This is a genomic window from Parasphingomonas halimpatiens (genome assembly GCF_036663795.1).
GTDB lineage: Bacteria > Pseudomonadota > Alphaproteobacteria > Sphingomonadales > Sphingomonadaceae > Sphingomonas.
Genome location: NZ_JAXOJP010000005.1, coordinates 55,050 through 162,811, shown reverse-complemented (window position 1 = coordinate 162,811; position 107,762 = coordinate 55,050). Strand labels below are relative to the sequence as shown.

At 67.0% G+C, this 107,762-nt stretch carries 124 protein-coding genes, 1 tRNA gene and 2 pseudogenes (2 of these 127 cut by a window edge); 68 read left to right on the top strand and 59 right to left on the bottom strand.

What is annotated here, in order from left to right; genetic code table 11:
• The 11 genes from U1839_RS07580 to U1839_RS07530 form a co-directional block, all read left to right on the top strand.
• Window positions 1-332 carry the 3' end of a pyruvate, water dikinase regulatory protein gene (locus U1839_RS07580; RefSeq protein WP_443030583.1) on the top strand. The gene continues 481 nt to the left of window position 1, outside the view, so only the last 332 of its 813 coding nucleotides appear in the window; its start codon lies beyond the left edge, outside the window; the stop codon is at window positions 330-332.
• The gene (locus tag U1839_RS07575; RefSeq protein ID WP_332803051.1) at window positions 329-925 is read left to right on the top strand and encodes a Maf family protein; all 597 of its coding nucleotides are present in this window, start codon (window positions 329-331) and stop codon (window positions 923-925) included. Before U1839_RS07580 ends, U1839_RS07575 begins: the two co-directional genes overlap by 4 nt.
• Complete coding sequence (locus tag U1839_RS07570; protein WP_332803050.1) at window positions 922-1,734, top strand: shikimate dehydrogenase family protein; 813 nt, start codon at window positions 922-924, stop codon at window positions 1,732-1,734. Before U1839_RS07575 ends, U1839_RS07570 begins: the two co-directional genes overlap by 4 nt.
• Window positions 1,731-2,336: a dephospho-CoA kinase gene (gene coaE / locus U1839_RS07565; RefSeq protein ID WP_332803049.1), complete on the top strand. Its 606-nt coding sequence runs from the start codon at window positions 1,731-1,733 to the stop codon at window positions 2,334-2,336. Before U1839_RS07570 ends, coaE begins: the two co-directional genes overlap by 4 nt.
• Window positions 2,337-2,343: 7 nt before the next feature.
• A complete protein-coding gene (gene dnaQ / locus U1839_RS07560; RefSeq protein WP_332803048.1) occupies window positions 2,344-3,033 on the top strand; it encodes a DNA polymerase III subunit epsilon in 690 nt (229 codons plus the stop codon).
• A gap of 58 nt (window positions 3,034-3,091) precedes the next feature.
• Window positions 3,092-3,685 carry a ribosome hibernation-promoting factor, HPF/YfiA family gene (gene hpf / locus U1839_RS07555; RefSeq protein WP_332803047.1) on the top strand — a complete coding sequence of 198 codons (594 nt, stop codon included), beginning with the start codon at window positions 3,092-3,094 and terminating at the stop codon, window positions 3,683-3,685.
• An 82-nt stretch (window positions 3,686-3,767) separates the two neighbouring features.
• The gene (locus U1839_RS07550; protein WP_332803046.1) at window positions 3,768-4,235 is read left to right on the top strand and encodes a PTS sugar transporter subunit IIA; all 468 of its coding nucleotides are present in this window, start codon (window positions 3,768-3,770) and stop codon (window positions 4,233-4,235) included.
• A complete protein-coding gene (locus tag U1839_RS07545; protein WP_443030582.1) occupies window positions 4,186-4,692 on the top strand; it encodes a PaaI family thioesterase in 507 nt (168 codons plus the stop codon). The genes U1839_RS07550 and U1839_RS07545 overlap by 50 nt, the downstream gene beginning before the upstream one ends.
• Window positions 4,689-5,030: a DUF1491 family protein gene (locus U1839_RS07540; RefSeq protein WP_332803044.1), complete on the top strand. Its 342-nt coding sequence runs from the start codon at window positions 4,689-4,691 to the stop codon at window positions 5,028-5,030. The genes U1839_RS07545 and U1839_RS07540 overlap by 4 nt, the downstream gene beginning before the upstream one ends.
• A gap of 153 nt (window positions 5,031-5,183) precedes the next feature.
• A complete protein-coding gene (locus tag U1839_RS07535; RefSeq protein ID WP_332803043.1) occupies window positions 5,184-5,741 on the top strand; it encodes a cell wall hydrolase in 558 nt (185 codons plus the stop codon).
• Between the two features lie 49 nt (window positions 5,742-5,790).
• The gene (locus U1839_RS07530) at window positions 5,791-6,279 is read left to right on the top strand and encodes an MmcB family DNA repair protein (protein WP_332803042.1); all 489 of its coding nucleotides are present in this window, start codon (window positions 5,791-5,793) and stop codon (window positions 6,277-6,279) included.
• Here U1839_RS07530 and U1839_RS07525 read toward each other — a convergent pair.
• The gene (locus U1839_RS07525) at window positions 6,276-6,836 is read right to left on the bottom strand and encodes an ankyrin repeat domain-containing protein (protein WP_332803041.1); all 561 of its coding nucleotides are present in this window, start codon (window positions 6,834-6,836) and stop codon (window positions 6,276-6,278) included. The genes U1839_RS07530 and U1839_RS07525 overlap by 4 nt on opposite strands.
• A gap of 130 nt (window positions 6,837-6,966) precedes the next feature.
• Between U1839_RS07525 and U1839_RS07520 the strand changes: the two genes are divergently transcribed.
• The 3 genes from U1839_RS07520 to U1839_RS07510 are packed head-to-tail and all read left to right on the top strand — an operon-like array spanning window position 6,967 to window position 8,674.
• Entirely contained in the window at window positions 6,967-7,560 is a 594-nt protein-coding gene (locus tag U1839_RS07520) for an SCO family protein (protein WP_332803040.1), read from the top strand.
• A complete protein-coding gene (locus U1839_RS07515; RefSeq protein ID WP_281127871.1) occupies window positions 7,557-7,991 on the top strand; it encodes a YcgN family cysteine cluster protein in 435 nt (144 codons plus the stop codon). The genes U1839_RS07520 and U1839_RS07515 overlap by 4 nt, the downstream gene beginning before the upstream one ends.
• A complete protein-coding gene (locus U1839_RS07510) occupies window positions 7,988-8,674 on the top strand; it encodes a M48 family metallopeptidase (RefSeq protein WP_332803039.1) in 687 nt (228 codons plus the stop codon). Before U1839_RS07515 ends, U1839_RS07510 begins: the two co-directional genes overlap by 4 nt.
• On the opposite strand, the gene U1839_RS07505 is transcribed toward U1839_RS07510, so the two are convergent.
• The 7 genes from U1839_RS07505 to U1839_RS07475 form a co-directional block, all read right to left on the bottom strand.
• Entirely contained in the window at window positions 8,650-10,803 is a 2,154-nt protein-coding gene (locus U1839_RS07505) for a transglycosylase domain-containing protein (protein ID WP_332803038.1), read from the bottom strand. The two genes, U1839_RS07510 and U1839_RS07505, sit on opposite strands and share 25 nt — an antisense overlap.
• 63 nt (window positions 10,804-10,866) lie before the next feature.
• Complete coding sequence (msrB, locus tag U1839_RS07500; protein ID WP_281127874.1) at window positions 10,867-11,271, bottom strand: peptide-methionine (R)-S-oxide reductase MsrB; 405 nt, start codon at window positions 11,269-11,271, stop codon at window positions 10,867-10,869.
• A gap of 5 nt (window positions 11,272-11,276) precedes the next feature.
• A complete protein-coding gene (locus U1839_RS07495; RefSeq protein WP_332803037.1) occupies window positions 11,277-12,407 on the bottom strand; it encodes an NAD(P)/FAD-dependent oxidoreductase in 1,131 nt (376 codons plus the stop codon).
• Window positions 12,386-13,075, bottom strand: coding sequence for a methyltransferase domain-containing protein (locus tag U1839_RS07490; protein ID WP_332803036.1), 690 nt, complete (start codon window positions 13,073-13,075; stop codon window positions 12,386-12,388). Before U1839_RS07490 ends, U1839_RS07495 begins: the two co-directional genes overlap by 22 nt.
• A complete protein-coding gene (locus U1839_RS07485) occupies window positions 13,072-14,124 on the bottom strand; it encodes a type III polyketide synthase (RefSeq protein ID WP_332803035.1) in 1,053 nt (350 codons plus the stop codon). The genes U1839_RS07490 and U1839_RS07485 overlap by 4 nt, the downstream gene beginning before the upstream one ends.
• Before the next feature lie 145 nt (window positions 14,125-14,269).
• Window positions 14,270-14,356 (bottom strand) — tRNA-Leu (locus U1839_RS07480).
• Between the two features lie 102 nt (window positions 14,357-14,458).
• The gene (locus U1839_RS07475) at window positions 14,459-15,157 is read right to left on the bottom strand and encodes an MJ0042-type zinc finger domain-containing protein (RefSeq protein WP_332803034.1); all 699 of its coding nucleotides are present in this window, start codon (window positions 15,155-15,157) and stop codon (window positions 14,459-14,461) included.
• A 221-nt stretch (window positions 15,158-15,378) separates the two neighbouring features.
• Between U1839_RS07475 and ftsE the strand changes: the two genes are divergently transcribed.
• From ftsE to U1839_RS07455, 4 genes are read left to right on the top strand one after another with little or no spacing between them, the layout of a single operon-like run.
• The gene (gene ftsE / locus U1839_RS07470; RefSeq protein ID WP_281127879.1) at window positions 15,379-16,092 is read left to right on the top strand and encodes a cell division ATP-binding protein FtsE; all 714 of its coding nucleotides are present in this window, start codon (window positions 15,379-15,381) and stop codon (window positions 16,090-16,092) included.
• Window positions 16,089-16,982 (top strand): cell division protein FtsX, encoded by an 894-nt coding sequence (locus tag U1839_RS07465; protein ID WP_332803033.1) that lies wholly within the window; start codon window positions 16,089-16,091, stop codon window positions 16,980-16,982. Before ftsE ends, U1839_RS07465 begins: the two co-directional genes overlap by 4 nt.
• Complete coding sequence (locus U1839_RS07460) at window positions 16,979-17,515, top strand: YdcF family protein (RefSeq protein WP_332803032.1); 537 nt, start codon at window positions 16,979-16,981, stop codon at window positions 17,513-17,515. Before U1839_RS07465 ends, U1839_RS07460 begins: the two co-directional genes overlap by 4 nt.
• Window positions 17,512-18,204, top strand: coding sequence for a lysophospholipid acyltransferase family protein (locus U1839_RS07455; RefSeq protein ID WP_332803031.1), 693 nt, complete (start codon window positions 17,512-17,514; stop codon window positions 18,202-18,204). The genes U1839_RS07460 and U1839_RS07455 overlap by 4 nt, the downstream gene beginning before the upstream one ends.
• A 3-nt stretch (window positions 18,205-18,207) precedes the next feature.
• Here the strand turns inward: U1839_RS07455 and U1839_RS07450 are convergent, their stop codons facing one another.
• Window positions 18,208-19,116 (bottom strand): prephenate/arogenate dehydrogenase family protein, encoded by a 909-nt coding sequence (locus U1839_RS07450; protein WP_332803144.1) that lies wholly within the window; start codon window positions 19,114-19,116, stop codon window positions 18,208-18,210.
• A gap of 85 nt (window positions 19,117-19,201) precedes the next feature.
• Between U1839_RS07450 and U1839_RS07445 the strand changes: the two genes are divergently transcribed.
• From U1839_RS07445 to U1839_RS07425, 5 genes are read left to right on the top strand one after another with little or no spacing between them, the layout of a single operon-like run.
• Window positions 19,202-20,773, top strand: a complete 1,572-nt coding sequence (locus tag U1839_RS07445) for a flavin monoamine oxidase family protein (RefSeq protein WP_332803030.1) — start codon at window positions 19,202-19,204, stop codon at window positions 20,771-20,773.
• A 27-nt stretch (window positions 20,774-20,800) separates the two neighbouring features.
• On the top strand, window positions 20,801-21,919 hold the full coding sequence (gene metX, locus U1839_RS07440; RefSeq protein WP_332803029.1) for a homoserine O-acetyltransferase MetX: 1,119 nt from the start codon (window positions 20,801-20,803) through the stop codon (window positions 21,917-21,919).
• Window positions 21,916-22,347, top strand: coding sequence for a GNAT family N-acetyltransferase (locus tag U1839_RS07435; RefSeq protein ID WP_332803028.1), 432 nt, complete (start codon window positions 21,916-21,918; stop codon window positions 22,345-22,347). Before metX ends, U1839_RS07435 begins: the two co-directional genes overlap by 4 nt.
• Window positions 22,344-22,937 carry a methionine biosynthesis protein MetW gene (gene metW / locus U1839_RS07430; RefSeq protein WP_332803027.1) on the top strand — a complete coding sequence of 198 codons (594 nt, stop codon included), beginning with the start codon at window positions 22,344-22,346 and terminating at the stop codon, window positions 22,935-22,937. Before U1839_RS07435 ends, metW begins: the two co-directional genes overlap by 4 nt.
• 25 nt (window positions 22,938-22,962) lie before the next feature.
• Entirely contained in the window at window positions 22,963-23,364 is a 402-nt protein-coding gene (locus U1839_RS07425) for a response regulator (protein ID WP_281127887.1), read from the top strand.
• Here the strand turns inward: U1839_RS07425 and U1839_RS07420 are convergent.
• From U1839_RS07420 to U1839_RS07395, 6 genes are read right to left on the bottom strand one after another with little or no spacing between them, the layout of a single operon-like run.
• Window positions 23,361-24,899, bottom strand: a complete 1,539-nt coding sequence (locus U1839_RS07420; protein ID WP_332803026.1) for a sensor histidine kinase — start codon at window positions 24,897-24,899, stop codon at window positions 23,361-23,363. The two genes, U1839_RS07425 and U1839_RS07420, sit on opposite strands and share 4 nt — an antisense overlap.
• A 14-nt stretch (window positions 24,900-24,913) precedes the next feature.
• The gene (gene ssb, locus U1839_RS07415; RefSeq protein ID WP_332803143.1) at window positions 24,914-25,471 is read right to left on the bottom strand and encodes a single-stranded DNA-binding protein; all 558 of its coding nucleotides are present in this window, start codon (window positions 25,469-25,471) and stop codon (window positions 24,914-24,916) included.
• 20 nt (window positions 25,472-25,491) lie between these two features.
• Window positions 25,492-27,348: a ferrous iron transporter B gene (gene feoB, locus U1839_RS07410; protein ID WP_332803025.1), complete on the bottom strand. Its 1,857-nt coding sequence runs from the start codon at window positions 27,346-27,348 to the stop codon at window positions 25,492-25,494.
• A complete protein-coding gene (locus U1839_RS07405; RefSeq protein ID WP_332803024.1) occupies window positions 27,349-27,603 on the bottom strand; it encodes a FeoA family protein in 255 nt (84 codons plus the stop codon).
• Window positions 27,604-27,656: 53 nt separating this feature from the next.
• A complete protein-coding gene (locus tag U1839_RS07400; protein ID WP_332803023.1) occupies window positions 27,657-28,316 on the bottom strand; it encodes a COQ9 family protein in 660 nt (219 codons plus the stop codon).
• Window positions 28,317-28,321: 5 nt separating this feature from the next.
• Window positions 28,322-29,257, bottom strand: a complete 936-nt coding sequence (locus tag U1839_RS07395; protein WP_332803022.1) for a DMT family transporter — start codon at window positions 29,255-29,257, stop codon at window positions 28,322-28,324.
• Between the two features lie 57 nt (window positions 29,258-29,314).
• Between U1839_RS07395 and U1839_RS07390 the strand changes: the two genes are divergently transcribed.
• On the top strand, window positions 29,315-30,403 hold the full coding sequence (locus U1839_RS07390; protein WP_332803021.1) for an alkene reductase: 1,089 nt from the start codon (window positions 29,315-29,317) through the stop codon (window positions 30,401-30,403).
• A 52-nt stretch (window positions 30,404-30,455) separates the two neighbouring features.
• Here U1839_RS07390 and U1839_RS07385 read toward each other — a convergent pair whose 3' ends face one another.
• The 9 genes from U1839_RS07385 to U1839_RS07345 form a co-directional block, all read right to left on the bottom strand.
• Window positions 30,456-31,841: a cytochrome P450 gene (locus U1839_RS07385; protein WP_332803020.1), complete on the bottom strand. Its 1,386-nt coding sequence runs from the start codon at window positions 31,839-31,841 to the stop codon at window positions 30,456-30,458.
• A gap of 52 nt (window positions 31,842-31,893) precedes the next feature.
• Entirely contained in the window at window positions 31,894-32,391 is a 498-nt protein-coding gene (locus tag U1839_RS07380) for a hypothetical protein (RefSeq protein WP_332803019.1), read from the bottom strand.
• Between the two features lie 4 nt (window positions 32,392-32,395).
• Window positions 32,396-32,815 (bottom strand): 6,7-dimethyl-8-ribityllumazine synthase, encoded by a 420-nt coding sequence (ribH, locus tag U1839_RS07375; protein ID WP_332803018.1) that lies wholly within the window; start codon window positions 32,813-32,815, stop codon window positions 32,396-32,398.
• Entirely contained in the window at window positions 32,815-33,966 is a 1,152-nt protein-coding gene (gene ribB, locus U1839_RS07370; protein WP_332803017.1) for a 3,4-dihydroxy-2-butanone-4-phosphate synthase, read from the bottom strand. Before ribB ends, ribH begins: the two co-directional genes overlap by 1 nt.
• Window positions 33,950-34,576 (bottom strand): riboflavin synthase, encoded by a 627-nt coding sequence (locus U1839_RS07365; protein ID WP_332803016.1) that lies wholly within the window; start codon window positions 34,574-34,576, stop codon window positions 33,950-33,952. The genes ribB and U1839_RS07365 overlap by 17 nt, the downstream gene beginning before the upstream one ends.
• An 11-nt stretch (window positions 34,577-34,587) precedes the next feature.
• Window positions 34,588-35,544: a bifunctional diaminohydroxyphosphoribosylaminopyrimidine deaminase/5-amino-6-(5-phosphoribosylamino)uracil reductase RibD gene (ribD, locus tag U1839_RS07360; RefSeq protein WP_443030581.1), complete on the bottom strand. Its 957-nt coding sequence runs from the start codon at window positions 35,542-35,544 to the stop codon at window positions 34,588-34,590.
• Window positions 35,545-35,593: 49 nt separating this feature from the next.
• Complete coding sequence (locus tag U1839_RS07355) at window positions 35,594-35,944, bottom strand: hypothetical protein (RefSeq protein WP_332803015.1); 351 nt, start codon at window positions 35,942-35,944, stop codon at window positions 35,594-35,596.
• A 67-nt stretch (window positions 35,945-36,011) separates the two neighbouring features.
• Window positions 36,012-36,680, bottom strand: coding sequence for an energy transducer TonB (locus tag U1839_RS07350; protein WP_332803014.1), 669 nt, complete (start codon window positions 36,678-36,680; stop codon window positions 36,012-36,014).
• A 104-nt stretch (window positions 36,681-36,784) separates the two neighbouring features.
• A complete protein-coding gene (locus U1839_RS07345) occupies window positions 36,785-38,110 on the bottom strand; it encodes a glutamate--tRNA ligase (RefSeq protein WP_332803013.1) in 1,326 nt (441 codons plus the stop codon).
• A 102-nt stretch (window positions 38,111-38,212) separates the two neighbouring features.
• On the opposite strand from U1839_RS07345, the gene U1839_RS07340 reads away from it, so the two are divergent.
• The gene (locus tag U1839_RS07340) at window positions 38,213-39,148 is read left to right on the top strand and encodes a ribose-phosphate pyrophosphokinase (RefSeq protein ID WP_332803012.1); all 936 of its coding nucleotides are present in this window, start codon (window positions 38,213-38,215) and stop codon (window positions 39,146-39,148) included.
• 107 nt (window positions 39,149-39,255) lie between these two features.
• On the opposite strand, the gene U1839_RS07335 is transcribed toward U1839_RS07340, so the two are convergent.
• The 3 genes from U1839_RS07335 to U1839_RS07325 are packed head-to-tail and all read right to left on the bottom strand — an operon-like array spanning window position 39,256 to window position 41,272.
• Entirely contained in the window at window positions 39,256-39,996 is a 741-nt protein-coding gene (locus tag U1839_RS07335; protein ID WP_332803011.1) for an SDR family oxidoreductase, read from the bottom strand.
• A gap of 14 nt (window positions 39,997-40,010) precedes the next feature.
• Window positions 40,011-40,718, bottom strand: coding sequence for a sulfite exporter TauE/SafE family protein (locus U1839_RS07330; RefSeq protein ID WP_332803010.1), 708 nt, complete (start codon window positions 40,716-40,718; stop codon window positions 40,011-40,013).
• Between the two features lie 38 nt (window positions 40,719-40,756).
• On the bottom strand, window positions 40,757-41,272 hold the full coding sequence (locus U1839_RS07325; protein ID WP_332803009.1) for a sterol desaturase family protein: 516 nt from the start codon (window positions 41,270-41,272) through the stop codon (window positions 40,757-40,759).
• 94 nt (window positions 41,273-41,366) lie between these two features.
• Here U1839_RS07325 and U1839_RS07320 point away from each other — a divergent pair, with 94 nt between their 5' ends.
• The 6 genes from U1839_RS07320 (at window position 41,367) to U1839_RS07295 (ending at window position 46,340) form a co-directional block, all read left to right on the top strand.
• The gene (locus U1839_RS07320; protein ID WP_332803008.1) at window positions 41,367-41,669 is read left to right on the top strand and encodes a hypothetical protein; all 303 of its coding nucleotides are present in this window, start codon (window positions 41,367-41,369) and stop codon (window positions 41,667-41,669) included.
• Between the two features lie 108 nt (window positions 41,670-41,777).
• Window positions 41,778-42,977 carry an ADP-forming succinate--CoA ligase subunit beta gene (gene sucC / locus U1839_RS07315; RefSeq protein ID WP_332803007.1) on the top strand — a complete coding sequence of 400 codons (1,200 nt, stop codon included), beginning with the start codon at window positions 41,778-41,780 and terminating at the stop codon, window positions 42,975-42,977.
• A gap of 43 nt (window positions 42,978-43,020) precedes the next feature.
• Window positions 43,021-43,767 carry an electron transfer flavoprotein subunit beta/FixA family protein gene (locus U1839_RS07310; RefSeq protein ID WP_332803006.1) on the top strand — a complete coding sequence of 249 codons (747 nt, stop codon included), beginning with the start codon at window positions 43,021-43,023 and terminating at the stop codon, window positions 43,765-43,767.
• Entirely contained in the window at window positions 43,764-44,693 is a 930-nt protein-coding gene (locus U1839_RS07305; RefSeq protein WP_332803005.1) for an electron transfer flavoprotein subunit alpha/FixB family protein, read from the top strand. The genes U1839_RS07310 and U1839_RS07305 overlap by 4 nt, the downstream gene beginning before the upstream one ends.
• A gap of 64 nt (window positions 44,694-44,757) precedes the next feature.
• Window positions 44,758-45,432, top strand: a complete 675-nt coding sequence (locus tag U1839_RS07300) for a phytanoyl-CoA dioxygenase family protein (RefSeq protein ID WP_332803004.1) — start codon at window positions 44,758-44,760, stop codon at window positions 45,430-45,432.
• A gap of 122 nt (window positions 45,433-45,554) precedes the next feature.
• Entirely contained in the window at window positions 45,555-46,340 is a 786-nt protein-coding gene (locus tag U1839_RS07295; RefSeq protein ID WP_332803003.1) for a TIGR00266 family protein, read from the top strand.
• A 35-nt stretch (window positions 46,341-46,375) separates the two neighbouring features.
• Here U1839_RS07295 and U1839_RS07290 read toward each other — a convergent pair whose 3' ends face one another.
• Genes U1839_RS07290 through U1839_RS07280 form a run of 3 tightly spaced genes read right to left on the bottom strand, consistent with a single transcriptional unit; the run spans window position 46,376 to window position 47,779 of the window.
• The gene (locus tag U1839_RS07290) at window positions 46,376-46,843 is read right to left on the bottom strand and encodes a RidA family protein (RefSeq protein WP_332803002.1); all 468 of its coding nucleotides are present in this window, start codon (window positions 46,841-46,843) and stop codon (window positions 46,376-46,378) included.
• Window positions 46,844-46,874: 31 nt separating this feature from the next.
• Complete coding sequence (locus U1839_RS07285) at window positions 46,875-47,501, bottom strand: HAD family hydrolase (RefSeq protein WP_332803001.1); 627 nt, start codon at window positions 47,499-47,501, stop codon at window positions 46,875-46,877.
• Window positions 47,498-47,779, bottom strand: a complete 282-nt coding sequence (locus U1839_RS07280) for a DUF3572 family protein (RefSeq protein WP_332803000.1) — start codon at window positions 47,777-47,779, stop codon at window positions 47,498-47,500. Before U1839_RS07280 ends, U1839_RS07285 begins: the two co-directional genes overlap by 4 nt.
• 42 nt (window positions 47,780-47,821) lie before the next feature.
• On the opposite strand from U1839_RS07280, the gene U1839_RS07275 reads away from it, so the two are divergent.
• Entirely contained in the window at window positions 47,822-48,184 is a 363-nt protein-coding gene (locus U1839_RS07275) for a response regulator (RefSeq protein WP_332802999.1), read from the top strand.
• A 317-nt stretch (window positions 48,185-48,501) separates the two neighbouring features.
• Here U1839_RS07275 and rpmG read toward each other — a convergent pair whose 3' ends face one another.
• From rpmG to U1839_RS07255, 4 genes are all read right to left on the bottom strand, one after another.
• Window positions 48,502-48,669: a 50S ribosomal protein L33 gene (rpmG, locus tag U1839_RS07270; RefSeq protein WP_034157855.1), complete on the bottom strand. Its 168-nt coding sequence runs from the start codon at window positions 48,667-48,669 to the stop codon at window positions 48,502-48,504.
• 190 nt (window positions 48,670-48,859) lie between these two features.
• Window positions 48,860-50,623: a flotillin family protein gene (locus tag U1839_RS07265; RefSeq protein WP_332802998.1), complete on the bottom strand. Its 1,764-nt coding sequence runs from the start codon at window positions 50,621-50,623 to the stop codon at window positions 48,860-48,862.
• Between the two features lie 34 nt (window positions 50,624-50,657).
• Entirely contained in the window at window positions 50,658-51,272 is a 615-nt protein-coding gene (locus U1839_RS07260) for an OB-fold-containig protein (protein WP_332802997.1), read from the bottom strand.
• Window positions 51,273-51,404: 132 nt separating this feature from the next.
• The gene (locus U1839_RS07255) at window positions 51,405-52,439 is read right to left on the bottom strand and encodes an acyl-CoA desaturase (protein WP_332802996.1); all 1,035 of its coding nucleotides are present in this window, start codon (window positions 52,437-52,439) and stop codon (window positions 51,405-51,407) included.
• A 231-nt stretch (window positions 52,440-52,670) separates the two neighbouring features.
• Between U1839_RS07255 and U1839_RS07250 the strand changes: the two genes are divergently transcribed.
• The 4 genes from U1839_RS07250 to U1839_RS07235 all read left to right on the top strand — a co-directional run bounded on the left by U1839_RS07250 (window position 52,671) and on the right by U1839_RS07235 (window position 53,857).
• Window positions 52,671-52,859: a hypothetical protein gene (locus U1839_RS07250; RefSeq protein WP_332802995.1), complete on the top strand. Its 189-nt coding sequence runs from the start codon at window positions 52,671-52,673 to the stop codon at window positions 52,857-52,859.
• Window positions 52,860-52,861: 2 nt separating this feature from the next.
• Entirely contained in the window at window positions 52,862-53,368 is a 507-nt protein-coding gene (locus U1839_RS07245) for a hypothetical protein (RefSeq protein WP_332802994.1), read from the top strand.
• Window positions 53,369-53,371: 3 nt separating this feature from the next.
• Window positions 53,372-53,602 carry a helix-turn-helix domain-containing protein gene (locus U1839_RS07240; protein WP_332802993.1) on the top strand — a complete coding sequence of 77 codons (231 nt, stop codon included), beginning with the start codon at window positions 53,372-53,374 and terminating at the stop codon, window positions 53,600-53,602.
• A gap of 78 nt (window positions 53,603-53,680) precedes the next feature.
• A complete protein-coding gene (locus tag U1839_RS07235) occupies window positions 53,681-53,857 on the top strand; it encodes a hypothetical protein (RefSeq protein WP_332802992.1) in 177 nt (58 codons plus the stop codon).
• Between the two features lie 50 nt (window positions 53,858-53,907).
• Here the strand turns inward: U1839_RS07235 and U1839_RS07230 are convergent, their stop codons facing one another.
• Entirely contained in the window at window positions 53,908-56,238 is a 2,331-nt protein-coding gene (locus tag U1839_RS07230) for a putative Ig domain-containing protein (protein ID WP_332802991.1), read from the bottom strand.
• Window positions 56,239-56,400: 162 nt separating this feature from the next.
• A complete protein-coding gene (locus U1839_RS07225) occupies window positions 56,401-56,565 on the bottom strand; it encodes a hypothetical protein (RefSeq protein WP_332802990.1) in 165 nt (54 codons plus the stop codon).
• Window positions 56,566-56,636: 71 nt separating this feature from the next.
• Here U1839_RS07225 and U1839_RS07220 point away from each other — a divergent pair, with 71 nt between their 5' ends.
• The 3 genes from U1839_RS07220 to U1839_RS07210 all read left to right on the top strand — a co-directional run bounded on the left by U1839_RS07220 (window position 56,637) and on the right by U1839_RS07210 (window position 58,162).
• The gene (locus U1839_RS07220; protein WP_332802989.1) at window positions 56,637-56,957 is read left to right on the top strand and encodes a hypothetical protein; all 321 of its coding nucleotides are present in this window, start codon (window positions 56,637-56,639) and stop codon (window positions 56,955-56,957) included.
• Window positions 56,958-56,979: 22 nt separating this feature from the next.
• Entirely contained in the window at window positions 56,980-57,534 is a 555-nt protein-coding gene (locus U1839_RS07215; protein ID WP_332802988.1) for a TMEM165/GDT1 family protein, read from the top strand.
• Between the two features lie 130 nt (window positions 57,535-57,664).
• Window positions 57,665-58,162 carry a Dps family protein gene (locus U1839_RS07210; RefSeq protein WP_332802987.1) on the top strand — a complete coding sequence of 166 codons (498 nt, stop codon included), beginning with the start codon at window positions 57,665-57,667 and terminating at the stop codon, window positions 58,160-58,162.
• A 23-nt stretch (window positions 58,163-58,185) separates the two neighbouring features.
• Here the strand turns inward: U1839_RS07210 and U1839_RS07205 are convergent, their stop codons facing one another.
• Window positions 58,186-59,007: a metallophosphoesterase gene (locus U1839_RS07205; RefSeq protein ID WP_332802986.1), complete on the bottom strand. Its 822-nt coding sequence runs from the start codon at window positions 59,005-59,007 to the stop codon at window positions 58,186-58,188.
• Window positions 59,008-59,086: 79 nt separating this feature from the next.
• Here U1839_RS07205 and U1839_RS07200 point away from each other — a divergent pair, with 79 nt between their 5' ends.
• Window positions 59,087-60,682, top strand: coding sequence for a cisplatin damage response ATP-dependent DNA ligase (locus U1839_RS07200; protein ID WP_332802985.1), 1,596 nt, complete (start codon window positions 59,087-59,089; stop codon window positions 60,680-60,682).
• A gap of 99 nt (window positions 60,683-60,781) precedes the next feature.
• On the opposite strand, the pseudogene U1839_RS07195 reads toward U1839_RS07200, so the two are convergent.
• Window positions 60,782-61,816: pseudogene (locus U1839_RS07195) on the bottom strand (acyltransferase family protein); the annotation flags it as partial.
• Between the two features lie 137 nt (window positions 61,817-61,953).
• Between U1839_RS07195 and U1839_RS07190 the strand changes: the two are divergent.
• Window positions 61,954-62,835: an EamA family transporter gene (locus U1839_RS07190; protein WP_332802984.1), complete on the top strand. Its 882-nt coding sequence runs from the start codon at window positions 61,954-61,956 to the stop codon at window positions 62,833-62,835.
• On the opposite strand, the gene U1839_RS07185 is transcribed toward U1839_RS07190, so the two are convergent.
• From U1839_RS07185 to U1839_RS07175, 3 genes are all read right to left on the bottom strand, one after another.
• Entirely contained in the window at window positions 62,832-63,362 is a 531-nt protein-coding gene (locus tag U1839_RS07185; RefSeq protein WP_332802983.1) for a GNAT family N-acetyltransferase, read from the bottom strand. The two genes, U1839_RS07190 and U1839_RS07185, sit on opposite strands and share 4 nt — an antisense overlap.
• Complete coding sequence (locus tag U1839_RS07180) at window positions 63,350-63,859, bottom strand: thioredoxin family protein (RefSeq protein WP_332802982.1); 510 nt, start codon at window positions 63,857-63,859, stop codon at window positions 63,350-63,352. Before U1839_RS07180 ends, U1839_RS07185 begins: the two co-directional genes overlap by 13 nt.
• A gap of 125 nt (window positions 63,860-63,984) precedes the next feature.
• The gene (locus U1839_RS07175) at window positions 63,985-64,794 is read right to left on the bottom strand and encodes a cold-shock protein (RefSeq protein ID WP_281128003.1); all 810 of its coding nucleotides are present in this window, start codon (window positions 64,792-64,794) and stop codon (window positions 63,985-63,987) included.
• Between the two features lie 204 nt (window positions 64,795-64,998).
• Between U1839_RS07175 and U1839_RS07170 the strand changes: the two genes are divergently transcribed.
• From U1839_RS07170 to U1839_RS07135, 8 genes are all read left to right on the top strand, one after another.
• Window positions 64,999-65,760: a TerC family protein gene (locus tag U1839_RS07170; protein ID WP_332802981.1), complete on the top strand. Its 762-nt coding sequence runs from the start codon at window positions 64,999-65,001 to the stop codon at window positions 65,758-65,760.
• A 52-nt stretch (window positions 65,761-65,812) separates the two neighbouring features.
• Window positions 65,813-66,433, top strand: coding sequence for a ribonuclease D (locus tag U1839_RS07165; RefSeq protein ID WP_332802980.1), 621 nt, complete (start codon window positions 65,813-65,815; stop codon window positions 66,431-66,433).
• The gene (lptC, locus tag U1839_RS07160) at window positions 66,426-67,064 is read left to right on the top strand and encodes an LPS export ABC transporter periplasmic protein LptC (protein WP_332802979.1); all 639 of its coding nucleotides are present in this window, start codon (window positions 66,426-66,428) and stop codon (window positions 67,062-67,064) included. Before U1839_RS07165 ends, lptC begins: the two co-directional genes overlap by 8 nt.
• A gap of 9 nt (window positions 67,065-67,073) precedes the next feature.
• Window positions 67,074-67,601: an LptA/OstA family protein gene (locus U1839_RS07155; protein WP_332803141.1), complete on the top strand. Its 528-nt coding sequence runs from the start codon at window positions 67,074-67,076 to the stop codon at window positions 67,599-67,601.
• A gap of 414 nt (window positions 67,602-68,015) precedes the next feature.
• Window positions 68,016-68,792 (top strand): LPS export ABC transporter ATP-binding protein, encoded by a 777-nt coding sequence (gene lptB / locus U1839_RS07150; protein ID WP_332802978.1) that lies wholly within the window; start codon window positions 68,016-68,018, stop codon window positions 68,790-68,792.
• 181 nt (window positions 68,793-68,973) lie between these two features.
• Window positions 68,974-70,485 (top strand): RNA polymerase factor sigma-54, encoded by a 1,512-nt coding sequence (gene rpoN / locus U1839_RS07145; RefSeq protein ID WP_332802977.1) that lies wholly within the window; start codon window positions 68,974-68,976, stop codon window positions 70,483-70,485.
• A gap of 94 nt (window positions 70,486-70,579) precedes the next feature.
• A complete protein-coding gene (locus tag U1839_RS07140) occupies window positions 70,580-71,233 on the top strand; it encodes a hypothetical protein (RefSeq protein ID WP_332802976.1) in 654 nt (217 codons plus the stop codon).
• 70 nt (window positions 71,234-71,303) lie between these two features.
• Window positions 71,304-71,600 (top strand): putative quinol monooxygenase, encoded by a 297-nt coding sequence (locus tag U1839_RS07135; RefSeq protein ID WP_332802975.1) that lies wholly within the window; start codon window positions 71,304-71,306, stop codon window positions 71,598-71,600.
• Between the two features lie 10 nt (window positions 71,601-71,610).
• Here U1839_RS07135 and U1839_RS07130 read toward each other — a convergent pair whose 3' ends face one another.
• Window positions 71,611-72,609, bottom strand: coding sequence for a ligase-associated DNA damage response exonuclease (locus tag U1839_RS07130; RefSeq protein ID WP_332803140.1), 999 nt, complete (start codon window positions 72,607-72,609; stop codon window positions 71,611-71,613).
• A 155-nt stretch (window positions 72,610-72,764) separates the two neighbouring features.
• Between U1839_RS07130 and U1839_RS07125 the strand changes: the two genes are divergently transcribed.
• Window positions 72,765-75,176 (top strand): ligase-associated DNA damage response DEXH box helicase, encoded by a 2,412-nt coding sequence (locus U1839_RS07125; protein ID WP_332802974.1) that lies wholly within the window; start codon window positions 72,765-72,767, stop codon window positions 75,174-75,176.
• A gap of 216 nt (window positions 75,177-75,392) precedes the next feature.
• Here U1839_RS07125 and U1839_RS07120 read toward each other — a convergent pair whose 3' ends face one another.
• Window positions 75,393-76,697 carry a glycosyltransferase gene (locus tag U1839_RS07120; RefSeq protein ID WP_332802973.1) on the bottom strand — a complete coding sequence of 435 codons (1,305 nt, stop codon included), beginning with the start codon at window positions 76,695-76,697 and terminating at the stop codon, window positions 75,393-75,395.
• A 143-nt stretch (window positions 76,698-76,840) separates the two neighbouring features.
• On the opposite strand from U1839_RS07120, the gene U1839_RS07115 reads away from it, so the two are divergent.
• Window positions 76,841-77,788, top strand: a complete 948-nt coding sequence (locus U1839_RS07115) for a retropepsin-like aspartic protease (protein ID WP_332802972.1) — start codon at window positions 76,841-76,843, stop codon at window positions 77,786-77,788.
• A gap of 61 nt (window positions 77,789-77,849) precedes the next feature.
• Window positions 77,850-79,261, top strand: a pseudogene (locus U1839_RS07110) (M20/M25/M40 family metallo-hydrolase).
• Between the two features lie 24 nt (window positions 79,262-79,285).
• Here U1839_RS07110 and U1839_RS07105 read toward each other — a convergent pair.
• Window positions 79,286-81,220, bottom strand: coding sequence for a potassium transporter Kup (locus tag U1839_RS07105; protein ID WP_332802971.1), 1,935 nt, complete (start codon window positions 81,218-81,220; stop codon window positions 79,286-79,288).
• A gap of 124 nt (window positions 81,221-81,344) precedes the next feature.
• Between U1839_RS07105 and pdeM the strand changes: the two genes are divergently transcribed.
• Window positions 81,345-82,007, top strand: coding sequence for a ligase-associated DNA damage response endonuclease PdeM (gene pdeM, locus U1839_RS07100; RefSeq protein WP_332802970.1), 663 nt, complete (start codon window positions 81,345-81,347; stop codon window positions 82,005-82,007).
• Here the strand turns inward: pdeM and msrA are convergent.
• The 4 genes from msrA to pabB all read right to left on the bottom strand — a co-directional run bounded on the left by msrA (window position 82,004) and on the right by pabB (window position 85,976).
• Window positions 82,004-82,660 (bottom strand): peptide-methionine (S)-S-oxide reductase MsrA, encoded by a 657-nt coding sequence (msrA, locus tag U1839_RS07095; RefSeq protein WP_332802969.1) that lies wholly within the window; start codon window positions 82,658-82,660, stop codon window positions 82,004-82,006. The two genes, pdeM and msrA, sit on opposite strands and share 4 nt — an antisense overlap.
• Window positions 82,661-82,720: 60 nt before the next feature.
• Window positions 82,721-82,864 (bottom strand): hypothetical protein, encoded by a 144-nt coding sequence (locus tag U1839_RS07090; RefSeq protein ID WP_332802968.1) that lies wholly within the window; start codon window positions 82,862-82,864, stop codon window positions 82,721-82,723.
• Between the two features lie 110 nt (window positions 82,865-82,974).
• Window positions 82,975-84,174 (bottom strand): pyridoxal phosphate-dependent aminotransferase, encoded by a 1,200-nt coding sequence (locus U1839_RS07085; RefSeq protein WP_332802967.1) that lies wholly within the window; start codon window positions 84,172-84,174, stop codon window positions 82,975-82,977.
• 44 nt (window positions 84,175-84,218) lie between these two features.
• Window positions 84,219-85,976: an aminodeoxychorismate synthase component I gene (pabB, locus tag U1839_RS07080; RefSeq protein WP_332803139.1), complete on the bottom strand. Its 1,758-nt coding sequence runs from the start codon at window positions 85,974-85,976 to the stop codon at window positions 84,219-84,221.
• Window positions 85,977-86,057: 81 nt separating this feature from the next.
• On the opposite strand from pabB, the gene U1839_RS07075 reads away from it, so the two are divergent.
• Window positions 86,058-86,717 (top strand): MBL fold metallo-hydrolase, encoded by a 660-nt coding sequence (locus tag U1839_RS07075; RefSeq protein WP_332802966.1) that lies wholly within the window; start codon window positions 86,058-86,060, stop codon window positions 86,715-86,717.
• Window positions 86,718-86,814: 97 nt separating this feature from the next.
• On the opposite strand, the gene U1839_RS07070 is transcribed toward U1839_RS07075, so the two are convergent.
• Window positions 86,815-87,258, bottom strand: coding sequence for an MAPEG family protein (locus U1839_RS07070; RefSeq protein ID WP_332802965.1), 444 nt, complete (start codon window positions 87,256-87,258; stop codon window positions 86,815-86,817).
• Window positions 87,259-87,457: 199 nt separating this feature from the next.
• Here U1839_RS07070 and rpmF point away from each other — a divergent pair, with 199 nt between their 5' ends.
• The 5 genes from rpmF (at window position 87,458) to U1839_RS07045 (ending at window position 90,481) form a co-directional block, all read left to right on the top strand.
• Window positions 87,458-87,637 (top strand): 50S ribosomal protein L32, encoded by a 180-nt coding sequence (gene rpmF / locus U1839_RS07065; RefSeq protein ID WP_281127982.1) that lies wholly within the window; start codon window positions 87,458-87,460, stop codon window positions 87,635-87,637.
• Window positions 87,638-87,666: 29 nt separating this feature from the next.
• A complete protein-coding gene (plsX, locus tag U1839_RS07060) occupies window positions 87,667-88,731 on the top strand; it encodes a phosphate acyltransferase PlsX (RefSeq protein WP_332802964.1) in 1,065 nt (354 codons plus the stop codon).
• Window positions 88,728-89,687, top strand: coding sequence for a beta-ketoacyl-ACP synthase III (locus tag U1839_RS07055; RefSeq protein ID WP_332802963.1), 960 nt, complete (start codon window positions 88,728-88,730; stop codon window positions 89,685-89,687). Before plsX ends, U1839_RS07055 begins: the two co-directional genes overlap by 4 nt.
• A 147-nt stretch (window positions 89,688-89,834) precedes the next feature.
• On the top strand, window positions 89,835-90,134 hold the full coding sequence (locus tag U1839_RS07050) for an integration host factor subunit alpha (RefSeq protein WP_332802962.1): 300 nt from the start codon (window positions 89,835-89,837) through the stop codon (window positions 90,132-90,134).
• Between the two features lie 8 nt (window positions 90,135-90,142).
• A complete protein-coding gene (locus U1839_RS07045) occupies window positions 90,143-90,481 on the top strand; it encodes a MerR family transcriptional regulator (RefSeq protein ID WP_332802961.1) in 339 nt (112 codons plus the stop codon).
• A gap of 17 nt (window positions 90,482-90,498) precedes the next feature.
• On the opposite strand, the gene U1839_RS07040 is transcribed toward U1839_RS07045, so the two are convergent.
• Together U1839_RS07040 and U1839_RS07035 are read right to left on the bottom strand one after the other, a co-directional pair.
• On the bottom strand, window positions 90,499-91,002 hold the full coding sequence (locus U1839_RS07040; RefSeq protein ID WP_332802960.1) for an invasion associated locus B family protein: 504 nt from the start codon (window positions 91,000-91,002) through the stop codon (window positions 90,499-90,501).
• Window positions 90,999-91,655 (bottom strand): histidine phosphatase family protein, encoded by a 657-nt coding sequence (locus U1839_RS07035; RefSeq protein WP_332802959.1) that lies wholly within the window; start codon window positions 91,653-91,655, stop codon window positions 90,999-91,001. Before U1839_RS07035 ends, U1839_RS07040 begins: the two co-directional genes overlap by 4 nt.
• Window positions 91,656-91,795: 140 nt before the next feature.
• Between U1839_RS07035 and U1839_RS07030 the strand changes: the two genes are divergently transcribed.
• The 5 genes from U1839_RS07030 to U1839_RS07010 all read left to right on the top strand — a co-directional run bounded on the left by U1839_RS07030 (window position 91,796) and on the right by U1839_RS07010 (window position 95,925).
• On the top strand, window positions 91,796-92,461 hold the full coding sequence (locus tag U1839_RS07030; protein ID WP_332802958.1) for an outer membrane protein: 666 nt from the start codon (window positions 91,796-91,798) through the stop codon (window positions 92,459-92,461).
• 175 nt (window positions 92,462-92,636) lie between these two features.
• A complete protein-coding gene (gene dnaN, locus U1839_RS07025) occupies window positions 92,637-93,749 on the top strand; it encodes a DNA polymerase III subunit beta (protein ID WP_332802957.1) in 1,113 nt (370 codons plus the stop codon).
• The gene (locus tag U1839_RS07020; protein WP_332802956.1) at window positions 93,746-94,633 is read left to right on the top strand and encodes an alpha/beta hydrolase; all 888 of its coding nucleotides are present in this window, start codon (window positions 93,746-93,748) and stop codon (window positions 94,631-94,633) included. The genes dnaN and U1839_RS07020 overlap by 4 nt, the downstream gene beginning before the upstream one ends.
• A gap of 73 nt (window positions 94,634-94,706) precedes the next feature.
• Complete coding sequence (locus tag U1839_RS07015; RefSeq protein ID WP_332802955.1) at window positions 94,707-94,937, top strand: type II toxin-antitoxin system Phd/YefM family antitoxin; 231 nt, start codon at window positions 94,707-94,709, stop codon at window positions 94,935-94,937.
• Between the two features lie 190 nt (window positions 94,938-95,127).
• The gene (locus U1839_RS07010) at window positions 95,128-95,925 is read left to right on the top strand and encodes a Coq4 family protein (protein WP_332802954.1); all 798 of its coding nucleotides are present in this window, start codon (window positions 95,128-95,130) and stop codon (window positions 95,923-95,925) included.
• Here U1839_RS07010 and U1839_RS07005 read toward each other — a convergent pair.
• Complete coding sequence (locus tag U1839_RS07005; RefSeq protein ID WP_332802953.1) at window positions 95,922-96,236, bottom strand: hypothetical protein; 315 nt, start codon at window positions 96,234-96,236, stop codon at window positions 95,922-95,924. The two genes, U1839_RS07010 and U1839_RS07005, sit on opposite strands and share 4 nt — an antisense overlap.
• A gap of 239 nt (window positions 96,237-96,475) precedes the next feature.
• On the opposite strand from U1839_RS07005, the gene U1839_RS07000 reads away from it, so the two are divergent.
• The 3 genes from U1839_RS07000 to U1839_RS06990 all read left to right on the top strand — a co-directional run bounded on the left by U1839_RS07000 (window position 96,476) and on the right by U1839_RS06990 (window position 98,684).
• Window positions 96,476-96,646, top strand: a complete 171-nt coding sequence (locus U1839_RS07000) for a hypothetical protein (RefSeq protein ID WP_332802952.1) — start codon at window positions 96,476-96,478, stop codon at window positions 96,644-96,646.
• Window positions 96,647-96,762: 116 nt separating this feature from the next.
• On the top strand, window positions 96,763-97,833 hold the full coding sequence (recF, locus tag U1839_RS06995; RefSeq protein ID WP_332802951.1) for a DNA replication/repair protein RecF: 1,071 nt from the start codon (window positions 96,763-96,765) through the stop codon (window positions 97,831-97,833).
• A gap of 83 nt (window positions 97,834-97,916) precedes the next feature.
• Window positions 97,917-98,684, top strand: a complete 768-nt coding sequence (locus U1839_RS06990; RefSeq protein WP_332802950.1) for an OmpA family protein — start codon at window positions 97,917-97,919, stop codon at window positions 98,682-98,684.
• Between the two features lie 291 nt (window positions 98,685-98,975).
• Here U1839_RS06990 and U1839_RS06985 read toward each other — a convergent pair whose 3' ends face one another.
• Complete coding sequence (locus U1839_RS06985; protein WP_332802949.1) at window positions 98,976-99,725, bottom strand: TlpA family protein disulfide reductase; 750 nt, start codon at window positions 99,723-99,725, stop codon at window positions 98,976-98,978.
• A 52-nt stretch (window positions 99,726-99,777) separates the two neighbouring features.
• On the opposite strand from U1839_RS06985, the gene gyrB reads away from it, so the two are divergent.
• Window positions 99,778-102,294: a DNA topoisomerase (ATP-hydrolyzing) subunit B gene (gene gyrB / locus U1839_RS06980; protein ID WP_443030580.1), complete on the top strand. Its 2,517-nt coding sequence runs from the start codon at window positions 99,778-99,780 to the stop codon at window positions 102,292-102,294.
• A gap of 24 nt (window positions 102,295-102,318) precedes the next feature.
• Here the strand turns inward: gyrB and U1839_RS06975 are convergent, their stop codons facing one another.
• From U1839_RS06975 to fliI, 6 genes are all read right to left on the bottom strand, one after another.
• Window positions 102,319-103,524 carry an XRE family transcriptional regulator gene (locus U1839_RS06975; protein ID WP_332802947.1) on the bottom strand — a complete coding sequence of 402 codons (1,206 nt, stop codon included), beginning with the start codon at window positions 103,522-103,524 and terminating at the stop codon, window positions 102,319-102,321.
• A gap of 91 nt (window positions 103,525-103,615) precedes the next feature.
• On the bottom strand, window positions 103,616-104,113 hold the full coding sequence (locus tag U1839_RS06970; RefSeq protein WP_332802946.1) for a hypothetical protein: 498 nt from the start codon (window positions 104,111-104,113) through the stop codon (window positions 103,616-103,618).
• A gap of 154 nt (window positions 104,114-104,267) precedes the next feature.
• The gene (locus U1839_RS06965; RefSeq protein ID WP_332802945.1) at window positions 104,268-105,371 is read right to left on the bottom strand and encodes a sigma factor-like helix-turn-helix DNA-binding protein; all 1,104 of its coding nucleotides are present in this window, start codon (window positions 105,369-105,371) and stop codon (window positions 104,268-104,270) included.
• 175 nt (window positions 105,372-105,546) lie between these two features.
• Window positions 105,547-106,581: a peptidoglycan-binding protein gene (locus U1839_RS06960; RefSeq protein ID WP_332802944.1), complete on the bottom strand. Its 1,035-nt coding sequence runs from the start codon at window positions 106,579-106,581 to the stop codon at window positions 105,547-105,549.
• Entirely contained in the window at window positions 106,578-107,033 is a 456-nt protein-coding gene (locus tag U1839_RS06955) for a hypothetical protein (protein WP_332802943.1), read from the bottom strand. The genes U1839_RS06960 and U1839_RS06955 overlap by 4 nt, the downstream gene beginning before the upstream one ends.
• On the bottom strand, window positions 107,030-107,762 hold the 3' portion of the coding sequence (gene fliI, locus U1839_RS06950) for a flagellar protein export ATPase FliI (RefSeq protein WP_332802942.1). The gene runs 593 nt beyond the window's last position; the window shows 733 of its 1,326 coding nt (coding positions 594-1,326); the start codon falls outside the window, past its right edge — the gene reads right to left on this strand; the stop codon is at window positions 107,030-107,032. Before fliI ends, U1839_RS06955 begins: the two co-directional genes overlap by 4 nt.

Here is a 107,762-nt window from a genome sequence, read left to right as displayed (position 1 = left end):
TCGCCAATCGCGGTTACAAGACCGCCAATATCCCGATCGTCGTCGAAAGCCCGCCGCCGGAGACTTTGTTCAGCCTCAAGAACCCGCTCGTCGTCGGGCTGACGACGAGCGCCGTTCGTCTGATCCAGGTCCGGCGCAACCGTTTGTTGTCGCTCAATCAGGCACCTGAGACGGCCTATGTCGATCAGGAAGCCGTCACGCGCGAGGTGGCCATGGCGCGGCGCATGTTCGCCGACAATGACTGGCCGGTGATCGACGTCACGCGTCGCTCGATCGAGGAGACTGCAGCGGCGATCATCGCGCTCGCCGTCGAGCGCAAGGGTACGGCATGAAGCTGGTACTGGCATCGCAAAGTGAGTCGCGGCGCGCGATGCTCACCGCCGCGGGCGTCCCGTTCACCGCGACGCCCGCCGGTGTCGACGAGGATGCTGCCAAGGTCGGCCTGCGCGCGAGCGGCGTGGCGCCGCGCGATTTCGCCGACGCGCTCGCCGAATTGAAGGCGTTGCGTGTCTCGCAGCGCATGCCCGATGCGCTCGCGCTGGGAAGCGACTCCTTGATGGTGCTGGATGACGGGACGATCCTCGACAAGCCGGCGAGCCGTGAAGAGGCCGCAACGCATCTTCGCGCCATGTCGGGCGGACGCCATGCGATCATCAGCGCGGCGGTGATGGCGGAACAGGGCCGATCGGTGTGGCGTCATGTCGATCGCGCAGTGCTGCACGTACGGCCGCTCTCCGACGCATTCATCAAGCATTATCTCGATGCCGAGTGGCCGGCGATCGCCGGCTGTGCCGGCTGTTTCCGGATCGAAGCGCTGGGCGCACAGCTTTTTGGGCGGATCGAGGGCAGCCAGTTCACGGTGCTGGGCATGCCGTTGCTCCCGGTGCTCGATTATCTGCGGGTGCGCGGGGTGCTGACGTCATGACACAGAGCTATGCCGAGGTGATCGGCGACCCGATCGCACACAGCAAATCGCCGTTGATCCATCAATTCTGGCTCCGGGCTCTGGGAATCGATGGCGACTATCGCGCCACGCATGTGCGTGCCGAAGATCTCGGGGCCTATTTTGCCGCACGTCGCGCCGACCCGGCATGGCGTGGCTGCAACATCACGATTCCGCACAAACAGACCGTGCTCGATTTCGTCGAGGACCGCGGCGATGTGCGCGCGACGATCGGGGCGATCAATCTGGCGCTGGTCGCCGAGGATGGCGCGCTGATCGGGACCAACACCGATGCCGGCGGCTTCTATGCGCCGATTGCCGATCTCGACCTGGCCGGTGCCCCGGTCGCGGTGATCGGCGCCGGCGGTGCCGCACGCGCGGTGCTGTTCGCGCTGTCGCGGATCGGCGTCGGACCCGTGACAATATTCAACCGCAATGTGCTGAAGGCGGCGGCCCTGCTCGGTGTCTTCGGCCTCAAGGGTCGTGCGCTGCCGCTCGGCGCGCCGCTGCCCGCGGCGAAGCTGCTGGTCAACACCAGCGCGCTCGGCATGACCGGACAGCCGCCGCTCGCTCTCGACCTGTCGCCCTTGCCCGAAGACGCGCTGGTCTATGACATCGTCTATGCGCCGCTCGAGACGCCGCTGCTGGCGGCGGCGCGGGCGCGTGACCTCGATACGGTAGACGGGCTGGAGATGTTGATCGGCCAGGCGGCGCTGGCGTTCGAACTTCTGTTCGGCGCGCCGCCGCCGCGCGACCGGGACGACGAGCTTCGCGCGCTGCTCGGCGGATGACGGGAAAACCGCTGATTCTCGGCCTCACCGGATCGATCGGCATGGGCAAGTCGACCGTCGCCGCGATGTTCGCCGATCGCGGAGTCCTCGTTTTCGATGCCGACGCCGCGGTGCACCGGCTGCAGGGCGCGGGGGGCCGGCTGGTCGCCGCGATCGAGCGCCTGCATCCCGGCACCACCGGACCGGACGGCGTCGATCGCGCGAAGCTTTCCGCGGCCGTGCTCGGCAACCCGGCGGCGCTACGGGCGCTCGAAGCGCTGGTGCACCCCGCCGTGGGCGAGGATCGTGCGACCTTCCTGCGCGATCATGCCGACGCACCGCTCATCGTGTTCGACATCCCGCTGCTGTTCGAAACCGGCGGCGAGCGGCATGTCGACAAGACCGTCGTCGTATCGGCCGCGCCCGACGTGCAGCGCGCGCGCGTGCTTGCGCGGCCCGGGATGAGCGACACCAAACTGGCGGCGATCCTCGCGCGGCAGTTGCCCGACGCCGAAAAGCGCGCCCGTGCCGACTTCGTCATTGCCACCGACATTCCGCTCGATGAGACGCGCGCGCAGGTCGATGCGCTGATCACTTGCCTATCGCCGAGTGAATGCCGATAAACGACTCATGCGTGAGATCGTGTTCGACACCGAGACTACCGGCTTCAGCTTCGAAAGCGGCGACCGGATGGTCGAGATCGGCTGTCTGGAACTGGTCAACCGGGTAGAGACCGGACGCACCTTCCACGCCTATTTTCATCCCGAACGTGCCATGCCCGCCGAGGCGCAACGGGTGCACGGCCTGAGCGACGCCTTTCTCGCCGACAAGCCGCTGTTCGGTACGCAGGCCGATGCGCTGCTGGAATTTCTCGGCGACGCCCCGCTCGTCGCGCACAATGCCAGTTTCGACTTCGGCTTTCTCAACGGCGAATTGCAGCGCTGTGGGCGCGGCAAGATCGACATGACGCGGATGGTCGACACCATCGTGCTGGCGCGTACCCGGCACCCCGGCGCCAAGCACAGCCTCGACGCGCTGTGCAGCCGCTATGGGATCGATCGCAGCCACCGCGTGCTCCACGGCGCCTTGCTCGACGCGCAGCTGCTCGCCCAGGTCTATGTCGAGCTTACCGGCGGGCGGCAGATCGGCCTCGGCCTGGTCAGCGAAGCAATTGAGGAAGCGATCGATTTTACTCCCGTGGTGCCCGCGCAGATCCGCCCGCCGCGTCACTTCGCAGCGAGTGAGGCTGAACTCGCACGCCATGCGTTGTTCGTAAGTGGAATCACCAAGCCCTTATGGGGGGCCGAGGCGTCCGGGTGACGCCGTTGCGGGACGAGGGTCAACAGGCTCCGCACCGTTTTCAAGATGGAGACTGCTCATGGATATTCGGGTTTCGGGCCACCAGGTCGCAACGGGCGATGCGCTCAAGAACCATGTCAAGGAGCGGCTTCAGGGCATCGCCACCAAATATTTCGCGCGCGCCATCTCGGCCACGGTAACCTTCGGCAAGGGACCGCACGACGCCGGCTTTACCTGCGACATCATTTCCCATGTCATGCACGGCCTTGTGCTCAAGGCGAACAATAGCGGCATGGAAGCGCATGGCGCCTTCGATGGCGCCGCCGACAAGATCGAGAAGCAGTTGCGGCGCTATATGCGGCGCCTCAAGGATCGCCACTCGGCCGGTGCGGGCAATGGCGACGGCGCGGTGAACGGCGCCCAGATCGACGACAATGCCGGCTATACGGTGTTTCTCGAGAGCGAAGCGGAGGAGGCGGAGGATTTCCCCCCGATCATCGCCGAAACCCGGGTCGACGTGCCCGATGCAACGGTGTCCGACGCGGTGATGATGCTCGATCTGCGCAACACCAACGCACTGATGTTCCGCAACAGCGGCTCGGGTGCCTATAATATGGTCTACCGCCGCGGTGACGGGACGATCGGCTGGGTCGAGCCTCAGCGCGCCAGCTGAGCAAGGGCGCGGCAGCTTCCCCCGGTCCGCAATTGCCGCTATGGGCGCGCGCCGGGCGGGGGCGCGTCCGCCAAGGACCATCATGATCGATTTTAGTGATCTGTTGCTTTCGCAGGCCGTCATCGAGCGGCTCGCGGTGGCGACGAAGAAAGCGCTGTTTCAACAGCTCGGGACGATCGCCGGCGCGGCCTATGGTCTTTCGCCGGCGGCGGTGACGGAGTGCCTCGCCAGCCGCGAGAAGCTCGGCTCGACCGGCTTCGGCGGCGGCGTCGCGACCCCGCATGGCAAGCTGGCGGGGCTCGATCGCGTGGCGGGGGTCTTTGCGCGTCTGCCGCAGCCGATCGACTTTCAGGCGGTCGATGACGTCCCGGTCGACATCGTGTTCATGCTGCTGTCGCCGCCGGAGGCGGGCGCGGAACATCTCAAGGCGTTGGCGCGGGTATCGCGGCTGCTGCGCGATCGCTCGATGGTCGCCAAGCTGCGCGGCGCGGGTTCGCAGGATGCGCTCTTTGCCCTTCTCACCGCCGACGACGCGCGTGACGCCGCCTGAGATCGCCGATCGCGGTGAAAGCGCGCATTTCCGTGCGCTCGAGTCGCTCTACGCGGCGGCGCCGATCAACCAGCTGTTCGATTCCACGCTCGAAATTCCCGAGGCCGGCATCGCGCGAATCCGCTTCACGATCGACCCGCGCTTTTTTCACGCGGCGGGCGCGGCGCACGGGACGAGCTATTTCAAGATGCTCGACGATGCCGCCTTTTACGCCGCCAACAGCCTCGTCACCGACCGTTTCCTGCTGACCACCGCGTTCAACCTGCTGCTGACCAAGCCTTTGCGCGAAGGGCCAGTGGTCGCCGAGGGGCGATGGATCAGCGGCCAGCGCCGCGTCTATGTCGCCGAGGCGCGGCTGATCGACGCGTCGGGCGAGGAGGCGGCGCGCGGCACCGGCACCTTCATGCGCTCGCGCATTCCGCTTGCCGGGCTTCCCGGCTACCGGCCGCCGGCGTGAGTTCACGGCTGCCGAGCGGTGTCCTCGTCTCGGCGCTGTTGCGGCGTGTCAACGACGCCGGTGGCATCGCCACCATGCTGGCGCGCGGCGATGCCCAGGCCGGCGCAATTCTGGTGCTCACGCTCGACCATGGTGCGACGCCGCGTCTGTTCGAACGCGGTATCGGGTCCGACGGCAAGACCGCGCTGATGCCGGCGGGACCGGTCGCCGGCGCCGACGCGGGCGAGATCACGGCCTATTGGCGGCGCCGCCGCGAGCGCGACCCCGATTTGTGGGTGATCGAGCTGGACATCGCGGGCGCGGAACGATTCGCCGCAGAAACGATCCTCGCCGATTGACCAACGGCCGGCGCGCGCGAAAGACGGTGATCGTTGTTGAAGCGCGTTGCGCCGCACCGGGTGCGATCCGGATCGGTTACGCAGTCGGGGGGCTGTTCGGGGGGATCACATCGCTGATCGTCGTCGCGCGCCAACCGCCTTTTTGTGCCCTTGATGTTCTTTTCGTCGCGCCTCGCCACTGCCGCCCTCGTCCTCGGCCTGTTCACCGCGCCGGCCATGGCGCAGGTTGAAGTAACGACGACGCCCGAGGTGCAGGCCGAGGTTGCGCCCGTGCCCGATGATCAACCTGCCACCGCGAGCTATGCGAGCCTTGCCCATGCGGTTGCGGCGCACAGGCTCGAGGCGGATCTCGACGACGAAACGACCTGCATGGCCGGCGCGGTCTATTTCGAATCGCGCGGCGAGCCGCTCAGCGGCCAGCTCGCCGTTGCGAACGTCATTCTCAATCGCACCCGCTCGGGACGCTTCCCCAAGACGATCTGCTCGGTGGTGACGCAGCCCGGCCAGTTCTCGTTCGTTCGCGGTGGGCGCGTGCCTGACATCGCCGATTGCGCTTATTATCGTACCGCGATCGCCGTGGCGCGCGTGGCCATCGCCGGCGCCTGGGCAAGCCCCGCTGCCGACGCGCTGTTCTTTCATGCCCGCCGGGTTTCGCCGGGCTGGCACCGCATCCAGATCGCCGCGATCGGCAATCAGGTCTTTTATCGCTGAACATGCCGGGCGGGTTTGACCTGTTCGCTTAATGTTCTAAAGTCCGGCGATGCTGCAGCCGCCCGAATCCTGTCGCGATCCGGAATCAGCCTTGTGCGCCGCCGAAGTCGCGCGGGGCGTCACGCGCATGTTGCTGCGTCACGATCTGGTGGCGATGACCGAGGTGCCACTGGACGGCGGGCGCCGCGCCGATTTGATGGCGATCGATTCACGCGGCCGGATCGTCATCGTCGAGATCAAGGTCTCGCGTGCCGATCTGCTCGGCGATGCCAAATGGACTGATTATCTCGGCTGTTGCGATCATTTCTACTGGGCGGTCCCGGCCGGCTTCGACGCGCGTCCGCTCGACGGCGAATCCTTTCTACCCGGTCGCACCGGGGTTATCGTCGCCGATCGCTATGACGCGGCAATTATCCGCGATGCGCTTGGCGAGCCGCTTTCCGCCGCCACGCGGAAGCGCGCGACGCTCGCCTTTGCGCGCCGCGCCGGTCGCCGGCTGATTGGCGTGACCGACCCGGAGGCCGGCGCGATCCTTTAGAAATGCGGGCCGGAAACGGCGCGCTTGGGCTTTTTCGGGGTCTCGTCGATCACCTTGGCCAGTGCCGGGGTGCGCGTATCCTGATGGGCGTAATCGCGCGCCGACAGGCCGGCGATGCGGTCGGACTGGTCGGGGTCGGCGCCGGCCGCGAGCAGCACGCGCACCATCGCCAGATCGCGACGCTGCACCGCGCGGATCAAGGGGGTTTCGCCGCTGCCATTGCCGAGGTTGACGTTGGCGCCACCCTTGACGAGCATGTCGATCAACCCGGTGTTGCCGCTATTCGATGCCAGGACCAGTGGCGTGTTACCCTGGCCGTCCTTGGCGTTGGGATCGGCGCCGCGGGCCAGCAAATATCGCACATAGGTTTCGTCACCGCGCTTGACGACGATGTGCAGCGCAGTCTCACCATTCGCGCGATCATGCGCGTTGATGATCACCGTGCCGGGCTTGTTGAGCAGCTTCTCGACCTCGTCGCCCTTCGACTCGCGAATCGCCTGGAGGAACTGATAGCTGTCCGACTGGCCGAGCTGCGCCGCGACAGGTGCGGTAACCATGATCATGGTGGCGACCATAAGGCCGCCATAACGTCGAAAGGTTCGGGAATTCATCGCGCGACCGGATCCCTGTATTGCGTCATGCGTCAACTTGCGCCCGAAGCGATATCAGATCATGGCTGGCCGCGCCATGAACGAGATTGTTCGCGCGATAGCGCTGGTGCTGATCGCACTACTCCCCACCGCCTGCTCACCCGGAACGGCCCCCGTCCGTCCACCGCTCGAGGGCGCGAAGATCGGCGGCCCTTTCACGCTGATCGATCAGAACGGGCGGACCGTCACCGAGCGAAGCTTCGCCGGCAAATACCGCATCGTCTATTTCGGCTATACCTATTGTCCCGACGTCTGCCCGACCGATGCGCAGCATATCGGCGCCGGGTTGCGGCTGATCGAACAGGCAGATCCGGCGATCGCCGCGAAGATCGTGCCGATCTTCATCACCGTCGATCCGGCGCGCGACACGCCGGCGGTGCTCAAAGCCTTCACCGCGGCTTTCCATCCGCATATGGTTGGTCTGACGGGCAGTCCCGCAGCGATCGCGGCGACCGCCAAGGCCTTCGCCGTCTATTACCGCAAGGGCGAGGTCACCGCGAATGGCGGCTATATGGTCGATCACAGCAGCGTCGCCTATCTGATGGACCCCGATGGCAAGCCCCTGGCGTTGGTCCCGGTGGAGCAGTCGCCGCAAGCCGTGGCAGATGAAGTCAGGCGCTGGGTGAAATGACCGTTCGCTTCTGGGAAACGACGCCGATCGAGGCGCTCGACCGCGCACAATGGGAGGCGTTGTGCGACGGATGCGGCAAATGTTGCATCCACAAGCTCGAGGACGAGGAGACCGGCGAACTGTTGCCGACCAATGTGTCGTGCCGCCTGCTCGATCGTGCGACGGCGCAATGCTCGGATTATCGTCATCGCCACGCCTATGTCAGCGAGTGCGTCAGGCTCAGCCGTCACAATGTCCGCACGATCGACTGGTTGCCCTCGACCTGCGCCTATCGCCTGCGCGCTGCGGGTGAGGCGCTGCCGGCATGGCATTATCTCGTCTGCGGCGATCGCGAGGCGGTCCATGCTGCGGGACAATCGGTGCGCGGCTGGACCATCTCCGAAGACGACGCCGGTGAATTCGAACATCATCTGATCGACCGCGAATTGTGAGCGCGCCGGGCGCCCCGACGCTCGACATCGTCCGCCATGCCCGCGCGCGTCGGGCCAAATTGTCGGTCGATCCGGCGAGCGGGCGGATCCGCCTGACATTGCCGCCGCGCGCCTCGGTGCGCGATGCGCTGCGCTGGGCGGAGCAGCAACAGGGCTGGATCGACGCGCAACGCGCGCGATTGCCCCAGGCGGTGCCGTTCGTTCCCGGGGCGGCGCTGCCGTTCGACGACGTGCAACTGAAGATCGACTGGCACGACGCCGCGCCACGCCGCGTCGAGCGGATCGGCGACCGGCTGCGCGTCGGCGGCCCGGTCGAGCGCGTGCCGGCGCGCGTGCTGGCATGGCTCAAGCGCGAGGCGCTGCGTGTCCTAAGCGACGAAACCGCCGAATTCGCGGCGCGCGCCGGCGTCACGGTGAGCGGCGTCGGCATCGGCGATGCGCGCGCGCGATGGGGCAGTTGCGCGTCGCACGGCATGATTCGCTACAGCTGGCGTCTCATCCTGGCGCCGCGCTTCGTGCGTCGCGCGACCGTCGCGCATGAGGTGGCGCACCGTGTGCACATGAACCACGGCCCGGCCTTCCAGGCGCTGGTCGCCGCGCTCGACGAGCGGGATCCGGCCGAATCGCGGGCGTGGCTGCGTCGCCACGGCGCCGCGCTTCACTGGTTCGGGCGCGCGTCCTGAGGCCGCTCCGCCGGGCGCGGTGGTGGCGCGGCGGCGGGACGATCATCACGGGGCGGGTTACGGCCCGGCGCCGGGCGCGGTGAATCGCGACCGATCATGCGATCCATCCATTCCTGATCAAGGCGATCCTGCCGGGCGGGCGGCGCCTCACCCTCGCCAGCCGCCGGATTGCCGTCGGGATCAACCTGCTGACCATCACCCGGCTGGTTCGGGCTGGCGCCGGGCTCGACCGGGTTGCCATTCTCATCGACATAGACGCCGTTGTCGGGTTCGCCGAGATAGCTCTGCTCGCCATTGTCGAGCTGCAGCTCGGGCAGGGTGACCTGGGTCGAGAATTGTTCGATCGGGCGGTTCGCGGTCGCAGGCTTCATGAATGCGGCAAAGGCGCGCGCCGGCGCGGTGCCGCCGTGCAGACCCGGAATCGTCTTGGCGTCGTCGCGCCCCATCCACACGCCGGTGGTCAGGCCGCTCGAAAAGCCGAGGAACCAACCATCCTTGCTCGAGCTGGTCGTCCCGGTCTTGCCGGCAACCGGGCGCCCGATCTGCGCCGCCCTGCCGGTGCCGGTGTTGACCGCGGTCTGCAGCAGGTCGGTCATTTCGGCGGCGACCTGTGGCGCGACCAGGACATGGCTCTGGTCGATCGACTGGGCATAGATCGTCTCGCCCATCGTCGTCACCTTGGTGATGCCATAGGGCGTGACCGCGACGCCCTTGTTGCCGACGCTGGCAAAGGCCCGCGTCATCTCGATCAGGCGAACGTCGGAGGTGCCGAGCACCATCGAGGGGTGGGTGTTGACCGGGGTGGTGATCCCGAAGCGCCGCGCCATGTCGGCGACGGTCGAAAAGCCCACTTCCTGGCCGAGCTTCGCCGCGACGGTGTTGAGCGAATAGGCAAAGGCAGTGCGCAGCGTGACGTTGCCCGAATTGTGGCGCGAATCGTTGCGCGGACTCCAGCCGTCGATCGTCACCGGCTCATCGACGACCACGTCCTCGGGGCGATGCCCGGCCTCGAGCGCGGCGAGGTAGACGAACAATTTGAACGACGAGCCGGGCTGACGCACCGCCTGCGTCGCGCGGTTGTAGATCGAGGAAACATAGTCGGTCCCGCCGACCATGGCGCGCACCGCGCCGTCGCGGTCGATCGAGACCAGCGCGCCCTGCGCCCCCGGCGGCGCGTTGGCGCGTACTGCGGCGTCGGCGGCGCGCTGCATGTTGAGGTCGAGCGTCGTCCACACCTCGAGCGGGCGCTGCGTCTCGTCGATCAGCGTTTCGAGCTGGGGCAACGCCCAGTCGGTGAAATAGCGGACACTGTTCTGCTTTGGCTCGGGGGTGAACTCCACCGCCGCCAGATTGACCGACGACGCCTCCTCGGCGCTGATCTTGCCGGTCTCCTGCATCAGCTGGATGACCACCCCGGCGCGGCCCTTGGCGGCTTCGATGTCGGCGCTCGGCGAGTAATGCGACGGCGCCTTGACCAGACCGGCGATGACTGCCGCTTCGGACAGGGTCAGATGATCGGCGCCATGGCCGAAGAATTTGCGGCTCGCGGCGTCGACGCCATAGGCACCGCCGCCGAAATAGACCTTGTTGAGGTAGAGTTCGAGAATCTGGTCCTTGCTGAACTTGCGCTCCAGCGCGAGCGCCAGCACCGCCTCGCGCAGCTTGCGGCCAAAATCATATTTGTTCGACAGGAAGATAGTGCGCGCGACCTGCTGCGTGATCGTCGACGCGCCCTGCAGCCGCCGGTCCTTGCCGCGGTTCTGAAAGGCGAGCTTGACCGCACGGGCGAGGCCGACCGGATCGATGCCCGGATGCGAGCGGAAGCGCCGATCCTCGACCGCGACCATCGCATCGCGCATCACCGGGGGAATCTTGTCGTAGCTCAGCCAGTCGCCATAGCTCGGCCCGAGCGAGACGATCACCGTGCCGTCGGCGGCATGAACGCGGATCATCTGGCCATTGGGCGAGGATTTGAGCTCGTCGAAGCTCGGCAGCTGCGCCTTGGCGACATAGACCGCGATGATCAGCGCGATGATGCCGAGCACCGCGAGCGCACCCGAAATCTTCGCCGTCAGCGAAAGCCGACGGCGCCATATCGGGGAAAGGGAAGGCAGGGAAATATTGGCCATGGGGCTTCGCCTAGCCGGATACGGCTTAAGCTGACGTCAAACAAGCGCGGTCGCGCGTCTGCATCATTCTTCCACGGTATGTGGACGGAAATCCAGGCTCAGTGAATTCATGCAGTAGCGCAATCCGGTCGGCGGCGGTCCGTCGGGGAAGACATGGCCGAGATGGCCGTCGCAGCGCGCGCAACGCGCCTCGGTGCGCGTCATGCCGTGGCTGACATCGCTATGTTCGGTGACATGGGCGGGGTCGATCGGCTGGGTGAAGCTCGGCCAGCCCGAACCCGAATCATATTTGTCGGCGCTGTCGAACAGGTCGAGCGCACAGCCGCCGCAGCGATAGATGCCAGCGGCCTTGTTGTTGTTGTAGCGGCCGGAAAAGGCGGGCTCGGTGCCGGCCTCGCGCAGCACGTGATAGGCTTCGGCGGAGAGGCGCTTGCGCCATTCGCTTTCGGACAGCGTGAGATGTTCCATGGCGCTCAGCTTTCCCGCCCGGCGAGCGTCACGTCAAGCGGCGAGTGTTTGACACGGGTCAGACGCGCGGCGAGTCCGACGAGCGACGGCGCCAGCCGCGCGAGCACCGTCAGCGCCGCCGCCAGCGCCGGCTTCTCGGATCCATGCCAGATCATCCCGGCAACGCCGATCGGTCGCCGCGTGGCATCGGCAAAACCGGCTTGATACCCGATCGCGGCGTCGCGCCCGCCGCGACAATAAGCGGCGGCGGCCCGCGCGCCGCTCTCGAGCGCGATGCCGATCCCCTCCCCGGCCAGCGACGGGATGACAGCGGCCTGGTCACCCAGCCGGAACAGTCCGGGGGTGCCGGCAGTCTCGCGCCAGCCATAGGGAACATTGGCGACCGCATCGATCGTCGCGCCACCGGCGAGAAAGGCCAGGCGTTCGCCGAGCTGCGGCGATTCGTTGCCGAGCTGCGTGAGCAGCGCCGCCGGTGATCCTGCGTCTTCGAGTCGCGAGCGATGGACGGCCATGCACAGATTGACCGTGCCATCCTCTTGTGCGGCGATCCCGGCATAGCCGCGGTCGAACAGATGCAGTTCGATCGTCCCGCCGACCATGCGGTCGAGCGCCGGCGCCCGCCCCAGCCGGACGCGCAGGCCAAGCACCGGATCGTCGCCGCGCGCCTCGGCCGGCCGGGCCAGTCCGCGCAGATCATGCTTGCCGCTGGCAAGGAACAGCGTGTCGGCGGTCAGCGTCGCGCCGTCGGCGAGATGGATCGCGCCTTGTTCATGGCGTCGCGCCGTGACGCCGGTTTCGATGGCCGCGCCGGCGGTTCGAGCATGCTCCGCGAGGATGGTGTCGAGGCGCCAGCGTGACACCGCCAGTGCCGGACGCGGCAAGGGCGCTATCGCGTGGCGTGCGCCGCTATGCAGGCTGACGCGACGGATATGGTCGCGGTTGAGCGCGCCGGCGCGCACGCCGAGTCGCTCGAGCATCGCCAGCGTCCGCCAGCTGAGAAAGCCCCCGCACAGCGCGTCGCCCGTTTCGGCCTGGCGCTCGATCAGCAGATGCGGCGCGCCTGCCCGCGCCAGCAACAGCGCGGTGGCCAGCCCGGCGGGGCCGCCGCCGACGATCAGCGCAGGCGTTCGACGCATAACCGGTAGGGGAATGCACGGTAGACCCGGGCGCTGACCCCGGCCTCGGCGAGAAGCGGCGGCCATTCGACCGGTCGATAGGAGCGCGCGATCGACAGCGTGCCGTCGTGGCGGACGATCGGATGCCAGCCGAACAGGCGCGCGAGAATCGGGAAGCCCCAATGTGCGAAGCCGTGACGATGAAGGTCGTTGACCAGCCAGCCGCGTGTCGCCTCGCGGTCCATGAAGCGCAGAAAGCCGATCAATTGCTCATGCGTCATGTGATGTACGACGAGACTGGAAATGACGAAATCCCAGCCCTGCCCGCCAAGGCTGGCATAGTCGCCGGTGCGCCAGTCGATCGTCAGGCCCGGCGGCGTGTGCGCGATCGCCGCCATCGCGCTGCGCGGGTTGAGGTCGATGCCGACCAGTTCGGCCACGATCCCGCGTCGTGCCGCCCAGCGCGCGATCCGCCGCAGCATGTCGCCATCGCCGTATCCGACGTCAAGCAGCCTGAAGCGCTTCAGGCCGGCCGTGCCGCGTGCGAGAAAGCCGAGCGTCGGGCGGGCGGCCATTGTCACGACATTGACCTTGGCGAGGTCGCCGACCACCGCTTCATAGGTCGCCGGGTCGAGATCGTCCGCGTCCATCAACTCCTCGGCGATGGCGCGGGTGGCAAGCGCGCTCATGACGCGCTCGAAAAGCCGAAGCCCTCGGCGGCAAGGCCAGGGCCGAACGCCAGCGCCACGCCCTTCTCGATCTGTGGCCCCTGGAGCAGCCGCGCGAGCACGAACATCAAGGTCGCCGACGACATGTTCCCGAACGCCGCCAGTACGGCGCGCGACGCGGCCAGCGCCTCGGGCGCCAGCGCCAGCGCATTTCCGACCGCGTCGAGGATCGAGCGGCCGCCGGCATGGACCGCCCAGCCGTCGATCGCTGCCGGGGCATGGCCGCCGGTCGCGGCGCGCGCCACATCGGGATCGGCCAGCGCTGCGGCGATGCGCGCTGGGACCTCGCCCGAGAGATGCATCGCAAATCCGGTATCGGTGATGTCCCAGCGAATCAGCGCCGCCGAATCCGCGAGCGTGGTGGCGAACGGTTGGCCGAGCGCGAAGCCGACGGCGTCAGTCGTGACCAGCGCGGCCGCGGCGCCGTCGCCGAACTGGAGCATTGCGAGCAACGGCTCGATCTCGCCCGTTTCCTGCAGATGCAATGTCGATAACTCGACGCATACCACCAGCACGCGCGCGCCAGGCTCGGACCGCACGATATGGCGCGCCGTGCGCAACGCCGACACTGCGGCGTAGCAACCCATGAAACCGATCAGCAAGCGTTCGACCGATGGCGCCAGACCCAGTCGGCTGGCGATAATCTGGTCGATTCCCGGCGCGACGAAACCCGTGCAACTGGCAACGACGAGGTGGGTGATACGGTCAAGCGCCACTTGCTCGGCCAGCGCCGCGATCGCGGTCAGCGCCAGCGATGGCGCCGCTTCGGCATAGAGCCGCATGCGGGCAGCGGTGCCCGGCAAGGCGCCGGCATAAAAGCCACCGGCGTCGATCGGCGACCCGCCATCCGGCGCGCGATCGAGCACCGACCAGCGATGCTCGATCGCTGCCCGCGCCGCCATGCGTTCGAACAACTTCACCGCGCGCGGATCGGCGATCTGCGCGCGTGCCCAATCGACGAAGGCGTGATGGATATCGTGATCCGGTACTGCGGTACCGATGGCGTTCACGTACGAAGGAGCTGGGAGCAAGGGCGGCTTTCAAGGGCGCCCGGTGCGGGCGCTGCAACGACGGAAACGCTGCTATAGCGTATCCGGGTCCATCGCACAGCTACGGAACCAACCTGCGTCCGGACGCACAGTCCGGCTCATTATCTGGTGCGGCCGAGAAGACTCGAACTTCCACGGGCTTTCGCCCACAACGACCTCAACGTTGCGCGTCTACCAGTTCCGCCACGACCGCACGATATGTACCGCCGAAAGCTCCGGCGGCTGGTAGGGGAGCGCCCCTAGCAAGGTGCTACGGTCGTGGCAATCGTCCTTTTCCAATCGAGAAGCCTGGCGCTCAACCACCGCCGTCGGCCGCGAAGCTGAGCACGAGCTGTTTGGAATTGACCGGCACGTCGAGCTTGGCGCTGTTGAAGGCGACGCTGCCCTTGGGCGCCAGCTCGGTGGCTTCGGGCCGGATCGTCCAGCTGTAGACGAGTCGGCCCTGCGCATCGTGCAGCTCGGCGCGGATATCCGGGACATGCTGGCGGACGTTGGTCGGGTTGACGACCTGGCCACTGATCGCGAACATTTCGCTGCCATTGTCGAGGTCACGACGCTCGATCGGATTGTCGATCAGGCGCAACGGTGTCTCGTGTTGCGCCAGCGGCAGGTTGATCAGCGAGGCAAGGTCGCCGGAACCCAGGGTCGCGACCACGCCGACACCGGCGATCATCACCACACCGGCCACGATCGCACCGACGGTCCGCCGTTTTGCCGGATTGCGTCGCGGTCGAAAAGGTGGCCGATGTGCGAAGGCGTCGTAATCTTCGTCGTCGTCGCGACTGTCGCTAACGGGCGGAACGTAGCGTTCGGGTTGCGCAACCGGTGCGGGCGCTTCGGCCTGGGCTTCGGCGCGCGCCACAAGGTCGAGTACTGGCGCCGCCTGAAACCAGCTATGCTTGCAACTCGCGCAGCGCACGGTGCGTCCATCGGGGCCGATGGCGCTGTCGGGCACGAGATATCGCGTTCGGCATTCGGGGCATTCGAGGATCATCGCGGCGCTTCACGGGAGAGGCCGTGAAACTGGCGGCCCCCAATCTTTTTGTAAACACGCCCGCGCGCCCGGTGGCAAGTGTTTCGACCATTGCGGGTATCGCGGCCCGCATCGGGACCGCTTCCCCAAGGTACGTGCAACCCCGGCTTGAAGCGCCGGGGCGGAACGTGCGATGGCGCAAAGGGGCATCGACAGCAAGAAGAGAGCGGGCGCGCGCCGGCATGGCCAATATCGTGCAGTTCGAAAATGTGGGGCTGCGCTACGGCACCGGCCAGGAGACGCTGACCGATCTCAGCTTCACCCTGTCGTCGGGCTCCTTCTATTTTCTCACCGGGGCGAGCGGCGCGGGCAAGACTTCGTTGCTCAAGCTGTTGTATCTTGCGCAGCGCCCGAGCCGTGGCGCGATTCGGCTGTTCGGCGAGGACGCGGTGACCTTGCCGCGTTCGCGGCTGCCCGGCTTTCGTCGGCGGATCGGCGTGGTGTTCCAGGATTTCCGCCTCGTCCCGCATCTCTCGGCCTATGACAATATCGCGCTGCCGCTGCGCGTCGCCGGCGTGCCGGAAAGCGACATCGAGGCGCCGGTGCGCGAGATGCTCGCCTGGGTCGGTTTGTCCGACCGCGTCGAGGCACGCCCCGCAACGCTGTCGGGCGGCGAGCAGCAGCGCGTCGCGATCGCCCGCGCGGTGATCGGTCGGCCGGAGATTCTGGTCGCGGACGAGCCGACGGGCAATGTCGACCCGGATATGGCCGAGCGTCTGCTGCATCTGTTCGAATCGCTCAACCGCCTGGGCACGACCGTCGTCGTCGCGACGCATGATTTCCACCTGCTCGGTCGCATCCAGGGCGCGCATATGATGCGGCTCGACAAGGGCAGGTTGCTCGACCCGACCGGTTCGCTGCGCTTCCCCCCCGTCAAGCCGGGCGACGAGGCATGAGCATCCGGCTCATCGCCGCCGCCGCCGATCGCCGGCTGCTCGACGAGCGGCGGGGCACGCGTGCCATGACCTGGATCATGGCGATCATGCTGTTCCTGACCCTGCTTGCCGCGGCGCTTGGCCTCGGTACGCTGGGCGCCGCGCGACTGCTCGAACATCAACTGGCCGGGCGCTTGACGGTGCAGATCGTCGAGCCGGTCGAGCGCGCCAGAAACGATCAGACGATGCGCGCCCTGGCGGTACTGCGCGCCTTGCCCGAGGTTGCGCGCGCCAGCCAGGTCGACCGCGCCAAGCTGGCCGAGTTGATGCGACCGTGGCTGGGGGAGGATGGTGCCGATCCCGAGCTGCCGGTTCCCGCGATGATCGACGTCGATCTCGGCAGCGGTACCGATGCGGCGGTCGCGCGGGTGACGGCGGCGGTGCGCGCGGTCGCGCCCGCCGCGCGGATCGATCGCCACGAAACCTGGATGTCGCCGGTCAGCGATTTCATGAACCTCGTCACCTGGCTCGCTGCCGCACTGGTACTTTTGATGGCGAGTGCGACCGCGGCGGTCGTTATCCTTGCCGCGCGCGCCGGCCTCGATACACACCGCGACACGATCGAGGTGTTGCACATGCTCGGTTCGACCGACGTGCAGATTGCCCGACTGTTCCAGCGTCGTATCGCGCTCGATACCCTGCTCGGCGGAATCATCGGGGCGGTGCTGGCGACCGGGGTCGTCCTGCTGGTCGGCGTGCAGATCGGCGCGCTCGGGTCGGATCTGCTGTCGGGCCTGGCGCTCGGTCAACGCGACTGGACCGTGCTCGCGCTATTGCCGATCGCCTTCGCCCTGCTTGCCGCCTTTGCGGCGCGCATCGCCGTCCTCGGTGCCTTGCGGCGGACATTGTGATCCGTCGTCTCATCGGGCTGCTGGCGCTCGCCTGGGTGTTCGGCTTCGGGCTGTTCATGCTGACGCTGCCCAAGCCCGCTGACGATCGCACGACCGATGCGATCGTGGTGATGACCGGCGGTCCGGGCCGGATCGACCGTGGTCTCGCGCTGCTGGAGCGCCACGCCGCGCAGCGCTTGCTGGTCAGCGGCGTCGCCCCCGAAGTGCGCGCGCACGAACTGGCCGTGAAATATCACCGGCCGGCGTCGCTCTTCGCTTGCTGCGTCGATCTCGGCCATCAGGCGATCGACACGCGCTCCAATGCCGATGAGACCGCCGACTGGGTTCGCGCGCATCATTATCGCACGGTGCGGCTGGTGACGTCAGACTGGCATCTCGCGCGCGCGAAACTCGAACTGGTTGCCGAACTCGGCAACGACGCCGAGGTGATCGGCGATGGCGTGGCGAGCAACCCGCGGCCAATCCTGCTCCTCGCCGAATATAACAAGCTGCTGATTCGCTGGATCGCGCTCAAACTGGATGTCGGGGCATGAACTGGCTGCGGACCTGGCTGTTCAAGATCATATTCTACGGTGTGTCGACGCCAATCGTGCTGTGCGCGCCGATCGCGGCGCTGTTCGGCCGGCCGGCGCTGATCGGTTATTCGCTCGCCTGGGCGCGTTTCCATCGCTGGACGGCGGTCAACATCATGGGCGTGCGCAGCCGGATCGAGGGCGAGCGTCCGCGCCCGGCGCTCTACGCCGCCAAACACCAGGCGATGTACGAAACGATCGAACTCGCCTTGCTGCTCGATGCGCCGGCGATCGTGATGAAACAGGAGCTGGCGCGGATCCCGGTCTGGGGTTGGGTCGCGCGACGTTATGGCGTCATCGTCATCGATCGCGCCGGTTCCGCGACGGCGTTGCGCCAGATCATGCGCGAGGGAAAGGCAGCCCTGGCTGCCGGCCGCTCGATCCTGATCTTTCCCGAGGGGACGCGCGTCGCCCCCGGCCAGCAGCCGCCTTTGCTCTCGGGATTCGCCGGGCTTTACCGCGCGCTCAAGCTGCCGGTGATTCCCGTCGCGCTCGACAGCGGCCGGTTGTGGCCGCGCCACGGCATCGGCCGGCCGGGCATCGTCACCTTTCGCTTCTGTGAGCCAATCGCGCCCGGCATGCCGCGCACCGAGGTCGAGGCGATCGTCCATCGCGTGATGAATCAACTCGACGTACCCGCCGCCGAATAATCGCTATTCGTGGCTGCGCCCGAAATCGGGCGCCGGGTCGTCCTGGCCCTCGTCGATGACGCCGCGACGGATCGCACGCGTCTTGGTGAACAGGTCGAACAATTCGTCGCCCTTGCCCCAGCGGATCGCGCGTTGCAGCGCCGACAGGTCTTCCGAAAAGCGTTGCAGCATGTCGAGCACCGCTTCGCGATTGGCGAGGAACACGTCGCGCCACATCGTCGGGTCCGACGCGGCGATGCGCGTGAAGTCGCGAAAGCCGCCGGCGGAGTATTTGATCACCTCGCTGCGCGTCACCTCCTCCATGTCGGACGCGGTCCCGACGATGGTATAGGCGATGAGGTGCGGGAGATGGCTGGTGATCGCGAGCACGCGGTCATGGTGGTCGGGCGCCATCGTCTCGACTTCGGCGCCGAGCCGCTGCCAGAATTCGGCGACGCGCGCGATGGCGAGCGGGTCGGTGTCCTCGCCTGGCGTCAGGATGCACCAGCGGCCGTGGAACAGCGTGGCAAAGCCTGCCTCGGGCCCGCTCCGCTCGGTGCCCGCGACGGGATGCGCCGGGACGATCGTCGCGCCCGGCAACGCCTCGCCGAGCGCGCGTGCGACCTCGGCCTTGCACGATCCGACATCGCTGACGATCGCGTCGGCAGGCAGGTCGGCGGCAAAGGTTGCCGCGGCCTCGCCCATCGCACCGACCGGGACGCACAGAATGACGAGATCGGCATCGATCACCGCCGTACCGGCGGTGTCGGCGATGTCGTCGAACAGCTGCAGCGCATCGGCGGTGGCGCGTACCTCGGGGTCGGCGTCATAGCCGGTCAGCCGTACCGTCGGCATGTGCACGCGCACCGCGCGCGCGATCGACGAGCCGATCAGGCCGATTCCGATGATCGTGACGCGCGCGAAAGGTAACATGGCGCGGCGCATGGCGGATGGCCGCGCGCAAGGCAAGCTGGCGCCGAGTCGCGATTCTGCTAGCAAGCCGCAAAAGGGAGGCTCGATGCGGGGTAGTGAGGCGATCTGGCGCGCGCTCGAGGAAGCGCGGCGGCTCAATCTGGCCGCGACGGGCGCCGCGCCGCCGGTCGCGGGCGGTGGCGGGTTGTCGCGGCGCGCGCTGTTGCTGGCGCTCGGTGCTGCGGGGGTCGGGGCGATGCTGCCCCGCCAACTCCACGCCGCGCCGATCGCACCCGGCCCGGTGGCGATCATCGGCGGCGGGATCGCCGGTCTGAGCGCGCTGTGGCACCTGACGCAAGCCGGGATCGACGCGCACCTCTACGACGCGCGCGCACGGTTCGGCGGGCGGATGTACACCGCACGTACCAAGGGTACGCCATCGATCGAGATCGGCGGACAGCTGGTCAACACCGACCATGAAGACATGCACGTGCTGGCCCGCGAGTTCGGCGTCGCGCTGATCGACCGCAAGGGCGCACCGCATCGCACGATGATCCTCGCCGGCGGCAAGGAAATCCCCGAGGCGCGCCTCGCCGTCGCGTTGCGCGGTATCGCCGGGCAGATCGACGCTGATTCGGTGCGGCTCGATCAGGACTATGCGCGCGTTTCGGCCGAGCTCGATCAGCTGTCCTTCACCTCCTATCTCGACAAGCATGCCGGTCTGATGCCCGAGCCATGGGTGCGGGGGTTGATGGAGATGACGGCGCGCACCGAATATGGCTGCGAACCGGCCGAGGCGTCGGCGATCGAACTGGTCTTCAACCTGCCGACGATCGCCGGGCGGCGGATCGATGTGCTCAGTCGCAGCGACGAGCGTTATCTCCTCGCCGGCGGCAGCACCACGCTTATCGATGCCATGGCGTCACGCCTTGCCAACCGGCTGACAAACAACAAGCATGTCACGCGGGTCGACCCGCTGGGTGCGGGGGTAAAGCTGTTCTTCGCCGACGGGTCGAGCGTCCAGGCCTCGGCGGTGATCGTCACCACCCCGGCGTCGATCACGCGCAAGATCGATTTCCGCATCCCGTTGCCGCCGCTGTGGCGCCGCTTCATCGCCGAGGTCGGGCTGGGCCGGAACGCCAAGATCCAGGCGGTGATGGCGACGCGGCCATGGGAAAAGCCGATCGGGCGCGGCGGCGAAATCTGGCAGACCGCCAGCAAGGCCGGCGTTGCGCTGGGCTGGGACGGCGGGGTGCGGCCCGCGACCGGCCCGGGCAGCGTATGGACCTGGTTTCTTGGCGGCGACGAGGTCGCCGCAGCCGATAACGCCGATCCTCATGCGCTGGCGACGAAGTTTGCGGCGCAGGCCGAACGCGGCGTGCCCGGTATGACTGCCGCCACGACCGCGCTCGCGCGCCGCACCAACTGGCACCGTGATCCGCTGGCGATGGGCGCCTATGTCAATTTCCGCCCCGGTCAGCTGACCCGCTTCGGTCGGCTGATCTGGAAAGAGACCGATGGCGCCGCCTCTGCGCCGCCCTCGGCCGCCCCGGTCTATTTCGCCGGTGAGCATCTGTCTGATGCCTATCCCGGCTATATGAATGGCGGGGCGCAGACCGGGCGGCTCGCGGCGCGCGCGATCATCGCGTCACGCGCGCATGCCCGGCGCTTGAGTTGATGCCGGGGGCAGCCTAACCGCGTGAGCATGACGCAGGACACGCGCTTCGGCCTTGGCCGCCACGTCACGCTGCCGGGGCCGTTGCGCCTCGACGGCGGCGTACTGCTGTCGCCGGTCGACATCGCCTACGAGACCTATGGCACGCTTGCCGCCGACGGCAGCAACGCGATCCTGATCTGCCACGCGCTGACGCTCGACCAGCATGTCGCCAGCGACCATCCAGTGACCGGCAAGCCCGGTTGGTGGACGCGGATGGTCGGCGCGGGCAAGCCGATCGACCCCGCGCGTCACTTCATCGTCTGCGCCAATGTGCTGGGCAGTTGCATGGGCTCGTCGGGGCCGGCGACGATCAACCCTGCTACCGGCCAGCCTTGGGGCATGAGCTTTCCGGTCATCACCATCCGCGACATGGTGCGCGCACAGGCGATGCTGCTCGATCACCTCGGGGTCGCCCGACTGATGGCGGTCGTCGGCGGCTCGATGGGCGGCATGCAGGCGCTGAGCTGGGCGGCGACCTTTCCCGATCGTGTCGGCGCCGCGCTGGTGATCGCCTCGGCGGCGCGGCACACCGCGCAGAACATCGCCTTTCACGAGGTCGGGCGCCAGGCGATCATGGCCGACCCGAAATGGCGCGGCGGCGATTATTATGCCGCCGGGGACCCGCCCGCCGCCGGACTGGCGGTGGCGCGCATGGCGGCGCACATCACCTATCTCTCCGAGGCCGGGCTGACCGAGAAATTCGGCCGCCGACTGCAGGCGCGCGAGGCGAAGAGTTTCGGCTTCGACGCCGATTTCCAGATCGAAAGTTATCTGCGTCACCAGGGCATCGCCTTTGTCGATCGCTTCGACGCCAACTCCTATTTGTACATCACCCGCGCGATGGATTATTTCGACCTTGCCGAGGAGCATGGCGGGCACCTCGCCCATGCCTTCAAGGCATCGCGCGCGCGCTTCTGCCTGATCAGCTTCGACACCGACTGGCTTTATCCGACCGCTGAATCGCGCAGCATTGTCCACGCGCTCAACGCCGCCGGCGCCCCGGTGAGCTTCGTCGAACTTTCCAGCCCGTTCGGCCATGATGCCTTTCTGCTCGACGTGCCCGAGCTTAATCGCGTCGCCGACGGTTTCCTGAGGGCCGTGGCATGATCGAATTGAGCGACGACCAGGCGCTGCTGCAGGTCGACCGGATTCATGCCTGGCTGGCATCGAGCTACTGGTCGCCGGGCATTGCGCGTGACCTTGTCGAGCGCGCCATCGCGGGCTCGCATTGCCTTGGCGCCTATGCCGATGGCGTCCAGATCGGTTTCGCGCGCATGATCACCGATCACGCCACCTTCGCCTGGCTCGCCGACGTGTGGATCGAGGAAGAAGTGCGCGGGCAGGGGTTGGGCCGGCGTATGGTGCATTGGTTTCTCGACCATCCCGATTTCGCCGGCATCCGCCGCACCGCACTGGTCACGCGCGATGCGCACGGCGTCTACGCCGCGCTCGGTTTCCACGCGCCGCTGCGGCCCGATCGCTTTATGGAACGTCTCGCGCCAGAATTCGCGTACTTGCTCGGGCAGCCGGCATGAATCTGCGCCCCGATCTTGCGATTATCGCCGATAATGTCGCGCCCGGCGCGCGCGTGCTCGATGTCGGGTGCGGTGACGGCGCGTTGATGGCGGCGCTGCGCGACAAGCGACAGGTCGATGCGCGGGGTCTGGAAATCGATCCGCGCAATGTTGCCGCGGCGGTGTCGCGCGGCCTTTCGGTCATCCAGGGTGACGCGGATTCGGATCTTGCCGGTTATCCGGACGCCAGCTTCGACTATGCCATTCTCAGTCAGACGCTCCAGACGACGCGCGCGCCCGACATGGTGCTCGAGCAATTGCTGCGAATCGGCCAGCGCGCCTTCGTGTCCTTTCCCAATTTCGCGCATTGGCGCGTGCGCCTGTCGTTGCTGTGGGGCGGGCGCATGCCGGTCACGCGGCTGCTGCCGGTCGCCTGGTACGCCACGCCCAATATTCATCATGTGACGATCGACGATTTCCGCGCGCTGGTGCGCGAACGCGATATCGCGGTCGAGGGCGAATGGTTCCTGTCGGGCGACAAGCGCACCACCTCGGCGGGCGCCAATCTGTTCGCCGAACATGCGATATTTCTGCTGCGACGGAACAATTGATTTCGATCAACATTCTAGTGCGACCATGGGAAAGACAGCCATCATCGTCGAAGACGAGATCTTCGTCGCGCTCGATCTCGAGCGTATCCTGGTCGAGGCTGGCTACAGCGTCGTCGGCATTGCCGCCGATCGCCTGACGGCGTGTGATATCGGGCGCGATTGCGATTTCGCCTTCATCGACGTCAATCTGCGCGACGGGCCGACGGGTCCAGCCATCGCAGATTTGCTCGCGCGTGAGCATGACGTGAAGGTTGTCTTCGTAACCGCCAATCCGTCGCAGATCGCCGACGACGCCCAGGCGCTCGGTTATGTCCGCAAACCGTTCAGCGAGGCGGCGATCACCGCCGCCGCCGCGATCGCCAGTGGCGGCACGCCGCTGCCCGAGGCGGCCAGCCAGGTCGTCCTGTTCAGCGATTTGCGCGCCTAGCGCGTAAATGCCGTTCGCGGCACCCGGATCGTTACATCGAGTCCTTCGGGCCGCCACTCACGCTGCACGTTGCCACCGAGTTGGCGCACCGCGCTGAGTTCGATGAGTTGCGTGCCAAAGCCGGATGCATTCTCCGGCTGCTTGACGGTAGGACCGCCGCGTTCGCGCCAACGCAGCAGCCGCATGTCGCCGTCCTGCTCGCTCGTCACGGAAACACGGCCGTCCGGTACAGACAGCGCGCCATATTTGGTCGCGTTGGTCGCCAGCTCGTGGAACAGCAGCGCCAGTGGCGTCGCCGAACGGTCGTCGATTGCGACATCCTCGCCCTCGACCACCAGCCGTGTCGAGCCGGCTTCCTGATAGGGCGCGAATAACTCGGCGAGCAGGCCCGCGAGGCTGTCCTGCCGGGCGGCAGGCTGGGAGTTGGCGCTGTGCGGGCGGACGAAGTCATGCGCCCGCCCCAGCGCGGTAATCCGATCGCGCAGGTCGCTGGCGATGCCGGCGAATTCGGGTCGACCGCGCGCGCTGAACGCGACCAGTCCCGCGATCACCGAGAAGATGTTCTTGATCCGGTGACTCAGCTCCTGGCTGATCACCTCGCGCTCCTCGAGCGCGAGCTTTTGCTCATGGATGTCGGTGCAGGTTCCGAACCAGCGAGTGATCGCGCCGTTGCCGTCGCGGATCGGCAGTGCCCGGCCCAGCACCCAGCGATAGGCTCCGTCGGCGTGGCGCAGGCGATATTCGATCTGATAAGGCTCGCCGGTCGTCAGCGAATGACGCCACACCGTCCAGGCGCGCTCCTGGTCCTCGGGGTGGAACATGCCGCTCCACCCCTCGCCATCGGTTGAGCCATCGGGCACGCCGGTAAACTCGTACCAGCGCGCATTATAATAATCATGATAACCGTCGGGCAGCGTCGACCACACCATCTGCGGCATGGTGTCGGCGAGCGTACGGAAGCGGTTCTCGCTGTCGCTGAGCGCGCGCTTCGCGTCACGCTCGGCGTGGCGCCACAGCATCGCATCGCGCGAATCGCGCAGCCTTGCCATCACATTGGCGGCCAGCACCGCCAGCCCGTCGCGCTGCAGCGCCGTAAGCCCGCCCGGCCGCGCCACGGTGTCGATCACACACAGGGCGCCGAGCGGCACCCCGTCCTCATTGACCAGCGGCGCCCCGGCATAGAAGCGAATCCGCGGATCGCCTGAAACCAGCGGATTGTCGGCAAAGCGCGGATCGAGCGTCGCGTCGCGCACTTCCATGATCGCATCGCCGAGCATCGCATGCGCGCAGAAGGAGGTTTCACGCGGCGTTTCGGTCGCGTCGAACCCGGTGCGCGCGATGAAGGTCTGGCGATATTCCTCCACCAGGCTGATCAGCGCCGTCGGCGCGTCGCACAGCGCAGCGGTAAAGTCGGTGATGGCACGCAGTTCATGCGTGTCGCGCAGTGCCGCGAGATCATAGCTCGCTAGCACCGCGTTGCGCGCGGCCTCGTCGATCTGCCAGCCGCTCGCGGCCTGGGGGTACGCATCACTCATCGATGAGGGCGGCCCTAGAAGGGCACGTCGTCGTCCAGATCGTCGGCGAAGCCGCCACCGCCCTGGTTGAAGCCACCGCCGCGACTCGCGCCGCCGCCCGCCGCGCCACCCGAGCGGCCACCGCCAAAGCCGCCACCGCCGCCGCCGCCACCGAAATCGTCATTGCCGCCGAAATCGTCGCGCGGGCCGGCGTTACCGCCGCCGCTGCCCCCGCCGCCGGGTGCGCCGTCAAGCATCGTCAGCACGCTGTTGAAGCCCTGCAGCACGATCTCGGTCGAATATTTGTCCTGGCCCTGCGCGTCCTGCCATTTGCGGGTCTGCAACGCGCCCTCGATATAGACCTTGCTGCCCTTGCGCAGATATTTCTCGGCGACGTTGGCGAGACCTTCGTTGAAGATCGCGACCGAATGCCACTCGGTCTTTTCCTTGCGCTCGCCGGTGTTGCGGTCTTTCCAGCTCTCCGACGTCGCGATGCGCAGATTGACCACCTTGCCGCCATTCTGGAATGCGCGGCTTTCCGGGTCGCGCCCGAGATTGCCGACCAGAATGACCTTGTTGACGCTACCCGCCATAAACTTCTCCATCGCCCCCGTCAGAGGCCGACGGCAACCGCCAGCCAATATGTGATACCGGCCATGATGTAGGCGGCGGCGAACAAATAGCCAACCATGAAGGCGGGCCATTTCCATCCATTGGTTTCGCGCCGCGTAACGGCGATGGTGGAGATGCATTGCGGCGCGAACACGAACCACATCAGGAACGCCAATGCGGTGGGAAGGCTCCAGCGGCCGCGCAGATTCTCCGCCAGCTTGCCCTTGCCCGCCTGGTCCTCGGGATTGTCGATCGCATAGACCGTCGCCATCGCGCCGACCGCCGCCTCGCGCGCGGCCATCGCCGGCAACAGCGAGAGCGCGATGTCGTGGTTGAAGCCGATCGGTTTGACCAGCACCTCGATCCCCGAGGCGATGTGTCCCGCGATCGAGACTTCGCTCTGGCGCTGGCCGGGCTGCGCCACCGGGTAGCTCGACAGCACCCAGAGCAATGCGACTGTTACCGCGATCGTCGTGCCGGCTCGCTTGAGGAAGATGATCGCCCGGCTCCATAGCCCCAGCGCGACGTCGCCGAGCCGCGGCCATTGATATTTGGGCATCTCCATCATGAAGCCCGATGACGGCCCCTTGGTGACGGTGTTGCGCAGCACCAACGCGGCGACGAATGCTGCGACGATGCCGAGCACATAGAGCGCGAACATCACCAGCCCCTGCAGCCCGATGAATGGCAGGATTCGCCGGTTCGGGATCAGCGCGCCGATGATCAGCGTGTAGACCGGTAGCCGCGCCGAACAGGTCATCAACGGCGCGATCAGGATCGTCGTCAGCCGGTCCTTCTCGTCGTCGATCGTCCGCGTCGCCATGATTCCCGGCACCGCGCAGGCAAAGGACGACAGCAAGGGGATGAAGGCGCGTCCCGACAGGCCGACCTCAGCCATCAGGCGGTCCATCAGGAAGGCGGCGCGGACCATATAGCCCGACGCTTCGAGCACGAGGATGAAGGAGAACAGGATCAGGATCTGCGGCAGGAACACGATCACCGCGCCGACGCCAGCGATCACGCCGTCGCTGAGGAACGAGCGCACGAACCCGGCGGGCATCGCCCCGTTCAGCCAATTCTGCAGCAACGCGAACATGCTGGTGATCCCGTCCATCGGCGCCTGGCTCCAGCTGAACACCGCCTGGAACATGACGAACAGGATCGTCAGCAGCAGGATCGGTCCGCTGATCGGATGGAGCAACACCGCGTCGAGCAGATGCGTCCAGCGCCGTGCCGGGGTCTCGGATATCGTCGCGGCGGCCGACAGGGCGCGCGCCTGGCGCTGCAAGGCGACGATATCGTCGTCGATATGGCCGGTGCTGGCGCGCAGCCGGATCGGTCCGCCGTCGACCAGGCCGGAAAGCCGCAGCTTGAGCTCTTCGAGGCCGCGCCGCCGCACCGCGACGGTCGGGATCACCGGCACGCCGAGTTCGCGCTCGAGGATGGCGGGATCGAGCTTGAGCCCGTCGCGCTCGGCGAGATCGATCATGTTGAGCGCGACGACCACCGGCAGGCCGAGCGCGATCAGTTGCAGCGTGAAGCGCAGATGATTGTCGAGATTGGCCGCGTCGACCACGACGATCAACGCATCCGGCAGGCGCTCGCCGTCCTGCGTGCCCGTCACCACGTCGCGCGTCACGCGTTCGTCGGGGCTCGACGGGTCGAGGCTATAGGCGCCCGGCAAATCGACCAGATCGACCGCGCGGCCATCGGCCAGCACGAGTCGCCCCGAATGCCGCTCGACCGTGACGCCGGGATAATTGCCGACCTTCTGCCGCGCGCCGGTCAGCGCGTTGAACAACGCGCTCTTGCCGGCATTGGGATTGCCGACCAGCGCGACCAGCGGGGTGCCGGTCACCTATCCGGCGATCGGCGAAACATGGATCGAACCGGCCACCGCACGACGCAGCGCCACCGTCATGCGACCGATGCGACAGGCGATCGGCCCGGTGCCGAACGAAGCGCGATGCAGCACCTCGATACCGACCCCTTCATCGACTCCCAGTTCGCGCAACCGCCGCGCCTCGGGCAGCGTCAGCGCCGCCCAGTCGATCCCAGCGACGGTCGCGCACTGATGGCGCGGCAGCGAGTCGAGACGGATCGGCGGCTTCATGCGGACGATCTAGCGATACTGCGATTAATTATCAATAACGACGTAAGGCGGGATTATACTGCGGGGTAGCGCAAGCGGCCGATGAAGCGCGACAAGCTGGGTCGGTGCGTCGCGCGCCCCAGCAGCCTGGCCTTGGTCTTCTCGAAGCGCATGATCCCCTCGATCCGGCGCGCAAGGAAGGCGCGCGTGTCCGCATTGCCCTCGCTGTCGTCATCGACCAGCACCGTCGCGGTCGCCGCATAGACGCCGGCAAGGATGGTCCGCTTGGTGTAATGATTATAGTCGGTCGCGGTGTCGCCGGCTGCGCGCCACATCAGATCGGCGGCACGCCAGCCGAGCTTTGCGGCGTGGACCAGATGCCCCGGCATAGCGAGAATCGCCATCGCGCGCCGCAAGGATTCGCGTTGCGGCGCCAGCATCACGAGGCGAGCCTCGACCAATGCCGTGATCTTCTCGCGGATCTTCATCGTGGCGAGTCGTTCCGGCGGCAGGGCGGCCGTCATCGCGGAATCGATAGCGGCGAACCACGCGTCGATCCTGTCGATCGCGCCGCCGGGAAAGGCGAGCCGCGCGACATCGATATCGACGCCCTCGGCCTGAGCGGCGAGGGTCAGCGCGGCGTCGCTCCAGCCGTCGAACCCGGCATTGGCGGCGATTACAGGCGCCAGGGCGGCGCGGATTTCATCGAGCGTGGCGTCAGGTGGCAAGGTCATGACCCCTATCTAACCCCCTCGGGCGCAGCCGCAAGCTGATCGGGTTCCTTTGGCCCGTCGCGGACGAGGACCAATGCCACCGCGACCAGCACCGCCCCGACCAAATCGGGCAGGCCGAGCCGCTCGCCATAGACCAGCAGGCCGATCGCCGCCGCGACCACCGGCTGGATCAGCAGCGCGATGCCGACGACGAGTGGCGAGAAGCGGCCCAGCGCATAGATCATCAGTCCCTGACCGATCAGCTGGCTGACCAGCGCCAGTCCGAGCAGCGGGGTCCAGTCATGCGGCATTATACGTTCGCCGAGGGCGGTCGCGAACAGCAGCAGCGGCACGATGCTGGCGATGGTCGACAGCGCCAGCGCCGGAAATGGCGCCATCGTGTCCCGCGCGCGCGCCATGCACACGAAATAGACGGTGTAGAGCATCCCGGCGAGCAGGCAGAGCAGGTCTCCGGCGAGATGGCGCGGATCGAGTTCGTACGACCGGCCGATCAGCAAGGCGGCGCCCGCCAGCGCGAGCAGCAGCGCCATGCCCTGTGGTCGCGTCGGCCACGCCCGCGCCACGACAAAACCGTAGACCGGAAAGAACAGCGTGGCCGAATTGCCAAACAGGGTCGCGTTGGCGAGTGTGGTGCGCAGGATGCCGAGATGCCAGCTGCCAAGATCGGCGGCAAAGCACACCCCGCTGAAGGCCAGCATGATCCACAGCGACCGCCCCAGCCCGACCGGCCGCCATCCACCGCGCAGCGCCAGCACTGCCAGAACCGGCGCGGCGAGCGCGATCCGCCAGAAGCCCGAGGCGACGGGTCCGGTGTCCGCCAGCCTTACCAGCCACGGCCCGAAGGCGAGCGCGACATTGGCACCGATCAGCGCTGCGAATGCCCAGGGCGTCGCGCCGGTTGTTTCGGCAACAGTTTTTATTGTTGGCTTGGCGGGGTGCATGCCACCCCTTAACGGCCTATCTCAACGGCGTCAGGTAGCAAAAGGAAACGGACTTTCATGCCGAGTCTCTTCGACCCCATTCAGCTCGGCGCGATCGCCGCGCCCAACCGCATCCTCATGGCACCGCTGACGCGGGGCCGTGCGACACGAGATCATGTGCCGACGCCGGTGATGGCGGAATATTACGCCCAGCGCGCATCGGCCGGCCTGATAATCTCGGAAGCGACCGGCATCAGCCGACAAGGCCTCGGCTGGCCCTGCGCGCCGGGCTTGTGGAGCGAAGAACAGACCAATGCCTGGAAACCCGTCACCCATGCCGTGCACGATGCCGGCGGCCGCATCGTCGCGCAACTCTGGCATATGGGCCGCCAGGTTCACGCCTCGGTGACCGGCGAGCAACCAGTATCATCCTCCGCCACCGCCACGGCGGGCAAGGCGCACACCTATGAAGGGCGTCAGCCGTTCGAGACGGCACGCGCGCTCGGCCTCGACGAAATTCCCGGCTTGCTCGAAAGCTACGCCCGCGCGACCGAAAACGCGCTCGCCGCCGGTTTCGACGGTGTGCAGATCCACGCCGCCAATGGCTATCTGATCGACCAGTTCCTGCGCGACAACGCCAATTTCCGTAGCGATGCCTATGGCGGCTCGGTCGAAAACCGCACCCGCCTGCTGCGCGAGGTCGCGACCCGCGTCGCGTCGGTCGCCGGTGCGGATCGCACCTCGGTGCGCCTGTCGCCCAATGGCGATTCGCAGGGTGTCGACGACAGTGATCCGGTGCATCTGTTCGTGCCGGCGGCCAAGCTGCTGTCGGATATCGGCATCGGCTTTCTCGAGCTGCGCGAACCCGGCCCCGAAGGCACCTTCGGCCGCACCGACGTGCCGCGCCTGTCACCCGAGATCCGCAAGGCCTTCACCGGCCCGCTGGTGCTCAATTCGGATTATTTCACCGTCGCCGCGGCGCAGGAGCGGATCGATGCCGGCGTCGCCGACGCGATCAGCTTCGGTCGCAGCTTCCTCGCCAATCCCGATCTGCCCGCCCGCCTCGCCGCCGGCGCGCCGCTCAACGAGGGCAATATGGCGACCTGGTACAGCCAGGGGCCCGAGGGTTATGTCGATTATCCCGCACTGGAAACGGCGGCGGCCTGATCGACCGGCACCGCGCCGTCATGCCCGGTCGGCATGGCGGCGCGATTGCTTGTTAGTCGAGCGGTACGAAGCGCACCGGCAAGCCGTCCCGCGGGCGGGGAATCGGGAAATATTGCCACGCCTCGCCGGCGCCCACTGCTGGTTCGATGCGGTAACGCGACAGCAGATGCGCGAGCAGGATCCGCACCTGCATCGTCGCGAAGTGCAGTCCCAGGCACATATGCGCGCCGCCGCCGAACGGCACCCAGGCATATTTGTGCCGACCGCGCGAATTCTCCGGCGTGAAGCGCATGGGGTCGAAGCGCGTCGGGTCGCTCCAATGCTCGGGCATGTAGTGGGTATAGCCGACATTGAGCCCGACAAAGCTGCCGGCGGGAATGTCGTAGCCGCCGAAATGGAAGTCCTTCAGCGCGCGGCGCGGCAATGACGGCACCGGCGGCACCATGCGCAGCGCTTCCTTGAAGGCATAGTCCGCCAACACAAGCTTATCGAGATCGGCATAGGCGACGCCGTGCACCGGATCCATGCCGACCGCGGCGATCTCGGCGCGCAGCTTGTCCTGCCATTCGGGGTTGCGACCGAGCAGCATGATCAGGCTGGTCGCCGACGAGGTGATGGTGTCGTGCGCCGCCATCATCAGGAAGTTCATGTGATCGGCGATCGCCTGGTCGCTGAGCGGCGCGCCCTGGTCGTCGGTAACGCGGCAGAATTGCGAGAAGAAATCCATCCCGCCGACATGGTTCGAGCCGCTGCGGCGCGCGGGAATCTCGCGCCGGAAATAATCGATCAGATAGGCGCGGGCTTTCACGCCCTTGCGCATCTGCGTGCCCGGCAGCGGCGCGCGGATCGGCGAGACCGAGGCCTGCACCTCGTCGACGAACGCCTGGTTGATGCGGTCGGCCTGGTCGCCGAGTTCGACACCGAGAAAACTCGTCGCCGCCAGGTCGAGGCTCAGCTTCTTGATCGCGTCGTAGAAGCGCAGTTCCTTGTTGGCCCAGCCGGCGACCTGCGCGGCGATGCCGGCATTCAGCTCGGTGGCATAATGGCGCATCGGCTCGGGTTTGAACGCCACCGACAACAGCCGCCGGTCGGCGCGGTGATGGTCGAAATCCATCAGCATCAGCCCGCGCGGAAACAGCAGGTTGAGCATCGGGCCCCAGCCCTGCTCCGACGAGAAGATCTTGTCGCGGTCGAACAGCACCAGTTCGTTGGCGTCGGGGCCGATCAGCATCACGGTGCGCCCGCCAAAGGCGTTGTTGCGGTAGATCGAGCCATAGGTCGCCACCATCCGCCGCCCGAAGGTCGCCGGGTCCTTGAGCATCTTCAAGGTGTTGCCGAAGAACGGGATGCCGTCCTCGCCCGGCAGCTTGTCGAGCGCGGCGCGCGGCAGCCGCGGCAACCAGTGCGGATTCGCCTTGAACGTATGTGCCAGCGCCATGCTCAACTCCCTTACTGACATCAGTATAAGTAAGCGATCGGCGGAGCAAGCGTCAGTCGGGCGGAAGCTGCGCGAACCCGTCGATCCAGCGCGTCACGGCGGCGGTGAGGGTCTTGCCCGTCGTCGCGCCGAGCGCACCGAGGATCAGGATCATCGGCACGCCGACGACGAAAAAACCGATCAGCACAGCCAGCGCGACCGCCAGTACGCCAAGCAGGCCGCCGCCGAGCCGCCTCACGCCGGCAGGGCCGAGCGCAAAGGCGCGCGGTCCCTTGGCATCGTACCAGCGCGCCGTGACCCAGAAGGGCCGCCCGTCGGGGTCGACCGCGCCGATGGTGGCGAGGGTTACGAGCCGCTGAAGCAAACCATCGGGCGCGGACGGCATCGTGCCGGCCGGCGCGCGGCCCGTTGGGGCAAGTGGCGGGCGCGAGGTCGTCGGGGCATCGCTGACCGGCGAAGCGCCGTCCTTCGCCCAATTGTCGATCACGATCAGCCGCCCGCCGCGCTCGATCACGCGATAGCGCGATGGTGGCGGGCGCATCTCGTCCATGGCGTCAGCCGAAGCGCGCCTTCAGGTCGAGCATCGTCAGCGCGGCCTTGGCCGCCTCGCCGCCCTTGTCCTTCTCTGTCTTGCGCGCGCGCGTCAGCGCCTGCGCCTCATTCTCGGTGGTGAGGATGCCGTTGCCGATCGCCAGCCCGTCCATCGACAGCGCCATCAGCCCGCGCGCGCTCTCGCCCGCGACGATCTCGAAATGATAGGTCTCGCCGCGGATAACCACGCCCAGCGCGACATAACCGTGATAGCGGCCGCTCTCCGCCGCCAGCGCGATCGCGCCGGGCACTTCCAGCGCCCCCGGTACCGTGATCGTCTCGTGACTGTGCCCGGCATCCTCGATCGCGCTGCGCGCGCCGTCGAGCAACAGGTCGTTGAGATGGTCGTAGAAGCGCGCCTCGACGATCAGGATTTTGGCCATTATTCGCCTCCGGTACCGGGGATGGCGCGCTCGCCGACGATCGACAGGCCGTAACCTTCGAGGCCGACCAACGTGTGGTGGGTGTTGGTCAGCAGCACCATGTCCTGCACGCCGAGTTCGGCGAGGATCTGTGCACCGACGCCGTAATCGCGCAATTCCTCGACCTCGGGCGCGCCGGCGGTCTTGCCTTCGGCGCGCAGCTTGATGAAGCGCGACACCGAATCCTTCATCGGCCGGTTGATCACGACGATCACGCCTGTGCCTTCCTCGGCGATCAGCTCCATCGAGCGCGACAGCAGCCCGGCACGCTCCGATTCCTCACCGAACGCATCGACGAAGAACGATAGCGTATGCATCCGCACCAGCGTCGGCGTCTCCGGGTCGATCCGGCCCTTGACCAGTGCGATCTGCTCGTCACCCGTCGCCTTGTTATAGAAGGTCATCGCCTTCCAGTCGCCGCCCCACTTGCTGTGAAACGCCATTTCGGCGCGCTTCTCGACGAGATGATCGTAGCGCCGGCGATAGGCGATCAGGTCGCGGATCGTGCCGATCTTGAGATTGTGGAACTGCGCGAAGGTGACGAGGTCGTCGAGCCGGCTCATCGAGCCGTCCTCGTTCATGATCTCGCAGATCACGCCCGACGGGTTGAGCCCGGCCAGCCGCGCGACGTCGACCGCCGCCTCGGTGTGGCCGGCGCGCACCAGCACGCCGCCATCGCGCGCGACCAGCGGGAAGACATGGCCGGGCGTGACGATCTCGTCGCGGCTCTTCGACGAATCGATCGCCACCGCCACGGTACGCGCACGGTCGGCAGCGGAAATGCCCGTGGTCACGCCATCGCGTGCCTCGATCGAGGTGGTGAAGGCGGTTTCGTGCCGCGTGCCGTTGTGGCGGCTCATCAGGTCGAGCCCGAGTTCGTCGACGCGCCGCTTGGTCAGCGCGAGGCAGATCAGTCCGCGGCCGAACTTGGCCATGAAGTTGATCTTCTCGGGCGTCGCCATCTGTGCCGGGATGACGAGGTCGCCCTCATTTTCGCGGTCCTCGTCATCGACCAGGATGAACATCCGGCCGTTGCGTGCCTCGTCGATGATCTCTTCGGGGCTGGACAGGAAGCCGTGGCGCAGGCGCGACAGCTCAGCGGGCTTTGGCACGATAGGCCTCCATGCGTTGCAGGTAACGGGCGAGGACGTCGATCTCGATGTTTACCTCTTGGCCGGGGGCCAGCGCACCGAGTGTCGTCACCGCTTGGGTGTGGGGAATCAGATTGATCGCAAAATGCGTCGTGCCGTCGGGCTGGTCGACAACCTCGTTGAGGGTCAGCGAGACGCCGTCGATCGTCACCGATCCCTTGGGCGCGAGAAACGGCGCCAGCGCCGCGGGCACGGAAAAGCCGATCTTCTTCGAATCGCCCTCGGCGCACACGCCGACGACCGACCCGACGCCGTCGACATGGCCGGTCACGATATGCCCGCCCAGCTCGTCGCCCAGCTTCATCGCACGCTCGAGGTTGAGCCGCCGTCCCTGTGCCCACTGGTCGCGCGCGGTCCGCGCGATGCTTTCGCCCGACACGTCGACCGCAAACCAGCCCGGCGCGCCGGGCGCCGATTTGTCGACCACCGTCAGGCATACGCCCGAACAGGCAATCGATGCGCCGAGATCGACGCTTCCCATGTCGTAGTTGGTCTCGATCACGAGTCGCGTGTCGCCGCGCGCCTCAACCGAGGCAATCGTACCGATATCGCTGATGATGCCCGTGAACATGCCGCCTGGCCCTAACGCTCGCTTCGCCGGCGCTCGTAGACCTCGACTCGGTCGCTGCCAAGCGGGCGCGCATCCACGCATCGCCAGCGACCGTGCGCATCGGCGAGATCGGTCAGGCCGATGTCGGGCAAGGTCCGCCCGCCCCCGATCAGGATCGGCGCGCGGTAGAGCAGCAGCCGGTCGACCAGATCGGTGGCAAGGAACGCCGCCGCCGTCGCCGCGCCGCCCTCGACCAGCAGATGGTCGACGCCGTCGAGCGTCGCGATTTCGGCTGGCGCGCCGATCACCGTGATATCGGGTTCGGGCGCGCTGCCGGTGGACAGCAGCACGCGGCGCGGCGCCCGGTCTGCGAGGCCCGCCAGGCGTACGTCGAGGCGCGGCTGGTCCGCCACCCATGTCCCGCGACCGACCAGGATCGCCTCGTGCCGGCTGCGCTCGATATGCGCATGGGCGCGCGCTTCGGCGCCGGTGATCCACTTGCTCTGGCCCGATCCCATCGCCGCCGCGCCGTCGAGCGACAAAGCCAGCTTGAGCGTGACATGCGGCCGGCCGAGCGCGCGCCGCGTCAGGAAGCCGGCGATCGACCGTGCTGCCGCTTCGGCGCCGACACCGGTCTCGACCGCGATGCCGGCGGCGCGCAGGCGCGCGAAGCCGCTGCCGTCGGTGCGCGGATCGGGATCGCCGAGCGCGGCGACGACGCGCGCTACGCCTGCCGCGACCAGCAGGTCGGCGCAGGCTGGACCGCGCGGCGAGACATGCGCGCACGGCTCAAGCGAGACATAGGCAGTCGCGCCGCGCGACTTTTCGCCCGCTTGCGACAGCGCCATCGCTTCGGCATGCGGCCGGCCGCCCGGCTGGGTCCAGCCCCGCCCGACCACGCGCCCGCCCGCGACGATGATGCAGCCGACGCCGGGGTTGGGCGCGGTGCGGCCGCGGCAGCGCTCGGCCAGCGCCAGCGCCGCCGCCATCCAGCGCGCATCGGTACGAAGCGCGTCCTTGCTCAGCGCGCGACCGGCATCAGTCGAGCCCGACTGCCTTGAGCTGGTCTTCCATATGCTTGAAGGCGAGGCGGCGCTGCGCGTCGGCCTTGGCCTGCGCTTCGAGCGCGGCCTTTTCCTTGGGCAGGTCGAGCTTCTGTTGCGCGATGATCTCGGCGTTGGTGCGATCGGCGCGCCATTGCTCGACATAGACGATGTCGCGTTTGTACGGCGTGACGATCCGCGTATCGATCATGAAGGCGGTGAACATCGCCCAGGTCAGCGAGAAGGACAGCACAAGAAACACCACCTCGTGCCGCCGGCGCTGGCGCAAAAAGCCCCACAGGTCGGTAAAGGCCTTGATCGGCGAGACGCGGCGAAAGAAATTCATCGGCACCAAGATAGGCGTTGCCGCGCGCGGTTGCCAGAGCCCAGGTGCGGCCACCGCGCGCGACATGTCACCGTTCCTGGTTGAGCACGAAGCTGACGTTCATCGTCTTCCATGTCTCATAAGGCTCGCCGTCGCGCGTCGCCGGCTTGAAGCGCCATTTGGCCAGCGCCTGCCGCCGCGTCGCCTCCCAGAAGGAATCGCTCGCCGCGCTGACCTTCTCGATGTCCTTCACGCGCCCGTCGACGCCGATCAGCACCTTGACCGTGACGCGCCCGGCATTGCCGCCGCGGATCTCGTCGGCGGGATAAGCCGGCTGGAAGTTGCTGGCGTAGCGTGGATCGACAATCGGGCCGACCATCAGGGGTGCGGGCTTGGCCTTTTCCACGATTGTCCCGACAGTGCCTTCGGGCGGCCCGAAATCGACCGGCGTCGCCTTGGTGAACTCGACCTTGGGTTCAAGGTCCAGTTTAATCACAGGGTCGAGCGGCGGGACCACGACCTGGGTTTGCTGCGTCAATACCTTCTGCGCCTTGGGCGTCGGCTCTGGTTTGGGCTTTGGCTTTTCGAGCGGAATGTTGGTGCCCTCGAGGATCGTCGTGGTCTGTTTGACGATCTTCGGATTGAGGAACATCAGGCCGGACACAAAAAAGCCGGTCGTCAGCAGGGTCAGCCCGAGCGTGCTCGGTCGCAGGCGTGCCGGCGCGTGATAGCCCTCGGCGAAACGCATCGTTTGCATGGCAACTCTCCCATTCGGTGATTGGGTCAGCCGGCCGGCTCTGACGTCCGACTCGGTGCAATGTTACAACATCACCAATAAAAGGCAAGAGAGATAATATATCATCAGCCAATGAGCCGTTCGATCGCACGTTCGCGCCCGATCAGCGGCAGCAGGGCAGCCATGTCGGGGCCATGGTCGAGCCCGGTCAGCGCGCGGCGCAGCGGCAGGAACAGCGCCTTGCCGTTCCGCCCGGTCTCGGCCTTCAGCGCCGCCGTCAGCGCGTGCCACGGGTCGCTCGACCAGTCGATCGTCGCGGCAATGCGCGCCGCGCCAGCCAGATAGTCGCGGTCCTCCTCCGCTACGGGCAGGGTGATCGGCCCGGCGATGACCTGCCACCAGGTCGCGGCATCGGCGACGGTCGACAGATTGGGCCGCACCGCTTTCCATTCCGCTGCGCCCATCCCTTCGGGCAGGCGATCGGCCACGCGGTCGAAGTCGAGCCGGTGGATGATCTTGGCGTTGAGCGCGGCGAGTTCGGCCTCGTCGAACCGCGCTGGCGCGCGACCGAAGCGGCTGAAATCGAACCCCGTGACCAGCGTGGCGACATCGGCGATCGGCTCGACCGGGTCGCTGGTGCCGATGCGCGCGAGCAGCGCGCGCACCGCCTCGGGTTCGATCCCCACATCACGGAAATGGTCGACACCGAGCGAGCCGAGCCGCTTGGATAATTTGCCCTCGCTCCCGGTCAACAACGCCTCATGCGCAAAGGCCGGCGGCGTGACGCCAAGCGCGGCGAACATCTTGATCTGCAGCGCGGTGTTGGAGACATGGTCCTCGCCGCGCACGACATGGCTGACGCCCATATCGGCATCGTCGATCGCCGAGGGCAGCATGTAGAGCCATGACCCATCGACGCGGCGCACCACCGGATCGCTCATCGTCGCCGGGTCGAAACGCTGATGACCGCGAATCAGGTCGTCCCATTCGATTGCCGCGGCGTGCTCGAGCTTGAAGCGCCAATGCGGCTTGATCCCCTCCGCCTCCAGCGCGGCGCGGTCGCTATCCGAAAGCGCGAGCGCGGCACGATCATAAACCGGCGGCAGGCCGCGTCCCAGCGCCACCTTGCGCTTCAGGTCGAGTTCCTGCGCCGTCTCGTACGCCGGATAGACATGCCCCGCCGCGTGCAGTTCGGCGAAGCGCGCCTCGTATAGCGCAAAGCGCGCCGACTGGCGCTCCTCGCCATCGGGCACCAGCCCGAGCCAAGCGAGATCGGCGCGGATCGCATCGACGAAACGCTCGTCGCTGCGCGCAACGTCGGTATCGTCGATGCGCAGCACGAAACGCCCGCCATGCGCGCGCGCAAACAGCCAGTTGTGCAGCGCGGTGCGGATGTTGCCGACATGCAGCACGCCGGTCGGCGACGGCGCGAAACGGGTTACGATCGTCATCGCCGCGCTCTACGGCCCGCGCTTGCGGGCGGCAATGGCTGTTGCCGTTGCCAGTCACGGGACCGGACCCTAAGGGGAGCGGAAGCAATCAGGGACCGCTTCATGAAATTGATGACCGGCAATTCCAACCCGCCGTTGGCCAAGGCGATCTCCGACTATCTCGAGATCCCGTTGACAAAGGCGCTGGTGCGGCGCTTCGCGGACGAGGAAGTGTTCGTCGAAATCCTCGAAAATGTCCGTGGCGAGGATGTCTTCGTGCTCCAGTCGACCGGCTATCCGGCCAATGACAATCTCATGGAATTGCTGATCTGCATCGACGCGCTGAAGCGCGCCTCGGCCAAGCGCATCACTGCCGTCGTGCCCTATTTCGGCTATGCCCGGCAGGACCGCAAACCCGGCCCGCGCACGCCGATCTCGGCCAAGCTCGTCGCCAATCTGATCACCGTCGCCGGTGCCGACCGCGTCCTGTCGGTCGATCTCCATGCCGGGCAGATCCAGGGCTTCTTCGATATCCCGACCGACAATCTCTATGCCGCGCCGGTCATGTCGGCCGACATCGTCACGCGCTTCGGCGGGCGCAACATCATGATCGTCTCGCCCGACGTCGGCGGCGTGGTGCGCGCCCGCGCGCTGGCCAAGCGACTCGACAACGCCCCGCTGGCGATCGTCGACAAGCGCCGCGAGCGCGCCGGCGAATCCGAGGTGATGAACATCATTGGCGAGGTCGAGGGCCGCTTCTGCATCCTGATCGACGACATCGTCGATTCGGCCGGCACGCTGTGCAACGCCGCCGCCGCGCTCAAGGAGGCCGGCGCCGAGGGTGTCGTCGCCTATGTCAGCCATGGCGTGCTGTCGGGCGGCGCGGTCGCGCGGGTCGAGGGCTCGGCGCTCGAGGAACTGGTCATCACCGATTCGATCGGCGCGCTCGAGCCGGTCGCCGCCGCCTCGCGCATCCGCCATTTGACCATCGCGCCGCTGCTCGGCGAAGCGATCAAGCGCATCGCCGACGAGACCTCGGTGTCGAGCCTGTTCGACTAGAGCGTGCTGCGAACAGGTGGAATCCGGCTATTCGCTACCAAGCACGCGACCACAAAGAATCTAGAGCGAACTGCGTTTCCATCGAAATGCAGCTCGCTCTAGCCGACTCAGGCGCTCCAGCCGCCGTCGATATTGTAGCTCGACCCGGTGATGAAACCCGCCGACGGCGAGGCAAGGTAGGCGACCAGCCCGGCGACCTCGGCGGCGGTGCCATGACGTCTAATCGCCAGCGGTGAGCGGTTTTCCTCGGCATGCGGGCCGTCGGCGGGGTTGCGTTCGGTATCGATCGGCCCGGGCTGGACGAGGTTCACGGTGATGTCGCGCGGCCCGAGATCGCGCGCCAGCCCGCGCGTCATCCCGCCCAGCGCCGCCTTGCTCGCGGCGTACAGCGTCGCGCCCGCACCCGGCGCGCGGTCGGCGACGATGCTGCCGATCATGATGATGCGGCCACCCGCGACCATCTGTTCGGCGACGCGCTGGGCGGCAAGAAACGGTGCGCGGACATTGACCGCGAACTGCCGGTCAAAGGCATCCTCGGCATAACTGTCGAGACTGCCGGTGATCGCCAACCCGGCGACGGAGACCAGGATGTCGATCCGCCCGAGCCGCGCGATCGCCTCGTCGATGGCTGCGCGCAGCGCCGCCGGGTCGGCGACATCGGCCTGCAGCGCGAGCACCGCACCGCCTCGCCCATGGAGTTCGGTGGCGAGCTGCTGCGCCTCTTGCGCCCGGCTGCGATAGACGATCGCCAGCGCCGCGCCGTCGGCGACCATCCGCCGGCTTATCGCTGCGCCGATCCCGCGCGTCCCGCCGATCACCAGCGCGACCTTGCCCGTCAATGAAGTCATCTGAATCCCGCGGCCTAAATCAGCGCGTCCCATAGCAGCTTGCTGCCGACCGCGACCATCAGCACATAGATTGCGGTGTAGAAGCGTTCCGCCGGCACGCGTCGCACCAGCCACACGCCGGCCAGCGTCGATGCGATCGCCACCGGTATCAGCAGCGCCGAAATCGTCAGGTTGGCGCGGGTGAACTGGCCGAGCGCGATATAGGCCGGCACCTTGATCCAGTTGACCGCCGCGAAGAAGATCGCCGTCGTGCCGACCAGCACGTCGCGCGGCAGGCGGCGCGGCAATACCCAGAGCTGGAAGGGTGGCTGCCCGGCATGCGCGATCTGGCTGGTGAAACCCGACGCGATCCCGAACAGACTGCCGACCCAGCCCGGTGAGCGCGACACTTGGGGTACGCCGCCGCGCCGCTCGCCCCATAGCCGGTACAGCCCGAACAGGATCGACACCGCGCCGACCGCGCCGAGCACCGCGTCGGACGATACCGAGGCGGCGAAGAAATAGCCCAGCGCGATGCCCAGCACGGCCCCGGGCAGCATCCAGCCCAGCACATAACCGTCCCAGCTGCGCCGGAACGCCCATACCCCGACGACATCCTGCACGATCAGCACCGGCAGCAGAATCGCCGCCGCGCGCACCGGCGATATCGTCAGCGCGATCAGCGGCAGCGACAACGCGCCCATGCCGGCAAAGCCGCCCTTGGCGAGCCCGAGCATGATCACCGCGACGATTGCGGCGATCCAGAAGGCGGTCGAATCGATCAGCGCGCGGTCGTGTCGCCGCCGACCGGCGCGCGCACCCCGGCATGTCCGCGCCGCTTGAGTTCGGCCTTCAGCGCCTCGGGCTTGGGCGCCCACAGGAAACCGAAGCTGACATTGCCCTCGCGCGTTTCGACGACATGGTGCAGCCGGTGCGCCTGGATGATACGCTTCATATAGGGTGATCGTGGCAGATAGCGCGTCGCGACGCGGCGATGGACGATGACGTCATGAAAGCCGAAATAGATCGCGCCATAGGCGGCGATGCCGGCGCCGATCCAGGTATAGCCCGGCCACCAGCCAAGCTGCACCCCGCCGAGGATCAGCGTGATCGACGGCACTGCGAAGATTGCCGCATAAAGGTCGTTGAGCTCCCAATTGCCGGTGCGCGGGCGGTGGTGGCTCTCATGCAGGAACCAGCCGAACCCATGCATCATCCAGCGATGCGCGACATAGGCGAAGCCCTCCATCCCGATCACGGTGACGAGGAACAGGGCAAAACCGTTGAGCGGAGACATGCGCCCCATATAGGCCGCGCCGGGCAATAAGGGAGAGGGGTTTTGCGTATGTCATCCCCTCCCGCAACGGCGGTCGCGGACATATAAAGGGGCAATGCGCCGCTTCATCCCCCTCGCCGTCCTCGTCCTGCTCGCCGCCTGCTCGACCGCCGAAACCCTCACCCGGAACGGCCTCGTCAATGCCGGGATCGACCAGCGTACCGCCGGCTGTATGGCCAAGCGCATGGTCGACCGGCTGTCGCTGCTCCAGCTGCGTCGGATGGCCGGGCTGGGCAAGGCGGGCGACTCGCGCACCCTCGATCAGCTGCTCTACCGGCTGCGTTCGCTCCACGACCCGCAGATCGTCAGCGTCACCGCAACCTCGGCCGCTTTGTGCGTTGCCGGCCTTGCGGGCTGATCGCCTGGCCATGCCACCCCCTTCGCGGATGAGCGCGGGGGTGGATTCGCGGGGGAAGCTGTGCTTAGGACCGCGGCATCCCGATCCGCGAAAGGCATTTGGCGCCCCATGAACATTCACGAATATCAGGCCAAGGAATTGCTGGCCAAATTCGGCGTGCCCGTCCCTGCCGGTTTCGCCGCGATGAGCGTCGAGGAAGCCGTCGCCGCGTCGAAGCAGCTGCCCGGTCCGCTCTATGTCGTGAAGGCGCAGATCCACGCCGGTGGCCGCGGCAAGGGCAAGTTCAAGGAACTCGGCCCCGATGCCAAGGGGGGCGTCCGCCTCGCCCGCAGCGAGGATGAGGTCCGCGCCGCCGCTGCCGACATGCTCGGCAACACGCTCGTCACGGTGCAGACCGGTGAGCATGGCAAGCAGGTCAACCGCCTCTACGTCACCGACGGCGTCGACATCGCCAAGGAATTCTACCTCGCGCTGCTGGTCGATCGTGTTCACGGCCGTGTCGCGTTCGTCGTCTCGACCGAGGGCGGCATGGACATCGAAACCGTCGCGCACGATTCGCCGGAAAAGATCCAGACCTTCGACGTCGACCCCGCGACCGGCTTCATGCCGCATCACGGCCGCGCCGTCGCCAACGCGCTCGGCCTCAAGGGCGATCTCGCCAAGCAGGCCGCCAATGTCGCGTCGAAATTGTACGACGCGTTCATCGGCACCGACGCCGCGCAGATCGAGATCAACCCGCTCGCCGTGACGGATGACGGCAAGCTGCTGGTGCTCGACGCCAAGGTCGGCTTCGATACCAACGCGCTGTTCCGGCACAAGGACCTGATGGAACTGCGCGACGAGACCGAGGAGGATCCGTCCGAGCTCGAAGCGTCGAAATACGACCTCGCCTATATCAAGCTCGACGGCGATATCGGCTGCATGGTCAACGGCGCCGGACTCGCCATGGCGACGATGGACATCATCAAATTGAACGGCATGTTCCCGGCCAACTTCCTCGATGTCGGCGGCGGCGCCAACAAGGAGAAGGTGACGGCGGCGTTCAAGATCATTCTCGCCGATCCGGCGGTTAAGGGCATCCTCGTCAACATCTTCGGCGGCATCATGAAGTGCGACATCATCGCCGAGGGCATCGTCGCCGCGGCGAAGGAAGTGAACCTTTCGGTGCCGCTGGTCGTCCGCCTCGAGGGCACCAATGTCGAGGAGGGCAAGAAGATCCTGTCCACCTCGGGTCTCGCCATCGTTCCCGCCAACGATCTCGGCGACGCCGCGCGCAAGATCGTCGCGGAAGTCAAGAAAGCCGCCTGAACCTGCCTCCCCGGGAAGGTTTCGGACACAGGAGTGGATTGCAATGAAGGTGCTGGTCCCGGTCAAGCGTGTGCTTGACTATAACGTAAAGCCCCGCGTGAAGGCGGACGGGACGGGGGTCGATCTGGCCAACGTCAAGATGAGCATGAACCCGTTCGACGAGATCGCCGTCGAAGAGGCGATTCGCCTCAAGGATAAGGGCGTCACCGAGATCGTCGTCGTGTCGATCGGCGAGCAGAAGGCGCAGGAAACGCTGCGCACCGCGTTGGCGATGGGCGCCGACCGCGCAATCCTCGTCGTCTCGGAAGAGAAGGTCGAGCCGCTCGGCGTCGCCAAGCTGCTCGCCAGGATCGTAGAGGAAGAGAAGCCCGACCTGATCATCCTCGGCAAGCAGGCGATCGATGACGACAACAACCAGACCGGCCAGATGCTCGCCGGCCTGCTCGGCGTCGGCCAGGCGACCTTCGCGTCCAAGGTCGAGTTGACCGCCGACAGCGTTACCGTGACGCGCGAAGTCGATGGCGGCTCGGAGACCGAGAAGCTGTCGCTGCCGGCGGTGATCACCACCGATCTTCGTCTCAACGAGCCGCGCTATGCGTCGCTGCCCAACATCATGAAGGCCAAGTCCAAGCCGATGGCGCAGAAGACCCCGGCCGATTACGGCGTCGATGTCAGCCCGCGCCTCACCACCCTCAAGGTGATCGAGCCGGCCAAGCGCACCGCCGGCGTGAAGGTCGCGGATGTCGATGAACTGGTAGCCAAGCTCAAGGCGATGGGAGTCGCGAAATGAAGACGCTCGTCTGGGTCGAACATGACGGCAGTGCCGTCAAGGACGCCACGCTCGCCGTGGTCACCGCCGCGTCGCAGCTCGGCGAGGTCCATTTGCTGGTCGCAGGGCAAGGCGTCGATGGCGTTGCCGCCGAGGCCGTGAAGATCGCCGGCGTCGGCAAGGTCCATGTCGCCGACGATGCGGCCTATGCGCATGCGCTGGCTGAGAATGTCGCGCCGCTGATCGTCGATCTGATGGGGCATCACGATGCCGTGTTGTTCCCCGCCACTTCGAACGGCAAGAACATCGCACCGCGCGTCGCCGCGTTGCTCGATGTGATGCAGATCAGCGATATCCTGTCGGTCGAGAGCGCCGATACCTTCACCCGTCCGATCTATGCCGGCAACGCCATTGCCACGGTGCAGACCAGGGACGCGAAGAAGGTCATCACCGTGCGCGGTACCGCGTTCGAAAAGGCCGCCACAACGGGTGGTTCGGGCACGATCGAAAAGGTCGCGGCAACCGGCGACAAGGGCGTGTCGACCTATGTCGGGTCGGAAATCGCCAAGTCCGAGCGGCCGGAGCTGACCTCGGCCAAGATCATCGTCTCGGGCGGTCGCGCGCTGCAGAACAGCGAGAACTTCCATTCGATCATCGAGCCGCTCGCCGACAAGCTCGGCGCCGGCGTCGGCGCGAGCCGCGCCGCGGTCGATGCGGGTTATGTGCCGAACGACTATCAGGTCGGCCAGACCGGCAAGATCGTCGCGCCGGAAGTCTATATCGCGATCGGCATCTCGGGTGCGATCCAGCACCTCGCCGGCATGAAGGACTCCAAGACGATCATCGCGATCAACAAGGACGAGGACGCGCCGATCTTCCAGGTCGCCGACATCGGCCTGGTCGGCGACCTGTTCAAGATCGTGCCGGAATTGACCGGGAAGCTGTGACCCAATTCCCTCTCCCTCCGGGAGAGGGAGGGAGTCGCGCAGCGGCGGAAGGGTGAGGGCAGGCATGTCTCCCGACCAGCTGACGATCGAACATCACGGGGCGGCGCTCTATCCGGGCGCCGCCCTTTCGCTTCTCGAGGCTCTCGAGGCCGCTTTCGCCAGCCTACCCGCGGATCAGGCGGGCCTTCGCCTCCACGGCATTGCCGACCTTGCCAGGCTGCTCGACGCTGCCGGCCCTGTCGGCCGCCTCGCGGCCGAGCGCCAGCGACCGGCCGCCCGCCCGGTCCGCGCCATCCTGTTCGACAAGAGCGCTGCGACCAACTGGGCGCTCGGCTGGCATCAGGACCGCACCATCGCCGTCCGCAAGCGCATCGACACGCCAGGCTTCGGTCCATGGTCGGTCAAGGCCGGCGTCAAGCATGTCGAACCGCCCTTCGCGTTGCTCGAACGCATGCTGACGCTGCGCATCCATCTCGACGCGGTGCCCGCAGACAACGCCCCGCTGCTCATCGCGCCGGGCTCACACCTATTCGGCCGCATTCCCGAGTGCGACATCGCAGCGCGTGTCGCCGTGTGCGGTACCTTCGCGTGCACCGCCGATCGTGGCGACGTCTGGGTCTATGCCACACCCATCCTCCACGCCTCGGCGCGCGCCGCGCGCCCGGGCCATCGTCGCGTGCTGCAGGTCGATTATGCCGCGGACGATCTGCCCGGTGACCTCGCATGGCTGGGCGTCTGATGGGGGCGATGTCGGCGCGTCGTTGCCGGTGACGCGGCGCGAAGCGAACGCGACCCGGCAGCGCATCATTGCGCTTGCCCCTTCATCAATCCGCCGCGTCCCGCTATCCTTGCGCCTCGACGATGAGGGACAAGCCAATGCGCTACGACATTTCAGGCACGGTGATGCAGACGGTGTCGATCGATCTCGCGCGCGGCGAGACGGTCTATGCCCAGACCCACGCCATGGCGTGGATGACCGACGGCATCGAGATGGACACCCACACCGGCGGCGGGCTGTTCGCCGGCTTGAAGCGCGCGATGAGCGGCGGCAGCCTGTTCATCACCGAATATAGCGCCCAGACCGAGGGCAATGTCGCCTTCGCGCCGCGCTTTCCCGGGCAGATCCTCGCCGTGCCGCTGGCCAGCGGCCAGTCGCTGATCTGCCGCAAGGAAACCTTCCTCGTCGCCGAAAAGTCGATCACGCTGGAGATCGCGCTGCAGCAGCGGCTCGGCGCGGGCTTCTTCGCCGGTGAGGGCTTCATCCTGCAACGCGTCACCGGCCCCGGAACGGTGTTCCTCGACCTGTCGGGCGAAGTGATCGAAAAGACGTTGCGCCCGGGCGAGCGGCTGCGCGTCCATGCCGGCCATATCGGCATGCAGGAACCCAGCGTGTCGACCGACATCCAGATGGTGCGCGGTTTTCGCAACATGCTGTTCGGCGGCGAAGGGCTGTTCCTCGCCACGCTCACCGGCCCGGGCAAGGTCTGGCTGCAGTCGATGCCGATCCTCAACCTCGCCGAGGAAATCGCCCGCCATTTGCCCTCCGACGAAGGCGGTCGCGGCCCGAGCGTCGGCTCGCTGGTCGGCGGCGGCGCGGCAGGCGCGGTGCTAGGCGGTTTGCTGGGTGGGGTGCTCGGCAACGAGTGACTTATCCTCCCTCCCGCAAGCGGGAGGGGAGAAGGTCAGCCCGCCGCGATCTGCACGATCGCGTCGATCTCCACCGCCGCGCCGAGCGGCAGCACCGCGACGCCGACCGCGCTGCGGGCATGCTTGCCGGCGTCGCCGAACAGCGCGACCATCAGGTCCGACGCGCCATTGGCGACCTTGGGCTGGTCGGTGAAGTCGATGGTCGAATTGACGAACACGCCGAGCTTGACGATCCGTGCGACGCGGTGGAGCCCGCCGAGCGCCGCCTTGGTCTGCGCCACCAGCATCAGCGCGCAGCGCTGCGCCGCTTCGGTACCATAGGCCAGGTCGCGATCCTCGCCGAGCCGCCCGGTCATCACCGCGCCGTCCTTGAACGGCAGCTGGCCGGAAATGTGCAGCAACCCACCGGCTTCGACCGCCGGCACATAGGAAGCGACCGGCGCGGCCGGCGCGGGGAGGGCGAGGCCGAGCTCGGCCAGCTTGCGATCGATACGGTCGGTCATGTTCTGCCTCTTGGTCTGTCGGTGATGATGATCAGGTCGTCGCGGGGAGGCCGGCGGCAAAGCGCGCCGCGATCCAGGCCTCCGCTTCGTGCCAGTCGTCGATCCGCACATGCGCCGCGGGCGCCTTGGGGACGTGCGGGGCGAGCGACGGTTCGGAGATCATGTGCAGTCGGTGAACCCCCGGCGCATGTCGCGACACCGAATCATGATGCACCGCGAGATCGTCGACGAACAACGTTATCGGATTGCCATGCTCGGCGACCAGCCGTGCCACCGGGTCGCCCTTGCCGCCCTGGTTGGTCTCGACGCGATAATCCATGCCATGGCCGAGCAGCTGCGCGATGCGTGGCTGGCGGTTGGCGTCGCCGAGATTGGTCAGGATCACGATATCGGCGGTCTCGCCCAGCGCGGACAATGCCTCGCGGGCATGCGGCACCAATGTCTGGCGCTCCATCTCGGCGGGGAAGAACTGTTCGAGCAATCCCCACATCTCCTCACGGCTCGGCGGCGCCCCACCGTCGCGGCGTTTCATGCTCGTCGCGAAGTCGCCGCCATTGGGGGTGAAGTCGATATCATGCGATTCGCGCAGCCACACGCCGAAATGCCGCACCATGTGGAGCAACACCTCGTCGCAATCGCAGATCAGCAGCGGCCTCATGCGTCGTCACCTGCGTCGAGCCCGGCATGCGCCGCGACGATCGCCGCCGGCGCGACGCCCAGCTCGGCCGCGCAGGCGATCAAATCGGGCTCGTGCGCCTCGAGAAAGGCCAGCGCGGCCGCCAGCACCGCCGGGTCACCGGCGCGCGCGCGCAGGTCGGCCGGGGTCAGGCCGGTCACGTCGAGCAGCCGCGTCGCGCGCACCGGCTCGGCCAGCGTCCACACCAGCGCGCGCAGCGCGAGCGCCTGGGGATCGTCATTTGTCTCGGAGACGCGCATTGCCTATCACTGACTCGAACTGGCGGAAGGGACGTAAGGGGCGTGGCAAAAAGGGTGCTCGTTGTCGAGGACAACGAACTCAACCTCAAGCTGTTCTGCGATCTGCTGCGTGCGCATGAGTTCGTCACCGAGGGGGTGCGCGACGGGCGCGAGGCGGTCGCGCGGGCGCGCGCCTTCATGCCCGATCTGATCATCACCGACATCCAGCTGCCGCACGTCACCGGCTACGAACTGATCGAACAGTTCAAGGCGGACCCCGCTCTGGGCGCGATTCCGATCATGGCGGTCACCGCCTATGCCGGGCGTGAGGACGAGGAACGCATCCGCGCGGTCGGCGCCGACGCCTATGTCTCCAAGCCGATCTCGCTGGCACGCTTCGTCGATGCGGTCATGGCGCTGCTGTAGCGGCTGGCCCGCACTATTCGTCTGAAAGAGAAGAAAATTTGTTCACGCGGAGGCGCGGAGAGGTCGCGCTCGTCGCTTCGTTCCGCGTCAGCAATTCCTGTCCACGTCAGTTCGGAGCATATCCCATGTTGTTGCGCAGCCGGTTGCCCCGCGCGGAACACCTCCGCGCCTCCGCGCCTCCGCGCGAACAAATTCTTCTTTCTCTTCCTCAGACCGACGCCACGCGCAGCACATACGAGAAAAGCCGCGAGGCTTGCGCCTGCGGCTCTCGATCCCTGCGACGGGATGATCGACGGGTGGCGACGCCGCCCGCAGGATCACTTGATCTTGGTTTCCTTGAACTCGACATGCTTGCGCACGACGGGATCGTACTTCTTGAAGCTGAGCTTCTCGGTCTTGGTACGCGGGTTCTTCTTGGTCACGTAGAAGAAGCCGGTGTCGGCCGAGCTGAGGAGCTTGATCTTGACGGTGGTCGGCTTTGCCATGACCCTGAATTCCCGAATCGATTGAAAAAGTAAAAGCGGCGGCAAAGCGCCACCGCTCTTCAAGCGCCGCCCGATGGCCCAGAGTCGCTACAATGTCAACCGCGCGGGCTGTTATCGGGCTACCGCCCCGCCGGCCCGTCGCCGCGGATCGCGGGGAAGCGGGGCGCGCGCGACGCGGTCGATATCGCCCTCAGGTCGATGCTCCGGCGATATGGCCACCGCTACCATTGGCGGCCTTGGCTGGCGCGACCTCCTCGATGGCGTCGACATCCGGCTCCGCCTCGGGCAGCGATGCTCCCGCCGCGCCACTGCCCGCGAGCATGCCGTTGATCGATCCCCCCGACATGCCGAGTTCGGCCAGCAATCCGTCGATCAGCGGGCCGCCGACGCGGTAACGCAGCGCGGCGGCAACCGCCGCGTCGGCGAGGTTGGTCTGGCCGCCGCCATTGCCCGCTTCCGCGCCGCCGGCATTGCCGTGAAGGCCGCGCGCATCGACGATGCTGATCTTGTCGATATTCTCCATCGGCTTGCTTGCCGCCGCAATGATCGCCGGCAGCGCCTCGAGGATCGCCCGGCGTACCAGCAGCGACGTCTGCGCATCGCTGAGAATATTGGTCGCCTCGTTGAGCGACGCCTGTCCGGCGGCATCGACGCGGAAGGCGGCTTCACGGCCCTCGGCGCGGGCCTTCTCGGCATCGGCCTCGGCGGTCGCTTCGGTGCGCAAGGCACTGGCGCGCGCTTCCGCTGCCTCCTTCTCGGCGGTCGCCGCGACGGTGATGCCGACCGCCTCCTCCTGCGCCCGCTGCGTGGCAGCGATGACCGCGACATACTTGTTGCGGTTGGCGATTTCCGTCGCCTTGGCGGTGGCGACGCTTTCCTCGGCGCGGACGGCCAGTGCGCGCGCCTCGTTGGCGGCGGCGGTCGCGGTCGATTCCTCTTCGGATTTCTGCGCAGTCTGCACCGCGGTGGTGATCCGCGCGATCTCGATCGTCCGGTCGCGTTCGATCGTCGCGGTCTGGATCGCACCGTCGCGCGCGATCGTCGCGGTCTGGATGATCTTGTCGGCCTCGGTCTGTGCCACCGTCTGCGCCTGGCTGGCGGTGATGCGGGCGATCTCGGCGAGACGGGTCTGCTCGGCCTCGGCGGTGGCGATCGCGGTTGCCTGCTCCGCGCGGCGCGCGGCGAGCGTCTGTTCCTGGGTCAGCCGCGCCTGCTCAGCGGCCTGGGCGATTTCGAGCGACTGGTTGTTCGCCTCGAGGTTGCGCTGTTCGATCTCGACGCGGTTGGTCGCGACGATGTCGTTGCGGATCTTCTTGCGCTCCTCGATCGTGCGCGTGAGCACGGTCAGCCCCTCGGCATCGAAGGCGTTGTTCTCGTTGAAATGCTCGAACGCGGTCTGGTCGAAATGCGTGATGCTGACTGATTCGAGCTGGAAGCCGTTCATGTCGAGGTCGGTCATCAGCGCTTCCTGCACCTTTTGGATGAAGTCGGCGCGGTTGGCGTGGAGATGCTCCATCGTCATCGTCGCCGCGACCGAGCGCAGCGCCGACACCAGCTTGCCGTCGAGCAGCGACTTCACGGCATCGGGGCTGTTGACCGATTCACCCAGCGTTTGCGCGGCGGCGGCGATCGATTCGGCGTCGGGCTTCACCTTGATGTGGAACAGGCCGACGACGTCGACGCGCAACTTATCGAGCGTGATCAGCGCATCCTTGTTTAGCCGCGACACTTCCAGCTTCACCGTCGTCAGGCGCACCTGCATCAGTTCGTGGAGTACGGGGATCACCATGATGCCGCCGTTGAGCACGACCTTCTCGCCGCCAAAGCCGGTGCGGATCAGCGCGACGTCCTTGGTCGCGCGGCGGTACAGTCGCGTCAGGATGATGCCGATCACGACCAGCGCGATCAGGATGATGCCTGCGTAGATCAGGATGTTGAGCAGCGATGCAGGCACGAAAACCTCCCCGGTTGAAGCACGTCGATAGGTATCAGATCGCTTGAAGAAGGACATTCCTGTCGGGCAGCGCGAAGAACAAGCTGCCTTCGCGCCGGACGATCAGCGCCGTTTCGCCCGACGCGATGGCATCGGCATTGTCGTGCGGCTCGACCATGATGAAATGGGCCTGGCCATGTTGGTCGACGACCTTGGCGCGCGCCGGCGCGCCACGCCGCGCCGTGCCCTCGAGGATCGTACCGTGCAGCCGCAGCAGGTCGTCGGTGGAGATCGCCGTCGTCTCGAAACCCGGCATGATCCGCGCAAGCCCTCTGGCTGACACGGTGTTGAGCAGTGCGCCGACAACGACCGCGCCGCCCGTTGCCAACCCCCAGCCGAGCGGTGTGCCGGTGAAGGCGGTCGCGCCCTGCTGGATCGCGACGCCGCTGAGCGTGAAGCAGCCGAGCAACGAGGTCAGCCAGATCAGGATCGGCAGCTCGCCGCCCAGGCCGAGCCAGTCGAGCACGCCGTCATGGACGTCCGCGCCATCGGCATGCAGGTCGAGATGACCAAGCCCGAGGCCGATCGCCTCGATCAACCCGATGCCGACCATCACGACGAACGCGATGGCGAACGGCAGATAGGGGATGGTCAAAAATTGCGCGAACATGCGCCTGCTTATCATGCAGTTGCAGCCATGTCAGGCCCGGCCGCGCCGCGACCGGTTCAAGGTCCGGATCGAAGGCGTCGGGCAACGGACAAAGGAAAACCGACGGCGAGTGGCAGCGCCGACCGGCGTGGATCAGACCGTCGTCGCCACGGGCTGCCGGCCGATCGCCGCCAGCAGGATTTCGTACGCGCGGTCGACGATTTCGTCGATCGATGGCGTCTTGGCGAACATCGCGAGCGCTTGCTCCCGCAGATGCGCGCGGGTCGGCATTTGCGGCAGATGCTCGAAGCACGCCGCGAGTTGCTCCGCGGTCCGCGCGATGATGCGCACGCCGAGCTGGTGTTCGCCGCGCACCACGCCCGCCGGCGGCGGCTTGAGTTTGCTGACGATGCGGGCCGCGGCCAGCAGCTTGAGCAGATAATAGGTCGCGTCGACCTCCCACCAGCGAAAGCCCTGCCGCGCGCTGCTGGGATAGGCATGGTGATTATTGTGCCAGCCCTCGCCCATCGTGAAGATCGCCAGCGGCAGGTTGTTGCGCGAACCGTCACCCGTCACATAGCGCTTGCTGCCGCGCACATGCGCCAGCGAATTGATGCAGAAGGTCGCGTGATAGACCAGCACCGTGCTCCACAGGAAACCGACCACCAGCCCCGACCATCCGGCGATCAGCAGGCACAATAAGGCCATGATCACCGCCGGCGCGAGTTCGAAGCGGTTGAGCAGGCGCAGCTCGGGATAACGCGCGAAATCGGGAATCCTGGCGGGATCGAAGCTGTCATGGCTCCGCGCGAAGATCCACCCGACATGGCTGTAGACGAACCCGCGATGCAGCGGCGAGTGGACGTCCTCGGCGGTGTCCGAATGCAGATGATGGTGGCGATGCTTCGCCGCCCACCACAACACGCTGCGCTGCGCGCTGCTCTGCGCGATGAAGGCGAGCACGAACTGGAACCAGCGGCTGGTGGCAAAGGCGCGGTGCGAGAAATAGCGGTGATAGCCGGCCGTGACGCCGAACATGCGCAGCCAGTACAGCCCGATGCATAGTGCCAGCGCGGGCCAGGTGACGCCCGTCCATAGCGCCGCCAGGCATCCGATATGAACGAGAAGGAACGGGGCTATCGAGGGATAGGAGATGTCGCCGGTGGCGACGCTGCGGTCTTGGGCCATGTCCTCTCTTAATATGAACGGCGCCGCGACCGGTCAACCGAAGCGCCAGGTAAATTGCGCGCGCACCCCCCACAGGGCGCGCGCCGGGCGATGCGATGAAGCGCAATGCCAGCGCCGCGATCTACCGGCACCTCGCAAAACTAATTCACATAGAAACGATAGAAATTTACGTTATACATAAATTAATGGAGAAAAGAGATGAGGCGCCCCTTTTCTGATTCGGCTCCTCGGATGGCGCCGCCGCCGCTGGGCCGGATCCAGCGGCCGATCGTCGCGGCCGTCACCGCGATCGCCGCCCTGTTCGCTTTCGTCAGTGTCTCGCACGCCGACGCGCTTGGCGCGGGCCAGGCCAGCGCACTGCACATCCTGCTGCGCGCCGGCGATGGCAATGTCAGCTTCACGATCGACTGGAAGGAATGACGATGACGACGACAGTTTCGACAACGCAAGAGGTGCAAAGGGACAGCGCAACGCTCAAGCGGCTGTTCGGCTGGCTCTTTGGTATCGGTGCGTTCCTGATCTTTTCCGAGATCGCCTATATGCCACTCAAGGCCGTTTTCCTGACCGTCGGCACCGATGCCGGCCGTGGTGCGGTCGACGATCTGGCGGAGACGATACTGGCTGCCTTGCCGGCGCTGGCGCTGCTCGGCGCCGTGTGGCAGGCGCGCCGCGTGTTCAGCGGCTTTGCCGGCGGCGAAATTCTCTCGGCCGAGGCGGGCAAGGCGTTGACCCGCTTGGGTGACTGGCTGGTCGCCAGCACGGTGCTGAGCATCTTCTTCGGTCCGGCCGGCGGTCGCGCTGATATCGTCTTCGGCCAGAGTCTCAGCACGACCATCATGCTGGGCTGCGTGGGGCTGGCGATTCGCCTCATCGGTCGCGTCGTCGAGATGGCCGCGGCGATCAAGTCCGACCATGATCAGATCGTCTAGGCCATGCCGATCATCGTCACCCTCGACGTGATGCTAGCGCGCCGCAAGATGCGGGCCAAGGAGCTCGCGCAGCGTATCGACATGAGCGAAACCAACCTGTCGCTGCTCCGCTCGGGCAAGGTCAAGGGCGTGCGCTTCGATACGCTGGAAAAGCTTTGCCACGAGCTCGACTGCCGCCCGGGGGATTTGCTCGATTTCGAACCGGAACCTGCCGCGTCGTCGCGTGAAGTTTGATCGCCTGTGCGGTCCCGCCCGTCGTCACCCGACAACCGAGCGGGCACCCCGCATCGGTCGACAGGCGGGGGCTGGGGTATGACGCACTCGCAATCGGCGGTGCGGGTACTGGCCGAATTGTCCGCGCGGGTCTGCACGATCGGTGCCCGCACCCAGCGCGACGCCGCCGGCAATATCGCGCTGGAAATCGAAGCGATTCGCCCCGCCAATGTCGTCCATCGGACTGCCACCCTCTCGCGCGACGCTCGCCATTGAACCCGGACCCGTCCCTTTCGCAGGAGGTTCCTGCGGTTGCGCTACCCGGCTTAGCGGCGCGCCACGGTGCTGGTGAAGGCGCCATCGGTGACGTTTCCGGAGAGCCGGTTGTCGCCGAGACTCATCGCGCTGCCACCGTTGAGCAGCATCAGACCGATGTCGTTGGCGGTGATGGTGTTGTCGGTGAACAGCGCCGGTTGCGGCGAGTTTACGACGACGCCGGTGGTGTTGCGGGCGACCGTCGAGCCAAGCAGCGTCAACTGGACAATGCCGGTGCCGGCCGGTGCCTTGGCGACGAGCCCGGTACCGTCGTTGGTGAACATGCTGCGGTCTATGGTGGCGCGGATCGACGCGGCGCTCTTGCCGACGAGGGTCATGTGCAGGCCGACAAAGGCGTTGTCCTGGAAGCGTGATCGCTCGACCGTCAGCAGCACCGACGCGTTCGATTCGGGGCTGACCAGCATGCCGCCGCCGGAACCGCTGCGCCCGCTTTCCGACACGCTTACCCGGTCGAGCATCACGCTGCTGACCCCGCCGGTCGGCACGATCGCAATCGCGTGATTGGCGGTGACAAAGCCGTGCAGGCGCGTGTTGACGATGTGAAGTGCACCCGCCGAGAGCAGCCGGATGCCGTTGCCCGGCGCACCCGCGCCGTGGATATCGAGGCCGCTGAGCGTGACGCTGTCGCTCGCCTCGGCATTGATCGTGATCCCGTCGCCTGCCGCGACGAGGACGCCGGCATGGACGGTGTCGCAGACGATCGCCACCGCGCGGGTAATTGTCACCGCGCCGAACTCGCCGGCGTCGCGGCAGTTGATCTCGCCGCCCGCCATCGTCACTGCGAACGCACCGGCAAAGCTCCGGCATGGCAGCGCCCGGGTGCACGGATTGGCGTCGTCGCCCGTGCCTGAGACCCAGCTCCGCGGGTTCGACCCGGCGATCGTCACGCGATAGGCCTTGTTGGCGCTGAACGGACCGGTCCCGGTAGAGCTGTCGGTCGCGGTGACGGTGAAGTCATAGCTGCCGCGTGCGCCCGGCGTTCCCGACAGCAGGCCGCCGTTCGACAGCGTCAGGCCGGCGGGCAGCGTGCCCACGGTCACCGCATAGCTGTACGGCGCGGTGCCGCCCGACGCTGTGATCGTCTGGCTATAGGCGCTTCCCGACGTGCCGTCCGGCAGGCTCGCCGGGGCAACGCTGATGGTCGCTGCGGCGATGTTCAGCGTATAGCCGCGCGTTGCGGTAAACGGCCCGCCACTGCCCACCGCACTCGCATCGGTCGCGGTGACTTGGAAGGTGAAGTTTCCGCCGGCGGTCGGCGTGCCCGAGAGGGTGCCGCCCGTCGACAGGGTCATCCCGGCCGGCAGGGAACCGCCGGTGAGGGCATAGCCATAGGGTCCCGTGCCGCCACTGGCGCTGAACGGTTTGCTATAGGCATTGCCGACCTTGCCGCCTGGCAGGCCTGTCGGGGCGAGCGTGACCGCGACATAGAGATAGGCGTGGGTAACCGTCGCGCTTTTGCCGTCCGCTGTGGTTACGACGATATCGAACGATCCGGTGGCATGGGCCGGCGCGGTGACGGTAATCGCGGTGGTCGATTCCGCGGTGACGGTGCCCGCCGTGCCGCCAAAAGTGACGACATTGCCCGATGGACTGAAATGGGTGCCCACGATCGTCACGCTGGTGCCGCCGAGGGTCGATCCGCCGTTCGGCGAGAGCGACGTCACCGTCGGGGTTGGCATCAATGCGACTGAAATCACGAATGCAGTGTCGGTCAGGCAACTGTAATCGGGAGCCGACATCCCCGGGGCCAGTACCTTGGTAAGACATCCGGACCGGGCGATCGGCTGCGCCGTCGTTCCGGGTGCAAGGAAGCCCGAATAGGCGAGACCCGATGCTCCATAGAGCGTCATCGAATCATCCACCTTATGGGCGACCGAAACCAGTGTGATGTCGAGTTGTCCGAGTAAGCCGTAAGATTCCTGCTGCTGCGAGGGGTGAAGCAGATAGGTCGCGTTCGGCGTGACGTAGACATAGTCCTCATACACGGGTTCGTTGGGGTGCGTTCGGATATCGTCGCCGTCGCTGACGAGGGGCACGTTCCACGCCGAGTCGACGTTCAGCTCGGTGTACAGACCATTGCGCGGCAACGCCGCTTCCGGACAATAGTGGATGGTCTCGCCGACCGCAGTGAACGTGATCGCGATCCCGTTCGATGTGTCGGTGACGCCGGTGTTGCAGGTTTCAGCGCTGGCCGTGCCCGCGCTTCCCAGCAGTACGACTAGCGCCGCGATGACCATGATCAACAGGCGAACGGCTTTGCGTTGCGCGAACATACCCGCCGGTCTCAGCCACGACGAGGCCTTGATTTCGATCGCTGTCACTATGGCCCCCACCATTTCTTCGGCGCGAACGAATGAGAACAGTGCGAAACACGCTCGCCGGAAACGCGCCACCGACGGGTAAGCCCATGATGGATAGTGCAGGCAAAATCGCGCTCTGTCCCTGAGCGCCCCCCGCCACATGGCCGCTCAACGATACGATGACTACCGAAGAAGATTCATCACGCAATCCTTTTTTTTCAGGTACATATTAACTTGGATCAGTAAAAAGGCAGCTTCGAAGCCCGGCCGGGCGCGCAGGTAGGACACGGTGACAAGCGTGTTTGCGAGCGGGTAATCGACCCGCGCCACGATCGAGCGTTGCGGCATATCCGGGGCGCCGCATTAACGCGGTCTTTACCTTGTCGCGCCCAGCATCCTGACAAAGGCGGGAGCTGGGCATGATGCAAAGGCAACCTATAGCGGCGGTGCAGGCCGAACTGGCCCAGCGGGTCTTTGCGATCGGTGCGCGCAGCGGCCACAAGACGCGCGACGGCATGGCCATCGAGATCGACGCGATCCGCCGCATCGCCTGCGACAATGGTCTCTATCCGGCCGTCGCGGTCGCCCGCGCGCTCGAGGCGGCGCTTGGCCGCGGCGAACGCGGTCCGCTGATCGATGGCTGGCTGGCACTGTTGCGCGATGCGGTCGGTTGCGAGCGGCACGACGCGGCTGCCTGCGAAACCTTCGCTGCGGCGTGCTCGGTCCGCCTGACGGCCTGACGCTTCGGTCATGGACGCCCTGATGGCCGCGCTCGTCGCGGCCCTGGTCGTCGAGGCGACCGATCGCACGCCCTGGCTCATCGCCATCTTCGCCGATCGCTTCGCACGGCGCGGCGTGGTCATCGTCGCCTCGCTGTGCGCGCTCGCGACGGGCTTTGCGATCGTCGCGCTCGGCGGTGCGCTCATCGGTGAACGGCTGACACCCGAGGCGCGCCAGCTGTTCCTCGCCGTCGCGTTGCTCAACGCCGGCGTCTCGACCTTCTTCCCGATCAAGCCGCCCAACCGCCTCGATGGCTGGCGCGTCGGCGCTGCCGCGACCAGCTTTTTCGGGGTCTTCATCCTCGCCTTTGGCGGGCGCACCCAGTTCATCGTCATGGCGCTGGCGGAGCGCGGTCCGCTGCCGGCGCTGGCGGCGATCGGCGCAACGCTGGGCAGTGTCGCGGTGGTCGTGCTTGCCGCGCTGTCCGGTGAGGCCGCGCGCCGTTTACTGCCGATCACCGCCCTGCGCATCGTCTCCGGCATCGCACTGTCGACGATCGGCACGATCCTCGCACTGGGTGCCCTGCGCCTGATCTGAACGCCGGCAAGCGCTTAAAGATCGAGCCGTCCTGTCACTGAGATCGGCAATTTCGCGTCGCCTGGCGGGAGCGTTTGCGCGATTGGGTCGTTAGCGCAACGAACCCCATCCGCTACCCAGGGAATGACCCATGACCACCACCGCCGCGCCGCTCAAGACGCCGACCGACCTAAAGTCCAACGCCGTGACGTCGGTCGCCGACGCGCTCAACGGCATCCTCGCCGACAGCTTCGCGCTCTATCTCAAGACCAAGAATTTCCACTGGCACGTCTCGGGCCCGCATTTCCGCGACTATCATCTCCTGCTCGACGAGCAGGCCGCCGAAATCTTCGCCGCGACCGACGACATTGCCGAGCGCGTCCGCAAGACCGGCAACACCACCCTGCGTTCGATCGGCGACATTGCTCGCCACCAGACCGTCAAGGACAATGACGAAGCGTTCGTCGCGCCCGGCGACATGCTGAACGAGTTGCGCGACGACAATCTGCGGCTGGTCGAGAGCCTGCGCGTGGCCAAGGATCTCGCCGACGCCGCCAAGGACAATGCCAGCTCGGGCATCATCGATACCTGGACCGATCAGGCCGAACGCCGTGCCTGGTTCCTGTTCGAGGCCGGCCGTACCGGCTGAACAGGGGCGGGGCCGCGTTTCTTCTAACGCGGCCCCAGCGTCAGCAGCCACATGTCGGGCGGGGCGCCGAGGCGCAGCGGCATGATGCTGGTGCCCAGCCCCGCCGTCACCACCGTCAGGCGATTGCCGTCGCGGACCATGCCGCAGCGATAACGCTGTCGCGCTGGTGACGACGCCGCGCCGTACCAGGGCAGCACGATCTGCCCGCAATGCGTGTGTGCGGCGAGGACGAGGTTGATTTCCTCCGGCACCTTCGTCGTCACATCGGGGGCATGCGTCACGACGATCTTGGCGCCTGACAGGCGATCGAGCGTCGCGATCGTCGCCGGCACGTCGCCATGGTGCGAATAGACGTCGGCCACCCCGCCGATCGCCAGCGGGCCGCGTACCGTCGCGCTGTTGACCAGCATCGTGACATTGGCGCGCCACAGCGCGCGCGGCACGCTGGTCAGCCCGGCCCAATAATCGTGATTGCCCGGCACCGCGACCACGCCGAGCGACGCGCGCAGTCCGCTCAGCGGCGTGATCAGGTCGGCGGCATAGCGTTCGCCGGCAACCGGGTCGTTCCCCAGCACGAAGTCGCCCGCCATCAGTACCAGGTCGGGTTTGAGCGCATTGGCCTGGGCGACGATGCGCGTCAGCCGCGCCGGGTCCATCGCCGTGCCGCCCATATGGATGTCGCTCAGCAACAGCACGCTGATCGGCTTCTGGCCGGCCGGCCAATCGCGCAGATGGATCGCGGCGCGGCGTACGATCGGGTCGGCGCGTGCCTCATGGTGCATCCAGGCGAACATGCCGACACCGATCAACGCGAGAATCAGCAACAGACGATATCCAAGGCGCATCGACGCCCCTAAGCACGCCCGCGCGCGCCGGCCAAGGGGTGCTGGCGGAACTCCCTGCGAGCCGCCATGTTGTTTGGCGATGCGCGCCTTTGCCGATCTCCTCGACGCCTTGATCTACACGCGTTCGCGCAAGGCGAAGCTCAAGCTGATCGGCGACTATCTCCGCGCCACGGCCGATCCCGATCGTGGCTGGGCGATCGCCGCGCTGACCGGCGACCTCGATCTGCCGGCGGTCAAGCCGGCGCTGCTCCGCGGGTTGATCGAGGAACGCGTCGATCCGGTGCTGTTCCGCATGAGCCGCGACTATGTCGGCGACACCGCCGAGACGATCGCGCTGCTCTGGCCGACCCCCGCGCCCGACGCGGCGGCGGGGGCACCGCTCAGCCTGTCGGCGGTGGTCAATCGCCTGGCGGGGCTGTCGCGCGCCGACGCTGCCGGCGTCATGGCGGCGATGCTCGACCGGCTCGACGCCGACGAGCGCTTTGCGCTGCTCAAGATGGCGACGGGCGGGCTGCGCATCGGCGTTTCCGCGCGCCTCGCCAAGACCGCGCTGGCACAGGCCTTTGCGATCGACGTCGCGGCGGTCGAGGAGGTGTGGCACGGCATCAAGCCGCCCTATGCCAGTCTGTTCGCCTGGGCCGAGGGGCGGGGCGCGCAACCGACCTCGGCCGGCGTACCAGTGTTTCGCTCCTTCATGCTCGCCCATCCGCTCGAGGACGGCCGCGTCGACCTCGCCGACTATGCCGCCGAGTGGAAATGGGACGGCATCCGCGTCCAGCTCGTCCATGTTGCCGGCGAAACCCGGCTCTACAGCCGCGCCGGCGACGACATCACCGCCAGCTTCCCCGAAGTGGCGCGCGACTTCGTCACCCCCGGGGTGCTCGACGGCGAGTTGATGGTGAAAGGCGATGTCCAGGGCGGCGTGCTCGACGATGGCGGCGGCGCGGCGAGTTTCAACGCCTTGCAGCAGCGGCTCGGGCGCAAGGTCGTGTCGGGCAGGATGCTGGCCGATTATCCCGCCTTCGTGCGGCTCTATGATATCCTCTTCGACCGCGACGAGGATCTGCGCGAGTTGCCCTGGACCGATCGGCGCGCGCGGCTCGAGGCCTTCGTGCCGCAGCTCGACAGCAACCGCTTCGACATCAGCGCGCTGATCGAGGCGGAGGACTTCACCGCGCTGGAGGCGATCCGCGCCGGTGCGCGCGACGCGGCGATCGAGGGCGTGATGCTCAAGCGGCGCGATTCGCTCTATGTCGCCGGGCGGCGCACTGGCTTGTGGTACAAATGGAAGCGCGATCCGCTGACCGCCGATTGCGTGATGATGTACGCGCAACGCGGCAATGGCCGGCGCTCGTCCTTCTATTCCGACTATACCTTTGGCTGCTGGACGGCGGAGGGCGAATTGTTGCCCGTCGGCAAGGCCTATTCGGGGATCACCGACGAAGAGCTCAAGATGCTCGACGGTTTCGTCCGCCGCCACACGCTCAACCGCTTCGGCCCGGTGCGTGAGGTCGAAAAGACGCTCGTGCTCGAAATAGCGTTCGATTCAATTCATGTGTCGAAGCGCCACAAGTCCGGCGTCGCCATGCGCTTCCCGCGCATCGCCCGCATCCGCACCGACAAGCCGGCCGCCGAGGCCGACCTGATCGACACGCTGCGGCGGATGATCACCTGATCGCGCGCCAGCCAGCCGTCCCGCCCAGCGCTTGCCCAGCGCCTGCCCCGGCAGCTCGATCGCGCGGTGGAGCATGTCCTGCAGCAGCAACAGCACCGGGATGGCGAGGCACAGCGCGACTGTCAGCGTGGCCCCCGACACGCCCCGTGCGGTCAGCAGCGCGCCAAGCACGATCAGCACCGACCAGTGGAGCAAATAGGTCGCGTAGGAGCGATCCGCCAGAAACAGGATCGCAGGGTGTTCGAGCAACAGGCGCGCAGCCCTGGCATAGCCGCGGTCGAGCCGGCCGGCGAGGTGCGTCGGCGACAGGAGCAGCGCCATCACCGCGACCCACAGCCCGACCGCAAACAGGTCGAGCCGCGCCGACGCGGCCAGGGCGATCGCGGCGATCGCCGCCGGGTGACGGCACCGCGCCAGCAGTCCGGGGGCGGCAAGCCGGGTGCCGATGCCGATCAGGAAGAAAGGGGCGCCGGTCAGGATCAGCAGCGGCTGCTTCCAGCGCGGATCGCCCCATTGATGGTACAGGCACACCATCACCCCGACCGCCAGCGCCATCGCCAGGGCACGGCCGCGCGTCCGGCATCCCGCGATGAGCAACGGGGCGATGAGATAGAATTGCCATTCGAGCGACAGGCTCCAGCCCGGCGGCACGAAGACATATTGCGCATGCGGCAGCCAGGCTTCGGGAAGCATCGCGTGGAGCATCGTGAGATGCGCGAGCAGGTGGAGCGGCAGGTGGCTCACCTGCGAATCATAGACCGAGCCGAGCAACGCTCGCGACCAGTCATGGTTGCCGATATGGGCGGCAAGCACATAGGCGCCGCCGCCGATCACGCTGCATGCCGCGAAGACCGGGAAGAGCCGCATGAAGCGGCGGACGATATAGGCGCGGTACGGCTCGCCGCGCTCGAGCAGCAGATGGGTGATGACGAAGCCGCTGATGATCATGAAGGTCTCGACCGCCCATGATCCCGCCTCCTGGACGCCATGCCAGATTGGCCCCTGATCCTGCATCGCCGAGACCTGCACGATATGCGCGGCGACCACGACCCACGCCATCCAGGCGCGCAGCCCGTCGATGGCGACGAAGCGCGGGACCGCTGCGGTGGCTTTCGTCCCGACTTCAGCAGTCACGCCACCGCCCTCCGCTGCGCGTCGCGGCAGGCGAGCCGCGATCCCCGAATGACATAATCGCCTTAAGATCGGTTGAAGCTGGTGTATCCGCCGCGAGCAGATCGAGGCGTTTTCGCGCACTGTAATGTTGGAGATTTTTGTCAGAGGTACGGGGGTTGTTTTCCGCCATGATCGGTTATGGCGGGCGCGTGACCGCCACCTTGCCCGCGCTGATGATGATCCTCTCCGGCTCGATCCACGCCGTGGTCAATGCGATCGTCAAAGGCGGCAAGGACAAGATGGCGGCGCGCGCCGTCACCGACGGGTCGAGCGCGATCATCCTGTTGCCCGCGACGCTGTTCGTCGCGCTGCCGGGTGGTGCCTGGGGCTGGCTGGCGGCGAGCGCGGCGATCCACGCGCTGTACCTCTACGCCCTGATCCGCGCCTATCAGGTGGCTGATTTCTCGGCTGCCTATCCAGTGTTGCGCGGTACCGCGCCGCTGGTCACCGCCCTCGTCACGCTCGGGCTGTTGCGCCAGCCGGCCAGTGCCTGGCAGGTCGCCGGCATCGCGCTGATCGGCGGGGCAATGTTCCTGCTCGTCCTCGGCCGCCATCTCGGGCGCGCGGCGCTCGGCTGGTCGGTGCTGACCGGGGTGACGATCGCCGCCTATACCGTGGTCGATGCTGCCGGGGTCCGCGCCGCACCGACGGCGGCAAGCTATATCGTCTGGCTGTTCGTCGTCATGGGCGCGATCGTGCCGGCGATCTTCCTGGCGATCGGTCGCGGGACGATGATCGCGGCGGTGCGCGTGCAATGGCGGCCGGGCGTGATCGCCGGGCTGCTGTCGATCGTCACCTATGGTTTCGCGCTGACCGCGCTGTCGCGCGGCCCGACCGCGCCGCTCGCCGCGCTCCGCGAGACCGGGATGGTCACCGCGCTGGGCATCTCGATGCTGGTGATGGGGGAGAAGGCGACGGCCGGGCGAATCGTCGCCATCTTCGCGATCCTTGCCGGCGCGACGCTGATCCTCGTCGCCTAGGCGAGGTCGCGCGCCAGCACGACGAAAGCCAGTGCGTCGCTGCGCGGCACGCCGAAGCGCGTATCGCCATGCGGGAACGGCCGTTGCTCGCCCGTCAGATGGTAGCCGCGTCGCTCATACCAGGCGATCAGCGCCGGGCGCTGGACGATCACGGTCATCTCGATTCGCCGCGCGCCGAAATCCCGCCGCGCCGTTTGCTCGGCCGCCGCGATCAGTCGCCGGCCGAGCCCGCCGGCCTGGCGCGCCGGGTCGACCGCGAGCAGCCCGAGATAGCAGGTGCCGTTGCCTTGATCCGTCACCGCAACGCAGCCGCTGATCGCCGCACCGTCGCGCGCGACGAGAATGTGCTGGCCGGGATCGTCGAGCATCGCCGCCAGCGTCGCGGTATCGGTGCGCTGGCCATCAAGCAGATCCGCCTCGTGCGTCCAGCCGCGTCGCGCCGAATCGCCGCGATAGGCGCGTTCGACCAGCTGGTGGAGCGGCGCGAGATCGTCCCCGGTCGCGCCGACGATCGTCAGCGGATCCATTGCGCCAGCCAGTCGGCAAGGCCCTGCGGGCTCATATTGCGGGCATCCTCCAGCGCCGAGATATGCCCGCCGTCGAGCAGCTTGCCGCTGCGCGGATCGACCACCAGCAAGGCGGGGACGCCGCCCTTGAGGCCGTCGCTTGCCCCATAGGCGGCGGGAATGTCCATGTTGGCGTCGAACCGACCGATATTGACCGAGACGAGCTCATAGTGACGCGCGACGAACGCCTTGAGTACGGGCACGTCGATCGTGCCGGAGAGTATCCGGCAGTCGAGGCACCAGTTGCCGCCAAGGTCGATGAGCAGAAGCTTGTGCGCCTTTTTCGCGCGGGCGCGCGCTGCGGCGACATCGGCCTTGGCGTTTGCCGCCTCGTCATAGGGAAGCGGCAGGGGGCGCGCGAGCTGCTCGAAGCTGGTGATCGGCAGGCGCGGTGCCGTTGCGGCCGCGACCGGGGCGGCGAAGGTGGCGATAACGGCGGCGGTCAGCAGGGCGCGCATGATGATTCTCTCGGCAACAATATGGGTCACCGTCCTTACGCTGCGTCCAACAGGCTGGTTACAAAGAATAGACCCGGCGCGCCTAAAGCGCGCCGGGTCTATTCTTTCGCGGTCTTGCGACCGGATCAGCTCATCGGCGAAAGGTTCACCGCTGCGTATTTGCCGCGACGATCAACCTCGAGCTCGAACTCCAGCTTGTCGCCCTCATTGAGGGTCGGCATGCCGGCGCGCTCGACCGCCGAGATGTGCACGAACGCATCGGGCTGCCCGTCGTCGCGCTGAATGAAGCCGAAGCCCTTCATCGCGTTGAAGAACTTGACCGTGCCGGTCGCCTTCTCGCCGGTCAGCTGGCGCTGCGGCGCACCGCCGGCACCACCACGATCGCCACCCGGGCCGCCAGCGGCGCGCTCGGGCCGCGGCCCGCGCTCTTCCACAGCCATCGGCTCGCCGTCGATCTTGAGATCGGTCGCCGAGATGCGGCCGCCACGATCGACGAGCGTGAAGCCGAGCGGCTGACCCTCGGCCAGACCGGTCAAGCCGGCCTGTTCGACCGCGCTGATGTGAACGAACACATCCTCGCCGCCATCATCGCGAACGACGAAGCCGAAGCCCTTCTGGCCATTGAAGAATTTGACGACGCCCGTGCCTTCGCCGACCACCTGGGGGGGCATGCCGCGACCACCGCCGCCGCCGCCGCCACCACCGAAGCCGCCGCCACCACCGCCGCCGCGATAGCCACCGCCACCGCCGCCGCCGCCGAAGCCGCCACCACCGCCGAAGCGATCGCCGCCACCGCCGAAGCGATCACCACCGCCGCCGAAACGATCGCCGCCGCCGAAGCTGCTGCCGCCACCGAAGTCGTCGCCGCCGAAACCGTCGCGCTTGTCGCGGCCACGTCCGCCACGATTGCCGCGGCCACCTTTATCGAAACTCATGCCCTGTTCGTCTTCCCGCCTCGTTCCGTCGGTAAAACAAGAGCCACGCCGAACGAGAAGCGCAGGTCTTCGGGCGCTGAACCAATCACGCCGCCGACTCGTTCTAGACTAAAATGACCAGCGCCGCGAACGAATTCGTCCAAAATGCGGCAAAGGCCACCGCGATACTTGCGGAACCGATGCAGCCGGGCCACAGGCGATGCCATGTCGCTCCTCACGCTCGTCACCGATCCTGCCGCCTGGGCGGCCCTTGCCACGCTGATCGTGATGGAGATCGTGCTCGGAATCGACAACCTGATCTTCATCTCGATTCTGTCCAACAAGCTGCCGGTCGAGCAACGCGTGCGGGTGCGGCGACTCGGCATCGGCCTTGCGCTGGTGTTGCGGCTCGCGCTGCTTTCGACAATCGCGTGGATCGCCGGGATGACCGCGCCGGTCATCGATCTCGGCCTGACGCATGTCGGCGCCGACGGCCACGCCACCTTTGAGACCGCGCTGTCGATTCGCGACCTGATCCTGATCGCCGGCGGGCTGTTCCTGCTCTACAAGGCGACGACCGAAATCCATCACAGTCTCGACCCGGTCGAGAAGGATGTGACGGCGCAAGGCGGCGCGCTGCTCAGTTTCGGCTCGGCGATCATCCAGATCCTCGCGCTCGACATGGTGTTTTCGATCGATTCGATTCTCACCGCGATCGGCATGACCGACGACCTGCCGGTGATGATCATCGCGGTGATCACCGCGGTCGCGGTGATGCTGTTCGCGGCGACGCCGCTCGCCGAGTTCATCGCCCGCAACCCGAGCGTGGTGATGCTGGCGCTCGGCTTCCTGCTGATGATCGGCTTCGTGCTGATCGCAGACGGTTTCGGCGTCCATATGCCCAAGGGTTATGTCTACAGCGCGATGGCCTTTGCCGGCGCGGTCGAGGCGCTCAACCTGATGGCGCGGCGCAAGGCGAGGCGTTAGGGCGGCCATCACGGCCATTGCGGTCATCGCATTTGGACCCTAGTCCCGCGCGATGACCGTATTCCTGCACGAAGAAGACATTCCCGCCGGCCTTTTTGCGGACGGCGTCGATATTGCCGTCGACACCGAAACGATGGGCCTGCTCACCCCGCGCGACCGGCTGTGCGTCGTGCAATTGTCCGATGGCGGCGCCGACGAGCACCTCGTGCGCTTTTCGCCCGGCAGCGACTATGCCGCGCCCAATCTCAAGGCGCTGCTCGCCGATCGCAGCCGCGTGAAACTCTATCATTTCGCGCGCTTCGACCTTGCCGCGATCGAGCATTATCTCGGGGTCGAGGCCGGGCCGGTCTATTGCACCAAGATCGCCTCGCGGCTGGTGCGCACCTATACCGATCGCCACGGCCTCAAGGAGCTGGTGCGCGAGCTGCTCGGTCAGGACATCTCCAAGGCGCAGCAATCGTCCGACTGGGGCGGCCCGGTGCTGAGCGACGCGCAGAAGGATTATGCCGCGTCGGATGTGCGCTTTCTCCACGCAATGCGCACCGAGCTCGACAAGCGCCTCGCCCGTGAGGGCCGCACCGCGCTGGCGCAGGGTTGCTTCGACTTCCTGCCGCACCGTGCGCGACTCGACCTAGCCGGTTGGCCGGAGGTCGATATCTTCGCGCATGTCTGATGCGATGGTCCTGACTCCGACGGCGCGGCAGATCTGGGCGGCGCCCGGCAGCAGCCACGACCGGCTGATCGGTGGCTTGCGCATCCTGCTGCCGATGCTGATCGGCATGCTCGGCGCGTTCGTGGTGTTCATGCCGCTGTTCAGCGGCGGCGACGTGTCGTTCGTGCTCGACAAGAAGAAGGTCGAGGTCGCCAAGGAGCGGATGCGCACCCAGGCCGCGACCTATCGCGGCGAGGACGGCAAGGGCCAGCCCTTCATCATGACCGCCGGCTCGGCGGTGCAAAAGAGCTCGACCGAGCCGATCGTGCGCGTCGAGGCGCTGGCCGCGCAGATCCAGCTTCAGGACGGCCCCGCCAATGTCACGGCACCGCACGGCGCCTATGACATGCAGCGCGAGCAGGTCGAGATCAACGGCCCGGTCAAGGTCGTTGCCAGCGGCGGTTATACGCTCGACACCAACGACGCGACGCTCGACCTGAAGACGCGCCACCTGCGCAGCGCAGGGGCGGTGACGGGCACGGTCCCGCAGGGACAGTTCAGCGCCAACCGGTTGACCGCCGATCTCGACAACCATGTCGTTTCGCTCGACGGCAACGCGCGCTTGCGGATCGTGCCGCGAAAGACGAGATAGGCGCCCATGATGCGTTTCCCGCTTTTCCTCGCTCTGGCGGCGCTTGCCGGCGCTGCCGCCACCGCCCAGTCGCGACATGATTCGTCTGCGCCGATCAACTTCGGCGCCGACCATATCGAACTGCAGGACAAGGCCAATCGCGCGATCCTGTCGGGCAATGTCTCGGTCAAGCAGGCCGAGATGACGCTCAACGCGGCGCGCGTGACGGTGGCCTATACCGGCCAGGTGATCGACGGCTCGCCGCAGGTGTCGCGGCTCGATGCCTCGGGCGGTGTCGTGGTGACGCGCCCGGACCAGAGCGCGCGCGGGCAATTCGCGGTCTATGATCTCAACAAGCGGATCGTCACCATGCTCGGCGGGGTGACGCTGATCCAGGCGGGCAATACCGTCAACGGTTCGCGCCTGACGATCAATCTGGATACCGGCCGTGCCGTGATTGACGGATCTTCGGTCGGCGGCCGGACCGGCGAGGGCGGCGTCACCAAGGGCGGCGGCCGTGTGACGGGCACCTTCTCGGTACCCAAGCGCAACCCGTAGCAGCGCGCTAGTGGTCCGATTTTGACATTTGCTACCGCTTTCGGCGAGGTCGCGGGCAAATGTCAGAATCTTCCGGACCACTAGCAACGTTATGATTCTAGTGGATTTCAAGATTTTGACATTCGCTCACGACCTATCCGGTTAGAGGGGGACGAATGTCAAAATCAATTCACTAGAGCGAGCTGCATTTCGATGGAAACGCAGATCGCTCTAGCTTCTTTGTGGTCGCGTGCTTGATAGCGAATAGCCGGATTCCACCTATTCGCAGCACGCTCTAAACCGCTCTTTCTTGCACCTTTCGTCACGACGTGCTTCCCTTCGCGCCGCGTCGGGTGCAAATGGCATGCACGAAGCTTGCCAAGCACGCGCCTGGTAAGGGATCGGTAACGTCGAAATGTCACCACGGGACCTGCGATGAGCGACTCCGCCACCCTCGACAAGATCGAACCGATCACCGAAGCGCCGGTGGCGCAGGGCCTGTCGGTCGTCTCGATCGCCAAATCCTATGATCGTCGCGCGGTCCTCACCGACGTGTCGGTGTCGGTCGGGCGCGGCGAGGTGATCGGGCTGCTCGGGCCGAACGGTGCGGGCAAGACGACCTGCTTCTATTCGGTGATGGGGCTGGTGAAGCCCGATTCGGGCCGCATCATGCTCGACGGTGCTGACATCACCGCCCTGCCAATGTATCGCCGCGCGATCCTCGGCCTCGGTTATCTGCCGCAGGAAACCTCGATCTTCCGCGGCCTGTCGGTCGAGAAGAACATCAGCACGGTGCTCGAACTGTCCGAGCCCGACCCCACGGCGCGGCGCATGCGGCTCGACCAGCTGCTCGACGAATTCGGCCTGACGCGGCTGCGCGACGCGCCGGCGATGGCGCTGTCGGGCGGCGAGCGGCGCCGCGCCGAAATCGCCCGCGCACTGGCCGCCAACCCCTCGATCATGCTGCTCGACGAGCCCTTTGCCGGGATCGATCCGATTTCGATCGCCGACATCCGTGACCTGGTGAAGGATCTCAAGAAGCGCAATATCGGCGTGCTGATCACCGACCATAATGTCCGCGAGACGCTCGAGATCGTCGACCGCGCCTATATCATCTATGACGGCCGCGTGCTGTTCACCGGCTCGCCGGAGGAGCTCGTCGCCGACGCCAATGTCCGCCGCCTGTACCTCGGCGAGGGTTTCTCACTCTGACATGCCACGCCCCCTTTCCCCGTTCGCCCTGGTGACCAGGTCGCCAAGTCCCCAGGACTTGGCTGAAACATCCGGGGGATGTTTCACCTGGTCACTGTCGAAGGGCCGTTCTTCTTCGCTGCGGCGGAAGAAAAGAACGGTGCTTCGACAGGCTCAGCACGTACGGATTTAGCGCGCTACCGTGGCGCTCGGTCCCCGCCTCGACCTGCGGCAGTCCCAATCGCTGGTGATGACGCCGCAGCTGCAGCAGGCGATCCGCCTGCTCGCGCTGTCGAATCTCGAGGTGGAGGGTTTCCTCGCCGAGGAGATCGAGAAGAATCCGCTGCTCGAAGGCGGCGCATCCGATGATGACGGCCCGACGACCGAACGTGAGCCGGCGCCCGAGCCGCGCGACGAACCGGCCAGCGCCGATGAGCTGATCATGAGCGGGGCGGATACCGGCGAGGCGTCGCTCGACGTCGATTTCGACGCCGAGACCTTCCATCATGACAGCGCGGCCGATGCGATGGATTCGAGCGGCGGCGGGCTCGACGGGTCGCTCGGCCTGAACGGCGCCAGCGGTAGCGGCGGCGCGAGCGAGGACGGCCCCGATCTCGATGGCTTTGCCGATGTGTCGCTGAGCCTCGCCGACCATCTGCTGGCCCAGGCGGGCACCGCGGTCGATGGGCCGGACGCCTTCATCGCCGCGCATCTGATCGATCAGATCGACGAGACCGGGTATCTCACCGTGTCGCTGCTCGACATCGCCAACCGGCTCGGCGTGCCGCTGGCGCGGGTCGAGCGCGTGCTCGGGGTGATCCAGACCTTCGATCCGACGGGGGTGGGCGCGCGCGATCTCGCCGAATGCCTGACGCTGCAGGCGAAGGAGGCCGATCGTTACGATCCGTGCATGGCGCGGCTGATCGACAATCTCGACCTTCTCGCGCGGGGTGATCTCGCGCGGCTGAAGCGCATCTGCGGGGTCGACGACGAGGACATGGCCGACATGATCCGCGAGCTGCGCGGCTATGATCCCAAGCCCGGCTGCCGTTATGGCGGCGAGCCGGCGCAGAGCGTCGTGCCCGACATCTTCGTCGCGCAGCGCAAGACCGGCTGGGCGATCGAGATCAACGCCGCGACGCTGCCGCGCGTGCTGGTCAATCGCAGCTATTATGCCGAGCTGTCGAAGGGGCCGCAGGACAAGGCGTCGAAGGCGTGGCTCAGCGAATGCCTCGCCAGCGCCAACTGGCTGGTCAAGGCGCTCGACCAGCGCCAGCGCACGATCATCAAGGTCGCGACCGAGATCGTGAAGCAGCAGGAAGCCTTTTTCCTGAAGGGCGTCGCCCACCTCAGGCCGATGACGCTGCGCCAGGTCGCCGATGTGATCGAGATGCACGAATCGACCGTCAGCCGCGTGACGAGCAACAAATATCTCAGCTGCGCGCGCGGCACCTTCGAGCTGAAATATTTCTTCACCTCGGGCGTGTCGTCGTCCGAAGGCGGCGACGCGGTGTCGGCCGAGGCGGTCAAGAGCGCGATCCGCGCGCTGATCGCCAATGAGGGCGCCAATATCCTGAGCGACGACACGCTGGTCGATTTGCTCAACGCGAAGGGCTTTGGTCTCGCGCGGCGCACCGTGGCCAAATATCGCGAGGCGATCGGCATCGGGAGTTCGGTGCAGCGCCGCCGGGCGCGGGCGCTGGAGGGGGCTTAGGCACCAGATCCATCCGACGTACTTGCTTCGTTCCGTTTGTTGCGCGATGTTCTGCCATGCGCCGGAATAGCCGGCTTCAGATCAGGGGCGGTTGATGACGTGGCTGATGTTCCTGCTCGCGGCGCCTGCCTTGGCGCGCGCTGATTTCCTGCATGACACTGAAGCTGCCCATGACTGGCATCTGGCGCGTGTCAGCGCGCCGGGTCGCAGCTATTTCTACAAGGGCCCGGAGGTGGAGGGCTGTCCGGCATTGACGGCATCGTGTCGTCGTGAAGCTTATCTCGTCCATGGCAATCAGCTCCTTATTGGTGATGTGCGCGGTGCTTTGGTCTACGCCGCCTATACCGATGGCGGCGGTACCGCGACGATCGGCTGGTTACCCAAGGCATCCGTCGCGCGCATCGCCGTGCCAAAGCAGACCATCGCGGCGTGGATCGGCAGCTGGAATTACGATTATACGACAATCGACATAACCCGCGGGCATCGACCTGGGAGGCTCAAGGCCAGTGGCATGGCGGTATGGGGCATGCACGATCCCGAGCGGGTTCGGCGCGGTGGCATCAACACCGGCGATTTCGAGGGTGAAGCGACATTGACGGGGGATCGGATCCGATTTGGCCCTACGTCGGGGAGCGAAGATAGCGACTGCCGGGTCTCATTACGATTGATCGGGCCGTATCTGGCGGCCGCCGACAATGGCAATTGTGGCGGTGCAAATGTCTCGTTCACGGGGGTTTACCGCCGGTGATCGAGGGCAGATCGAATGTTCGCGCGGTTGTTCGGATCGTGTTGAAGGGGCTTCGCGCCCGGAGGAAGAAATGATCATCGTCACCGGCAGCGTGACTGCGCGCGCGGAAAGCTTCGACGCGCTACGCGACGCCAGCCTCGCCCATGTCCATCGCTCGCGCCTGGAGGACGGGTGCCTGCTCCATTCCGTACAGGTCGGTTGCGAGAACCCGCTGCGGCTGTTCTTCTACGAACAGTGGCGCGACATGGCGGCGTTGAAGACGCATTTCGCGCAGCCCGGCTCGCACGACTTCATGCGGGCGGTGCGCGAACATGGCGAGTCGAGCGAGGACATCGCCCTGTTCGAGGCGGTGACGATCGCCATCTGATCGCGACGGCTCAGTCGTCCTCGTCCTCGTATCCGACCAGCGCCAGCGCGCGCGCCTTGATCTGGCGCGTCATGCACCAGTGGATCAGCGCTTCCTCGCGGCCATGCGTCACCCACACCTCGCGTGGCGCGATCTCGGTCAGCGTATCGGTCAACTCGTCCCAATCGGCATGGTCGCTGAGGATCAGCGGCAGCTCGACCAGCCGTTGGCGCGCGCGTTGCCTGATGCGCATCCAGCCTGACGCCATGGCGGTAATGGGCTCGGGCAGGCGGCGCGACCAGCGATCGTTGAGCGCGGAGGGCGGGCACAGCACGATATGGCCGGCGATCGTCGCCTTGGCCACGCCAGCGACCGGGATCAGTTCGCCGAGATCGACGCCGAGTTCGACATAAAGGTCGCATAGCCGCTGTAGCGCCCCGTGCAGATAGATCGGCGCTGCGTGCCCCCGTGCACGCAGCTCGGCGATGACGCGCTGTGCCTTGCCCAGCGCATAGGCGCCGACCAGCACGCAGCGCTCGGGGTTGGCGTGCATGGCGGCGAGCAGCTTGTCGATCTCGTCGCCGGTATCGGGGTGACGGAACACCGGCAGGCCGAAGGTCGCCTCGGTGACGAAGACGTCGCACGCGACGGGTTCGAACGGCGTGCAGGTCGGGTCGGGGCGGCGCTTGTAATCGCCCGACACGACGATGCGCTCGCCGCGATATTCGAGCAGGATTTGCGCCGAACCGAGCACATGGCCGGCAGGGAAATAGCTGACATCGACCGCGCCGAGCCGGATCGTTTCGCCATAGCCGACCGGGTGGCCGGGCTGCGGCCCGTAGCGCGTCGCCATGATCGCCAGCGTCTCGGGTGTCGCCCAGACCGCGCCGTGCCCGCCGCGCGCATGATCGGCATGGCCATGCGTGATCAGCGCGCGCGCCTGTGGGCTCGACGGATCGATCCACGCATCGGCCGGTGCGACATAAATGCCCTGGGGTTGCGGATCGATCCAGTCGCCGAGCTTCGCCATCATGCCTATATGGGCGAGATGAGATTGAGTTCCCACTTCTTGTTAGCCCCCCTTCAGGGGAGGGGTTGGGGTGGGGCCGTGCCGCAAGAACTGCGATCGGAGAATTCGCGGATGGGCCCCACCCCCAACCCCTCCCCTGAAGGGGAGGGGCTTAAATGACGCACGACCTCCCTCAACCCCTCACCGACTGGTTCGCGTCGCGCGGCTGGGCGCCGCGGCGGCACCAACTCGATATGCTGGCGCAAGGGCGCGCCGGGCGGCATGCGCTGCTCGTCGCGGCGACCGGCGCGGGCAAGACGCTGGCCGGTTTCCTGCCGACGCTGAGCGAGCTGATCGAGAATCCCACTGAGGGATTGCATACACTCTACGTTTCGCCCCTGAAGGCGCTGGCGGTCGATGTGCAGCGCAACCTGCTGACGCCGATCGAGGAGATGGGGCTGAGCTTGCGCGTCGAGACGCGCACCGGCGACACGCCGTCGGATCGCAAGGCGCGCCAACGCGTGCGACCGCCGCAGATCCTGCTCACCACGCCCGAATCGCTGTCGCTGCTGTTGAGTTATCCCGACAGCATGACGATGTTCGCCGGGCTCAGGACGATCGTCATCGACGAGGTCCATGCCTTCGCCACCGGCAAGCGCGGCGACCTGCTCAGCCTGTGCATGGCGCGGCTGCAACGGCTGGCGCCGGGGCTGCGCCGCGTCGCGCTGTCGGCGACGGTCGCCGATCCCGATGGCTATCGCGCCTGGCTCGCGCCCGATGGCGATATCGATCAGGTCGCGCTGGTGATCGGCGACAAGGGCGCCGATCCCGACATCACCATCTTGCTGCCGGAGGGGCGTGTGCCCTGGGCGGGGCATTCGGGGCGCTATGCCGCCGAACAGGTGATGGCCGAGATCGAGACGCACAAGACCTCGATCATCTTCTGCAACACGCGCAGCCTCGCCGAGCTGATTTTCCAGGATCTGTGGAAGGCCAATGCGATGCAGCTGCCGATCGGCATCCATCACGGCTCGCTCAGCCTCGAGGCGCGGCGCAAGGTCGAGGCGGCGATGGCGGCGGGGCGCTTGCGCGGGCTGGTCGCGACCGCCAGCCTCGATCTCGGGGTCGACTGGGGCGATGTCGATTGCGTGATCCAGATGGGCGCGCCCAAGGGCTCGTCGCGGCTGTTGCAGCGCATCGGCCGTTCCAACCACCGGCTCGACGAGCCGAGCGAGGCGGTGCTCGTGCCGGGCAATCGCTTTGAATATCTCGAGGCGCGCGCCGCGCTCGATGCCGTCACGGCGGGCGAGCTCGACCCCGACATTTTCCGCCCCGGCGCGCTCGATGTGCTGGCACAGCATGTCATGGCCTGCGCCTGCGCTGCGCCGTTCCAGCAGGCTGACATGCTCGACGAGGTCCGCTCGGCACTGCCCTATTCGGCGCTCGATGCCGGGGTGTTCGAGCAAGTGCTCGGTTTCATCCGCGACGGCGGTTACGCGCTCAAGGCCTATGACAAGTTCCGGCGGCTGACGCAGGATCCCGACGGATCATGGCGCGTGTCGCATCCGCGCTTCGTCACGCAACACCGCCTCAATGCCGGGATCATAGTCGAGGCGACGATGCTCGCGGTGCGCTTCAAAAATGGCCGCTCGCTGGGCCGGGTCGAGGAAGGCTTCGCCGCGACGCTGAGCCCACGCGACACCTTCTTCTTTGCTGGCATGAGCCTCGAGGTCGAGCGCGTCGATACCGAGGATGTCGTGGTGCGCGCGACGAGTCGCCCGGCGCGCATCCCGACCTATGGCGGCGCGCGCATGCCGCTGTCGACCAACCTCGCTGATCGCGTGCGCGGCTTCCTCGCCACGCCGGCAGCCTGGCCGAGCTTTCCCGACGATGTGCGCGAATGGCTCGAGGTGCAGCGGCTCCGCTCGGTGCTGCCGCAGCCGGGCCAGCTGCTGATCGAGACCTTCCCGCACGAGCGGCGGCATTTCATGGTCGCCTACAGTTTCGAAGGGTGGAACGCGCACCAGTCGCTCGGCATGCTGCTCACGCGGCGGATGGAGACGCAGGGGCTGAAGCCGGTCGGCTATGTCGCGAGCGATTACTCGCTGGCCTGTTTCTCGCTCGAGCCGGTGACCGATCCGGCGGCGTTGTTCTCGCCCGACATCCTCGAGGACGAGTTCATCGACTGGGTGCAGGGTTCGTCGCTGCTGCGGCGTGCGTTTCGCGAGGTGGCGGTGATCGGCGGGCTGGTCGAGCGCCAGCATCCCGGCAAGCGCAAGACCGGCAAGCAGGTCACCTTCTCGACCGACCTGATCTACGACGTGCTGCGCAAATATGAGCCGGGCCATCTGCTGCTTCAGGCGGCCTGGGCCGATGCGCGCGCGCGGATGACCGATGTCGGCCGCCTCGCCGACCTGCTCGACCGCGCGCAGGGCACCATGCTGCATGTGGCGCTCGACCGCGTCTCGCCGCTGGCGGTGCCGGTGCTGACGTTGATCGGGCGCGAGCGCGTCGCGCAGGGACTGGCCGACGATGCGCTGCTGATCGAGGCCGAGGCGCTGGCGGCGGAGGCGATGCGGCTCGACTGATGTTCGGCCATCGCGATGGCCGGCAAGAAAGAGGTTGTTCACGCGGAGGCGCGGAGGCGCGGAGATATCCGCGCGGTGGGGCCGCCGCGCCTCGATGCGCATCTCCATCGCTGCGGCGAGGGAGACATCTCGTCGGCGCGGCGGCGCCGATGCGCGTGAGACATCTCCGCGTCTCCGCGTCTCCGCGTGAACAAATTTCTCGCGGCGGTTATCCGCTCAGGCGACGAGCCGATGTCCGTCGGGGCGATGGGCGAGGCGTTCGGCGACCCAGTGCGCGATGATCGCGGGGCCGTCGTCGCGGGTTATTTGCGGGGCGAGCGCGCGGGCGCGGTCGGTGGCATCGGATGAATCGAGCAACTGGCGCAGCGCGGCGCAGGCGCGGCGTACGCTGTAGCGCCGCAATGCGACGACGCGCGCCACGCCGAGCCGGCGCAGCCGCAGGCCATTGTCGAACTGGTCGCCGAAGAACGGGCAGACCAGTTGCGGCACGCCGGCGCGCAGGGCCTGGGCGGTGGTGCCCATGCCGCCATGCTGGATCACCGCCGCAGCGCGCGGGAAGAGCAGCGAGTGCGGCGCATAGCCGGCCACCGCGATGTCCGCGCAGGCCAGGCCGGCACAATCGCCCAGCGCATGATCGCCGACGAGCAGGATCGCGCGGCGCCCGAGCTGCCGCGCGACCTGTGCGCTGGCGGTGTAGAAATTGCCCGGCGCATAGGTGACGAAGCTGCCGAGCGTGAACACCAAGGGCGCGGGCCCGGCATCGAGAAACGCCGCGAGCGCCGGATCGAGCGTGCCGGTCGTGCCGTCGCGGCCGTCGTAGAAAGCGAAGCCAGCGCTTTGCGCCTGGTCGGGCGCATCGACGGGCAGTGCGGCGAAGGCGGGTGGGTACATGGCGAAGATCCGTTCGCTGCGGCGCGGCCCGTCGATCAGCTCGTCGCGCACCGCCGGCAGGCCGAGCTCGCGGCGCAGGCGCGTGACCGGGCGGAGACTCGGGCGCCCCTGCGCGCTGGCCAGCGCATAGAGCATGCGCACCACTGCCGGGCCGCAGGTCTTGCGCAGCGCGGGCAGGAACGGCATCTCGCGCATCGCCGGGGGTTCGGCAACCGACAGGAAACTCATCGGCTGCAGCGCGACGGTCACCACCGGCACGCCGGCCGACTCGGCGACGATCCGCGCCACCGCCGCCAGCGTGCCGCAGATCACCAGATCGGCCCCGGTCATGACAGCGCGAAGATCTTCGACCGTCTGGGCGATGTGCGGCAGCATGATGTCGAAGCCGGCGCGCAGGTCGCCGGTTACCGCGCGCGCCACCGCCGCCTCGTCGAGCCCGGCGGCGGTCATCTCGCGCGCGCCGGGTCGTACGGCGTGGAAGGCGATGCCCTCGGCCTCGACCACCGTGCGATAATCCTCCATCGCCGCCACCACGGGGGAGAGGCCATCGTCACGCAGCCGCAGCGCCAGGGCGAGAAACGGGTGAAGGTCGCCGAGCGTCCCGGTAATCGCGAGAACAACAGTGCTCAAGGCGGGGCGGCCTTTCCGGAAAAGCGAGACGACGACCTTAGCAGCATCGGGCCGAGAAAGCATCGGTGCGGTCACCCATGGGACCAATTCATGGCGCTTTTGTTTCACTTGTGATGGGGCCGGAACGAGCGTAGCTTTCAGGGATGGAGTTGGGACTGGCCTTTGCCCTGTCGCTCGCGGTTGGCGTCGCCATGCCGACCTCGCTGCAACCCGTCGCGCAACCCGCGCCGCTGGCCGACGCACCCTCCACCACGACCGCGACGGACGAATTGCTCGATTTCGGCGAAGCAGGCGAGCGGATGACCGTGCCGGTGACGATCGGCACCGGCGGGCCCTTTCATTTCATCGTCGATACCGGCGCGCAGCGTACCGTCATCTCGCGCGAACTGGCCGGCCGGCTCGGGCTCGCCCCGGGGCCGGCCATCCATCTCACGTCGATGTCGGGTACCGGCATGTTCGGCACGTTCGTCATCCCCGAAATCAGCGTCGGCGCGCTCGGCGGATCGCGGATCGAGGCGCCAGCGCTGGCGTCTCGCAACCTCGGTGCGCTTGGGCTGCTCGGGCTCGACACGCTGCAGGGCCATAAGGTGTCGATCGATTTCGAGCGGCAGCAGATGACGGTCACGCCCTCGGCGGTGCTGCGTCATGTGCCCGCCGCCGCCGAGGGCGAGGTCGTGGTGCATGCCCGCAGTCTGATGGGGCAGCTGGTCGTCACCGACGCCTATTATCGCGGACGGCGCATCCAGGTGATCGTCGATACCGGCTCGGCGGTGACGATGGGCAATCTCGCGCTGCGCAATGCGGTGTCGCACAGCACCAAGGGGATGGGGAGCATCACCCTGCTCGGCGTGACCGGCGACGTGCTGGTCGCCGATTATGCCCAGGTGGGCGAGATCAAGGTCGCCGGGCTGAACTTCGCCAACCTGCCGGTCGCCTTCGCCGATGCCGAACCGTTCAAGCGCTTCGGCCTGATCAAGCGCCCGGCGCTGATGCTGGGCATGGACGCGATGAAGCTGTTCAAGCGCGTCCAGATCGACTTTCCCAACCGCACGCTGCGGCTGGCGCTGCCCAAGGATGCGATCGCGCCCTGACCACTGTTGCGAGGCGCCGCCGGGCGCCCTAGCGTGTGCCGAACTTGAAGGGGACGGGCGCATGCGATCGATCGGACGAGCTTTGTTGGGCGGCTGCGCCGCGGCGCTGGGGATGCTGCCGCTGGCCGCGGCGGCGCAGACCATGACGCCCGATCGCCAGGCGTTCTTCGGCCTGTACAAGGAACTGGTCGAGACCAACACCTCGCTGTCGGTGGGCAGCTGCACCAAGGCCGCCGCGCAGATCGCCGCGCGGCTGAAGGCGGCGGGCTATGCCGATGCCGACATCACGCCCTTTTCGGTGCCCGACCATCCGCGCGAGGGCGGTCTTGTCGCGATCCTGCCCGGCAGCGACAAGCGGGTGAAGCCGATGCTGCTGCTCGGGCATCTCGACGTGGTCGAGGCCAAGCGCGAGGACTGGGCCCGCGATCCCTTCACGCTGATCGAGGAGGGCGATTATTATTATGCCCGTGGCACCGTCGACGACAAGGCGATGGCGGCGATATGGGCCGACGCGATGGTCCGCTTCAAGACCAGCGGCTACAAGCCGAAGCGCACGATCAAGCTGGCGCTGACCTGCGGTGAGGAGACGACCTTCGCTTCAACGGTGCGGAATGGCTGGCCAGGAACAAGCCAGACCTGATCGCGGCCGAATTCGCGCTCAACGAGGGCGGCGGCGGGCGGCTCGACGAAGCGGGCAAACGCCAGTTGCTCGCGGTGCAGGTCGGCGAGAAAGCGGCGCAAAACTATACCTTCCTCGCGACCAATCCCGGCGGACACAGCTCGGCGCCGGTGCCCGACAACGCCATCTACCAGCTCGCCGACGCGCTCGAGGCGGTGCGGGGCTATGAATTTCCGGTGAAGTTCACCGATACGACGCGCGCCTTCTTCACCGCGACCGCAACGGCGGTTCCGGCGCCGGTCGGCGATGCGATCCGGCGGCTGCTCGCCAACCCCGAGGACAAGCAGGCCGACGCGCTGATCAGCCGCGACAAGGTGCTGCACTCGACGCTGCGGACGACCTGCGTGGCGACGCTGTTGAGCGCGGGCCATGCCGAAAATGCGCTGCCGCAGCGCGCGACGGCCAACGTCAATTGCCGCATCTTCCCGGGCGAGACGGTCGAGGAGACGCTCGCCACGCTGCAGCGGCTCGCCGGACCCAAGGTCACCATCACCGCCAACGCGCCGGTCCGCCCGACCGCCATTCCCCCGGCGCTCGACCCGAAGATTCTCGGCCCGATGCGCGCGGTCGCGGCGAAACATTTCCCGGGCCTGCCGCTGCTGCCGCTGATGTCGACCGGCGCGACCGACGGCATCTTCCTCGAAGCGATCGGCATCCCGGTCTATGGCGCGCCGGGGACCTTCCTCGACAGCGATTTCAATGGTGTGCACGGGCTCAACGAGCGGATCGGCAAGAATTCGCTCTATGACGCTCGGGACTATCTCTACGATCTGGTCAAGGCTTACGCGGGCTGAACGGGCGCGCGGGGCAGGTGACGATCAGACCGTCACCTGCTCGCCGAGCTCGAGCACCTTGCCGGGCGGAATCTTGAGGAATTCGGTCGGGTCGGCGGCATTGCGTTGCAGGAACATGAAGATCTGATCCTGCCACAATGGCATGCCTTCGTCGGCGGAGGGCTTGATCGTGTTGCGGCCGATGAAATAGCTCGTCTTGGCCGGGTTGAGCAGGCGCCGCTCGCCGGCATGCTCGAAGCCGAGGTCGCGCGGTACGTCGGGCGATTCCATGAAGCCGTACTGCAGCACCACGACGGTGAAATTATCGTCGATCCGCGTCATGGTGGCGCGCTTGTCGGGGTCGGTCATCGGCCGGTCGGCGGTGCGCACGCTGACGACCAGGTTGCGCTCGTGCAGCACCTTGTTGTGCTTGAGATTGTGCATCAGCGCGCCCGGCGCATGCTCGGGATTCGAGGTCAGGAACACCGCCGTGCCCTCGACGCGCTCGGGCGGCCGCTTGGCGAGCGCGGCGGCGAGATCGGCGAGCGGGATGCTCTGGCGCTGCTCGAACGCACGCACGATGCCGCGCCCGCGCACCCAGGTGAAGATCAGCAGGCCGATGCACGCGGCGATCACCAGCGGCACCCAGCCGCCCTCGACGACGCGCAGGATATTCGCGCCGAAGAAGATCAGGTCGAGCGTGAGGAAAGGCAGGATCACCGCGATCGCGGTCGGGCGCTTCCAGTTCCAGCGATGCCTGACGACGATATAGGCGAGGCAGGTGGTGACGACCATCGTGCCGGTCACCGCGATGCCGTAAGCCGCCGCCATCGCCGAGGAATTGCGGAACTGCACAACCAGCACCAGCACACCGACCAGCAGCAGCCAGTTGATCGCCGGCAGATAGATCTGCCCGGCATGCGACGCCGAGGTCTGGCGGATGCGCAGCCGCGGCAGCAGGCCGAGCTGGATCGCCTGCTGGGTCAGCGAATAGGCGCCGGTGATCACCGCCTGGCTGGCGATGATCGTCGCAAGACCCGCGAGCACAACCAGCCACGGGCGCAACATGTCGGGCGCCATCAGAAAGAACCAGTCGAGATTGGCGAAGGGCTGGTGCGCCGCCTGCGCCGCCTCCAGCGCATGGAGCGCATAGGCGCCCTGGCCGAAATAATTGAGCGTGAGCGCCGGAAAGGCGAGCGCGAACCAGCCGATGCGGATCGGCAGCACCCCGAAATGGCCCATATCGGCGGTCAGCGCCTCCGCCCCGGTGACGGTCAGGAACACCGCGCCCAGCACGAACAGCCCGGTCGTGCCATGCGTCGCCATGAAGCTGATCGCATAGAAGGGGTTGAGCGCGGCAAGGATCGTAGGCTCGTCGGCGATGTGCCACAAGCCCAGGCCGCCGATCGCGAAAAACCACAGGATGCACACCGGGCCGAACAGCTTGGACACCCGTGCGGTACCGCGCGACTGGATCAGGAACAACCCGACCAGGATGACGATGGTGATCCCCATGATGGTCTGTTCGTCGAACATCGTCTCGGCGCCGGGGATGGTGCGCAAGCCTTCGATCGCCGACAGCACCGACAGGGCCGGGGTGATGATTGCGTCGCCGTAGAACAGCGCCGCCCCAGCCGCGCCCAGCGTCAGCGCGATCAGCGAGCGCCGGCCGAGCGCGCGCCGCGCCAGCGCGGTCAGCGCCAGCACGCCGCCCTCGCCCTGATTGTCGGCGCGCATCAAGAACAGGACATATTTGACCGTCACGACGAGGATCAGCGACCAAAGCGCAAGGCTAAGCACGCCGAAGATCTCGCTCGCCACGATGCCGTCATCGGCGGCCAGCCTGAGCGCTTCGCGAAAGGCGTAGAGCGGGCTCGTGCCGATGTCGCCGAACACCACACCGATCGCGCCGACAGTCAGCGCGATCAGGGCGGGATGGGGGTGATCGTGCGGCCCGGATTGTTCGGGGACGGATGACATGCGTGCGAAACGGCCTGTCGGTTGGGACGGCGCGCTTTACGCCTGTTGCACCGCAGCGCAAGCGCTTTTGTGGTGTGGCTCGCAAGTGGTTGATCGGCCGCGCCGCGCAAGGCATAGCGGGGCGATGGTTCCCTTTTCGTTCGCTGGCCACACGCTGGCCGCCCTGCCCGAAGGCGCGCTTTACTGGCCGGCGCGGCGTGCGCTGCTCGTCGCCGACCTGCATTTCGAGAAGGCGAGCTGGTTCGCGCGCTTCGGCCAGATGCTCCCGCCCTATGATTCGATCGCGACGCTCACCGCGCTTGGCGACCTCGTCGCCTCGACCGGCGCGCAGGAAATCTGGTGCCTGGGGGACAGCTTTCACGATGCGGCGGGCTGCGAGCGACTGCCGCCACGCGCGCAGGAGCTGCTGCGCGGGCTGACCGCGACGCGGCGCTGGACCTGGATCACCGGCAATCACGATAGCGGCATGGTCGATCGCTGTGGCGGCGAGGTCGTCGACGAGGCGGTGGTCGACGGCATCGTGCTGCGTCACGAGGCCGAAGCGCAGGAGGAGCGGCCCGAGCTGTCGGGCCATTTCCACCCCAAGCTGCGGCTGCGCGTGCGCGGGCGCAGCATCTCGCGGCGTTGTTTCGTCGCGACGCCGACCAAGCTGATCCTGCCGGCGTTCGGCGCGCTCACCGGTGGCCTCGATGCCGGCCATCCCGAAATCGTCCGCGCCGTCGGCACCGCCGCCGAGGCCCTGATAGCGGTCGAGGACCGGCTGCTCAGATTTCCGTTGGCGGCCTAACGCGCCAGCGTCGGGAAGCCGGCCTTGAACGCGGCGACCTTGGGCTTGTCCCAATGGACGATGTACGGGTGGCTCGGGTTCCGGTCGTAGAAATTCTGGTGATAGGCCTCGGCCGGGAAGAAGCTGCCCGTCTCGAGCTTGGTCACGATCGGTGCGGGGAAGGCATGGGCCTGGCCGAGCTGGGCGATATAGGCCGTCGCCACCGCGCGCTGTGCCGGGCTCTGCGGGAAGATCGCCGAGCGATAGCTGGTGCCGCTGTCCGGCCCCTGGCGGTTGAGTTCGGTCGGGTTGTGCGCGATCGAGAAATAGACCCGCAGCAAGGTCGCGTAGCTGACCTGTGCGGGGTCGAAGACGATGCGGATCGCCTCGGCATGGCCGGTCGTTTCGCTCGACACCTGATCGTAGCTCGCCGTGTCGCGCGTGCCGCCGGCATAGCCCGTGGTGACCGTCTTGACGCCCTTCACATGCTCGAACACCGCCTCCATGCCCCAGAAGCAGCCGCCGGCGAGCACCGCGACCTGCGGCGTCGCGGTGCGCGCGACGTCATGCGCAGCGACGGGAAGCGGCACGGCGCGCTCGGCCTGCGCGGCGCCGCCCATCAGCGCGAAGAGGCCGATGGCGGCAGCACTGGCGAACAACAGGGACTTGATCATGATGGCCTCCGATGGCGCAGGGCGCGGGTTTGCCCCTGTTCGCCGGTGCGGCGCGAAAGGTTACAGGCTGCGATGGACCGCAGCCGGGGATTGGGTCGGCGCCATGGCAGCGCTGGTCGGATGAAACGCGGCTACGCCGAGCGCGCCCAGCGCAAAGCCGCCCATCAGCGACCAGGTGAAGCTGGAGCACAGAAATGCGCGCATGAAATAAATCCTTCCTGCTCTTGCCGTTGCGCAACAGATCGGGTCGCGCGGCAGATCGACAAGCCAAGCTTTGCCTTGTGGGGCTTAACCCAGCCTGTCCGGTCCGCTGACTACCTTACGGCCGAGCACGCCGTCTGGATGCGCTCGCAGGCTTCGCGCAGCAGTTCGTCCGAGGTCGCATAGCTGATGCGCATCGCCGGCGAGAGGCCGAACGCCGCACCCTGCACCACCGCGACACGCGCCTCGTCGAGCAGATAGGTGGCGAACGTTTCGTCCGAATCGATCAGAATGCCCTTGGGCGTGGTCTTGCCGATCAGCCCCGACAGTTCGGGATAGACGTAGAAGGCGCCCTCGGGCCGCGGACAGGTGATGCCGTTCGTCTGATTGAGCATCGACACGACGAGGTCGCGTCGCGACTGGAAGGCGGCGGCGCGCTCGGCGAGGAAGCTCTGGTCGCCGTTGAGCGCGGCGACGGCGGCGGCCTGGGCGATCGAGCAGGGGTTGCTGGTCGATTGCGACTGCAGCTTCGCCATCGCCTTGATCAGCCACGACGCGCCACCGGCGAAGCCGATGCGCCAGCCGGTCATCGCATAGGCCTTGGAGCAGCCGTTGACGGTCAGCGTGCGCTCGTAGAGCGACGGGCAGACCTGGGCGATGGTGGCGAATTCGAAGCCGTCATAGATGATATGCTCGTACATATCGTCGGCGAAGATCCACACGTGCGGGTGGCGTTCGAGCACCTCGCCCAGTGCCTTGAGCTCGGCGACCGAATAGGCTGCGCCGGTCGGGTTGGATGGGGAATTGAGGATCACCCATTTGGTGCGCGGGGTGATCGCCGCCTCGAGCTGTGCGGGGTTGAGCTTGTAATTCTGCTCCGGACCAGCGGGCACGAACACCGGCGTGCCGCCGGCGAACAGCACGACATCGGGATAGCTGACCCAATAAGGCGCGGGGACGATCACCTCGTCTCCGGCATCGACGGTCGCGACGATTGCGTTGAACAGCGTATGCTTGCCGCCGACATTCACCGTGATCTGGTCGGTGGTGTAGGTGAGGCCGTTGTCGCGCCGGAATTTGGCGACGATCGCCTCCTTCAGCTCGGGCGTGCCATCGACATTGGTATATTTGGTCTTGCCGTCGCGAATCGCCTGGATCGCGGCTTGCTTGACGAAATCGGGGGTGTCGAAATCGGGCTCGCCCGCGCCGAGACCGATCACGTCGACGCCCGCGCGCTTGAGCTCCAGCGTCCGCGTGGTGATCGCCAGGGTCGGCGAGGGCTTGATGCGGGCAAGCGCGGCGGACGGGTGCATGATGGGGCCCTTCGGTTCAGGAAGCGGCGGCGCTATAGCTCGCTTTACTTCGCAACCGCAACAATCGCCGGCATCAAACCGCGCAGCGCGTTCCCGATGAAGAATCCACCGGCCAGATCGGCCGGGGTCAGCTCGGCCTCGATCGCCTGGCCGGTGTCGATCAACTCGGCGCGCAACACGCCGGGCAACAGCCTGCGCGCCAGCGGCGGGGTCAGCAGCACGCCGTCGTGCGCCACGAACAGCGAGGTGAAACTGCCTTCGGTGAGGAAGCCCTGCGGATCGACAAAGATCGCCTCGAACGCGCCGCCGGCCGCGCGGGCCGCGTCGTAAAAGGCACGATCGCTGGTCTTGTGGCGCAACCGGAAATCGCGCGTTGCGACGGGCAGCGGGACGATCGCCACCGCGACCGGGTCGGCGGGTGGCGCCGGCAGCGGTGAAACCTCGATCGCCACCGCCCCCGAAGCAGACAGCACCAGCCGGATGCGCCGCGCGCTGCGCAGGCGGAAGGTCGCGGCCTGCAGTTCGTTGCGCGTGTCGTGGCGATCGAAGGTGAAACCCAGCACGTCGGCGCTCGCCTTCATCCGTGTGAGGTGGCGCTCGAGGCGGGGGATGCCGGCCTCCGGGTCGAACGCCATCGTCTCGATCAGGTCGAAGCGGCGCTGGCCCGTGGTGACGAACGCGCCTTTCGCGGCGCACTCGGCCCATTCGTCGCCGGCGGTCGAATCGGCCACGATGCCCGAGCCGAGGCCGAGCGTCGCGCTGTCGCCGGCGATGGCCAGCGTGCGGATCGCCACGTTGAACATGGCGTCGCCGCTCGCGTCGATCCGTCCGATCGACCCGGTGTAGAGCCCACGCGGCGTCGCCTCGACCTCGCCAATCACCTCCATCGCGCGCGACTTGGGCGCGCCGGTGATCGATCCGCACGGGAACAGCGCGGTGAGCACGTCGATCGCGTCTTTGTCGGGGTCGAGCGTCGCGGTCACGGTCGAGGTCATCTGCAGCACCGTCGGATAGGTCTCGACCGCGAACAGTTCGGGCACCGCGACGCTCCCCGGGGCGGCGACGCGCGACAGGTCGTTGCGCATCAGATCGACGATCATCAGATTTTCGGCGCGCTGCTTGGCATCGCTGGCAAGCGCGGCGGCGAGTGCGCGATCCTGTTCCGGGGTCGCGCCGCGCGGCGCGGTGCCCTTCATCGGCCGGCAGGTCAGCCGGTCGCCTTCCAGCGCGAAGAACAGCTCGGGCGACAGCGACAGGAAGATATGCGCGCCGGTCGCGACGATCGCGCCATAGCCGGCATGCGAGGCGGCACGCAGCCGCGCGTAGAGCGCGAGCGGGTCGCCCGCCATCGCCACGGTGGCGCGATAGGTCAGATTCGCCTGGTAGATATCGCCGGCCTCGATCAGCGCCTGGACGCGCGCCAGCCGCGAATCATAGGTCGCACGGTCGATTACGGGGCGCGGCGCACCCGCCCAGGCCCCGGCCGGGTCAGGCAGCAGCGCCGGTACATCGTCGGGCGCGATCTCGTCGAAGCGGTCGAAGATGCCGAACCACAATATCGGCCCCTCGCCCGGGATGATCGGTGCGCGAGGTTGCAGCGCAGCGCCGGCCTCATAGGCGAGATAGCCGGCGGCATGCAGCCCCTCGCGCCGCGCCGCGCGTAGCGCCGCCAGCGCGGCGGGGACGTCCGCCGGCGTGTCGGCGACGATCATCCGCAGTGGCGCTCGATAGAGTCGCGCCGGCGCGCCGCCGGGGCGGGCGTCGTCGAGCAGGATGAAGGGCTGGGTCTCGGCGGCGAGCATCGTCACGCCAGATGCGCTGGCAAGGGGGTGCTCGGCAACCCCCGGCTTGCCCGCTATCGACCGGCCGCCTATCTCGCGGCAATGGCAAACCCTCCCTTGCGCGCGGCGATCGTCCCCGTGACCCCGCTTCAGCAGAATTGCAGCCTGATCTGGTGCACCGCGACGATGCGCGGCGCGTTCGTCGATCCCGGTGGCGACTTGCCGCGCCTCACCGCGGCGGCGGCGCAGCACGGCGTGACGGTCGAGAAGATCATCCTCACCCACGGCCATATCGACCATTGCGGCGCGGCCAAGCCGCTCGCCGACGAGCTCGGCGTGCCGATCGAGGGGCCGCACGAGGCCGATCGCTTCTGGATCGCGCGACTCGCCGAGGACGGGCGCCAGTACGGCATCACCGGCGTGCCGTTCGAACCGAACCGCTGGCTGGTCGAGGGCGATACGGTGACGGTCGGTGACCTCACGCTCGACGTCTATCACACCCCCGGGCACACGCCCGGCCATGTGATCTTCCATCACCCGGCGTCGAAGCTGGCGCTGGTCGGCGACGTGCTGTTCGCCGGGTCGATCGGCCGCACCGATTTCCCGCTCGGCAGCCATCCGCAGCTGCTCGACTCGATCGTCACCAAGCTCTGGCCGCTCGGCAACGACACGGTGTTCATCCCCGGCCACGGCCAGACGAGCAATTTCGCGCACGAGCGCGAGCACAATATGTTCGTCAGCGACCGGGCGATGGCGGCCTAGTGGTCCGATTCTGACATTTGCTACCGCTTTCGGCGAGGTCGCGGGCAAATGTCAAAATCAATCCACTAGCCGCCAAGCCGGGTCGCACGATGCTGTCTCAGCCCTGCGCCGGGACCGTCGTCAGCTCGATCGTCTTCGGCGCGTGACGCGTCGCGATGAAGGGCAGCGCCGCCGCGTACAGGCCGAGGCCGAGCAGCAACAGGAAGGTCGCCGCCGTCCCGAAGCTGCGGCCGCCGCGCAGGCCGTCCATGCCGAGCCCGTGCGCGACGCGCGCCACCAGCAGCAAGGCGCCGGCGACCCACAGCCAGATCGAGGTCCCTGTCGCCAGTTCGATCAGGCCGATCAGGATCACGATGAAGGGCGTATATTCGGTGAAATTGGCCTGGGCGCGCATCCGGGCGATCAACGCCATGTCGCCGCCATCGCCGATGCTCACCTTCGCCGCACGCCGCGCGCCGCCGGTGCGCAGCGCCAGCCAGAAGGCGATCAGCGCGCTCCCGCCGGCCGCCATCAGCGTGACCGGCAACATGATTCCGTCCATGACATTCCCCTTATCGGTTGCTTGGGCGCGTGGTGCCAGTCGCGACGCCGGGTTGCAACGTCCGCGCGAATCGCTATAGGCGCCAAGCTTCGCGATGCGTCCGGCCGCTGGTGCCAACCGTGGCCGGCCGGCCATCGGTTGCGTGGCCGTGTTTCCGGGCTTGTCGCAACTACCGATCTGACAAAAGGTTTTCGCCGAAATGGCCGTTCCCAAAAGAAAGACTACGCCGTCCAAGCGCGGCATGCGTCGCGCCCATGACTCGCTCACCGTCGCCGCATTCCAGGAATGCCCGAACTGTGGCGAACTTAAGCGCCCGCACAATCTGTGCGCGTCCTGCGGCCACTACAACGGCCGCGAGATCGTCTCGGTCGAAGGCTGAGCACGACAGCACAGGAGCAGGTGGCCAGCGTGTCTGACAGCTCCTGGATCGCGGTCGACGCGATGGGCGGCGACGAAGGGCTGGCAGTGATGCTCGCCGGGGTCGCGCGCGCGCGTCACCGGTTCGAGAATATGCGCTTCTTCCTCGTCGGCGACGAGACCGCAATCGCCGAGGGGTTGAAGCTTCACCCCAATCTCAGCGCGCATTCCGAGATCGTCCATGCGCCCGAACTGGTCGGCTCGAGCGAGAAGCCGAGCCAGGCACTGCGTCGCGCCAAGAAGACGTCGATGGGCATCGCGATCGACCTCGTCAAACAGGGTCGTGCCGCGGCCGCGGTATCGTCGGGCAATACCGGCGCGCTGATGGCGATGGCCAAGCTCGCGCTGCGCACCATGCCCGGCATCGACCGGCCCGCGCTAGCCGGCCTGATGCCCTCGCTCGGCCCCAACGACACCGTCGTGCTCGATCTCGGCGCCAATACCGAATGCGACGCGCGCAACCTGACCCAGTTCGCGGTGATGGGTGCGGCCTATGCCCGCACCACGCTCGATCTCGCCTCTCCCCGTGTCGCGCTGCTCAACATCGGCAGCGAAGATCAGAAGGGCACCGAGCAGATCCGCGATGCGGCGCAGGCGCTCAAGAAAGCGACGCATCTGCCGATGACCTTTGTCGGCTATATCGAGGGCGACAAATTGTCGCGCGGCGATGTCGACGTGATCGTCTGCGACGGCTTTTCGGGCAATATCGCGCTCAAGACCGCCGAAGGGACGGCGCGCTTCGTCGCCGACCTGCTCAAGCGCGCCTTCAGCAGCTCGATCCGCTCGAAGGTCGGGTTCCTCATCTCGCGGCCGGCGACCGAGCTGCTGCGCCACCATCTCGATCCCAACAATCACAATGGCGCGGTCTTTCTCGGCCTCAACGGGCTGGTGGTGAAGAGCCATGGCGGTGCCAACGAGATCGGCGTCGCGACCGCGATTGCCGCCGCTGCCAAGATGGTCAGTGACGATCTGACGCGGAAGATCAGCGAGGATCTGCGCCAGATCGACGCGCTCGCTGCCGCGCTCGCCCAGCCCGCAGGAGCGCCGGCCGCATGATCCGCAGCGTCATCACCGGCACCGGCTCCGCCCTGCCGGTGCACCGCGTGTCGAATGCCGAGCTCGCCGAGCGGGTCGACACCACCGACGAATGGATCGTCGAGCGTACCGGCATTCGCTTCCGCCACATTGCCGGCCCCGACGAAACGACGACGACGCTGGCCGCCGATGCCTGTCGCGCCGCGCTCGCCGCCGCCGGGCGCGACGCCAGCGAGATCGACCTGATCATTCTCGCGACCGCGACGCCCGACCAGACCTTCCCGGCCAGCGCGACCAAGGTCCAGGCGATGCTCGGCATCGACGATTGCGTGGCGTTCGACATCGCCGCGGTGTGCTCGGGCTTTCTCTACGCGCTGCAGGTTGCCGACAGCATGATCCGTGCCGGCAGTGCGCGTCGCGCGCTGGTGATCGGTGCCGAGACCTTCAGCCGGCTGCTCGACTGGGAAGACCGCACCACCTGCGTGCTGTTCGGCGACGGCGCCGGCGCGATCGTGCTCGAAGGCGAAGCCGATAGCGGGCGCGGCATCCTCGCGATGCGGCTGCACGCCGACGGGCGCCACAACGAATTGCTCTATGTCGATGGCGGGCCATCGACCACCGGCACCGTCGGCAAGGTCCGCATGAAGGGGCGCGAGGTGTTCCGCCACGCCGTCGTCAATCTGGCGAGCGTGATGGGCGAGGCGCTCGACGCTGCCGGCCTCGTCGCGGGCGATGTCGACTGGGTCGTGCCACACCAGGCCAATGCCCGGATCCTCGATGCGACCGCCCGGAAACTCGGCCTCGCGCCCGAAAAGGTCGTGGTCACGGTCGATCAGCATGCCAACACCTCGGCCGCGTCGGTGCCGCTGGCGCTCGATACGGCGGTACGCGATGGGCGCATCAAGCGCGGCGACCTGATCGTGCTCGAGGCGATGGGCGGCGGCTTCACCTGGGGCGCCGCTGTCGTCCGCTTCTGACAGCGTAATCAGATGCGCCGGGCTGCCGGACGTCATTTCCTCAACCGAAAGGCTTAGGGCTGACTGTTACAGAGTGGTAACAAAGCTCTTTCGAGTCGCCCAATCATTGTGTTAGACAGAGTTTCTGCCACAGGGAGGGGAGAACCGATGGTACCTGCGGGAACTTTGACACGAGCCGATCTGGCCGAGGCACTGCATCATCAGGTAGGCCTGTCGCGCGCCGACTCCGCCAAGCTGGTCGAACAGATTCTCGGCCATATGGGCGATGCACTCGCCAATGGCGAAAATGTGAAGATTTCGGGCTTCGGTACCTTCGTGTTGCGCGACAAGGGTCAGCGCATCGGCCGTAACCCGAAGACCGGCGTCGAGGTGCCGATCGCCCCACGCCGCGTGCTCACCTTCCGCGCCAGCCAGATGATGCGCGATCGCATCGTCAGCGCGGGCTGACCTCGGTCATGGCTACCGCTTCCGACAAGGCAGCGGGTGCGTTCCGTACGATCGGCGAACTGTCGCGCGAGACGGGGCTTCCGCAGCATATCCTGCGCTATTGGGAAACACGCTTTCCCCAGCTGCGTCCGCTGCAACGCGCGGGTAATCGCCGCTATTACCGACCCGAGGATGTCGCGCTCGTGCTGCGGATCAACGCGATGCTGCATCATGAGGGCTATACGATCCGCGGCGTGCAGAAGCTGCTGTCGAGCGAGCGCAAAAGGGGCTCCTCCCCCGTTGACCTCAGCGTGCTCGAGGCGCTTCGCGCCCAGCTCGCAAGCGCGCTGGCCGAGGACGCCGCCTAGGCGCGCACCTTAAGCGCTCAGGGCGTCCGCGGCGTTGCGGCGCCTTTCACGCCATCGACACAGGCAAGCGCTGCCGCATCGATCGCGGTCGCCGCGCCGCGCAGCGCATAGACATCGGCAAAGGGCTGGCCGCTGCGCGCCAGCGTCTCGACGCTCATGCTGCGACCGGCGCGGATCGCCACGACGATCGCCGCGTCAGTCCGCGCGTCGGGTGCCCAGGCGTCGGCGCCGCCCGCCACCAGCTCGAAACGCCGCTCGCCGACCGACAAGGTGACGCGCGCGCGGGCGTCGCGTTCGCGGCTGAGGCGCACGTGCAACTGGTTGCGCGCGCCCTGCCCCGGCCAGGTCGCGATGCTGGCAAAGGGCCGCCCTGCGCCGCCGGCCTGAACGGGTTGCGCGATGGCAAAGCAGCGCGGGGGACTTGGGTCGGTGAACGCGCCCCAGCTGCCGAAGGTGCCGAGCGAATCGCGCGCCGCAACCGGTGTCGCGACCAGCACGAGCAGCGCGGCGGCGCGCCTCACGCCCGCGTACCGCCCCGTCCGCGATAGACGATGTGCTCGACACCGCTGTCGATCATCACCACCGAACCCTGCGGCAAGCTGCCCGCCGCCGGGGCGCCATAGCCCGGCAGTTCGGGCGCGCCGGTCATCACGCCGCGCAGCACGCGACTCGAAATGCCGTGCATGATGACGAGCCGGTCGCCGGCATCGTCGTCGGTGTCGTCGAGCCAGCCGGAAACGCGGGTCACGATGTCGGCATAGCGTTCGCCATCGGCGGCCGGGCTCAGCAAGCCGTTTTGCTGGTCGATGACCGGCCCGACCTCGGCGATCACATCGGTGTAATAACGCCCGCCCCAGCCGCCCATGCCGATTTCGACGAGGCGCGGGTCGGTCCGGGTTGCGTGCCAGTCGAGCTCGAGATGTTCCGCGATCACCGCCAGCGTCTGCAACGCGCGCCCGGTCGGCGAGGCCCATAAGGTCAGTTTCGGCCTGGCGCCGAGTTGGGCGCGCAGTGCTGCGCCCATTTCCTCGGCCTGGGCAAAGCCCGTGCGGGTCAGCGGTGTATGTGCGTGCTCGCCCTGCAACCGCCCGGCGGCGTTGAACACCGTCTCGCCGTGCCGGGCGATGAAGTCGCGCCCGTGGCGCTCGGTGCGGGCTCGCGCCTTGGTATGCATCGCTGCCGTTTCAACCGCCTGTGGCGCAATTGCAACGCCTTTCCTCGTTGTCTCAGGTTCATGAAACTCGCGCCGAACTGGGTCATTCAGCGCCTCCCGAGGCACGGTTCGCCCGGGCAGTAGATGAATGGAGTTTGGTTATGCGTACGCTTATTCTCACCGCCGCCGTGTCGGCCATCGCGCTCGGCGCCGCCGCTCCCGCTTTCGCCCAGGACAGCGCTGCGCGCGATCCCTTCACCGGCCCGCGCGTCGGCGTGCTGCTCGGCTATGACCGGATGCAGGCCGGCAGCACCCAGAGCTCGTCGATCAGCGACCGCAACGCCGCCGAAGGCCTGACCTATGGCGGCGATGTCGGCTATGACGTCGCACTCGGCGGGATCGTCCTCGGCGCCGAAGGCGAAGTCTCCGGTTCGACCGCGAAGGTGAGCAACAATCCGGTCGCCGCCGCGTCGCTCGGCTATGGTCGCGTCAAGGCCGGTCGCGATCTGTATCTCGGCGCGCGCGCCGGTATCCGCGCCGGTCGCAACACGCTGGTCTACGCCAAGGGCGGTTACAGCAACCAGCGTCTCGACCTGACGGCCAATAACGGCACCACCACCACGGCGCAGCATTTCAACCTCGACGGCTGGCGCGTCGGCGCGGGTGTCGAGCAGTCGATCGGCCGCAACACCTATGCCAAGATCGAGTATCGCTACTCGAACTACAACAATGCGCGGCTCGAATATGCCAACGGCGCCAACACCAACAACTTCAGCGTCGACACCGACCGTCACCAGGTCGTCGCCGGGGTTGGCTTCCGCTTCTGATCCTCGCCGGGGGATATGTCCGGTTTGGAGGCGGTTTCGCTGACAAATCGGTGACAAATAGAGGGCCGGAGCGCTTGCTCCGGCCCTTTTTGTCGTTAAGGAAAGGACACGGCGGATTGCCCCCGGCGCCGCGCGCTGGCGGGAAGGAAACGGGGCTGGCCCCGGGGGACAGGAAATGAAGGCGACGATCGAACGTGCAACCCTCCTCAAGGGGCTGAGCCACGTCCAGTCCGTGGTCGAACGGCGCAATACCATCCCGATCCTGTCCAACGTGCTGATCGAGGCGACCGCCGAAGGCGCGCTCAAGCTGATGGCGACCGATCTCGATCTGCAGATCAACGAGAGCGTCGCCGCTGCGGTCGACCAGCCCGGCGCGACCACCGTGTCGGCACACACGCTGTTCGACATCGCCCGCAAGCTGCCCGAGGGCAGCCAGGTCCAGCTCGCCGCCGCCGACGGCAAGATGACGATCATGGCCGGGCGCGCGCGCTTCCAGCTCGGCACGCTGCCGCGCGACGATTTCCCGGTCATCGCCGAGGGCGAGCTGCCGGTGTCGTTCGAGCTGCCCGCCGATACGCTCAAGCAGATCATCGACAAGACGCGCTTCGCGATCTCGACCGAAGAAACGCGCTATTATCTCAACGGCATCTTCTGGCATGTGTCGGATGATCCGCTGCCGGTGCTCAAGGCTGCGGCGACTGACGGCCACCGTCTCGCCCGCGTGACGATTCCGCGCCCGGACGGAGCCGAATCGATGCCCGACGTGATCATCCCGCGCAAATGCGTGGCCGAACTCCGCAAGCTGCTCGACGAGATCGACGGCTCGGTCGGCGTGTCGCTGTCGTCGACCAAGATCCGCTTCGATCTCGGCCAGGCGCTGCTCACCTCCAAGCTGATCGACGGCACCTTCCCGGATTACAGCCGCGTCATCCCGACCGGCAACGACAAGATCCTCCGCATCGATCCGCGCAGCTTCGAGGAAGGCGTCGACCGCGTCTCGACCATCGCCACCGAAAAGACCCGCGCGGTCAAGATGTCGCTCGATCGCGACAAGATCACGCTGTCGGTGACCAGCCCGGAAAACGGCACCGCCGCCGAGGAAGTGTCGGGCGAATATACCGCGCTCGGCTTCGAGATCGGCTTCAACAGCCGCTATCTGCTCGACATTCTCGGCCAGATCGAAGGCGACGTGGTCGAGGTCCACCTCGCCGACGCTGCCGCACCGACGCTGATCCGCGAGAATGACAAGAGCGCGGCGCTCTATGTGTTGATGCCGATGCGCGTGTGATCCGCCGGCGCCGCCTGTGGCGGCGTTGCGGGTTCGCCTTGCTGTTGCTGACGATCGGCGGCCTGTCGGGCCTGTGGTTGATCGGCAATGTGCTGACGCGGCCTTCGCCATCGCCGGTCGCCGCAGCCGTTGCGCCGGCGCGGGATTTTCGGCTTCGTAGCGCGGACGGGCTTGCCATCGCCGCGACCTATTGGCCAGGCCGGGGTGCCGATGCCCCGGCGGTCCTGCTGCTGCACGGCAATGGCGCGTCGCGCGCCGCCGAGGCTTCGACCGCCGAGTGGCTCTCTCAACAAGGTTTCGCCGCACTCACCATCGATTTTCGTGGGCATGGCGAATCCGCGAGTGCGTCGCACAGCTTCGGTCTGTTCGAGGCGCGTGACGCGGCGGCAGCGTTCGCTTGGCTCAAACAGCGTCAGCGCGGCGCTCCGGTCGCGGTGCTCGGCATCTCGCTCGGCGGCGCGGCCGCCCTGCTTGGCGAGGGCGACCCGGTGCCGGCGCGGGCTTTCGTCCTTCAGGCGGTCTATCCCGATATCCGACATGCGATCCGCAACCGGCTCGTCGCGACCGCCGGCATCGCACCCGCCGGATTGCTCGAGCCTCTGCTGAGCTATCAGGCGCGGCTTCGGTTCGGCGTCTGGCCCGACAGGCTCGCGCCGATCGCGCGGGTCGCTGCCCTGCGCTGCCCGGTGCTGGTGATCGGCGGGGCCGAAGATCGCTATACCCCACCATCCGAGACGCGCGCGCTGTACGATGCCATCCCCGGCAGCAAGCGATTGTGGTGGGCGGTCGGCGCCGATCACGCCGCGACGTCGCATGACGAATCACCGGCCTATCGGAAGGCATTGCTCGATTTTCTCCGGTCGACGATCGACAAGACCGGTTGAGGCGAACGATCTTTTTGGGCGATTGGCGGCTTGCTGCTATGGTTCGTCATCAACAGGGTCAGGCTGATCGGTCATGGATTCCTACAACATTACCGATGCCAAGGCGCGTTTCAGCGAGCTGATCGACCGCGTCGAAACGGGCGAGACGATCGAGATCATGCGTCGCGGCAGGCCCGTTGCGCGGCTTATGCCGATCGAGCAGCCGAAGCAGCCGATCGATTGGGACGCCATCAGGGCTCGTACCGCAGACATGCCGATGACCAGTGAAACGGTGCGGGAGATGCGCGATACGGCGCGTTACTGATGATCTATTGCGACACGTCGCCGCTGGTAGCGTCGCTGATCCGCGAACCCTGTACCGCCGTCGCCAATCGCTGGCGATGAAGATGAGAAGAGGTGAAATCTCCGGCGCGCACCGTGCGCATTTTGCATTGCTGAGTTGACAATCGGGCGCTGATCCTCTATTAACATAGATGTCAGTAAGGAATCGACCGATGGCCGCCACGCTCCCCCCTTTTCCCGGCACGACCGGCCGCCGCGACTGGCGCACCGCCTTCGACGCGATCGGCAAGCTGATGGCGAATGGTGACGACACCACCCAGGTGTTCCGTATCATGCGCGCGCTCAATGTCGGCGCGACGCCGAAAAGCTATGCCCAGTTCATCGCCACCGAAGAAGGCGGTCGCATGGCCTATGAGCGGACCGAACTGGCCGAGGTCTTGTCGCGGCCCGGTTTCGCCGACCAGTTCGCACCCGGTACGGTCGGCGCGGCCTATCGGCACTTCCTCGAATCGACCGGCTATTCCGCCGATGGTCTCGCCGAAGTGTCGAAGATCAACCGCGAAGAAGATATGCCGCATCCCTATGCCTGGTTTGGTCGGCGGGTGCGTGACACGCACGACATCTGGCATGTGATGACCGGCTACAAGGCCGATGAGAGTCTGGGCGAAGCCGCGCTGGTCGCGTTCAGCTATGCGCAGGTCGGCGGTCTGGGCTGGGCGTTCATCGGTGGTGCCGCAGCGCTCAAGAGCTTGCGCGTAACCAAAAGCACGCTGTTCGCCAGGGCCGTGTGGGAAGGCTATCGTCGCGGCAAACAGGCCAAGTGGCTCGCCGGCGAGGATTATCTCAAGCTGCTCCACGAGCCGATCGAGGCGGCGCGTGCCCGGCTCGGCCTGCGCGAACCCGTCGCCTATCTCACCGCCCAGCGCGAGCTTGGCGCGGAAATGGCGTCCTATCTCAGCCAGAAACAGCAGCAGCCGGAGACGGTCGCGCCGGCGAAGCTGGCCGCCTAGCGCTGGCCGGGGTGCGCGACCGGCCCGATGGGGCCGAGATCGGGTATCGGCATCCACCGCCGGACCACATCGTCGACCGCGGCGCGCGACAGCGGCGTGCCAGGCAGATCGAACAATCCTGGATCGACCGGCCCCGGCCCGGTCATCTCCAGCCGCACGCCATTGAATCGCACCAAACAGCCCTTGCGCGCAATCTCGGCCTGCCTGGCGCCGAGATTGCTCCCTAACCCGGGCTGGAGGTGTAGGTCGGGCGCCCCGAGATAAGCGACGAGCGCCTTGCCGAGCATCGCAAGCGCCGGGTCGCGCGACACCACCATGTTCCCATCGTCGCACCACCTCCGGGAGCTTTCCGAAGGCTGAAGGCGTAGCTCTGCCCCGTCCATCGGCCGACCGTTTCCTGCTTCCCCTCGACGATATCGAAAAGCATCGGCTCCACATCCGGCGGGGGCGGCGGCAGTTTCAACGCCTTGACGATTTCGATCTGCCGCGCTGCCGTCGCGGCATCGAAATCGTCCTTGCGCATCAGGAGCGGCGGCTTGTTCGGCATGTCGTGGACAAGGACGAAAATCTTGCCGTCACGCGCGATCGTGACATCGCCTTGCGTATCCTCGACACGCCACCGACCCGCAGCATCGACATAGACCGTCATCGTCTGCCGGGCGTTGTCTTCCGCGACGAAGCGGGCGACCATATCGGCCGCTGCGGGACGCGCGCAGGATAGCAGCGGCATGGTCAATGCCAGAATGAGCGCCGCGCCGACCCTGCTCGCCGATCTGATCAACCCGCGCGCCCACTCCAGATTTGTCGCCGGTGTGGCACGGCTGCTACGGAGCGGCAATGGCTCTCTCCCGCCTCGTCCTGACCGATTTCCGCAATCACGCCGATCTTATCCTGGCAACCGGGCAAGGTTTCGTCGTGCTGACCGGCGACAATGGTGCGGGCAAGACCAATATCCTCGAAGCCGTGTCGCTGCTCGCCCCCGGGCGCGGCCTGCGTCGCGCGCCGCTCGGCGAGATGGCGCGGCAAGGCGGGCCGGGCGGATTCGGCGTCGCGGCGACTTTGGCGGACGACACCGTGATCGCCACCGGGGCACAGCCACCGGCGATCGAGCGGCGCGTGGTGCGCGTCAATGGCGCCATGGCGGCGGCGACCGCGCTGGCGGAATGGTTGACCGTGCTGTGGCTCACGCCGGCGATGGACCGCCTGTTCGCCGCCGCCGCGAGCGAGCGCCGGCGCTTCCTCGACCGGCTGACGCTGGCGCTGGCGCCGGGTCATGCGGTGCACAGCAATCGCTACGAAGCGGCGATGCGCGCGCGCAACCGCCTGCTCGCCGAAGACGGGCCGGCCGATCCTGAGTGGTTGCGCGCGCTCGAGGCGCAGATGACCGAACATGGCGCGGCGATCGACGCGGCGCGTCGCGACACCGTCTCCGCGCTCGCCGCGCGGCTCTCCGCTGCGCCCGACGGTCCGTTCGCGCGCGCCGGCCTCGCGCTCGACGGGTGGAGCGATCTCGACGGGTCGTTCGCCGCCGATCTGGCAAGCGGCCGAGGGCGCGATCGTGCCGCCGGGCGTACGCTCGTCGGGCCGCACCGCAGCGATCTCGCCGTGACGCATCTCGGCAAGGGCCAGCAGGCGGCATTGTGCTCGACCGGCGAACAGAAGGCGCTGCTGCTCGGCCTGATCCTTGCGCATGCCGACCTCGTCACCGAACGCACGGGACAGGCGCCACTGCTGCTGCTCGACGAGGTCGCCGCGCATCTCGATCCGTTGCGGCGCGCGGCGCTGTTCGATCGGCTGGCGGGCAAGGGGCAGGTGTGGATGACGGGCACCGAGCCCGCTTTGTTCGACGCGATCGACGATCAGGCGACGCGCTTCGCGGTCGGCGGCGCCGGGCTCGGCGCCGTCTGAACCTCGCCTGTCGATGCCACTAACGCGTGGTTCAATCGTTCGCTGCCATCCCTGTCTCGTGGCGGGGGCCATGGAGAAGAATGATGAACAGGTTCGCAAAGATTTTGACCGTCGCCGCCCTGTCGGGGCTCAGCCTCGCCAGCGCCGGTGGTGCTGCGGCACAGGGCCGCTGGGACTGGAGCCCGGGCGATCGCGCCTATCGACTGGCCGGTGCGGGCGTCGGCATCCTCTATCCGGAACTGCGCGCAACCCCGCGTGGCCGCGCCTTCGTGATGCGCAATTTCGACTTCGATCGTAATGGCTGGATCAGCCCGCGCGAGGCGCGCGCCGCCAATCGCGCCTTTGCCGAGGTCGCCGGGGCACGGCGCGACCGTTTCGACTGGGATCGTCCCGGCCATGTCGTGGTCGTCGAGGAAGCGCGCGGCGGGTGGGATCACCGTGCGATGCGTGACTATGGTTTCCGCCAGACCGCGCGCGGCGCCACGCTGAACCTGCAGGAGGACGTGCTGTTCAAGACCGACAGCGACGTGCTGCGCCCCGGCGCGATCGACAAGCTGCGCCCGCTGGCCGGCTATCTCAAGTCTGAACCCGGCGTGCGTGTGGCGATCGACGGCTATACCGATTCGCGCGGTTCGGACGCCCACAACCAGGCGCTGTCGGAACGGCGCGCGGCCAGTGTGCGCTCTGCGTTTGACGCCATGGGCGTGGTCCGCGCGCGCTTTGTGGTTCAGGGGCATGGCGAGACCAGCCCGGTCGCCACCAACGCCACGCCCGAGGGCATGCGCCAGAACCGCCGTGTCGAAGTGACCCTGCTCGGCCAGCGCGCCGATCGCTTCTCGCGCGACGACTAAGACCGCGTCCCCGGGGCGTGCGACCGAATACCGCTTGGTCTTGCCGTCCCGGGGATTGCCCGGCCCGATTCAACTCGAGCTGCCTTCCTGCCAGAACCGCCCGCCCCATGGCGCCACCCGCGCTGTCCGCCGCGAATTTCGCTTCGGATCAGGGAGTAACAGGGAGGAACAGGGAGTGACCATGACCATAACAGGGAGCGCCGCTCGCTGTTGCCCGCGACGATCAGGGAGCGAACAGGGAGAAAACAGCGAGCGAGCAGGGAGCCGAATCGCGGTGGTGCGTGCCGCGCGTCACACTTGGTCGAGGATACCGTCGCGCAACGCCGTGACCAATGCTTCGCCGGCGGGCGAATTCCACAGCGTCCCGCGATCGCTGGCGAGCATGGCCTGCTTGTCGGCCTCGCTGAGCGGGGTACCGGCGCGCGCTGCGCCGCCCGCCCGTGGTACTGGCGCCGCTGTCGGCGCGCCGCTGCTCCGGCCGCGGATGCGCCCGCGCGAATCTACCAGCAAGGTGCAGGGCAACGACCCGCCATGGCCGCTGGGTGAGGGTGACAGGCCGAGCATCAGGCGCGCGCCGCCATCGGGTTCGACCAGCAACGGCAGGCTATCGACCCGTGCCTGCGACAGGCGCGCGCGGGCGGCGGCGAAATCGAGCTTCTGCGCGCTTGCGGTCAGCACCGCGACGATCTCGAAGTTCGGGCCGGCAAAGCGCCGCTGCAGGGCGGCGAAGTCGCGCGCCTCGACCAGGCACGGGACGCACCATTCGGCCCATAAGGTGACGATCCGTGTCTTGCCCACCAACGTATCGAGCGAAACCTTATGCGAGCCGTTCGAAAGCGTGATGGTCGGCAGGGGCTGCTCGAAGCGTTCGAAGCAGAGCGCGAGCAGGTTGGTCCGCAGCGGTGTCCCGGTGAACAACCGTTCCCGCGTCATCGCCGTAGGGGCGGCACGCAGCATCGCCGGCATGGTGACGGCCGCAGCGATCCCGCCAAGAAGTTTGCGGCGATCCAGCGCCGTGACTCGGTCCCCGCGGGTTCCCATCGCAGCCCCCATTTTGCTTCCTTATTGCCCCTTCAATCCCTATATGCTTGGCATGGCAACCACACCCGAAAACAATAATCCCAACATACCCAACCAGGGCGACTATGGCGCCGATTCGATCAAGGTCCTGAAGGGCCTCGACGCGGTCCGCAAACGCCCCGGCATGTATATCGGCGATACCGACGACGGTTCGGGCCTCCACCATATGGTGTTCGAGGTTTCCGACAATGCGATCGACGAGGCGCTCGCCGGGCATTGCGACCGGATCGACATCGTCCTCAACCCCGATGGTTCGGTCTCGGTGACCGACAATGGCCGCGGCATCCCGACCGGCATCCACACCGAAGAGGGCGTTTCGGCGGCCGAGGTCATCATGACCCAGCTCCATGCCGGCGGCAAGTTCGAGAACACTTCCGATGACAATGCCTACAAGGTCTCGGGCGGTCTGCACGGCGTCGGCGTGTCGGTGGTCAATGCGCTCAGCGAATGGCTCGACCTGACGATCTGGCGCGACGGGCAGGAGCATTATATGCGCTTCGCCTTTGGCGATGCGGTCGCGCCGCTCAAGATCGTCGGCCCGGCGCCCGGCAAGAAGGGCACGCGCGTCACCTTCTTCCCGAGCCCGGCGACCTTCAAGATCACCGAGTTCGATTTCGACAAGCTCGAGCATCGCTATCGTGAGCTGGCGTTCCTTAATTCGGGCGTGCGGCTGTTCCTCAGCGACGCGCGTCATGAGGAAATCAAGACTGTCGAGCTCTATTATGAGGGCGGCATCGCCGCGTTCGTGAAGTATCTCGATCGCAACAAGGTGGCGCTGATGCCGGAGCCGGTGGCGATCTCGGGGACGCGCGACGACGTGACGATCGACGTCGCGCTCGAGTGGAACGACTCCTATTACGAGAATGTCCTCGCCTTCACCAACAACATCCCGCAGCGCGACGGCGGCACCCATCTCGCCGCGTTCCGTGCCGCGCTGACGCGTACGATCAACAACTACGCCGACAAGTCGGGTCTCCTCAAGAAGGAGAAGGTCACGCTGACCGGCGACGACATGCGCGAGGGCCTCACAGCGATCGTTTCGGTCAAGCTGCCCGATCCCAAGTTCAGCTCGCAGACCAAGGACAAGCTCGTCTCGTCCGAGGTGCGCCAGCCGCTGGAAAGCCTGATGGCCGACAAGCTCGCCGAATGGCTCGAGGAGAATCCGGCGCATGGCCGCGCGATCGTCGGCAAGGTGATCGACGCCGCTGCGGCGCGCGAGGCCGCCAAGAAGGCGCGTGAGCTGACCCGGCGCAAGGGCGTGATGGACATCGCCTCGCTGCCCGGCAAGCTCGCCGATTGCCAGGAGCGCGACCCGGCCAAGTCGGAGCTTTTCCTGGTCGAGGGTGATTCGGCCGGCGGTTCCGCCAAGCAGGGCCGCGACCGCCATTTCCAGGCGATCCTGCCCTTGCGCGGCAAGATCCTCAACGTCGAGCGCGCGCGCTTCGACCGCATGCTGTCGAGCCGCGAGATCGGCACGCTGATCCAGGCGATGGGCACCGGCATCGGCCGCGACGACTTCAACGTCGAGAAGCTGCGCTACCACAAGATCGTCATCATGACCGACGCCGATGTCGACGGCGCGCATATCCGCACGCTGCTGCTGACCTTCTTCTATCGCCAGATGCCCGAGATCATCACCAACGGCCACCTCTTCATCGCCCAGCCGCCGCTCTACAAGGCGACGCGCGGACGCTCGGAAGTGTATCTCAAGGACGACAATGCGCTCGACGAATATCTCGTCGAGAACGGTGTCGGCGCGACGGTGCTCGAAGGCGCCGGCGGCACGCGGTCGGGTGCCGATCTGCGGTCGCTGGTCGATCATGCGCGGCGCATGCGCACGCTGATGCGTTATGTCCCGCGGCGCTACGATCCGACGATGGTCGAGGCGCTGGCGATGGGCGGCGCGCTCGATCCGGCCGCCTCGCGCGACGAGCGCCAGACGCGCGTCGCCGAGGTCACCAAGGGACTGATCGCCGCCGACCCCGAGGCGCGCTGGACCGCTGTGCTGACCGAGGAGGGCGGCATTCATTTCGAACGCGCGTGGCGCGGCGTGACCGATCACCACATCATCGAGGCGGCCTTCCTGGTGTCGGCCGAAGCGCGCAAGCTGCACGCCCTTGCCCTCGAACAGGGCGACAGCTTCGCGCAGACTGCCCGGCTCGTGTCGAGCAAAGCCGCTGCCGCGGCGCAGGCCGAAGTCGATGCCGCGACCGAAGAGGACGACGATGCACCCGTGGTGCTGGGCAAGGGCGAGACGATGGTCGCCCGGCCGAGCCAGCTGCTCGACGCGATACTCGCCGCCGGCCGCAAGGGCCTGGCGATCTCGCGCTACAAGGGACTGGGCGAGATGAACGCCGAGCAGTTGTGGGAAACCACGCTCGACCCGCAGAACCGTTCGATGCTGCGCGTCGAGGTCGAGCAGGCCGATGTCGCCGACGAGATCTTCACCCGGCTGATGGGCGACGTGGTCGAGCCGCGCCGCGAGTTCATCCAGGAGAATGCGCTGAGCGTCGCCAATCTCGACGTCTGAGCAGCCGAGATCGGTGCGGCGGCGTTACGGAAAGACCGCGCTGATCACGGCAAAGACGTCGGCCGGGTTGAGCTCGTCGAGGTTGATCTCGAGGTCGGGCGCGAGGCTGTACCCCTTGGTCGCCCCAGTGCGGTCGATGGTGACGGTGACGAGGCGATAGCCGCTTTCGTTGCGGACCACGGCAAGGCCGCCGACTGTTGGCGCGCGATCCGGATCGGCCACGACGATCGCGTTAGCCGGCAAACCGGCGCCGAGCGTCGCCCGGCATACGCGCAGGCCGAACGCCCTGGGGCCGGCAGGGCGCGGCGCGTCGATCCTGGTGTCGGTGGCAACGTCCGCGATCAACCCGCCTGGGAGCGGTGCCCCATAGACGGTCAGCTCGCCGCGTTGTGCCGTGGCGGCGGGGGGGATTGCCGGTGGCACAGTCTTCGCCACGGCGGGATTGCTGCCCTTCGTCTGCGCGCGTTTGCGCGCACGCGTCCGAGACGCGTCGGCATCAAGCTGCGTCGCCAGCTCGTTCATCCGCTGGCGCGTCCGCGCCATACGCGCCTCGGGGTCGGCGATGCTTGTCACGTAACCATCGAGATCGCCACGCTGATACTGCTCGGTGATCGCCCGGCGGAGCGCGTCGCCGTCCGCGACACCGAACAGCCGGCACAGCGCGGCGATCGTCGTCTCGTTCCAGCGGTCGAGCGTCTTCTGGGCGTTCTCGATCCGCGACAGGATCACGGCGGGCAGGCCATAGTCCCGGTCGAGCGCGGCGATCGTCAAGGTCCGGTCGTTGTTACGGCGGACCCGCAGTGCGGCGCCGAGCATCACGGCCATGCGATCCTCGTCCTGCTCCCAGGGGCGGCCATCAAGGAAGGGTTGGGCCCATGCGGCAATGTCGAACCCCGGCTGCGCGACGTCGCTCAGCAACGCGCCCGGTGGGATGTCCAGCGCGCGACCGATCCGTTGCAGCTCGTCGGCGCGGGCGACGACTTCGCCGCGCTCGATCTTGGAGAGGCGAATATAGGGGATGTCGGGCAACAACGCGCTCAGTGCCATCAGCTTCTGATAGCCCCGTCGGCGGCGCTGCTCGCGAATCCGGTTGGGGAAGATGAAGGCGCGATAGCGGTCGAGCACAATTTCGGCGGGGGCCGAGGTCTCGCCGGACGGCGTGGCCGGGCCCTTACCCTCGGCGAGGGCGGCTGTTGCCGGATGCGGTGCCGTTCGGGTGCGCGCCATCATGTCCTTCGCGATACATCTGGGCAAGGCGAGGCATCGCCATCACCGGATCGCGGCGGATATATAGGATGGTTTATGAATATACAATTTCCAACTAATGAAGTCGGCGATCCACATCGGGGGCGGTAAGACGCGCCCAGGTGCCGGCCGGCGAGAAGGGCAACAGGCTCGTCGTGGGACAGGTGCCGGTCAGATGGAGCGTGAGCCAATCCGGCCACATCGGCGACGGATGATCCGAGGAGAAGCCCACACCCGTTCCGTCGGTCACCACGCCGATAGCGGGCGGAAGCGCATTGGCCGGCCAACGCCGCACGAGTTGATCAAGAACGAGGCGCCCGGCCTGTTCGAACCGGGTGAGCGATCGGCGCGACACGTCATCCGAGAGCATCCACGCCGGGAGCGGCAGCAGCGCGCCGGATCCATTCCAGTACATCGTCGTGATCGGCGCCCCCCGCGGGCTGGTCGGTGCCGTCAGCGTCATCAACACGCCGCGGCTGGCGGACAGTAACGGGCGGGCGCCCAGCGCGAGCTTGCTGGCGGGATCAGCGAGCGAGGTTTCGACGCCCGGCAGCGTGCCGATTGTACGCTTCATATGTTGCCCCGTTGCCCGGTCCATGCGGCGCGCCTTTCAGGGTGAATCATATCCTATCATAGCAGCGCTGCGGGACACCGGCTGGCCGGGGGGCAATTCAATTTCCCGTCAGGGCGTGTCACGGAACGATCGCACACGCCCGCGAGCGCTGAGGTCAGTGGCGGGCCGCGCTGCCCGGCGCATTCCCGCTGAGCGTGTCCGGTCCGGTGAGCATCGTGCCATTGGCCATGGCGGTTTCGTTTTCGACAGCACGGGAGAAGCGCGCCTCGCCGGGGGCATTGGCGTCGATCGCCGTGACGCGCGCCAGCATGTTGTGCGGCTGGCCGAGCGGCGGCAGGATCGCGCCGGCGGAAGGCGCCGGTGCCACGGCGCGGGTACGGATTCGCGTCCCCGGCATATTGGGTTTGCGATACTCGGCCATCATCGCAAAGCGCGGATGGGTGCTGGCCAGTTCGGCGATGGTGCGTGACGCGCGCTTGGTGATCTGGCGCACCCGTTCCTTGGTGACCCCGGTGTTGGTGCCCAGCTCGTCGAGCGTGGCGACATCGAATACGCGGCGCTCGACGATCTCCTTGTCGCGGCAGAGCTTCTGCTCGAGCTTTTCGAGCTCGATCGGGCAGATGCCATGGGTGCGGGGGCGACGCAGCATCGCAGCACCGTGATCGACGGGTTCGGTGCGGGCAATCCGCTTCGGCCGGGCACGCTTGCGGAGCTGCTCGATCGCCGCGGCGCGCTGGTGGTCGATGAATTCCTCGACCAGCGACGCGGTTGCGGCATGGGCGAGATAATCCGAGGCACCGGCCTCGGTGCGCGCCAGCGCGCCGTCATCCTCGAGCACCGATTCGAGTGTCGCTTCCTCGCCCTCGCCATTGGACGTGACCGTGTGCAGCGACACCGTGGTCGCATCGACCTTCTTCGCCGATGGGCGTTGATCGGTCATCACGCGGAAGCGCAGGCTCTGCAGCTCGCCGCGGATCTGCCAATTGACGAAGGTGGTGAACTGCGCCTTGGCCGGGTCATATCCCATAATCGCGCGATGGACGGCGATCGCGCAGCACTGCTCGGCGTCTTCCCAGTGCGAGACCAGGCCATATTGGCGAATGAAGTGGCGAATGCGTGGCGCAATGAGCTTGAGGATCGTGACGAACGCCTTGTCGACATTGGCGCGCTGGCGCCGGCTGGAAAGGCCGTCGGCGGGCGGCATTTGCGCGATGACGGCGGCAACGGCGGCTTCCAGCGCAATCGTGGTCTTCGACATGTGAATTTCCCCAAACTCAGGCCGGCGGGCCCCTCGCCTGCCACTTCCCGATCCCTCCTATCTGGGCATCAAACGCTAACGAAGTTCGTATTATCCTATATGTAGGATTACTATCTTACCTATAAAACCGGCGCGATTCGCGGTCCCATTGCCTGCATCGCAGCCGCAAAAACGGTCACGCACCGAAGCGCGAAGGGGTGACGTGGCGGTTCACGAAGTCGAGCAGCCAGGATCGGTGCGCGCTGGCCGCGTCGCCGGTCCGGGCGACTCGCTGGCTGGCATTGGCGCTGCCGACCTGCGCATCGAGCAGCAGTCGGGCACGCCCGCTGTCCAGCCCACCCTTGAGGAAGCGGACCGAGTCGCCGGCGCCGAGATGATGGCCGAGATAGGCCGCACGCGCGACGCTGGCGATGTCTTCGCCGATCGCGATGCCGGCCTGCTTCAAATGGGCGACACTGCTGCGGGCATAGTCGGCCGTGGCATTGATCGACGCCGTTCCATCATAGCGCAGCGCGAGCAAGGCCGCTCGCGCCGCAGGGAGAAGGCGACCGTCGCTGCCCAACCAGCCTTTGCTGACGGCGGTGTCGTGGAGCCAGGTGCCCCGACGCTCCGCTTCGCCCTGCCAGGTGCCGCTGAGAAACTGGCCGAGTCCCGCCGCGCTCGAGCGCGGATTGCGCGAGCCGGTTTTCCAGCTGCCGTTGCAGTCCTTGCCGGCCTCGGCGTCGACGATCGCGGCGATCGCGGCGGCAGGGATCCCCGTCCGCGCAGCCGCGGCTGCGAGCGCCCCGCTGTAGCGGACGTTGGGGCCGAGGCCAGCAAGCAGGTCGGACGAGCCGGTGTTGCGAGGACTTGTGTCCGGTGCGCCGGAGTCGAGCAATCCTGCCGGGAGCGACCCCGAGTCGGCGGCAGCGCCCGTCATGAAGGCCGTGTTCCGTGACGGAGGTACGCCGGTTGCGACTGGCGTCGCAGATGGCGCCGCGGACGCAGGAGCGCTCGGCGCGTTGCGTGGGACAAGCAGGGACAGCAGCGTATCGAGATTGAAATCCGGGCACTCCGCTGCGCCCGTCATGGCGCCGCCGGTGTCGGAATCATCATAGCTTCCCAGCGCGGCGCGCCACAGCCGCGTCGCAACGTCGGAGCGCGCCTGGGCGTAGATGATCGCGGCTTTGTCGGCCGGCGCGAGCCGACTCAGATCGGTGGCAACAATCATGCGCTGTCCGCTCTATTTCTGTCGCGTGCGCGGCGCGCGTCGCGCATCGCGCGCGTAAAGCGAGCCGCGGAAAAATCATCGATCTGATGTTGTTCGGCCGTCGCGGCGACGCGCGAAACATCGTCGCGGTAGCGGTCTGCTGCGCCTTCGATCGCGCGCAGCGCGCCATAGGCCTCCGCTGCCTGCTGTTGCAGGACGTTCAAACGCCCATCGACGGTGGCGCGCTCGCGGTTCAGCGCGTCGCGCTGCGCGCGCATCCGCGCGACAAAGGCATGGGCCGAAAAGGCGTGATCGCCCGCCGCCAGCGCGACCTCGACCCGCACCGTTTGATCGACGTCGTCGCGCCGTCGTTCGAGCGCGAGCAACTGCGTGACCTCGACGCTGATCGAGACCCGCATGTCGTCCATCTCACGCTGCCGCAAGCGCAGCGCAGCGTCATAGGGGGTGGTCATGCGCCATCATCCAGAATCGCCCCAAGCGCGGCGAAGCTGTCGGCGACGTCCCCGTGGTCCTGCTTGGTCTGGACCAGGAGCTTCTCGATCTGGGGTGCCAGCCGAATCGCGCGGTCGACCTCCGGATTCGAGCCGTTTTTGTAAGCGCCGAGCCGGACGATCTCCTCCATGTCGCCATAGGTCGACAGCACCGTCCGCGCCGCCAGCCGCATGACGTTCTGTTCGTCGCTCAGCGCGCCGGGCAGTGTCCGTGACACCGATTTGAGGATGTCGATCGCCGGATAGCGGCCGCGCTCGGCGATACGTCGCGTGATCACGATGTGACCATCGAGGATGCCGCGCACCGCATCGGCGACGGGTTCGTTATGGTCGTCGCCGTCGACGAGTACCGTGAACAGGCCGGTGATCGACCCCTGGCCTGGCCGCCCCGGACCTGCACGTTCGAGCAGGCGCGGCAGCTCGGCAAAGACCGTCGGCGTATATCCCTTGGTCGCGGCCGGTTCGCCACTCGCGAGGCCGATCTCGCGCTGCGCCATCGCGAAGCGTGTCACCGAGTCCATCAGGCAGAGAACATTGAGCCCCTGGTCGCGAAAATGCTCGGCGATGGCGAGCGTCGTCCATGCCGCCTGGCGGCGCATGAGCGCGGGCTCGTCGGAGGTGGCGACAACGACGACGCTGCGCGCAAGTCCCTCGGCACCAAGGTCATCCTCGACAAATTCCTGCACCTCG

Excerpts from the sequence above, each read along its gene's own strand:
- U1839_RS07455 (WP_332803031.1), top strand. The coding sequence starts at position 17,512 with ATGAACTGGCTGCGGACCTGGCTGTTCAAGATCATATTCTACGGTGTG.
- U1839_RS07125 (WP_332802974.1), top strand. The coding sequence starts at position 72,765 with ATGACGCACGACCTCCCTCAACCCCTCACCGACTGGTTCGCGTCGCGC.
- U1839_RS07050 (WP_332802962.1), top strand. The coding sequence starts at position 89,835 with ATGGTACCTGCGGGAACTTTGACACGAGCCGATCTGGCCGAGGCACTG.
- gyrB (WP_443030580.1), top strand. The coding sequence starts at position 99,778 with ATGGCAACCACACCCGAAAACAATAATCCCAACATACCCAACCAGGGC.
- U1839_RS07045 (WP_332802961.1), top strand. The coding sequence starts at position 90,143 with ATGGCTACCGCTTCCGACAAGGCAGCGGGTGCGTTCCGTACGATCGGC.
- U1839_RS07130 (WP_332803140.1), bottom strand. The coding sequence starts at position 72,609 with ATGGCGAAGCTCGGCGACTGGATCGATCCGCAACCCCAGGGCATTTAT.
- U1839_RS07295 (WP_332803003.1), top strand. The coding sequence starts at position 45,555 with ATGAGGGACAAGCCAATGCGCTACGACATTTCAGGCACGGTGATGCAG.
- U1839_RS07465 (WP_332803033.1), top strand. The coding sequence starts at position 16,089 with ATGAGCATCCGGCTCATCGCCGCCGCCGCCGATCGCCGGCTGCTCGAC.
- U1839_RS07090 (WP_332802968.1), bottom strand. The coding sequence starts at position 82,864 with ATGCGCGCATTTCTGTGCTCCAGCTTCACCTGGTCGCTGATGGGCGGC.
- U1839_RS07165 (WP_332802980.1), top strand. The coding sequence starts at position 65,813 with ATGACCGTATTCCTGCACGAAGAAGACATTCCCGCCGGCCTTTTTGCG.
- rpmG (WP_034157855.1), bottom strand. The coding sequence starts at position 48,669 with ATGGCAAAGCCGACCACCGTCAAGATCAAGCTCCTCAGCTCGGCCGAC.
- U1839_RS07425 (WP_281127887.1), top strand. The coding sequence starts at position 22,963 with ATGGGAAAGACAGCCATCATCGTCGAAGACGAGATCTTCGTCGCGCTC.
- U1839_RS07475 (WP_332803034.1), bottom strand. The coding sequence starts at position 15,157 with ATGATCCTCGAATGCCCCGAATGCCGAACGCGATATCTCGTGCCCGAC.
- lptC (WP_332802979.1), top strand. The coding sequence starts at position 66,426 with ATGTCTGATGCGATGGTCCTGACTCCGACGGCGCGGCAGATCTGGGCG.
- msrB (WP_281127874.1), bottom strand. The coding sequence starts at position 11,271 with ATGGAACATCTCACGCTGTCCGAAAGCGAATGGCGCAAGCGCCTCTCC.
- U1839_RS07220 (WP_332802989.1), top strand. The coding sequence starts at position 56,637 with ATGATGCAAAGGCAACCTATAGCGGCGGTGCAGGCCGAACTGGCCCAG.
- metX (WP_332803029.1), top strand. The coding sequence starts at position 20,801 with ATGACGCAGGACACGCGCTTCGGCCTTGGCCGCCACGTCACGCTGCCG.
- U1839_RS07495 (WP_332803037.1), bottom strand. The coding sequence starts at position 12,407 with ATGCGTCGAACGCCTGCGCTGATCGTCGGCGGCGGCCCCGCCGGGCTG.
- ribD (WP_443030581.1), bottom strand. The coding sequence starts at position 35,544 with ATGGCGGCGGCGCTGGCGCTGGCCGAGCGCTGCCGCGGCCGCACCGCG.
- U1839_RS07400 (WP_332803023.1), bottom strand. The coding sequence starts at position 28,316 with ATGACCTTGCCACCTGACGCCACGCTCGATGAAATCCGCGCCGCCCTG.
- U1839_RS07305 (WP_332803005.1), top strand. The coding sequence starts at position 43,764 with ATGAAGACGCTCGTCTGGGTCGAACATGACGGCAGTGCCGTCAAGGAC.
- U1839_RS07170 (WP_332802981.1), top strand. The coding sequence starts at position 64,999 with ATGTCGCTCCTCACGCTCGTCACCGATCCTGCCGCCTGGGCGGCCCTT.
- U1839_RS07235 (WP_332802992.1), top strand. The coding sequence starts at position 53,681 with ATGACGCACTCGCAATCGGCGGTGCGGGTACTGGCCGAATTGTCCGCG.
- U1839_RS07390 (WP_332803021.1), top strand. The coding sequence starts at position 29,315 with ATGCCGAGTCTCTTCGACCCCATTCAGCTCGGCGCGATCGCCGCGCCC.
- recF (WP_332802951.1), top strand. The coding sequence starts at position 96,763 with ATGGCTCTCTCCCGCCTCGTCCTGACCGATTTCCGCAATCACGCCGAT.
- U1839_RS07280 (WP_332803000.1), bottom strand. The coding sequence starts at position 47,779 with ATGCGCGTCTCCGAGACAAATGACGATCCCCAGGCGCTCGCGCTGCGC.
- pabB (WP_332803139.1), bottom strand. The coding sequence starts at position 85,976 with ATGCTCGCCGCCGAGACCCAGCCCTTCATCCTGCTCGACGACGCCCGC.
- U1839_RS07445 (WP_332803030.1), top strand. The coding sequence starts at position 19,202 with ATGCGGGGTAGTGAGGCGATCTGGCGCGCGCTCGAGGAAGCGCGGCGG.
- U1839_RS07140 (WP_332802976.1), top strand. The coding sequence starts at position 70,580 with ATGACGTGGCTGATGTTCCTGCTCGCGGCGCCTGCCTTGGCGCGCGCT.
- msrA (WP_332802969.1), bottom strand. The coding sequence starts at position 82,660 with ATGATCAAGTCCCTGTTGTTCGCCAGTGCTGCCGCCATCGGCCTCTTC.
- U1839_RS07205 (WP_332802986.1), bottom strand. The coding sequence starts at position 59,007 with ATGCGCCTTGGATATCGTCTGTTGCTGATTCTCGCGTTGATCGGTGTC.
- U1839_RS07420 (WP_332803026.1), bottom strand. The coding sequence starts at position 24,899 with ATGAGTGATGCGTACCCCCAGGCCGCGAGCGGCTGGCAGATCGACGAG.
- U1839_RS07240 (WP_332802993.1), top strand. The coding sequence starts at position 53,372 with ATGCCGATCATCGTCACCCTCGACGTGATGCTAGCGCGCCGCAAGATG.
- U1839_RS07535 (WP_332803043.1), top strand. The coding sequence starts at position 5,184 with ATGTTCTTTTCGTCGCGCCTCGCCACTGCCGCCCTCGTCCTCGGCCTG.
- U1839_RS07300 (WP_332803004.1), top strand. The coding sequence starts at position 44,758 with ATGTCTCCCGACCAGCTGACGATCGAACATCACGGGGCGGCGCTCTAT.
- U1839_RS06955 (WP_332802943.1), bottom strand. The coding sequence starts at position 107,033 with ATGACCACCCCCTATGACGCTGCGCTGCGCTTGCGGCAGCGTGAGATG.
- U1839_RS07015 (WP_332802955.1), top strand. The coding sequence starts at position 94,707 with ATGGATTCCTACAACATTACCGATGCCAAGGCGCGTTTCAGCGAGCTG.
- U1839_RS06965 (WP_332802945.1), bottom strand. The coding sequence starts at position 105,371 with ATGTCGAAGACCACGATTGCGCTGGAAGCCGCCGTTGCCGCCGTCATC.
- U1839_RS07525 (WP_332803041.1), bottom strand. The coding sequence starts at position 6,836 with ATGGTTACCGCACCTGTCGCGGCGCAGCTCGGCCAGTCGGACAGCTAT.
- U1839_RS07550 (WP_332803046.1), top strand. The coding sequence starts at position 3,768 with ATGATCGATTTTAGTGATCTGTTGCTTTCGCAGGCCGTCATCGAGCGG.
- U1839_RS06985 (WP_332802949.1), bottom strand. The coding sequence starts at position 99,725 with ATGGGAACCCGCGGGGACCGAGTCACGGCGCTGGATCGCCGCAAACTT.
- lptB (WP_332802978.1), top strand. The coding sequence starts at position 68,016 with ATGAGCGACTCCGCCACCCTCGACAAGATCGAACCGATCACCGAAGCG.
- U1839_RS07570 (WP_332803050.1), top strand. The coding sequence starts at position 922 with ATGACACAGAGCTATGCCGAGGTGATCGGCGACCCGATCGCACACAGC.
- U1839_RS07395 (WP_332803022.1), bottom strand. The coding sequence starts at position 29,257 with ATGCACCCCGCCAAGCCAACAATAAAAACTGTTGCCGAAACAACCGGC.
- U1839_RS07210 (WP_332802987.1), top strand. The coding sequence starts at position 57,665 with ATGACCACCACCGCCGCGCCGCTCAAGACGCCGACCGACCTAAAGTCC.
- coaE (WP_332803049.1), top strand. The coding sequence starts at position 1,731 with ATGACGGGAAAACCGCTGATTCTCGGCCTCACCGGATCGATCGGCATG.
- U1839_RS07310 (WP_332803006.1), top strand. The coding sequence starts at position 43,021 with ATGAAGGTGCTGGTCCCGGTCAAGCGTGTGCTTGACTATAACGTAAAG.
- ftsE (WP_281127879.1), top strand. The coding sequence starts at position 15,379 with ATGGCCAATATCGTGCAGTTCGAAAATGTGGGGCTGCGCTACGGCACC.
- U1839_RS07290 (WP_332803002.1), bottom strand. The coding sequence starts at position 46,843 with ATGACCGACCGTATCGATCGCAAGCTGGCCGAGCTCGGCCTCGCCCTC.
- dnaQ (WP_332803048.1), top strand. The coding sequence starts at position 2,344 with ATGCGTGAGATCGTGTTCGACACCGAGACTACCGGCTTCAGCTTCGAA.
- rpmF (WP_281127982.1), top strand. The coding sequence starts at position 87,458 with ATGGCCGTTCCCAAAAGAAAGACTACGCCGTCCAAGCGCGGCATGCGT.
- U1839_RS07255 (WP_332802996.1), bottom strand. The coding sequence starts at position 52,439 with ATGGCCCAAGACCGCAGCGTCGCCACCGGCGACATCTCCTATCCCTCG.
- U1839_RS06960 (WP_332802944.1), bottom strand. The coding sequence starts at position 106,581 with ATGATTGTTGCCACCGATCTGAGTCGGCTCGCGCCGGCCGACAAAGCC.
- U1839_RS07135 (WP_332802975.1), top strand. The coding sequence starts at position 71,304 with ATGATCATCGTCACCGGCAGCGTGACTGCGCGCGCGGAAAGCTTCGAC.
- U1839_RS07340 (WP_332803012.1), top strand. The coding sequence starts at position 38,213 with ATGAAATTGATGACCGGCAATTCCAACCCGCCGTTGGCCAAGGCGATC.
- U1839_RS07115 (WP_332802972.1), top strand. The coding sequence starts at position 76,841 with ATGGAGTTGGGACTGGCCTTTGCCCTGTCGCTCGCGGTTGGCGTCGCC.
- U1839_RS07055 (WP_332802963.1), top strand. The coding sequence starts at position 88,728 with ATGATCCGCAGCGTCATCACCGGCACCGGCTCCGCCCTGCCGGTGCAC.
- hpf (WP_332803047.1), top strand. The coding sequence starts at position 3,092 with ATGGATATTCGGGTTTCGGGCCACCAGGTCGCAACGGGCGATGCGCTC.
- U1839_RS07075 (WP_332802966.1), top strand. The coding sequence starts at position 86,058 with ATGGCAAACCCTCCCTTGCGCGCGGCGATCGTCCCCGTGACCCCGCTT.
- U1839_RS07085 (WP_332802967.1), bottom strand. The coding sequence starts at position 84,174 with ATGCACCCGTCCGCCGCGCTTGCCCGCATCAAGCCCTCGCCGACCCTG.
- U1839_RS07070 (WP_332802965.1), bottom strand. The coding sequence starts at position 87,258 with ATGGACGGAATCATGTTGCCGGTCACGCTGATGGCGGCCGGCGGGAGC.
- U1839_RS07180 (WP_332802982.1), bottom strand. The coding sequence starts at position 63,859 with ATGCGCGCCCTGCTGACCGCCGCCGTTATCGCCACCTTCGCCGCCCCG.
- U1839_RS07225 (WP_332802990.1), bottom strand. The coding sequence starts at position 56,565 with ATGCCGCAACGCTCGATCGTGGCGCGGGTCGATTACCCGCTCGCAAAC.
- U1839_RS07515 (WP_281127871.1), top strand. The coding sequence starts at position 7,557 with ATGACCGTTCGCTTCTGGGAAACGACGCCGATCGAGGCGCTCGACCGC.
- U1839_RS07545 (WP_443030582.1), top strand. The coding sequence starts at position 4,186 with ATGCGCTCTTTGCCCTTCTCACCGCCGACGACGCGCGTGACGCCGCCT.
- U1839_RS07030 (WP_332802958.1), top strand. The coding sequence starts at position 91,796 with ATGCGTACGCTTATTCTCACCGCCGCCGTGTCGGCCATCGCGCTCGGC.
- U1839_RS07105 (WP_332802971.1), bottom strand. The coding sequence starts at position 81,220 with ATGTCATCCGTCCCCGAACAATCCGGGCCGCACGATCACCCCCATCCC.
- U1839_RS07380 (WP_332803019.1), bottom strand. The coding sequence starts at position 32,391 with ATGGACGAGATGCGCCCGCCACCATCGCGCTATCGCGTGATCGAGCGC.
- U1839_RS06970 (WP_332802946.1), bottom strand. The coding sequence starts at position 104,113 with ATGAAGCGTACAATCGGCACGCTGCCGGGCGTCGAAACCTCGCTCGCT.
- U1839_RS07385 (WP_332803020.1), bottom strand. The coding sequence starts at position 31,841 with ATGGCGCTGGCACATACGTTCAAGGCGAATCCGCACTGGTTGCCGCGG.
- metW (WP_332803027.1), top strand. The coding sequence starts at position 22,344 with ATGAATCTGCGCCCCGATCTTGCGATTATCGCCGATAATGTCGCGCCC.
- U1839_RS06990 (WP_332802950.1), top strand. The coding sequence starts at position 97,917 with ATGAACAGGTTCGCAAAGATTTTGACCGTCGCCGCCCTGTCGGGGCTC.
- U1839_RS07530 (WP_332803042.1), top strand. The coding sequence starts at position 5,791 with ATGCTGCAGCCGCCCGAATCCTGTCGCGATCCGGAATCAGCCTTGTGC.
- ssb (WP_332803143.1), bottom strand. The coding sequence starts at position 25,471 with ATGGCGGGTAGCGTCAACAAGGTCATTCTGGTCGGCAATCTCGGGCGC.
- U1839_RS07335 (WP_332803011.1), bottom strand. The coding sequence starts at position 39,996 with ATGACTTCATTGACGGGCAAGGTCGCGCTGGTGATCGGCGGGACGCGC.
- U1839_RS07285 (WP_332803001.1), bottom strand. The coding sequence starts at position 47,501 with ATGAGGCCGCTGCTGATCTGCGATTGCGACGAGGTGTTGCTCCACATG.
- U1839_RS07405 (WP_332803024.1), bottom strand. The coding sequence starts at position 27,603 with ATGAAGCCGCCGATCCGTCTCGACTCGCTGCCGCGCCATCAGTGCGCG.
- U1839_RS07035 (WP_332802959.1), bottom strand. The coding sequence starts at position 91,655 with ATGCATACCAAGGCGCGAGCCCGCACCGAGCGCCACGGGCGCGACTTC.
- U1839_RS07325 (WP_332803009.1), bottom strand. The coding sequence starts at position 41,272 with ATGTCTCCGCTCAACGGTTTTGCCCTGTTCCTCGTCACCGTGATCGGG.
- U1839_RS07260 (WP_332802997.1), bottom strand. The coding sequence starts at position 51,272 with ATGTTCGCGCAATTTTTGACCATCCCCTATCTGCCGTTCGCCATCGCG.
- dnaN (WP_332802957.1), top strand. The coding sequence starts at position 92,637 with ATGAAGGCGACGATCGAACGTGCAACCCTCCTCAAGGGGCTGAGCCAC.
- ribH (WP_332803018.1), bottom strand. The coding sequence starts at position 32,815 with ATGGCCAAAATCCTGATCGTCGAGGCGCGCTTCTACGACCATCTCAAC.
- U1839_RS07185 (WP_332802983.1), bottom strand. The coding sequence starts at position 63,362 with ATGGATCCGCTGACGATCGTCGGCGCGACCGGGGACGATCTCGCGCCG.
- U1839_RS07245 (WP_332802994.1), top strand. The coding sequence starts at position 52,862 with ATGACGACGACAGTTTCGACAACGCAAGAGGTGCAAAGGGACAGCGCA.
- U1839_RS07520 (WP_332803040.1), top strand. The coding sequence starts at position 6,967 with ATGAACGAGATTGTTCGCGCGATAGCGCTGGTGCTGATCGCACTACTC.
- U1839_RS06975 (WP_332802947.1), bottom strand. The coding sequence starts at position 103,524 with ATGATGGCGCGCACCCGAACGGCACCGCATCCGGCAACAGCCGCCCTC.
- sucC (WP_332803007.1), top strand. The coding sequence starts at position 41,778 with ATGAACATTCACGAATATCAGGCCAAGGAATTGCTGGCCAAATTCGGC.
- U1839_RS07215 (WP_332802988.1), top strand. The coding sequence starts at position 56,980 with ATGGCCGCGCTCGTCGCGGCCCTGGTCGTCGAGGCGACCGATCGCACG.
- U1839_RS07175 (WP_281128003.1), bottom strand. The coding sequence starts at position 64,794 with ATGAGTTTCGATAAAGGTGGCCGCGGCAATCGTGGCGGACGTGGCCGC.
- U1839_RS07010 (WP_332802954.1), top strand. The coding sequence starts at position 95,128 with ATGGCCGCCACGCTCCCCCCTTTTCCCGGCACGACCGGCCGCCGCGAC.
- U1839_RS07435 (WP_332803028.1), top strand. The coding sequence starts at position 21,916 with ATGATCGAATTGAGCGACGACCAGGCGCTGCTGCAGGTCGACCGGATT.
- U1839_RS07250 (WP_332802995.1), top strand. The coding sequence starts at position 52,671 with ATGGCGCCGCCGCCGCTGGGCCGGATCCAGCGGCCGATCGTCGCGGCC.
- U1839_RS07320 (WP_332803008.1), top strand. The coding sequence starts at position 41,367 with ATGCGCCGCTTCATCCCCCTCGCCGTCCTCGTCCTGCTCGCCGCCTGC.
- U1839_RS07355 (WP_332803015.1), bottom strand. The coding sequence starts at position 35,944 with ATGAATTTCTTTCGCCGCGTCTCGCCGATCAAGGCCTTTACCGACCTG.
- U1839_RS07345 (WP_332803013.1), bottom strand. The coding sequence starts at position 38,110 with ATGACGATCGTAACCCGTTTCGCGCCGTCGCCGACCGGCGTGCTGCAT.
- U1839_RS07575 (WP_332803051.1), top strand. The coding sequence starts at position 329 with ATGAAGCTGGTACTGGCATCGCAAAGTGAGTCGCGGCGCGCGATGCTC.
- U1839_RS07450 (WP_332803144.1), bottom strand. The coding sequence starts at position 19,116 with ATGTTACCTTTCGCGCGCGTCACGATCATCGGAATCGGCCTGATCGGC.
- U1839_RS07350 (WP_332803014.1), bottom strand. The coding sequence starts at position 36,680 with ATGCAAACGATGCGTTTCGCCGAGGGCTATCACGCGCCGGCACGCCTG.
- U1839_RS07490 (WP_332803036.1), bottom strand. The coding sequence starts at position 13,075 with ATGAGCGCGCTTGCCACCCGCGCCATCGCCGAGGAGTTGATGGACGCG.
- U1839_RS07365 (WP_332803016.1), bottom strand. The coding sequence starts at position 34,576 with ATGTTCACGGGCATCATCAGCGATATCGGTACGATTGCCTCGGTTGAG.
- U1839_RS07200 (WP_332802985.1), top strand. The coding sequence starts at position 59,087 with ATGCGCGCCTTTGCCGATCTCCTCGACGCCTTGATCTACACGCGTTCG.
- pdeM (WP_332802970.1), top strand. The coding sequence starts at position 81,345 with ATGGTTCCCTTTTCGTTCGCTGGCCACACGCTGGCCGCCCTGCCCGAA.
- U1839_RS07505 (WP_332803038.1), bottom strand. The coding sequence starts at position 10,803 with ATGGCCAATATTTCCCTGCCTTCCCTTTCCCCGATATGGCGCCGTCGG.
- U1839_RS07155 (WP_332803141.1), top strand. The coding sequence starts at position 67,074 with ATGCGTTTCCCGCTTTTCCTCGCTCTGGCGGCGCTTGCCGGCGCTGCC.